At 61.9% G+C, this 115,343-nt stretch carries 101 protein-coding genes and 2 pseudogenes (1 of these 103 cut by a window edge); 57 read left to right on the top strand and 46 right to left on the bottom strand.

The genetic code is table 11. The features are described from left to right. Positions 1–92: 92 nt before the first annotated feature. From Q8X51_RS18810 to Q8X51_RS18825, 4 genes are all read left to right on the top strand, one after another. Positions 93–1,073: a helix-turn-helix domain-containing protein gene (locus Q8X51_RS18810; RefSeq protein WP_065923962.1), complete on the top strand. Its 981-nt coding sequence runs from the start codon at positions 93–95 to the stop codon at positions 1,071–1,073. A gap of 68 nt (positions 1,074–1,141) precedes the next feature. Beyond that, complete coding sequence (locus Q8X51_RS18815) at positions 1,142–2,074, top strand: SphA family protein (protein ID WP_065923963.1); 933 nt, start codon at positions 1,142–1,144, stop codon at positions 2,072–2,074. Between the two features lie 10 nt (positions 2,075–2,084). After that, positions 2,085–3,317: an MFS transporter gene (locus tag Q8X51_RS18820; protein WP_137212990.1), complete on the top strand. Its 1,233-nt coding sequence runs from the start codon at positions 2,085–2,087 to the stop codon at positions 3,315–3,317. A 16-nt stretch (positions 3,318–3,333) separates the two neighbouring features. Then, positions 3,334–4,782 (top strand): amidase, encoded by a 1,449-nt coding sequence (locus Q8X51_RS18825; RefSeq protein WP_407694812.1) that lies wholly within the window; start codon positions 3,334–3,336, stop codon positions 4,780–4,782. Positions 4,783–4,843: 61 nt separating this feature from the next. Here the strand turns inward: Q8X51_RS18825 and Q8X51_RS18830 are convergent, their stop codons facing one another. Then, positions 4,844–5,707, bottom strand: coding sequence for a diguanylate cyclase domain-containing protein (locus Q8X51_RS18830; RefSeq protein WP_407694811.1), 864 nt, complete (start codon positions 5,705–5,707; stop codon positions 4,844–4,846). A gap of 220 nt (positions 5,708–5,927) precedes the next feature. Here Q8X51_RS18830 and Q8X51_RS18835 point away from each other — a divergent pair, with 220 nt between their 5' ends. Next, entirely contained in the window at positions 5,928–6,707 is a 780-nt protein-coding gene (locus Q8X51_RS18835; protein WP_065923966.1) for a FadR/GntR family transcriptional regulator, read from the top strand. Here Q8X51_RS18835 and Q8X51_RS18840 read toward each other — a convergent pair. Further along, positions 6,647–7,480 carry an NAD-dependent epimerase/dehydratase family protein gene (locus Q8X51_RS18840; protein WP_065923979.1) on the bottom strand — a complete coding sequence of 278 codons (834 nt, stop codon included), beginning with the start codon at positions 7,478–7,480 and terminating at the stop codon, positions 6,647–6,649. The genes Q8X51_RS18835 and Q8X51_RS18840 overlap by 61 nt on opposite strands. A gap of 81 nt (positions 7,481–7,561) precedes the next feature. After that, positions 7,562–8,287 carry an oligogalacturonate-specific porin KdgM family protein gene (locus Q8X51_RS18845; protein WP_065923967.1) on the bottom strand — a complete coding sequence of 242 codons (726 nt, stop codon included), beginning with the start codon at positions 8,285–8,287 and terminating at the stop codon, positions 7,562–7,564. Between the two features lie 359 nt (positions 8,288–8,646). On the opposite strand from Q8X51_RS18845, the gene Q8X51_RS18850 reads away from it, so the two are divergent. The 10 genes from Q8X51_RS18850 (at position 8,647) to Q8X51_RS18895 (ending at position 20,194) form a co-directional block, all read left to right on the top strand. After that, positions 8,647–9,801: a mandelate racemase family protein gene (locus tag Q8X51_RS18850; RefSeq protein ID WP_131698834.1), complete on the top strand. Its 1,155-nt coding sequence runs from the start codon at positions 8,647–8,649 to the stop codon at positions 9,799–9,801. 85 nt (positions 9,802–9,886) lie between these two features. Beyond that, a complete protein-coding gene (locus Q8X51_RS18855) occupies positions 9,887–11,497 on the top strand; it encodes an ABC transporter substrate-binding protein (protein ID WP_407694810.1) in 1,611 nt (536 codons plus the stop codon). 20 nt (positions 11,498–11,517) lie between these two features. Then, positions 11,518–12,555 carry an ABC transporter permease gene (locus Q8X51_RS18860; protein ID WP_065923970.1) on the top strand — a complete coding sequence of 346 codons (1,038 nt, stop codon included), beginning with the start codon at positions 11,518–11,520 and terminating at the stop codon, positions 12,553–12,555. 45 nt (positions 12,556–12,600) lie between these two features. Next, complete coding sequence (locus Q8X51_RS18865) at positions 12,601–14,211, top strand: ABC transporter substrate-binding protein (protein WP_323146646.1); 1,611 nt, start codon at positions 12,601–12,603, stop codon at positions 14,209–14,211. Between the two features lie 42 nt (positions 14,212–14,253). Continuing rightward, complete coding sequence (locus Q8X51_RS18870) at positions 14,254–15,171, top strand: ABC transporter permease (RefSeq protein ID WP_027603510.1); 918 nt, start codon at positions 14,254–14,256, stop codon at positions 15,169–15,171. A gap of 14 nt (positions 15,172–15,185) precedes the next feature. Beyond that, on the top strand, positions 15,186–16,025 hold the full coding sequence (locus Q8X51_RS18875) for an ABC transporter ATP-binding protein (protein ID WP_065923972.1): 840 nt from the start codon (positions 15,186–15,188) through the stop codon (positions 16,023–16,025). An 11-nt stretch (positions 16,026–16,036) separates the two neighbouring features. Next, a complete protein-coding gene (locus Q8X51_RS18880) occupies positions 16,037–16,813 on the top strand; it encodes an ABC transporter ATP-binding protein (RefSeq protein WP_065947983.1) in 777 nt (258 codons plus the stop codon). Between the two features lie 198 nt (positions 16,814–17,011). Then, positions 17,012–17,923, top strand: coding sequence for a 5-dehydro-4-deoxyglucarate dehydratase (gene kdgD, locus Q8X51_RS18885; protein ID WP_065923974.1), 912 nt, complete (start codon positions 17,012–17,014; stop codon positions 17,921–17,923). A gap of 61 nt (positions 17,924–17,984) precedes the next feature. After that, on the top strand, positions 17,985–18,353 hold the full coding sequence (locus Q8X51_RS18890) for a 5-carboxymethyl-2-hydroxymuconate Delta-isomerase (protein ID WP_092488313.1): 369 nt from the start codon (positions 17,985–17,987) through the stop codon (positions 18,351–18,353). 41 nt (positions 18,354–18,394) lie between these two features. Next, a complete protein-coding gene (locus Q8X51_RS18895; RefSeq protein WP_407694809.1) occupies positions 18,395–20,194 on the top strand; it encodes a glycosyl hydrolase family 28 protein in 1,800 nt (599 codons plus the stop codon). A 460-nt stretch (positions 20,195–20,654) separates the two neighbouring features. Here the strand turns inward: Q8X51_RS18895 and ppk2 are convergent, their stop codons facing one another. Next, positions 20,655–21,572, bottom strand: coding sequence for a polyphosphate kinase 2 (gene ppk2 / locus Q8X51_RS18900; RefSeq protein WP_065928085.1), 918 nt, complete (start codon positions 21,570–21,572; stop codon positions 20,655–20,657). Positions 21,573–21,759: 187 nt separating this feature from the next. Between ppk2 and pstS the strand changes: the two genes are divergently transcribed. From pstS to Q8X51_RS18930, 6 genes are all read left to right on the top strand, one after another. Then, on the top strand, positions 21,760–22,788 hold the full coding sequence (pstS, locus tag Q8X51_RS18905; protein WP_027603516.1) for a phosphate ABC transporter substrate-binding protein PstS: 1,029 nt from the start codon (positions 21,760–21,762) through the stop codon (positions 22,786–22,788). Positions 22,789–22,862: 74 nt separating this feature from the next. Continuing rightward, entirely contained in the window at positions 22,863–23,828 is a 966-nt protein-coding gene (pstC, locus tag Q8X51_RS18910) for a phosphate ABC transporter permease subunit PstC (RefSeq protein WP_027603517.1), read from the top strand. Continuing rightward, positions 23,828–24,739 (top strand): phosphate ABC transporter permease PstA, encoded by a 912-nt coding sequence (gene pstA / locus Q8X51_RS18915; protein WP_027603518.1) that lies wholly within the window; start codon positions 23,828–23,830, stop codon positions 24,737–24,739. The genes pstC and pstA overlap by 1 nt, the downstream gene beginning before the upstream one ends. 76 nt (positions 24,740–24,815) lie before the next feature. Continuing rightward, positions 24,816–25,577 (top strand): phosphate ABC transporter ATP-binding protein PstB, encoded by a 762-nt coding sequence (gene pstB, locus Q8X51_RS18920; RefSeq protein WP_010210300.1) that lies wholly within the window; start codon positions 24,816–24,818, stop codon positions 25,575–25,577. Positions 25,578–25,632: 55 nt separating this feature from the next. Further along, the gene (locus Q8X51_RS18925) at positions 25,633–26,331 is read left to right on the top strand and encodes a hypothetical protein (protein WP_407694687.1); all 699 of its coding nucleotides are present in this window, start codon (positions 25,633–25,635) and stop codon (positions 26,329–26,331) included. 56 nt (positions 26,332–26,387) lie between these two features. Next, the gene (locus tag Q8X51_RS18930) at positions 26,388–26,939 is read left to right on the top strand and encodes a hypothetical protein (protein ID WP_027603521.1); all 552 of its coding nucleotides are present in this window, start codon (positions 26,388–26,390) and stop codon (positions 26,937–26,939) included. A gap of 72 nt (positions 26,940–27,011) precedes the next feature. Here Q8X51_RS18930 and Q8X51_RS18935 read toward each other — a convergent pair whose 3' ends face one another. After that, a complete protein-coding gene (locus tag Q8X51_RS18935; RefSeq protein ID WP_053139889.1) occupies positions 27,012–27,263 on the bottom strand; it encodes a hypothetical protein in 252 nt (83 codons plus the stop codon). Between the two features lie 173 nt (positions 27,264–27,436). Between Q8X51_RS18935 and Q8X51_RS18940 the strand changes: the two are divergent. Continuing rightward, a pseudogene (locus Q8X51_RS18940) lies at positions 27,437–27,592 on the top strand (C4-dicarboxylate transporter DctA); the annotation flags it as partial. 41 nt (positions 27,593–27,633) lie between these two features. Here the strand turns inward: Q8X51_RS18940 and Q8X51_RS18945 are convergent. The 5 genes from Q8X51_RS18945 to Q8X51_RS18965 form a co-directional block, all read right to left on the bottom strand. Beyond that, positions 27,634–27,981 (bottom strand): BrnA antitoxin family protein, encoded by a 348-nt coding sequence (locus Q8X51_RS18945; RefSeq protein ID WP_065928088.1) that lies wholly within the window; start codon positions 27,979–27,981, stop codon positions 27,634–27,636. A gap of 3 nt (positions 27,982–27,984) precedes the next feature. Further along, positions 27,985–28,266: a BrnT family toxin gene (locus Q8X51_RS18950; protein ID WP_053139605.1), complete on the bottom strand. Its 282-nt coding sequence runs from the start codon at positions 28,264–28,266 to the stop codon at positions 27,985–27,987. A gap of 338 nt (positions 28,267–28,604) precedes the next feature. Further along, positions 28,605–29,945, bottom strand: coding sequence for a c-type cytochrome (locus Q8X51_RS18955; protein WP_407694688.1), 1,341 nt, complete (start codon positions 29,943–29,945; stop codon positions 28,605–28,607). Between the two features lie 16 nt (positions 29,946–29,961). Then, complete coding sequence (locus tag Q8X51_RS18960) at positions 29,962–32,193, bottom strand: xanthine dehydrogenase family protein molybdopterin-binding subunit (protein WP_065947977.1); 2,232 nt, start codon at positions 32,191–32,193, stop codon at positions 29,962–29,964. Further along, complete coding sequence (locus Q8X51_RS18965; RefSeq protein WP_407694689.1) at positions 32,193–32,651, bottom strand: (2Fe-2S)-binding protein; 459 nt, start codon at positions 32,649–32,651, stop codon at positions 32,193–32,195. Before Q8X51_RS18965 ends, Q8X51_RS18960 begins: the two co-directional genes overlap by 1 nt. A 489-nt stretch (positions 32,652–33,140) precedes the next feature. Between Q8X51_RS18965 and Q8X51_RS18970 the strand changes: the two genes are divergently transcribed. Continuing rightward, positions 33,141–34,970 carry a methyl-accepting chemotaxis protein gene (locus tag Q8X51_RS18970; protein WP_407694715.1) on the top strand — a complete coding sequence of 610 codons (1,830 nt, stop codon included), beginning with the start codon at positions 33,141–33,143 and terminating at the stop codon, positions 34,968–34,970. Between the two features lie 55 nt (positions 34,971–35,025). Here the strand turns inward: Q8X51_RS18970 and Q8X51_RS18975 are convergent, their stop codons facing one another. The 4 genes from Q8X51_RS18975 to Q8X51_RS18990 form a co-directional block, all read right to left on the bottom strand. Beyond that, positions 35,026–35,982 (bottom strand): 2-hydroxyacid dehydrogenase, encoded by a 957-nt coding sequence (locus tag Q8X51_RS18975; protein WP_065947975.1) that lies wholly within the window; start codon positions 35,980–35,982, stop codon positions 35,026–35,028. 34 nt (positions 35,983–36,016) lie between these two features. Next, on the bottom strand, positions 36,017–36,775 hold the full coding sequence (locus tag Q8X51_RS18980; RefSeq protein ID WP_074846002.1) for an SDR family oxidoreductase: 759 nt from the start codon (positions 36,773–36,775) through the stop codon (positions 36,017–36,019). Between the two features lie 42 nt (positions 36,776–36,817). Further along, complete coding sequence (locus tag Q8X51_RS18985) at positions 36,818–37,510, bottom strand: fumarylacetoacetate hydrolase family protein (protein WP_407694690.1); 693 nt, start codon at positions 37,508–37,510, stop codon at positions 36,818–36,820. A gap of 98 nt (positions 37,511–37,608) precedes the next feature. Continuing rightward, on the bottom strand, positions 37,609–38,958 hold the full coding sequence (locus tag Q8X51_RS18990; protein WP_065947972.1) for an MFS transporter: 1,350 nt from the start codon (positions 38,956–38,958) through the stop codon (positions 37,609–37,611). A 552-nt stretch (positions 38,959–39,510) separates the two neighbouring features. Here Q8X51_RS18990 and Q8X51_RS18995 point away from each other — a divergent pair. Next, complete coding sequence (locus tag Q8X51_RS18995; protein WP_074846008.1) at positions 39,511–40,443, top strand: helix-turn-helix transcriptional regulator; 933 nt, start codon at positions 39,511–39,513, stop codon at positions 40,441–40,443. A gap of 14 nt (positions 40,444–40,457) precedes the next feature. On the opposite strand, the gene Q8X51_RS19000 is transcribed toward Q8X51_RS18995, so the two are convergent. Beyond that, positions 40,458–41,360, bottom strand: coding sequence for a LysR family transcriptional regulator (locus Q8X51_RS19000; RefSeq protein WP_065947970.1), 903 nt, complete (start codon positions 41,358–41,360; stop codon positions 40,458–40,460). 106 nt (positions 41,361–41,466) lie between these two features. Here Q8X51_RS19000 and Q8X51_RS19005 point away from each other — a divergent pair, with 106 nt between their 5' ends. Then, the gene (locus Q8X51_RS19005; protein ID WP_065924419.1) at positions 41,467–42,831 is read left to right on the top strand and encodes an MFS transporter; all 1,365 of its coding nucleotides are present in this window, start codon (positions 41,467–41,469) and stop codon (positions 42,829–42,831) included. After that, positions 42,828–44,102: a glucarate dehydratase family protein gene (locus Q8X51_RS19010; RefSeq protein WP_323147181.1), complete on the top strand. Its 1,275-nt coding sequence runs from the start codon at positions 42,828–42,830 to the stop codon at positions 44,100–44,102. The genes Q8X51_RS19005 and Q8X51_RS19010 overlap by 4 nt, the downstream gene beginning before the upstream one ends. A gap of 47 nt (positions 44,103–44,149) precedes the next feature. On the opposite strand, the gene Q8X51_RS19015 is transcribed toward Q8X51_RS19010, so the two are convergent. Further along, the gene (locus tag Q8X51_RS19015) at positions 44,150–45,832 is read right to left on the bottom strand and encodes an AMP-binding protein (protein WP_407694691.1); all 1,683 of its coding nucleotides are present in this window, start codon (positions 45,830–45,832) and stop codon (positions 44,150–44,152) included. A gap of 264 nt (positions 45,833–46,096) precedes the next feature. Here Q8X51_RS19015 and Q8X51_RS19020 point away from each other — a divergent pair, with 264 nt between their 5' ends. Continuing rightward, positions 46,097–46,873 carry an ABC transporter substrate-binding protein gene (locus Q8X51_RS19020; protein WP_065924414.1) on the top strand — a complete coding sequence of 259 codons (777 nt, stop codon included), beginning with the start codon at positions 46,097–46,099 and terminating at the stop codon, positions 46,871–46,873. Between the two features lie 123 nt (positions 46,874–46,996). Here Q8X51_RS19020 and Q8X51_RS19025 read toward each other — a convergent pair whose 3' ends face one another. The 4 genes from Q8X51_RS19025 to Q8X51_RS19040 form a co-directional block, all read right to left on the bottom strand. Then, positions 46,997–47,623 (bottom strand): helix-turn-helix transcriptional regulator, encoded by a 627-nt coding sequence (locus tag Q8X51_RS19025; RefSeq protein ID WP_407694692.1) that lies wholly within the window; start codon positions 47,621–47,623, stop codon positions 46,997–46,999. After that, on the bottom strand, positions 47,623–48,756 hold the full coding sequence (locus Q8X51_RS19030; RefSeq protein WP_065924412.1) for an NAD(P)/FAD-dependent oxidoreductase: 1,134 nt from the start codon (positions 48,754–48,756) through the stop codon (positions 47,623–47,625). The genes Q8X51_RS19025 and Q8X51_RS19030 overlap by 1 nt, the downstream gene beginning before the upstream one ends. Next, complete coding sequence (locus Q8X51_RS19035; RefSeq protein ID WP_065924411.1) at positions 48,753–49,688, bottom strand: ornithine cyclodeaminase family protein; 936 nt, start codon at positions 49,686–49,688, stop codon at positions 48,753–48,755. The genes Q8X51_RS19030 and Q8X51_RS19035 overlap by 4 nt, the downstream gene beginning before the upstream one ends. A gap of 69 nt (positions 49,689–49,757) precedes the next feature. Beyond that, a complete protein-coding gene (locus Q8X51_RS19040) occupies positions 49,758–50,696 on the bottom strand; it encodes a LysR family transcriptional regulator (RefSeq protein ID WP_065924410.1) in 939 nt (312 codons plus the stop codon). Positions 50,697–50,804: 108 nt separating this feature from the next. Here Q8X51_RS19040 and Q8X51_RS19045 point away from each other — a divergent pair, with 108 nt between their 5' ends. From Q8X51_RS19045 to Q8X51_RS19070, 6 genes and pseudogenes are all read left to right on the top strand, one after another. Continuing rightward, entirely contained in the window at positions 50,805–52,304 is a 1,500-nt protein-coding gene (locus tag Q8X51_RS19045) for a CoA-acylating methylmalonate-semialdehyde dehydrogenase (protein ID WP_027603551.1), read from the top strand. Positions 52,305–53,010: 706 nt separating this feature from the next. Further along, the gene (locus Q8X51_RS19050; RefSeq protein WP_315871559.1) at positions 53,011–53,949 is read left to right on the top strand and encodes a pectate lyase family protein; all 939 of its coding nucleotides are present in this window, start codon (positions 53,011–53,013) and stop codon (positions 53,947–53,949) included. A 251-nt stretch (positions 53,950–54,200) separates the two neighbouring features. Beyond that, positions 54,201–55,451, top strand: coding sequence for a glycoside hydrolase family 68 protein (locus tag Q8X51_RS19055; protein WP_407694693.1), 1,251 nt, complete (start codon positions 54,201–54,203; stop codon positions 55,449–55,451). A 919-nt stretch (positions 55,452–56,370) separates the two neighbouring features. Beyond that, positions 56,371–56,790, top strand: a pseudogene (locus Q8X51_RS19060) (HAMP domain-containing protein); the annotation flags it as partial. 102 nt (positions 56,791–56,892) lie between these two features. Continuing rightward, a complete protein-coding gene (locus Q8X51_RS19065) occupies positions 56,893–57,648 on the top strand; it encodes a methyl-accepting chemotaxis protein (RefSeq protein WP_370671265.1) in 756 nt (251 codons plus the stop codon). Positions 57,649–57,665: 17 nt separating this feature from the next. Beyond that, positions 57,666–58,586, top strand: a complete 921-nt coding sequence (locus Q8X51_RS19070) for a substrate-binding domain-containing protein (protein WP_065947963.1) — start codon at positions 57,666–57,668, stop codon at positions 58,584–58,586. A 43-nt stretch (positions 58,587–58,629) separates the two neighbouring features. Here the strand turns inward: Q8X51_RS19070 and Q8X51_RS19075 are convergent, their stop codons facing one another. Continuing rightward, entirely contained in the window at positions 58,630–60,078 is a 1,449-nt protein-coding gene (locus Q8X51_RS19075; RefSeq protein ID WP_065926255.1) for an MFS transporter, read from the bottom strand. Between the two features lie 88 nt (positions 60,079–60,166). Here Q8X51_RS19075 and soxR point away from each other — a divergent pair, with 88 nt between their 5' ends. Further along, positions 60,167–60,619 carry a redox-sensitive transcriptional activator SoxR gene (soxR, locus tag Q8X51_RS19080; protein WP_065926256.1) on the top strand — a complete coding sequence of 151 codons (453 nt, stop codon included), beginning with the start codon at positions 60,167–60,169 and terminating at the stop codon, positions 60,617–60,619. A gap of 5 nt (positions 60,620–60,624) precedes the next feature. Here the strand turns inward: soxR and Q8X51_RS19085 are convergent, their stop codons facing one another. From Q8X51_RS19085 to xylA, 4 genes are all read right to left on the bottom strand, one after another. After that, the gene (locus Q8X51_RS19085; protein WP_027603558.1) at positions 60,625–61,761 is read right to left on the bottom strand and encodes a sugar ABC transporter permease; all 1,137 of its coding nucleotides are present in this window, start codon (positions 61,759–61,761) and stop codon (positions 60,625–60,627) included. Continuing rightward, complete coding sequence (xylG, locus tag Q8X51_RS19090; protein ID WP_315871563.1) at positions 61,762–63,306, bottom strand: D-xylose ABC transporter ATP-binding protein; 1,545 nt, start codon at positions 63,304–63,306, stop codon at positions 61,762–61,764. A 128-nt stretch (positions 63,307–63,434) separates the two neighbouring features. After that, positions 63,435–64,433 carry a D-xylose ABC transporter substrate-binding protein gene (gene xylF / locus Q8X51_RS19095; RefSeq protein WP_053139566.1) on the bottom strand — a complete coding sequence of 333 codons (999 nt, stop codon included), beginning with the start codon at positions 64,431–64,433 and terminating at the stop codon, positions 63,435–63,437. A gap of 312 nt (positions 64,434–64,745) precedes the next feature. Beyond that, complete coding sequence (xylA, locus tag Q8X51_RS19100) at positions 64,746–66,062, bottom strand: xylose isomerase (RefSeq protein WP_407694694.1); 1,317 nt, start codon at positions 66,060–66,062, stop codon at positions 64,746–64,748. Between the two features lie 139 nt (positions 66,063–66,201). Between xylA and Q8X51_RS19105 the strand changes: the two genes are divergently transcribed. Further along, on the top strand, positions 66,202–67,371 hold the full coding sequence (locus tag Q8X51_RS19105; protein WP_259194868.1) for a XylR family transcriptional regulator: 1,170 nt from the start codon (positions 66,202–66,204) through the stop codon (positions 67,369–67,371). Here the strand turns inward: Q8X51_RS19105 and Q8X51_RS19110 are convergent. After that, complete coding sequence (locus tag Q8X51_RS19110) at positions 67,368–68,081, bottom strand: autoinducer binding domain-containing protein (protein WP_330215290.1); 714 nt, start codon at positions 68,079–68,081, stop codon at positions 67,368–67,370. The genes Q8X51_RS19105 and Q8X51_RS19110 overlap by 4 nt on opposite strands. A 340-nt stretch (positions 68,082–68,421) precedes the next feature. Here Q8X51_RS19110 and Q8X51_RS19115 point away from each other — a divergent pair, with 340 nt between their 5' ends. From Q8X51_RS19115 to Q8X51_RS19170, 12 genes are all read left to right on the top strand, one after another. Continuing rightward, positions 68,422–69,006 carry an acyl-homoserine-lactone synthase gene (locus tag Q8X51_RS19115; protein WP_259194870.1) on the top strand — a complete coding sequence of 195 codons (585 nt, stop codon included), beginning with the start codon at positions 68,422–68,424 and terminating at the stop codon, positions 69,004–69,006. 75 nt (positions 69,007–69,081) lie between these two features. After that, entirely contained in the window at positions 69,082–70,086 is a 1,005-nt protein-coding gene (locus tag Q8X51_RS19120; protein WP_330215291.1) for a GNAT family N-acetyltransferase, read from the top strand. Between the two features lie 7 nt (positions 70,087–70,093). Beyond that, complete coding sequence (locus Q8X51_RS19125) at positions 70,094–71,248, top strand: aminotransferase class I/II-fold pyridoxal phosphate-dependent enzyme (protein ID WP_259194872.1); 1,155 nt, start codon at positions 70,094–70,096, stop codon at positions 71,246–71,248. Positions 71,249–71,320: 72 nt separating this feature from the next. Beyond that, a complete protein-coding gene (locus Q8X51_RS19130) occupies positions 71,321–72,058 on the top strand; it encodes a hypothetical protein (RefSeq protein ID WP_259194873.1) in 738 nt (245 codons plus the stop codon). Next, positions 72,055–72,627, top strand: coding sequence for a histidine phosphatase family protein (locus Q8X51_RS19135; protein ID WP_259194874.1), 573 nt, complete (start codon positions 72,055–72,057; stop codon positions 72,625–72,627). The genes Q8X51_RS19130 and Q8X51_RS19135 overlap by 4 nt, the downstream gene beginning before the upstream one ends. A 16-nt stretch (positions 72,628–72,643) precedes the next feature. Next, on the top strand, positions 72,644–73,549 hold the full coding sequence (locus tag Q8X51_RS19140) for an NAD-dependent epimerase/dehydratase family protein (RefSeq protein ID WP_330215294.1): 906 nt from the start codon (positions 72,644–72,646) through the stop codon (positions 73,547–73,549). Next, positions 73,530–74,144, top strand: a complete 615-nt coding sequence (locus Q8X51_RS19145) for a methyltransferase family protein (protein WP_330215295.1) — start codon at positions 73,530–73,532, stop codon at positions 74,142–74,144. The genes Q8X51_RS19140 and Q8X51_RS19145 overlap by 20 nt, the downstream gene beginning before the upstream one ends. Before the next feature lie 24 nt (positions 74,145–74,168). Then, positions 74,169–74,423, top strand: coding sequence for an acyl carrier protein (locus Q8X51_RS19150; protein WP_259194877.1), 255 nt, complete (start codon positions 74,169–74,171; stop codon positions 74,421–74,423). Beyond that, positions 74,420–75,631, top strand: coding sequence for a beta-ketoacyl-[acyl-carrier-protein] synthase family protein (locus Q8X51_RS19155; RefSeq protein WP_259194878.1), 1,212 nt, complete (start codon positions 74,420–74,422; stop codon positions 75,629–75,631). Before Q8X51_RS19150 ends, Q8X51_RS19155 begins: the two co-directional genes overlap by 4 nt. Continuing rightward, complete coding sequence (locus tag Q8X51_RS19160) at positions 75,628–76,662, top strand: hypothetical protein (RefSeq protein WP_407694695.1); 1,035 nt, start codon at positions 75,628–75,630, stop codon at positions 76,660–76,662. The genes Q8X51_RS19155 and Q8X51_RS19160 overlap by 4 nt, the downstream gene beginning before the upstream one ends. Beyond that, entirely contained in the window at positions 76,659–77,363 is a 705-nt protein-coding gene (locus Q8X51_RS19165; RefSeq protein ID WP_330215298.1) for a lysophospholipid acyltransferase family protein, read from the top strand. The genes Q8X51_RS19160 and Q8X51_RS19165 overlap by 4 nt, the downstream gene beginning before the upstream one ends. 36 nt (positions 77,364–77,399) lie before the next feature. Continuing rightward, entirely contained in the window at positions 77,400–78,185 is a 786-nt protein-coding gene (locus tag Q8X51_RS19170; protein ID WP_330215299.1) for an enoyl-ACP reductase FabI, read from the top strand. A 230-nt stretch (positions 78,186–78,415) separates the two neighbouring features. Here Q8X51_RS19170 and Q8X51_RS19175 read toward each other — a convergent pair whose 3' ends face one another. After that, the gene (locus Q8X51_RS19175; RefSeq protein WP_074846024.1) at positions 78,416–80,824 is read right to left on the bottom strand and encodes a glucose/quinate/shikimate family membrane-bound PQQ-dependent dehydrogenase; all 2,409 of its coding nucleotides are present in this window, start codon (positions 80,822–80,824) and stop codon (positions 78,416–78,418) included. A 244-nt stretch (positions 80,825–81,068) separates the two neighbouring features. On the opposite strand from Q8X51_RS19175, the gene Q8X51_RS19180 reads away from it, so the two are divergent. Continuing rightward, positions 81,069–82,370, top strand: coding sequence for an Nramp family divalent metal transporter (locus Q8X51_RS19180; protein WP_074846027.1), 1,302 nt, complete (start codon positions 81,069–81,071; stop codon positions 82,368–82,370). Positions 82,371–82,420: 50 nt separating this feature from the next. Here Q8X51_RS19180 and Q8X51_RS19185 read toward each other — a convergent pair whose 3' ends face one another. Together Q8X51_RS19185 and Q8X51_RS19190 are read right to left on the bottom strand one after the other, a co-directional pair. Beyond that, positions 82,421–83,464 (bottom strand): LLM class flavin-dependent oxidoreductase, encoded by a 1,044-nt coding sequence (locus Q8X51_RS19185; RefSeq protein WP_064052580.1) that lies wholly within the window; start codon positions 83,462–83,464, stop codon positions 82,421–82,423. 56 nt (positions 83,465–83,520) lie between these two features. Next, positions 83,521–84,006, bottom strand: a complete 486-nt coding sequence (locus tag Q8X51_RS19190; protein WP_323147169.1) for a flavin reductase family protein — start codon at positions 84,004–84,006, stop codon at positions 83,521–83,523. 321 nt (positions 84,007–84,327) lie between these two features. On the opposite strand from Q8X51_RS19190, the gene Q8X51_RS19195 reads away from it, so the two are divergent. Further along, entirely contained in the window at positions 84,328–85,734 is a 1,407-nt protein-coding gene (locus Q8X51_RS19195; protein ID WP_407694696.1) for a purine-cytosine permease family protein, read from the top strand. On the opposite strand, the gene Q8X51_RS19200 is transcribed toward Q8X51_RS19195, so the two are convergent. From Q8X51_RS19200 to Q8X51_RS19230, 7 genes are all read right to left on the bottom strand, one after another. Next, positions 85,722–86,288, bottom strand: a complete 567-nt coding sequence (locus Q8X51_RS19200; protein WP_074846031.1) for a sarcosine oxidase subunit gamma — start codon at positions 86,286–86,288, stop codon at positions 85,722–85,724. The two genes, Q8X51_RS19195 and Q8X51_RS19200, sit on opposite strands and share 13 nt — an antisense overlap. Positions 86,289–86,291: 3 nt before the next feature. Further along, a complete protein-coding gene (locus Q8X51_RS19205; protein ID WP_407694697.1) occupies positions 86,292–89,189 on the bottom strand; it encodes a 2Fe-2S iron-sulfur cluster-binding protein in 2,898 nt (965 codons plus the stop codon). Beyond that, positions 89,186–89,485, bottom strand: a complete 300-nt coding sequence (locus Q8X51_RS19210; protein ID WP_065925512.1) for a sarcosine oxidase subunit delta — start codon at positions 89,483–89,485, stop codon at positions 89,186–89,188. Before Q8X51_RS19210 ends, Q8X51_RS19205 begins: the two co-directional genes overlap by 4 nt. 13 nt (positions 89,486–89,498) lie before the next feature. Further along, complete coding sequence (locus Q8X51_RS19215; RefSeq protein WP_065925511.1) at positions 89,499–90,740, bottom strand: FAD-dependent oxidoreductase; 1,242 nt, start codon at positions 90,738–90,740, stop codon at positions 89,499–89,501. Then, positions 90,722–91,627 (bottom strand): bifunctional methylenetetrahydrofolate dehydrogenase/methenyltetrahydrofolate cyclohydrolase FolD, encoded by a 906-nt coding sequence (gene folD, locus Q8X51_RS19220; protein ID WP_065925510.1) that lies wholly within the window; start codon positions 91,625–91,627, stop codon positions 90,722–90,724. The genes Q8X51_RS19215 and folD (Q8X51_RS19220) overlap by 19 nt, the downstream gene beginning before the upstream one ends. Then, the gene (gene purU, locus Q8X51_RS19225; RefSeq protein ID WP_065925509.1) at positions 91,624–92,490 is read right to left on the bottom strand and encodes a formyltetrahydrofolate deformylase; all 867 of its coding nucleotides are present in this window, start codon (positions 92,488–92,490) and stop codon (positions 91,624–91,626) included. The genes folD (Q8X51_RS19220) and purU (Q8X51_RS19225) overlap by 4 nt, the downstream gene beginning before the upstream one ends. Positions 92,491–93,752: 1,262 nt before the next feature. After that, positions 93,753–94,352 carry a helix-turn-helix domain-containing protein gene (locus Q8X51_RS19230; RefSeq protein WP_041161149.1) on the bottom strand — a complete coding sequence of 200 codons (600 nt, stop codon included), beginning with the start codon at positions 94,350–94,352 and terminating at the stop codon, positions 93,753–93,755. Positions 94,353–94,634: 282 nt separating this feature from the next. Here Q8X51_RS19230 and glnT point away from each other — a divergent pair, with 282 nt between their 5' ends. The 5 genes from glnT to Q8X51_RS19255 all read left to right on the top strand — a co-directional run bounded on the left by glnT (position 94,635) and on the right by Q8X51_RS19255 (position 100,383). Further along, positions 94,635–95,969 carry a type III glutamate--ammonia ligase gene (glnT, locus tag Q8X51_RS19235; RefSeq protein WP_065925861.1) on the top strand — a complete coding sequence of 445 codons (1,335 nt, stop codon included), beginning with the start codon at positions 94,635–94,637 and terminating at the stop codon, positions 95,967–95,969. A 22-nt stretch (positions 95,970–95,991) separates the two neighbouring features. Continuing rightward, entirely contained in the window at positions 95,992–96,897 is a 906-nt protein-coding gene (locus Q8X51_RS19240; protein ID WP_407694389.1) for a class II glutamine amidotransferase, read from the top strand. A gap of 11 nt (positions 96,898–96,908) precedes the next feature. Further along, the gene (locus Q8X51_RS19245; protein WP_027603580.1) at positions 96,909–97,583 is read left to right on the top strand and encodes a protein glxC; all 675 of its coding nucleotides are present in this window, start codon (positions 96,909–96,911) and stop codon (positions 97,581–97,583) included. A 14-nt stretch (positions 97,584–97,597) separates the two neighbouring features. Next, entirely contained in the window at positions 97,598–98,920 is a 1,323-nt protein-coding gene (locus tag Q8X51_RS19250) for an FMN-binding glutamate synthase family protein (protein WP_027603581.1), read from the top strand. Positions 98,921–99,057: 137 nt separating this feature from the next. Next, positions 99,058–100,383 carry an ammonium transporter gene (locus Q8X51_RS19255; RefSeq protein WP_065925859.1) on the top strand — a complete coding sequence of 442 codons (1,326 nt, stop codon included), beginning with the start codon at positions 99,058–99,060 and terminating at the stop codon, positions 100,381–100,383. Between the two features lie 552 nt (positions 100,384–100,935). On the opposite strand, the gene folD (Q8X51_RS19260) is transcribed toward Q8X51_RS19255, so the two are convergent. The 9 genes from folD (Q8X51_RS19260) to Q8X51_RS19300 form a co-directional block, all read right to left on the bottom strand. Next, positions 100,936–101,928 carry a bifunctional methylenetetrahydrofolate dehydrogenase/methenyltetrahydrofolate cyclohydrolase FolD gene (gene folD / locus Q8X51_RS19260; RefSeq protein WP_083221223.1) on the bottom strand — a complete coding sequence of 331 codons (993 nt, stop codon included), beginning with the start codon at positions 101,926–101,928 and terminating at the stop codon, positions 100,936–100,938. Positions 101,929–101,944: 16 nt separating this feature from the next. Further along, the gene (locus tag Q8X51_RS19265) at positions 101,945–103,624 is read right to left on the bottom strand and encodes an APC family permease (RefSeq protein ID WP_315871569.1); all 1,680 of its coding nucleotides are present in this window, start codon (positions 103,622–103,624) and stop codon (positions 101,945–101,947) included. Between the two features lie 74 nt (positions 103,625–103,698). Beyond that, entirely contained in the window at positions 103,699–106,008 is a 2,310-nt protein-coding gene (locus Q8X51_RS19270; RefSeq protein ID WP_407694388.1) for a DUF1989 domain-containing protein, read from the bottom strand. Positions 106,009–106,010: 2 nt separating this feature from the next. Further along, a complete protein-coding gene (locus tag Q8X51_RS19275; RefSeq protein ID WP_065946537.1) occupies positions 106,011–107,378 on the bottom strand; it encodes an NAD(P)-binding domain-containing protein in 1,368 nt (455 codons plus the stop codon). Positions 107,379–107,398: 20 nt separating this feature from the next. Then, positions 107,399–108,265 (bottom strand): formyltetrahydrofolate deformylase, encoded by an 867-nt coding sequence (purU, locus tag Q8X51_RS19280; RefSeq protein WP_065939724.1) that lies wholly within the window; start codon positions 108,263–108,265, stop codon positions 107,399–107,401. Between the two features lie 30 nt (positions 108,266–108,295). Next, positions 108,296–109,426: an aminomethyltransferase family protein gene (locus tag Q8X51_RS19285; RefSeq protein ID WP_407694387.1), complete on the bottom strand. Its 1,131-nt coding sequence runs from the start codon at positions 109,424–109,426 to the stop codon at positions 108,296–108,298. A 30-nt stretch (positions 109,427–109,456) separates the two neighbouring features. Then, the gene (locus tag Q8X51_RS19290; protein ID WP_065926404.1) at positions 109,457–110,473 is read right to left on the bottom strand and encodes a heme-dependent oxidative N-demethylase family protein; all 1,017 of its coding nucleotides are present in this window, start codon (positions 110,471–110,473) and stop codon (positions 109,457–109,459) included. An 11-nt stretch (positions 110,474–110,484) separates the two neighbouring features. Then, a complete protein-coding gene (locus tag Q8X51_RS19295; protein WP_065946539.1) occupies positions 110,485–111,414 on the bottom strand; it encodes a PDR/VanB family oxidoreductase in 930 nt (309 codons plus the stop codon). Next, positions 111,411–111,854, bottom strand: coding sequence for a dimethylamine monooxygenase subunit DmmA family protein (locus Q8X51_RS19300; RefSeq protein ID WP_065926402.1), 444 nt, complete (start codon positions 111,852–111,854; stop codon positions 111,411–111,413). Before Q8X51_RS19300 ends, Q8X51_RS19295 begins: the two co-directional genes overlap by 4 nt. 250 nt (positions 111,855–112,104) lie before the next feature. Between Q8X51_RS19300 and Q8X51_RS19305 the strand changes: the two genes are divergently transcribed. The 3 genes from Q8X51_RS19305 to Q8X51_RS19315 are packed head-to-tail and all read left to right on the top strand — an operon-like array spanning position 112,105 to position 114,520. Continuing rightward, positions 112,105–113,151, top strand: a complete 1,047-nt coding sequence (locus tag Q8X51_RS19305) for an ATP-binding protein (protein WP_065926408.1) — start codon at positions 112,105–112,107, stop codon at positions 113,149–113,151. Beyond that, positions 113,120–113,779 (top strand): response regulator, encoded by a 660-nt coding sequence (locus Q8X51_RS19310; RefSeq protein ID WP_065926401.1) that lies wholly within the window; start codon positions 113,120–113,122, stop codon positions 113,777–113,779. Before Q8X51_RS19305 ends, Q8X51_RS19310 begins: the two co-directional genes overlap by 32 nt. Further along, positions 113,780–114,520 (top strand): PAS domain-containing protein, encoded by a 741-nt coding sequence (locus tag Q8X51_RS19315; RefSeq protein ID WP_065946542.1) that lies wholly within the window; start codon positions 113,780–113,782, stop codon positions 114,518–114,520. It begins immediately after the preceding gene. Positions 114,521–114,799: 279 nt separating this feature from the next. Here the strand turns inward: Q8X51_RS19315 and Q8X51_RS19320 are convergent, their stop codons facing one another. Next, a protein-coding gene (locus Q8X51_RS19320; protein WP_315871574.1) for an ABC transporter ATP-binding protein crosses the window boundary here: on the bottom strand, positions 114,800–115,343 show its end. The gene runs 611 nt beyond the window's last position; only the last 544 of its 1,155 coding nucleotides appear in the window; the start codon falls outside the window, past its right edge; its stop codon occupies positions 114,800–114,802.

Consider the following 115,343-nt stretch of genomic DNA (forward strand, 5'->3'; position numbering starts at 1 on the left):
TTTCGGCACACATGCACGAGCTGCCCCGGGTTCGGAATGGAACTTGCGTGCGATACGACCTGTAAGCCTTGCAACTGAAAAAGGTTGGGTCAATGAACAATAATAATGTACTGATGCCTGCGGCCTCGGTGGTGCTTCCACCGGCGTTACCCCTCCAGCGTTTCCTGACCAGCGACATCGATGAGCACGCTCGCAATATGGGCGGCTGGCAGGTTCGCTACGATCAGTTGTCACCCGGCTCCTTTGCCGGTGAGTTGCTGGAGTTCCGCTCGGACTGGATGCAACTGGTGCGCGACCGCTCTAATCAGGCCATGGTCAAGAGTGGTGTGGCCTGGAAAGGTGCGATCACCTTCAGCATTCCCTTGAGTGCCGACGGCCCGGTGTATTGCTCGGGGCATCCGATCCACGAGCCCAGCCTGTTGGTGGCCCACGGTGAAAACCTGCCCGAGCTGCACACTCCACAGCACTTGGACCTGCTCGGCGTGGCCATCGAAGAGCACGCCCTGGAACATGTGCTGGAGTGCCAGGGCATTCAATTTCGAATTACCGATCTTCCCAGGTGTTACCGCTTGGGTGATTCATCCGTGCAACGTGACCTCGCGGCGTTGTTCGATGAGCTGGCGGGCTGTGATGCCGTGCTCGGGCATGACTCGATCCGCCGCGGCATCCGCGATGCGGTGATGCTGCATATGCTGGAGTTGATCGCCCCGGACCAGGCGCCACCCCTCAACCCCACGGCGCGCAAAAGGATGGTCGATCGCGCCCGCGAATATGCATTGAGTCACCTGGACGAGCCGCTGTCGATCCTCGACCTGTGCAACCACATCGGCGCCAGTCGGCGCAAACTCCAGTACTGTTTTCAGGAGACCCTGGGCATCAACCCGGTGGCCTATCTGCGGGCACTGCGCCTCAATGCGGTGCGCCGCGAACTGAGAACCAGCACCCAAGCCCACGGCGTACAGGAAGTGGCGGCGCGCTGGGGCTTCTGGCATTTGAGCCGGTTTGCAAGCGATTACCGCACCATGTTCGGCGAAAGCCCTTCCCAGACCCTGCGTCGCACGCAACTCTGCTGAAAACGGATAACCGCCGCACTCTGCGCGTTACTAGGATGGCCCACACCACTTGATGGGAGGGGCATTCGATGATTCACCACAATAATGCAAGCGCCACACGCATGACGCTGTTCACCCTGGGGCTGCTGGGTTGCTGCGCCAGTGTCCAGGCCACCGAGAACGGTGCGCCGACCACCGCCGTCGGCGTGTACGATTTCGGCGCGGGGATGATGCCGCCGGCCACGCCGTTCGGGACCGTGGGGCTGCGCACGGCGTTTTACTCGGCCAATGTGCAGAAGGACCGTAACGGTCGCTCCGTCGACAACCACTTCTCACTGGATGTGTTGTCCATCGGCGTCGCCTACATGCGCATGACCGATCACACGGTGCTGGGCGCCAACTATGGTTTCGGCGTGGTGGTACCTTTTTTCAAGATGGACGCTTCCGTCAAGGTGCCCACACCGGTGGGTCCGCTGAGCCTGGAAGCCGATCCGTTTCGAATGGCCGACATGCAGTTTCTGCCGGTGATCCTGCAATGGAATCTGTCGCCGAACCTGTTTATCAACACGCAACTGCAGATCCAGGCGCCCACCGGTGACTACGACAAGAATCGTTTGATCTCCCCAGGGCTCAATCACTGGACGTTCTCGCCGATCGTCAACGCCACCTACATCACCGACAGTGGTTTCGAGGTTTCTTCCAGCTTTGAGGTTGACGTCAATACCCGCAACCCCGCGACCGACTACAAGAACGGTGTCGAATACCGCCACGAATTTGCCGTGGGCCAGCATGTAGGGCCGTGGACCCTGGGCCTGGGTGGTTACTACTACCGTCAGTTCAGCGATGACGACGCGCCAGGGCTGCAATCGGGCAACCGGGCGCGGGTGCTGGCTGTCGGGCCGGCCGTGAGTTACTTCAAGCCCGGCCTGCCGCCCATTTGGCTGCACGCCTACAAGGAAACCGATGCCCGCAACCGTGCCGAGGGTTACACCGTGGCACTGCGCATTTCTCAAAGTTTCTAAGGGGCTGGCCATGAACTCATCACATTCCGATTCCCCCTCGCCACGGCAAGCCACCGGGCGCCGTGAAGGGCTGGTGCTGATGCTGGGCAGCAGCCTGACCATCATGGGCGCGGCCATGGTGGCGCCGATCCTGCCCAAGCTGGGCGCCGAGTTCGGTGCGCTGGAACCGCGCGCCGACCTGCTGGTGCCCTTGGCGGTCACCGGGCCGGCACTCGCGATTGCGCTGTGCGCCCCCCTGGCCGGCTGGTTGGCCGACCGGGTCGGGCGCAAGGCGTTGCTGGTGATCGCCACGCTGTTGTATGCCGTGCTCGGGGCCATCCCGGCGCTGCTGGATAACTTGCCCGCCATCGTCGGTGTACGCCTGCTGTTCGGCGCGGCGGAGGCGGCGGTGATGACCTGTTGCGCGACGCTGATTGCCGACTATTGGCACGGCGAGGAACGGCTGCGCTACATCAATCGGCAAGTGGTCACCATCGGTTTGGTCGGCTCGCTGTTCTATGTCGTGGGCGGCGCGTTGGGCGAACACTCCTGGCGCCTGCCATTCCTGCTGTACCTGCTGCCACTGCTGTTGATGCCGATGATGATCAAGGTGCTGTGGGAACCCGCGGCCGCTCGCCAGCCCGTCGAGGTGGCTGAACAGGGCAGGGTGGCCGTGCTGCCGTTGGTGCTCGGTTATCTGCTGATCCTCAGTGGGATGGTGCTGAGTTTTATCGTGCCGATCCAGGCGCCGGTTTTACTCGTCAGCCTCGGCATCACTTCAAGCACCATGATCGGGCTGTCGGCGGGGGGCAGTCTGCTGGCGACCCTGGGCGGTTCGTTAGCCTGGCCGCTGCTGCGCCGACGCATCGGTATCCCCGGTTGCAATGCGCTGTTGCTGAGCCTGCTGGGCCTGGGGTTGTGGCTGCTGATGCGCGCACCGAGCTACACCATGGTGTTGGTGGCCGTGCTGATCCATGGCCTGGGCGCCGGGCTGCTGGTGCCCAACGCGATGGCGCCGGTGATGAATGCCCTGAGCGCGAAAACCCGCGGGCGCGGCTTGGGCGGGTTCACGGCGTTTCTGTATTTCGGTCAATTTGTCAGCCCGCTGGTGGTGGCCGTGCTCAGCGTTTACTCGGGTGACGTACGTCGTTCAATCCTGTGGCTGGCCTGCGCCAGTTTTGCCTCGGCCCTGGCCTGGGCACTGGCAGGCCTGCAAGCACGGCGCAAAGCGCTGACCCAGGCATTCGGATCAAGTCATTCATAATCAATAGGAGACGAACATGGACATCCACAACCTGCTGGACAGCGAGGACGCCACCGGTTTGGCCGAATGGGTCAGGCGCGGTGAGGTGCAGCCCGGCGAGCTGCTGGAAGCGGTGATCGAGCGTATCGAACGGGTCGAACCGCAGCTGAATGCGGTGGCCGAGCGGCTTTACGATTCGGCCCGGCAGTCGGTACGCGCGTCGCGCCCCGGCCACGGTGTGTTTGCCGGGGTACCGACCCTGATCAAGGACCTGTTTTCGCCGGTCAACGGCGCGGCGATGACCAATGGCTCGCAGGCGTTGGGAGGCGCTCGCGCTGACTTTGAAGCCGAACACGTAAGCCGTATCCGCCGTGCCGGGTGTGTGATTGTCGGTACCAGCACCTCACCCGAGTTCGGCACCTCCTATTCCACCGAGTCCAACCGCTTTGGCGCCACGCGCAACCCCTGGAACATCGCCCACAGTGCCGGCGGCTCCAGTGGCGGTGCGGCAGCCTTGGTGGCGGCGCGCGTCGTACCGTTTGCCCATGGCAACGATGGCGGCGGTTCCTTGCGTGTGCCGGCGTCCTGCTGTGGGGTGTTCGGCCTCAAGCCCAGCCGTGGGCTGTTGCCGTCCGGGCCGATGGTCGGCGAGGGCTGGGCCGGCATGGGCACCCCCCATGCGATTACCTTGTCGGTGCGTGACAGCGCCGCGCTGCTGGATGCCACGGCCGGGATCGACCTGGGCGCACCCTATGCCGCGCCGCTGCAGGCGCAGCCCTATGTCAGCGCGCTGCAGCAGGACCCTCGGCCGCTGCGGATCGCCCTGGTCGAGCAGCTCGGGCCTTGGCCGACCTCCGGCGAAAGTGTGCAAGCCGTGCGCCAGGCCGCCAGGTTGTGCGAATCCCTGGGCCACCGCGTTGAACCGGTCAGCTTGCCGGTGGCGCTGCCGGCGTTTCTCGATCAGGTCTTCACCATCATCGGTGCAAGCACGCGCCATTATGTCGATGTGTTGGGGCAGATGCGCGGTTCCGCCGTGCAGCCCGAGGAGCTGGAAGCCCGCACCCGCATTATCTTGCGCTGCAAAGGGGCTGTCAGCGGTGCGCAGTACGCCGGTGCCGTGGAATGGATTCATGCCTTGGGTCGGCAGTTGGCGGTGTTCATGCAGGATTACGACCTGATCCTCACGCCGACCCTGGCACGCGAGCCGGTGCCAATCGGTGAGCTGGACCTGCAAGACGACCGCTTGAGCCTGGAGGAATTGATCGAACGGTTCCACAGCTACTCACCGTTCACGGCGCTGTTCAATGCCAGCGGGCAACCGGCAATGTCGGTGCCGTTGCACTGGAGCGCTGCCGGCCTGCCGATGGGCGCCCACTTCGCCGCTCGCTTTGGGGAAGAAAGTACCTTGTTTGCCCTCGCGGGGCAGTTGGAGCGGGCCCAGCCCTGGCGCGGTCGGATACCGCCGGTCAATGCCTGTCGGTTATAAGCGTCCGAGGAATTCTGCATTGGGCGGGTAACCGACCTGCCTGATGCAAAACGCGCCCTTGTCACTGCGCTGCAAACCGGTGCCTTTTTATCCGGTACATATCACCGTCCGCATGGCTGAGCAGGGTATCGGCATCCTCCCCGTCAATCGGATAAACCGCCACGCCGATACTGCAGGACGGCATCACTACCCCGCCAAACTCGGCACCCAGCGGCTCGGCCATGACCGCGAGTATCTGCACCACCTTGGCAGAAATAGCCTCCCGCGACGGGTTATCCGTCAGCAGCACCGTGAACTCATCACCGCCCATCCGCGCCACCAGGTCGCTGTCGAGTACGCAGCGTTCCAGCCGTCGTGCAATCACACACAGCACGCGATCGCCCATGGCATGGCCATGCACATCGTTGATGCCCTTGAAGTCATTGATGTCCAGAAACAGCAACGCCAGGCTGCGGCTGTGGGACTGTGCCAGGTGCAGGGCGCGGTCCAGCCGATCATTGAACAGCGAGCGATTGGTCAGTGCGGTCAGCGGATCATGATGGGCGAGGAAGCGCAGTTCTTCCTCGGCCTGTGTGAGCGCCGTCACATCCCGGGCGACCCCGATCCGTGCGCCCACCTCTTGGGACCAGAAGGCCGCCCACAGGATGTGCACGACACTGCCATCCTTGCGTAGATAGCGGTTGCGGAAGTCGACATGGGAGTGGCCATTCATGACCCGCACAATCGAGGCTCGAGTGCGCGCCAGGTCTTCGGGGTGCATGTAGTGAGTGATCAGGGTGCCGACCAGTTCGTCGGCACGGTAGCCGAGCAGGGCCTCGCAGCCATCGCTGACGAAGACAATCTGGCTGTCGCTGTCGACGACAAATACCGTATCCAGCATCAGGTGGATCAGTTTGGGGTACAGCGCTTGCAGGTCAACGGGCATGGGGTATCGGGCGTCCGGTTCATATCGGCCGATCATAGCCCGATCATGAGCAGGGGCGTCGAGCAATCCTGCACATTTTTAGTCCGTTCGGCAGTCGCTGAGAGCGGCCAGGCAGAGGCTTTTCGCGTAGGGGACGGCGCTGCGAGCCACAGGGAAGGTTGTCGTACAACCGAATGCGCTATGATGCGCGTTCCTCCGCCAACCGAGATACCCGTTCTTGATGGACAACCCGAACGTCCAGCCCACCGTTCGACGCCGGCACCGCAGCCTGGCCGAAGAACTGGTCACCGAGCTTTCCCGGCGCATCTGTTCCGGTGAGCTGCCGCGTGCCACCAAGCTGCCCACCGAATCCGAAGTGATGGCCGAACATGGTGTGAGCCGCACGGTGGTGCGCGAGGCCATTTCGCGCCTGCAGGCCTCGGGCCTGGTGGAAACCCGGCACGGCGTCGGTACCTTTGTGAAGGATATCCCGAGCCCCAGCGGGTTTCGCATCGACCCGGACAGCATCGTGACCTTGCAGGATGTGCTGGCCGTGCTGGAGTTGCGCATCAGCCTGGAGGTGGAGGCTGCCGGCCTCGCGTGCGTGGGGCGGACCGACGAGCAATTGCAGGTGATGCGCGACTCGCTGGATGCGCTGAACTCGCGGGCGGTGAGTGCCGACTACGCGGTGTCGGCAGACTTTCAGTTTCACCAGCAGATCGCGTTGGCCACGGGCAATCGCTACTTCACCGACATCATGTTGCACCTGGGGGTCAACATCCTGCCGCGTACACGCCTGCACTCAAAACGCTTGGCCAACGACAACAAGGAGCCCTTCCTGGAGCGCCTGAGTCGTGAGCATGAGGACATCTACAAAGCCATCCTGCGCCGTGACGCCGATGCGGCTCGGGCGGCGATGCGCCTGCATCTGTCCAACAGTCGCGAGCGTATGCGCCGGGCCTATGAAGCCGCCGCCGCCGAGTTGTCGAACGGCCCTGCCGCAGTGAACGCGCCGCCCTGAAGCCCGCTGCCCGGTTCATCAGCCGCCGCCGGCGGTTGCTGCTCGACCTTGGCGCGAAACGCTTCCGAGCTGTCCTTGGGTGCAAAGCCCAGGTGTTCCGTGTGCCGAGTACTCCACCAGCGATCGCGATTGTCCGAGACGCCATACACCACACTGTGCCCAACCTCCTTGGCCAGCAGGGCGCGCGCCACCAGACGGTCTAGGTCGGCGTAACTCAGCCAGGTCGAAAGCATCCGCCGGTTGCGCGGCTCGGGGAACGACGAGCCGATGCGCAGGCTCACGGTTTCAATCCCATAGCGGTGAAAGTAGAACGCCGCCAGGTCTTCGCCGTAGGCCTTGGAGAGGGCGTAGTAGCCATCCGGACGGCGCGGTGAGTGCACGTCCAGTTCAACGTCCTGGGGATAGAAACCGGTGACGTGGTTGGAACTGGCAAACACAATCCGCTTGACCCCCTGTTGTCGCGCCGCCTCATAAATGTGGAATGTGCCGCGAATATTGGCGTCGAGAATCTCCTCGAACGGCCGCTCCACGGAAATCCCGCCCAGGTGAACGATGGCGTCGACGCCGGTGACCAACGCCGCAACGGCGGCCTTGTCGGCCAGGTTGCAGGTGATCACCTCGTCGTGCTCACCACGGCTGGGGGCCATGGGGCTGATGTCCGAGGCGCGGACGATGTCGGCATGGGCGTGCAAGGTGTTCCGCAGGATTTGCCCCAGGCCGCCGGCGGCGCCGGTGAGCAAGATGCGCGTGAAGGGTTTGGGTGGTGTGGTCATGGTCAGGTCTTCCATTGAACGCTGAATGCAGGTGGCTTGCCTGTCGAGCGATGCGCACTCGCCAGGCAAGTCGTGGGGGCTTTACATGAAGTTGTACTGGATGCCCAGGCGCCACCGCGCCTGGCGGTCTTCGGACGTGGCGTTGACCTTCACATCACCAATCTCCATGAACGGGGCCCATTCCTTGGTGAGCTTATATTTGACGATCAGGTTCTGTTCGTAATCGCTCTTCTTGTTGTCGTAGCGGATGTAGTCAGTCTTGAAGTAGATGAACTGATATTCATACGCCCACTTACTGGCCGGCGTGTAGCCGAGCCAACCCTCGAAACGATGGGTGGTCTGGTCATCCTTGATGTGGTCGGGCAAGTCCTCGTTGACCTGGTCGCGGTCCAGCTTCTTGGCATCCAGGCGATAGCGCGTGGCGGCGTAGAAGGCGTCGTTGATCTTGTAGTTGTACTTGAGGCCGAACTTGTAGGTGGTCGAGTCTTTCGAGCTGTCCATCTGGAACGCCGGGGTCAACGTCGATTGCGCGCTGAGTTTGTAGTTGTAGCTCACGGTGAACTCGTGCCCGTTGTTGACCATGTTGTCGTAGGCGACGTCTTCACGGTCGCCGGCGGTGCGGTATTTCATTTCCGCTTCAAATCCCAGGCCACTGTCCAGGCGGTAGTTGAGCTTGATTCGGTCAGCGTGGGCGCTGTCCTCCTCGGTGAACTGGTGGCGGTAGTTGATGCTGGCAGAGTCAGCGCTGACATACAGCGGCAGGCCGAGGGTCAGGGCAGTAACGAGCGTGCGTAGGGTGGTGTTCATACGGTCTTCTTTTTTGTTTTTGTTAGGGTCGTTTGACGGTTGCTACGGCAGTGGGTTGTTGCGGATGGCTCTCATCTAAGGTGCCGATATACGTTATCGTACGACAAGATGACTCGTCTATGGGTTATCGGTGGTTTTGAAACATCTTGAAATATATGTGCCCAGTGAATAGGGCTTTACAGCAATCCGAGTTATTCCTTGGTTGTCTTTAAAAATAAGGGTTTTGCCGGGATTTACTGAAAATGTATGCAGGTGAGGGGCGGGTTATTGGGTCTTTTCAAGTGTTGTACGATGACCTATGATCGGTCGCAACAGACGACACTTCCGTCACAAATCCAATAAGAAGGCTTACGACGTCCATGAGAATCACAGCAGTCAACGTCCAGGTATTTTCCTACCCGACCCGCCGCGCAGTGGACAGCGCCGGCCATGCGCACCCGGGTGATGTCACCCAGGCGCAGATGGCTTTGCTGCGCATCCAGACCGAAGACGGCCACGAGGGTTATGCCTTCGGCGCCCCCGAACTGATCCGCCCGTATGTGCTCGATGGTTTCGTGCGCAAAGTGCTGGTGGGGCAGAACGCCTTCGATCGCGAAAAAATCTGGCACGACCTCGCGCATTGGCAGCGTGGCAGTGCCAGCCAGTTGACCGACCGCGCCTTGGCGCTGGTCGAACAGGCCCTGTGGGATTGGGCCGGGCGCAAACTGGGTGTGCCGGTGCACAAGTTGATTGGTGGTTTCCGCGACAAGGTGCCGGCCTACGGCTCCACCATGTGTGGCGACGAACTGCCCGGTGGCCTGGCGACCCCGGAAGACTACGGGCGTTTTGCCGAGACCCTGGTGCAGCGCGGCTACAAGGCCATCAAGCTGCACACCTGGATGCCGCCGGTGTCCTTCGCCCCGAGCCCGCGCATCGACGTGCAGGCTTGTGCGGCGGTACGCGAAGCGGTCGGCCCGGACATCGCCCTGATGTTGGACGGTTATCACTGGTACAGCCGCACCGAAGCGCTGTACATCGGGCGTGAGCTGGAGAAGCTCGACTTCGCCTGGTTCGAAGAGCCGATGATGGAAGAGTCCGCCGAGTCCTATGCCTGGCTGGCGGGGCAGTTGGACATTCCGGTGCTGGGTCCGGAAACCCTGTCCGGCAAACACCTGAGCCGCGCCAGTTGGGTCAAGCACGATGTGTGCGATATCTTGCGCGCCGGTGTGGCGGGCGTCGGCGGCATTGCGCCGTGCCTGAAGGTTGCGCACCTGGCTGAATCCTTCGGCATGGATTGCGAGATTCATGGCAACGGTGCGGCCAACCTGGCTGTCGTCGGCGCGATCAAGAACTGCACCTGGTATGAGCGTGGCCTGTTGCACCCGTACCTGGATTACGACGAAGTGCCGGCCTACCTCAAGCGTCTGGTAGACCCGATGGACAGCGACGGTTTTGTGCATCTGTCCGACTTGCCGGGCCTGGGTGAAGACATCGATTTCAACTTCATCGAGACCAATACGCTTAAAAGCTTCTGACGTGCACACGGTCAGTCCGGCATGAGTCGGGCTGATCAAGAGCACCTACCAATACAAGAATAAATATAAAAAAGGCACTCTTGTTATGAGCATTTTCCCTTCGCTGTGGGCGCGGGTGTTCGTCGCCGCGCTGGCTGTCACCGCTGTACCTGCAAGTTTCGCAAAAACCCCGGCCGATCAATTGATCGTCGGCATGAGCATGATCAACCTGCTGTCCCTCGATCCGGCGGCGGCCACCGGCCTGGATGTGTCGGAGATCAACGCCAACCTCTATGACATGTTGCTGGTGCAGGACGTTGCCCAGCCGGATCGCCTGGTGCCGGCGCTGGCCGAGCGCTGGCAGGTCAGTGACGACCGCAAGACCCTGACCTTCAACCTGCGCACCGGCGTGAAATTCCAGTCCGGCAATGACCTGAGTGCCGAAGACGTTGCCTGGTCGTTGCAGCGCGTGCTCAAGCTCAACCTGGCGCTGGCTTCCACCTGGAAGGCCTACGGCTTTACCGCCGAGAACGTCGAGCGCTACATGCGTGCCACGGATGCCACGACCTTCGTGATCGAGCTGCCGCGGCCCACCGACCCGCTGCTGGTGCTCAACACCCTGGCGACCTCGCCGAGTGCGTTTGTCCTTGATCGCAAAAAAGTCCTCGAACACCAGAAGAACAACGACATGGGCGCCGCCTGGCTGGTGACTCACGCCGCCGGCAGCGGTGCGTTCGTGCTCAATGACTGGCGCGCCAACGACGTGATCCTGATGAGCCGTTTCGACGGGTACTGGGGCGGCCCGGCCAAGCTCAAGCGCATCGTCATGCGCAACATGACCGAGTCGCAGTCGTTGCGCCTGATGATCGAGCGCGGCGACCTGGACATCGCCAAAGGCATGTCTGCGCCGGATATTGAAGCCCTGCAGAAAAGCGCCAAGGTCCGCACCCAGACCTTGCAGCGCGGCACCCTGTACTACGTCGCCCTGAGTGTGAAGCAACCGATGTTCGCCGATGAGCGTGTGCGCAAGGCCGTGCGTGCGCTGATCGATTACCAGGGCATCAACCAGACCGTCATGCCCCATTACGGCGTGATCAATCAACGGCCGCTGCCCCTGGGCCTGGCCGCACGCCTGCCGGATCCGGGTTACACGCTCAACGTCAAGCAGGCCAAGGCCTGGCTGGCCGAGGCCGGTTACCCGAACGGTTTCAAGACCACCATTCGCGTGCTCGCCGAACCGCCGTTTATCAACATTGCCTCCAACCTGCAGTCGACCCTGGCCCAGGCCGGTATCGATGCCAGCATCATCACCGGCACGGGCAACCAGATCTACGGCGCAATGCGTGAGCGCAGCTTCGACATCATCGTCGGCCGCGGCGGTGGCGGGGCGGAACGGCATCCGCACTCCAGCCTGCGTACGCTGGTGTACAACCCGGATAACCGCGATGAGGCCAAGCTCACCAACTTCCAGGGCTGGCGCACATCCTTCTACAGCCCTGAGCTGAACCAGCTGATCGAGCGCGCGGAAGTCGAGCCTGACACAGGCAAGCAACTGGCCCAGTACCGCGACATCCAGGAGCAGGTCGACCGGCAGGTCGGGGCCATTTTGCCGGTCTCGCAAATGACCGACACCGTGGTGGTGTACGAAGACGTGGCCGACTTCCAGGGCCATACCGCCGCGACCACGCGCTACAAAGACGTCTACAAGAAGCGCTGACCGATTATCAGGAGCTCACTATGTTTGTTATGACTGCCTCTGTCATGGGCGCTCGCGCGTCCAACACAGCCCGGCGTGCCGGTACGGTGCTGGTGACCTTGCTCGGCCTGCTGGCCCTGACGTTCATCATCGGCCGGGTCATGCCGCTCGACCCCGTGCTGGCGGTAGTCGGGCCGGATGCCGACAGTTCAACCTACGATCAGGTGTACCGGTCGATGGGCCTGGACAAGCCGATCTGGACCCAATTCGGTCTTTACCTCAACGACCTGCTCCACGGTGACTTCGGCAATGCGCTGTTGACCGGCCATCCGGTACTCGACGACATCCTGCGCGTCTTCCCCGCGACGATTGAGCTGGCCACCCTGGCGATCCTGTTCGGCGTACTGATCGGCTTGCCCCTGGGCGTCTGTGCCGCCAGCAACCAGGGGCGCCTCGGCGATCACGTGGCGCGGGTGATCACCTTGTTCGGCTACTCCACGCCGATTTTCTGGCTGGGCATGATGGGGCTGCTGGTGTTCTACGCCTGGCTCGGCTGGGCCGGTGGAGCGGGGCGCATCGACCTGGCCTACGACGGCATGGTGCCCGAGGTCACCGGCCTGCTGCTGATCGACTCGACCCTGGCACGTGACTGGGAGGCCTTCGCCAGCGCTCTGCGCCACATCGTGTTGCCGGCGCTGATCCTGGGTCTGAACTCGGTGGCGTATATCAGCCGCATGACCCGCAGCTTCATGCTCGAGCAGCTGTCCCAGGAGTACATCATCACCGCGCGGGTCAAGGGCCTTTCCCGGCGCCAGGTGGTGTGGGGGCATGCGTTTCGCAACATCCTCGTGCAGTTGCTGACGGTGGTTGCGTTGGCCTACGGCTCGTTGCTGGAGGGCGCGGTGCTGATCGAAACCGTGTTTGCCTGGCCGGGGTTCGGCCAGTACCTGACCAGCAGCCTGATGCTCGGCGACATGAACGCGGTGATGGGCTGCGTGTTGGTGATCGGCTTGATTTTCGTCGCGCTCAACCTGATCAGCGACGCCTTGTACAAGGTGTTCGACCCCCGTACCCGTTAACGCACTGCGCCGTACCGATAAAACTATAAAAAGAAGGAATTTTGCATGAAGACGGTATTTTCAACACTGCACCTTGGCCTGTTGACGGCGATGCTCGCCCTTGGGCCGATGACAACGGCCAGCGCCAAGACCCCCGTCGATCAATTGATCGTCGGCATGAGCATGGTCAACCTGTTCTCCATCGACCCGGCCAATGCGCCTGGCCTGGATGCCTCCGGCGTCAACGCCAACCTCTACGACACGCTGATCAAGCGTGACCAGGGCAACCCGGAAAAACACCTGCCGCAATTGGCCGAACGCTGGGACATCAGCGAAGACGGCAAGCAGGTGACCTTTCATCTGCGCCAGGATGTGAAATTCCATTCGGGCAACCCGCTGACCGCCGAGGACGTGGCGTGGTCGCTGTACCGGGTGATGAAGCTCAATTTCGGCCTGGCCACCACCTGGAAGGCCTATGGCTACAGCGTCGAGAATATCCAATCGCTGATCCGCGCCACGGACGCCCACACCCTGGTCATCGACCTGCCGCAGACCATGGACCCGCTGCTGCTGGTGGACTCCCTGGCGATCTCGCCGAGCGCTGTGGTAGTGGACCGCAAGACCGCCCTGGCCCATGAGAAAAACGGCGACCTCGGCGCCGGCTGGCTGGTGACCAACGAGGCCGGCAGTGGCCCCTTCGTGCTGACCAAATGGAGCGCCAACGATTCGCTGCTGCTGACCCGTTTCGACGGCTACTGGGGCGGCGCGGCCAAGCTCAAGCGCGTGGTGGTGCGGCACATGACCGAATCCCAATCCTTGCGCCTGATGCTCGAGCGCGGCGACCTCGACCTGGCCTACGGCATGGCGGCACCGGACATTCGCGCCATCGACGGCTCGGACAAGATTCAGGTGCAATCATTGCCGCGCGGCACCATGTACTACGTGGCGATGAGCATGAAGCAACCCGAGTTTGCCAAGACTCAGGTGCGTGAAGCCGTGCGCAACCTGATCGACTACAAGGGTCTGGATGAACAGGTGATGCCGTATTACGGCAAGCTCAATCAGCAGCCGATGCAGTTGGGGCTGGAAGCGCGCTTGCCGGATCCGGGCTATCACATGGATGTGGCCAAGGCGAAAAAGCTGCTCGCCGAGGCGGGTTACCCCGACGGTTTCAACACCACCATTCGCACGCTGTCGGAGCCGCCGTTTATCGACATCGCCGCGCGCCTGCAGGCGACCCTGGCCGAAGGCGGGATCAAGGCCAGCATCGTCACCGGCACCGGCAACCAGGTCTACGGCGCCATGCGCGCGCGCAATTTCGAGATCATCGTGGCCCGTGGCGCCGAGCGCTATCCGCATCCGTATTTCAGCCTGCGCACCTTCGCCTACAACCCCGATAACAGCGATGACGCCGGCTTGCCGAACTTCCAGGGCTGGCGCGCTTCATTCTTCAATCCGCAGCTCAACAGCCTGATCGACCAGGCGGGCGTGACGCGCGATTCGGCACAGCGGGTCAGCCTGTATCACCAGGCGCAGACGCTCTATGACCAGCAGGTGGGGCCGATCCTGATGATCTCGCAGATGACCGACACCGTGGTCAGCGCTGCCGACGTCAAGGGTTTCAGTGGTGACGATGCCGAGGCCACCCGTTACCTGGGTGTCTACAAGCAGCGTTGAGTGGGGCTGCGGCCCTTCAGAATTCACACAGAGAAGATGCTTATGAATGCCAATCTGTCTTCCATCGACACGGCGGCGAAGCGGCCGGTGGATCGCTCGCCGGGCTCCAGTTTCGATGCCTTCTGCAAGAGCGGCCTGCGGGTGCTGCGTCACCTGTTGCGCAACCCCATGACCCTGGCGGGCCTGCTGGTTGCGCTGCTCTTGGTGGTGGTCGCGGCCTTTGCGCCATGGATCGCCACCCATGACCCGGTCGCGCAAAACCTCGCCACAGCCTTGCAGGCGCCGGGCTCGGCGCACTGGTTCGGCACCGACGAATACGGTCGGGATATTTTCAGTCGGCTGGTCTATGGCTCGCGGATCACGCTGTACATCATTGCCCTGGTAACCGTGATCGTCGGTCCCATCGGGCTGTTTATCGGCACCGTCTCGGGCTACTTCGGCGGAGCGGTCGACACCGTGTTCATGCGCCTGACCGATATCTTTATTTCCTTCCCCAGCCTGGTCCTGGCACTGGCCTTTATCGCCGCCCTGGGCCCTGGCCTGGAGCATGCGGTGGTGGCGATTGCCTTGACCTCATGGCCACCGATTGCGCGGCTCGCGCGGGCTGAAACCCTGTCCCTGCGCAACGCCGACTTTGTCGTCGCCGTGGAACTGCAAGGCGCGTCGCCGGCGCGGATTATCCTGCGCCATATCGTGCCGATGTGCCTGTCCTCGGTGATCATCCGCCTGACCATGAACATGGCCGGGATCATCCTCACCGCCGCCGCTTTGGGCTTTCTCGGCCTGGGTGCCCAGGCGCCGCTGCCGGAGTGGGGCGCGATGATTTCCACCGGGCGCCGCTACATGCTCGAGTGCTGGTGGCTGGTGGCGGTTCCCGGGGCGGCGATCATGTTGGTCAGCCTGGCCTTCAACCTGTTGGGCGATGGCCTGCGGGACATCCTTGATCCGCGCAGCGAATAATCGGAGAACACCTTATGTCTGCCATCAAGCTGAATGTCGAAGGGCTGAATGTGCGCTTCGTCAGTGGCCAGAAAGAAACCCACGCCGTGCGCGATGTATCCTTTACCTTGGGGCGGGAGAAACTGGCGATTGTCGGTGAGTCCGGCTCAGGCAAGTCTACCGTCGGGCGCAGCTTGCTCAAGCTGCATCCGCCCAGCGCCAGAATCACCGCCAAGGCCATGGCGTTTGGCGAGGTCGACCTGCTCTCGGCCAGTGAAAAGGCGATGCAGAAGATTCGCGGCCAGCGCATCTCGATGATCATGCAAGACCCCAAGTACTCGCTGAACCCGGTGGTCAAGGTGGGCGACCAGATTGCCGAAGCCTACCTGGCCCACCACAAGGCCAGTCGCAGTGATGCGCGCGAACGGGTCATGCAGATGCTCGAGCAGGTGCATATCCGCGATCCGAAGCGGGTCTACAACCTGTACCCCCACGAGGTGTCCGGCGGTATGGGCCAGCGCATCATGATCGCGATGATGGTCATCACTCGCCCGGAAGTGATCATTGCCGACGAGCCCACCTCGGCCCTGGATGTCTCGGTGCGCCAGCAAGTGCTCAACGTGCTGGAAGAACTGGTGGACCAGCAGCAGATGGGGCTGATTTTTGTCAGTCACGACCTCAACCTGGTGCGCAACTACTGTGACCGCGTGTTGGTGATGTACGCCGGGCGCGTGGTCGAATCCCTGGCTGCCTGCGACCTGCAATACGCCGAGCATCCCTACACCCGTGGCCTGCTGGCCGCGCTGCCGAGCATGGATAACCGTCGCGTGCACCTGCCGGTGCTCAAGCGCGATCCACTCTGGCTGACTCAATAAGGAACCTGACCATGCCCATGATCCAAGCGCACGCCTTGAACCTGAGTTTCGGCACCGGCGCTGCCATCAACCAGGTGCTGCACGATGTGAGCCTGAGTGTCGCCGACGGCGAATCGTTCGGCCTGGTGGGGGAGTCCGGTTCGGGCAAGACCACCGTGCTGCGCTGCCTGGCCGGGCAATACCGGCATTGGCACGGGGAGCTGAGCATCGCCGGCGCGCCGTTGCAGCACAAGATTCCCAAGGAGCACTTTCGCAAAGTGCAGATGGTCTTCCAGGACCCCTACGGCTCCCTGCACCCCAGGCACACCATCGACACCGCCCTGCGCGAGCCGCTGATTATCCATGGGGTAGGGGACAAGGACGATCGGATCAACGAGATCCTGCTCAAGGTCGGCCTGAACGACAGCTTCCGCTTTCGCTATCCGCATCAGCTGTCCGGTGGGCAGCGCCAACGGGTGGCGATTGCGCGCGCATTGATCCTTGAACCCCGCGTGTTGTTGCTGGATGAACCGACCTCGGCCCTGGATGTGTCGGTCCAGGCCGAGATCCTCAACTTGCTGGCGGACCTGCGCCAGCGCGAGAAACTCACCTATCTGCTGGTCACCCACGACCTGGGTGTGGTCACTCACTTGTGCGACCGGGTAGCGGTGATGCAGCACGGCCGGATCGTCGAGTTGCTCGACTGCCAGGCCTTGAGCCAGGACCAGGCCGTGCACGACTACACGCGCATGCTGGTGCAGGCCAGCCGTGACTTCAGCCAGGAGTCTGAGCGACGGCGGGTCGGCTGATTTCTGTAGTCATCGTATGACCATTCTTGATTGGTAATGCGCCAATTCCTATGAAATGCGATTAATATGCTGTTTTTATTGAATTAAATATAAAGGCCCTGAACTAAGGCACTCAGGACTAGCTAACAACCATTTGTAGTTGTACGATGACGTACCTCTCGAGGTATCCCTTTATTTTTTGATTTGAGGTTTGCGAACATGACGCCACAAGAACTAAAAACAGTCCTGTCTTCCGGCTTGCTCTCGTTCCCGGTTACCGACTTTGACGCGGCCGGTGACTTCCGTGCCGACACCTATGCCCGCCGCCTGGAATGGCTGGCACCCTACGGCGCCAGCGCGTTGTTCGCGGCCGGGGGCACCGGGGAATTCTTCTCCCTGGAAGCCAAGGAATACACGCAGATCATCAAGACTGCGGTGGACACCTGCAGGGGCCAGGTGCCCATCCTCGCCGGGGCAGGGGGCCCGACTCGTCAGGCCATCGCCTACGCCCAGGAGGCCGAGCGCCTCGGTGCCGCCGGTATTCTGCTGATGCCTCACTACCTCACCGAAGCCAGCCAGAAAGGCCTGGTGGCCCACGTTGAGCAGGTGTGCAATTCGGTGGATTTCGGCGTGGTGGTGTACAACCGCAACCTGTGCCGTCTCAATGCCGACAGCCTCGAGCAGTTGGCCGAGCGCTGCCCGAACCTGATCGGCTTCAAGGATGGCATCGGTGAAGTCGAATCCATGGTGTCGATCCGTCGTCGCCTCGGCGATCGCCTGACCTACCTCGGCGGGCTGCCGACCGCCGAAGTCTATGCAGCGGCCTACAAGGCCCTGGGCGTGCCGGTGTATTCCTCGGCGGTGTTCAACTTCATCCCGAAAACCGCGATGGATTTCTACCGCGCCGTGGCCGCCGACGACCACGCCACCGTGGGCCGCTTGATCGATGATTTCTTCCTGCCGTACCTGGCGATCCGCAACCGCTGCGAAGGTTATGGCGTGAGCATCGTCAAGGCCGGTGCACGCCTGGTCGGCCACGACGCCGGCCCGGTGCGCGCGCCGTTGACCGACTTGCTGCCTGAAGAAGTGGAGCAGTTGGACGTGCTGATCAAGGCGCTGGGCGCCCAGTAAGCTGTCAGTCTGCGGCGCCCTGTGTGGCGCCGCTGTCCTTTCATCAACCTGAGGTTTGACCATGCCCCACTGCATCATCGATTGCCCGGCGGCCTTGGCCCAGCGCATCGGCGAACACACCCTGCTGGCGACCGTACACGATGCCCTCGACAGCTTCGGCGTATTCAAGCCCGGCGACATCAAGGTGCGGCTCAACGGCTTCACCCATTACCGCTGTGGCAGCACTCAAGATGACTTCGTGCACGTCGCCCTGTACCTGTTCGCCGGGCGCACTGCCGAACAACAGCGCAGCCTGGCTTCGGCGACGCTGGGCGCCCTGATTGAACTGCTGCCGCAGGTCGATGCGCTGTCCATGGACGTACGAGAAATGCCCCGCGAGACCTTCGTCAATCGCAGCCAATACCTCGAAGAATCCGGGCGGCAGAGGTAGCGCCCCTCGGTGTGAATACCGGCAAAAACAAGGAGAACAACATGCCGTATCAACCCTCGAAAAAAAACCCGGTGCGTTGCGCGCTGGCCCTCGTGGCGCTTGGATGCAGCCCGCTGTCATGGGCGCTGCAAGCCCCGTCAAAACTGCAGGTACCGACGCTGGCCTTTGATGACCGGCAAATCATCCTGGTGTGGGAAAAACCTGCCGAGCATGCCGGCATCAAGGATTACCGGGTCTACGCCAATGGCACGCTGCTGGGCAGCGCCAATGCCAATAATGACCAGGTGTCACCGGCCAAACCCTACATCGACCAGTTTTATCGGCAAGACACCGCCAACTTCCACCATCGCATCGGCATTCACAGCTTTACTGCCCAAGGCTTGAAGCCCGACACTGCGTACCGTTTCACCGTGCGTTCGGTGGACGGCAGCGGCAAGGAATCCGCCGACAGCGCCCCGGTGCTGCAACGCACCACCCCGGTTGCGGCGGTATTTGACGTGAAAAAATACGGCGCCAAAGGCGACGGCAGTCACCTCGATACCCAGGCGATCCAGAACGCCATCGATGCCTGCACCGTCGGTTGCACAGTCTTGCTGCCTGAAGGCACCTACAAAAGCGGCGCGCTCTACCTCAAGAGCAACATGACCCTGGAGATCGCCGAAGGCGCGACCCTGCTCGGCTCCGAGCGCGCCGAAGATTACCCGCTGGCCGGCTATATCCAGTACCCGTATTCCACCACCGTGCGCCCGGCTTCGCTGATCAACGCGTTGCCCCGCGATCCACGCCAGCATCAGTCATTCGAAAACATCCGCATCGTCGGCAAGGGCACCCTCGATGGCAATGGCTGGAAGCGCAACGCCGATGTCGTCGACGAGCGTGGCCAGGCACTGCCGTTCTACCTGCCCAGTGACAATACCCGCTATGCCCAGGACGGCATCCTCGCCAAGGCGCAGGTGGAACAGGCCGTGGCACGCGGCATGAACGTCAAGGATGCCTACGGGCAGATGCGTTCCTCGCTGATTACCCTGCGCAATGTGAAGAACGTCTTCTACGGCGGCTTCACCGTGGTGAACCCGGCGTTCCACGGCATCATGAACCTGGAGACCGAAAACGTGGTGCTGGCCAACACCACCCACACGACCTACGACGCCAACAACGGCGACGGCATCGAGTTCGCCAACAGCAAGGGCGCGATGGTGTTCAACAACTTCTTCGACACCGGCGATGACTGCGTGAATTTTGCGGCCGGCACCGGTGCAGATGCCGTGCACCAGCCGCCGCAGGAAGACGCGTGGATCTTCAACAACTACTTCCGCAAGGGCCACGGCATGGTGGTCGCCGGCAGCCACACCGGCGCCTGGATCCAGAACATCCTGGCCGAAGACAACGTGTCGGACGGCACCGATGCCGGGTTGCGCATGAAGAGCACCAACTTCATGGGCGGCGGCGCGCGCAACGTCACATTCCGCGACTCGGCGATCCGCAACACCGTCAAGCAGGCGTTCATTTTTACCCTCGACTACAACGACCCGAACGCCAAGCTCGACTATCAGCGCTCAACCATCGCGGGGCAGTTCAAGGATATCCGGGTGAGCGACGTGAGCGTCGAGAATGCCCAGGGGGCGGCGATCGAGGTCAAGGGTGATGCAGCGCACAACGCCTACCATCAGGGCCTGGTGTTCGAGCGCGTGCGCTTTCGCGGCGCGGCCAAGGCGCGTATCGATGGACTGAAAGACTCACGCTTCGACCACGTGGTCTTCAGCCAGACCGGCGCTGCCAACCCATGGCAGGTCAGCGATAGCCAAGGGCTTGTGTTCAAGGAGGTGGAGCCGACGCCGTAAGCGCAAACGTTATGGCGAATGGACCCTCGTAGTGAGCGGGCTTGCCCCGCGCTGGGCTGCGCAGCCGCCCCAAAACACAGCCCCGGAACTGTCTGGCACACTGCAGCGTTCTTATTGGGGCTGCTGCGCAGCCCAGCGCGGGGCAAGCCCGCTCACCACAGGTCCGGTGTTCGCTCTTAACTATCCCTGGGTGATAGCCAAGGGCTGGTGTTCAAGGAGGTGGAGCCGACGCCGTAAGCGCAAACGTTATGGCGAATGGACCCTTGTAGTGAGCGGGCTTGCCCCGCGCTGGGCTGCGCAGCAGCCCCAAAACACAGCCCCGGAACTGTCTGGCACACTGCAGCGTTCTTATTGGGGCTGCTGCGCAGCCCGGCGCGGGGCAAGCCCGCTCACCACCGGTACGGTGTTCGCTCTTAACTGAACGGCGCGCTCACCACCGGGGAATCTATTGCATCCCGCGTTAATAGACCTGCGGCACGATGATTTCCACCGGCGTCGGATTGCGCGAGTAGTCCTCCTGCCTGACCCGTTGCGGCAGCTCGATCACCGGCAGTTCCACTTCTTCATAAGGCATTTGCCCAAGCAGGTGGTGGATGCAGTTGAGGCGGGCTTTCTTTTTGTCGTCGGCCTGCACCACCCACCATGGCGCTTCGGCGATGTGGGTGCGCTCGAGCATGACTTCCTTGGCCTTGGTGTACGCCTCCCAGCGCCGGCGCGACTCCAGGTCCATGGGGCTGAGTTTCCACTGCTTGAGTGGGTCGTGAATGCGGCTGAGAAAGCGCAGGTGCTGTTCCTGGTCGGAAATGGAGAACCAGTATTTGATCAACTGGATGCCGGAGCGCGCGAGCATGCGTTCGAACTCCGGTACAGTGCGGAAGAATTCCTCGTACTGGTCTTCGTTGCAAAAGCCCATGACTTGTTCGACGCCGGCGCGGTTGTACCAGCTGCGGTCGAACAGCACGATTTCACCGGCGGCCGGCAGGTGCGAGACATAACGCTGGAAGTACCACTGCGTCTGTTCGCGGTCGTTGGGCGCGGGCAGTGCGGCGACGCGGCAGACTCGCGGGTTGAGGCGCTGGGTAATGCGCTTGATCACACCGCCTTTGCCGGCGGCATCACGCCCTTCGAACAGGATCACCACCTTGGCGCCGGTCTTGACCACCCAGCTTTGCAGCTTCACCAGTTCGCCTTGCAGGCGGAACAGTTCGCTGAAGTAAATCCTGCGCGCGGCCTTTTCGGGGCTTTCCTCGACGTGCTCGTCGAACAGCGCGTTGAGGTCGTGCCCGTCTTCGGATAATTCCAGTTCCAGCTCTTCGTCACTGTGATCCAGCAGCTCTCGGTGGATGCGCTGGATCAAGGCGTCGTCTACTGCAGACATGGGAGGCACTCGCGTCGTGGGGGGATGGCAAAGTCTTAGTCGCATTTTGTTACCAACCAATTACATCGAAATACGTGGCTGTGGCGGAAAGACGGGACGAAATAGCGGTTTGCCACCCAATTTTCATAAAAGCGTAACAAAGCTGCTGCAAAGTTCCGGGAGCCCGTAATCACAAGGATTTCCCTGAATGAAACGTCTGATGAAGTCAGCTGCACTCGCCGTTGCGGTTTCTCTAAGTGCCACCTCGGTATTTGCTGCCGAGAACGTCCGTCTGACAGGTTCTGGCGCCAGTTTCCCAGCGCCGATCTACCTCACCTGGTTCAAGGATTTCAGCAAGAAGACCGAAGGCGTCACGGTTGACTACCAGTCCAAAGGCAGTGGCGCGGGTGTACAGGACTTCCTGAACAAAACCGTGGACTTCGCCGCCAGTGACTCGGCCATGAAGGACGAAGACATCGCCAAGGTCGCCGAAGGCGTGCAGTTGCTGCCGATGACCGCAGGCGAAATCGTCCTGGCGTTCAACCTGCCGGGCAATCCTAAAGAACTTAAGTTGCCACGCGATGTGTACTCCAACATCTTCCTGGGCAAGATCACCAAGTGGAACGATCCGCAGATCGTCGCTGCCAACCCTGGCCTGAAACTGCCGGACATGCCGATCACCGTGGTCGTGCGTGCAGACTCCAGCGGCACCACAGCCGTATTCACCAAGCACTTGGCGGCCATCAACCCGCAGTTCCAGAAGGACTTGGGTGAAGGCAACACCGTCAACTGGCCAGCCAGCGACAAATTCATCAAGTCGCCGAAGAACGATGGTGTGACCGCCACCGTACGCCAGACCCCAGGCGCGATTGGCTACATCGAATACGGCTTCGCCAAGCTGGCCAAGGTTGACTTTGCCCAGCTGCAGAACAAGGCCGGCAAGTACGTGGTACCTAACGCCGAAAGCGGTGCCGAAGCCCTGGCTGCGGTGAAAATGCCGGAAAGCCTGGTGGCCTGGCTGCCGGACCCGGACGGCGCCAAGTCCTACCCGATCACGTCCTACACCTGGATGATCTTCCGCAAGGACAACGGCAACCCGGCCAAGGCCAAGGCCATGCGTGAAATGGTCGAGTACAGCCTGACCGAAGGGCAGAAAATCGCCGATTCGATGGGCTATATCCCGCTGCCGAAGTCGGTGGTCGATCAGGTTCGTAAAGCGTCCGCCAACATTCAGTAACGCTTGTGAGGCCTCTCTCGGCGGGCGCTGTCAGCCCGGCCGGGAGGGTTACCCCCCTGTTCCGGAATTAGCCAATGAACACACCGTTTGTCGTACCGGGTAACCCGGATTCTGCCTGCCAGCCACCTTCTGCGAAGGATTTCCTGGTTGATCGCACCTTCCGTGCGCTTGCACGAATAGGCGTGGTTCTGGTGCTGGCGTTGGTGTTTGCCCTGGTGTTCGAAGTCGGGCGCAAGGCCCTTCCAGGCATGGAAAAGCACGGCTTTGACGTGCTGCTGGGCAGCGTCTGGGATGTCAACCAAGGCAAGTACGGCATTCTGCCGGCCATCTGGGGCACGCTCTACAGTGCCTTTATCGCGTTGCTGATCGCAGGTGTTTTCGGCGTCAGCATGGCGATTTTCCTCACCCAGGATTTTTTGCCGGCGAAGCTGGCGGCGGTGTTTCGTACCATCGTCGAACTGCTCGCGGCCATCCCCAGCGTCGTTTACGGCCTGTGGGGCATTTACGTGGTCATCCCGGCGATCCGGCCGTTGACCGCATGGTTGAACACTGAACTTGGCTGGATTCCCTTTTTCGGCACGTCCCTGAGCGGGCCGGGGTTGCTCCCGGCGGCGCTGGTGCTTGCAATCATGATTCTGCCGACCATCGCCGCCGTGTCGCAGGATGCGCTCACCGCCGTGCCGATGAAAACCAAGCAAGCCGCCTACGGCATGGGGACCACCCACTGGGAAGCGATTCTCAAGGTGATGGTGCCGTCCGCCGCCACCGGCATCTTCGGTTCCCTGGTCTTGGGCCTGGGCCGCGCACTCGGCGAAACCATGGCCCTGGCCATGCTGGTGGGCAACGCCAACAACATCTCGCTGTCGCTGTTCGCCCCGGCCAACACCCTGGCAGCCTTGCTGGCGCTGAACTTCCCCGAAGCCGGGCCGAACGAGATCGAAGTACTGATGTACGCCGCACTGGTGCTGATGTTGATCACGCTGATCGTGAACATCTTCGGCTCCATGATCATGATGTACGCCCAACGGGGTAATAAGTGATGACTGACCTCACTGCTGCAACCGACCTGACGTCCCCCGCAGGCGCAATGCCCAGCCTCCAGCGCCGGTTCGAAGGCCGTGCCCTGCGCAGCCTGGTGTTGACCACCCTGGTCTGGGCGGGCGCGCTGCTGGCCAGCGTGCCGCTGATTTCCGTGCTCTACATGCTCATCACCCGCGGCGGCGCGCGCCTGAGCCTTGAAGTGTTCACCGAGCTGCCACCCACCGGTTTCGAGACCGGCGGCGGTTTCGGCAACGCGATGGCCGGTACCTTCGTGATGGTCGGCATTGCCGCTGCCATCGCCGTGCCGGTCGGCATCATGGCGGCAATCTTCCTCGCCGAACTGGGCCCGGACAGCAAGCTGGCGAACGCCGCACGTTTTGCCGCGAAGATGCTCACCGGCCTGCCGTCGATTCTGGCCGGTGTGTTTGCCTACGCCCTGGTGGTGATGACCACCGGCACCTACTCGGCCCCGGCCGGTGGTGTGGCACTGGCGGTGCTGATGCTGCCGATCGTGGTGCTGACGGCTGAAGAGTCGATGCGCATGGTGCCCAAGATCATGAAGGACGCCGCCTACGGCATGGGTTGTACCCGCTCCCAGGTGATCTGGAAAATCGTCCTGCCCACCGGCCTGCCGGCAATCCTCACCGGCGTGATGCTCGCCGTGGCCCGCGCCGCCGGCGAAACCGCGCCGCTGTTGTTTACCGCGCTGTTCAGCAACTACTGGATCTACCACGACGGCAGCCTGGCGGTGATGAACCCGACGGCCTCCCTGGCCGTGCTGATCTACAACTTCTCCGGCATGCCCTTCGACAACCAGCTTGAACTCGCATGGGCGGCGTCGCTGGTACTGGTAATGATCGTGCTGGTCGTGAATATCGTGAGCCGTATCTTCGGCAAGCCAAAGTATTGAAAACGGGAGCATCTGAATCTTGAACGTATCAACTGCGCAAATAGCCGCTCCGTTTGTCACCCAGGCGCCTGTGGTCATGGACTGCAAGCTGGACAAGATCTTCTACGGCAACTTCATGGCCGTGCGTGACAGCCATGTGCCGATCGAAAAGAACAAGATCACCGGCTTCATCGGCCCTTCCGGTTGCGGTAAAAGTACCGTGCTGCGTAGCCTCAACCGCATGAACGACCTGGTCAAGGGCTTCCGTTTCGAGGGCCATGTGCACTTCCTTGGCCAGGACGTCTACGGCAAGGGCGTGGACCCGGTGGTCGTGCGCCGCTACATCGGCATGGTGTTCCAGCAGCCGAACCCGTTCTCGATGAGCATCTTCGACAACGTCGCCTTTGGCCTGCGCCTGAACCGCTACAAGGGCGACCTGGGCGACCGCGTCAAGCACGCCCTGCAAGGCGCCGCGCTGTGGGATGAGGTCAAGGACAAGCTCAAGGTCAGCGGCCTGTCGCTGTCCGGTGGCCAGCAGCAACGCCTGTGCATCGCCCGCGCCATCGCCACCGAGCCGGAAGTGCTGTTGCTCGACGAGCCGTGCTCGGCGCTGGACCCGATCGCCACGCGCCGGGTCGAGGAGCTGATGGTCGAGTTGAAGAAGGACTACACCATCGCCCTGGTGACCCACAACATGCAGCAGGCCATCCGCGTGGCCGACACCACGGCGTTTTTCTCGGTGGATATTTCCCAGGGCACGCGCACCGGCTATCTGGTGGAAATGGGCCCGACGGCGCAGATCTTCGAGAACCCGCGTGAACAAATGACCGGGGACTACATCAGCGGCAAGTTCAGCTGATGCCCCTGCGGGAGCTGGGATGCTCCCGTATTTTCCACTGCTTATGGGAATGCCGATGCCTGCAACACGACGCCTTGATTTGCCCGCGATTGAACGCGCACTGCGTGAGGTGCAACAGCGCTTTGCCGAGCTCAGCCGGGACTTTACCGAGCCGCGCGACCCGTTGACCGACGAAGTGCTGCACAACGTGCTTGAAGGCTACGCGCTGATTGACGACTATGTCGCGCGGGGCGTCGACCTGTTCGACCTGCAGCAGCTGGACCTGATGCTGGAGATCAACGCCACCGTGCTCTGTGGCAGCGACCCGTCACGGCGCCTGGAATACGCCCACCACCTGGTGGCGACCGAAGAACACTTCTTCAACAATGTCGAAGGTGGCATCAAGGACTTGTACAACTGGTACTGCGCGTATCGCAGTGAATCAGTCTGGAAGCGCGCCGCCGGGGTGTATGTACGCATCCTCAGCAAGCCGCAGCTGTTCATTGAAGGCAACAACCGCAGCGGTTCGCTGATCGTCAGCTATTTGCTGATGCGTGCAGGCCTGCCGCCGTTCGTGCTGACGCTGGAGAACGCCGAGGGCTACTTCAACCCTTCGTCGGTGATCCGCAACTCAGCCAAACATGGAGTCAAGGCGTTGTACGAATTGCCCAAGATCAAGAAAAAATACGCTGCCTTCCTGGAAGAACAGGCGCCGGATCCGCACAAGTTTTTTCTCAAGGACCCGCGCCAGCCCGTTTTTCAAGGAGGCCATTGATGAGCGGTTCTCCGGTATTCGCCAGGGCAGGGCGGGCCCTCCAGCGCATCCTGCCGATGCAGCAGCGCCCGCGTATCCGTATTTCCTTCGATATCGACGACACCCTGGCCTGCCAGCTGCACCACTGCGACGTCGAGCCGAGCCGGCTGCCGGCCTGCGTGCACCGTTGGCTGGGTGAGCCCTTGCGGATCGGCACGCGCTCCCTGACCCGCGAGCTACGCCGCCAGGGCTGCAGCATCTGGGTCTACACCTCGTCCGGTCGCACGCCGTCGTATATCCGCCGCTGGCTGATGCTCTACGGCATCCGCGTCGACGGCGTGGTCAACAGCGTGCTGCACAACCATGCCCTGACGGCACGCGGGCTGTCGAACGCACCCTCGAAATTCCCCCCGGCCTTCGACATCGACCTGCATGTGGATGACTCCGAAGGCGTGCGCAGTGAAGGCCATGACCACGGTTTTCGCGTGGTAGTGGTGGACCCTCAGGACGAAAACTGGGCGCAGCGGGTGTTGGAGGCCGTAGCGCAGGTCCAGGCGCAGTTGGCCTGGCAGCAGCCGCTCCGGTACAAAAAGACAACACGGCAGCGCGCGGAGGTTTTTTCTTCCTGAGGCGCTGTGAAAACCCAGAAAAGCCACTCGAACGAGTGGCTTTTTTGTCTTGCCGCAGCGCCCCGAGCGGCCTCAGTCGGAGCGCGCAGCCTCCATGCCGCGCCGGATCCGCATCAGGTCCTGATACGCCTCGGTGCGCTTTGCATCGGCTATCTGTTTCGCTTCGGTAAAGCGCAGCCAGTCACCGGCGTCGGCCAAGCTGCTGCCTATGATGGCGTAGGCCTGTGTTTCCAGGCGGTCGGCCTCGTAGAACAGTTCGGTGTTCCTGGCCAGCTCCGCTTCCCAGCCGGTTTGTTTTGACGCTTCACGCCTATTCGCTGCCATGGCCTTCACCCCAAGGTCGTCATGTGCGAGCGAAGAGTGCAGGGGCCTGATCAAGGCCGCCGGGTTCGTAGCTCGCGTAGGAGCGACACAAGCCGTTCTCGTGTCTGATAGGTCCTTCAGTGTTGATGGATAAACGTGGGGGTTCGTTCAAATTAGTTCGGAGGGCGGACCGCACCCTCGGCTCGATCTATGTGATACCGGCAGCAGGTCTGGTGCTGGTACTGGGCGTCTACCGGTTTATCTCCGAAGGCGGTGCACTGATCAATGTGATCGGCAACGGCGTGGCCACCCTGTTCATTGCCCGCTGGGATGGGGCGCTGGACCGTTAGCCACTCAAGCGGGAGTTGGGGTAGGTCGCAGAAAGCCTTGGTCAATCGGCCAGTTTGGCTGTGCCCAGCACGCGATTCAACTCGCCAGCGACAGCGATGAGTTGTTGTTCCAGTGCTTCAACCTCAGAAAGGCTAATGCCACTGTTGATAACTTGCAGGGTTTTAGCCCGCTTCTTTGGGGCGGGCGCCAGATTGTGTGCGTGTTGCGAAATCAACGCCTGACGCAACAGATTGTTGATCACGGTTTGATAGCCCGTACCGGCGCTTTCTGCGCGTTCACGGGCAGCATCGATAACCGCATCGTCAAGCATGATGGTGATGCGGGTCTTGCCTTTGTTGCTGGCGACAGCACCGCGTTTGCCGTGGGTGAAATCGTATTCGTCTTTCATTGTTCAAGCCTCCAGATAACGGCGCCGTTCATTTTTTGATGCGAGCCTGGCGCTGATAACGCGTACGAAATTCGGATCGCGGTAAGTGTATGTCACTACCAAAATTCGTCCCCTCGCGTCAGTGCCCATGGTCACCCAGCGCTCTTCACCGTGATCGTGGTCTTGTATCGTCAGGGCGATCTCATCGTTGAACACCGGTTCTGCGTCCGCCAGGCTTATGCCCTTGTGCTTCTGCTGATTGGCGATGTTTTTTGCCTCATCGTATTGAATCCTGAACGTCTTCATTATGCATACTTTATATGTATGAAAAAGCGGTTGAAGGAACCGTCAGTCAGGAAGATGGCCAGCCATAAATAGCGGTAGTGTGAATTTGCCATGTTCCGCTCGGTCAGTTGGGTCTCGATCTTGCTGAGGTTGCCAACATATTTCCGTGCGTAATGGTTAATCCGTTACGTAGAAGGATTCTGTTTTGGTTGTCGGAAGAGGCGAGCTTGAATAGGCGAGTAATCGGACAGATCAACGTTCGCGGGGCCGGATCAATACTAAGTTTGTTCACATCAACCCTTATTCCCCGGCATGCTCATTTCACTGCCCACGCCGGGGAAAAGGTCGGGACGCTACCTTCAACGCATATGCAAAATAATCGGACTGCTGCTGGCCGGGTCGGTATGCCCGCGCAGCTTGCCGACTGCCTTGGCGTCGACCGCCTCTGCGTGGTTGCCCCAGGTGCTGCGCACGTAGGTCAGCACCTGGGCGATTTCCGCATCGGACAGTTGTTCACGAAACGCCGGCATGCGATAGGCGTCCGGTACGCCGGCGGCGACTACCCGCTGTGAGCCGTTGAGGGTGATGTTGATCGCCGAGGCACTTTCCTTGGCCAATGCCGAGGTGGCGCCGGCCAGGGGCGGCATCCATTCGGGCTGGCCCTTGCCGTCCGGGCCATGGCAGGAGGCGCAGCGGGTCGCGTAGGTGTGGGCACCGGGGACGTCCTGGCGTGTATCGGCGGCTACGTACTGCCAGGGCGTGCCGTCACGCTGTGGGTCGCCAGGCAGTGACTTGAGGTAACGCGCGATGGCGGCCAGGTCGTCGTCGGCCATGAACTGCGTGGAGTTGTTGACGGCTTCGGTCATCGAGCCATAGACCACCGCATGGGCGTTGCGCCCGGTCTTGAGGAACTGCACGATCTGCGCCTCGCTCCAGCGCCCCAGGCCGGTGTTCGGGTCCTGGCGCAGGCTCGGTGCGTACCAGCCGTCGAGCAGGGCGCCGGCGAGGAACGGCTTGCCGGATTCGTCCAGGGCTTTTTCGTTGAAGGCCAGGCCGCGCGGTGTGTGGCAGCTGCCGCAGTGGCCAGGGCCTTGGACGATGTAGGCGCCACGGTTCCATAGCGCATCCTGGTTGGGTTTGGCCGCGTAAGTGGCGGTCGGCGCGAAGAGGCCGTTCCACAAGGCGATGGGCCAGCGCAGATTGAGCGGCCAGGGAATATCGCTGGGGATGTTGGGCTCGTTGGCCGGTTGTACGCCTTGCATGAAGAACGCATACATCGCGCGGATATCGTCGTCTCTGAGCTTGGCGTAAGACGGGTAGGGCATCGCGGGGTAGAGCCGGCGGCCGCCCGGTGCTACGCCGTGGCGCACTGCACGGTCGAAGTCGGCGAGGCTGTAGGTGCCGATGCCGTGGGTGCGGTCCGGGGTGATGTTGGTGGCGTGAATGGCGCCCAGCGGCGTGGCCATTTCCAGGCCCCCGGCGAAGGGCGCCTTGCCCGGCAGGCTGTGGCAGGCGACGCAGTCACTGAGGCGGGCGACATATTCGCCGCGACTGACCTGTGCGGGGTCGACGCTGGCGGCTTGTTCCTGCGCGAACGGGGTGGCGGGCTGGCGGGTGACATACCAGGCCAGCAGGCCGGCGGCGACCAGGCAGGGCAGCACCAGCCAGCCTGCGGTTCTTGCGAATCGACGGTTGTTCATGGGCGGTCTCGCTCGGTTAGCTGAAGGTGTGTCGGCTTAATGGCAGGCTGCGAACACGCTGGCCGGTCAACTGCGCTACCGCATTGACCACGGCTGGCGCCACAGCGGGGAGCGGAGGCTCACCGATGCCGCCCATCTTCTCGCCACTCTCGACAATCTTCACGTGCACCTGCGCCATCCGTGAGGGCGGCAGGATCGGGTAGAGGTCGTAATTGCGCGCCCGTGGCTTGCCGTCCACGTACACCGCTTCTTCCAGCAAGGTTTGCGAGAGCCCCAGGGCCACCGCGCCATTGACCTGAGCTTGCACAATCGCCGGGTTGACGATGCTGCCGGGGTCGATGGCTTCCCAGATGTGGTGGACCTTGACCTGGCCGTTTTCAATCGACACTTCGGCGATCACTGCCGCGTGGGAGCCGAACGGCGAGGCCATGGCCACGCCACGGGCGCGCCGGGTACCGTCTTCGGCAGTGTAGGGGCCCCGTTTCCAGCCACCGGACAACTCGCCCACGGCCTTGAGCAGGGTGGTCAGCCGTGGGTTGTCGCGCAGCAGGTGCAGGCGCAGCTCATAGGGATCGCGGCCGCCTTTGTCCGCCAGCTCATCAAGGAACGCTTCGTAGAAGAAGTCATTCAGCGAATTGCCCACCGAACGCCAGTAGCCGAGCATGGCCGGGCCCTTGACGTAGATCTGCGCGATGCGTTTGTTGGGGATGGCGTAGCTCTTGCCCGACAGGCCTTCAAGGGCGGTGGGGTCGAGTTTTTCGCCCTGCTTGCCGGCGATGGCCTCGGTGGGGCCTTCGGTGGCGCTCACCGCTTCGATCGCCACCGGCAGGCCGTCGGCGTCCAGCGCGGCGCGGAACTTGACCACCGCCACCGGGCGCAACACGTCGCGCAGGAACTCTTCCTCACGGCTCCAGATCAGCTTGACCGGACGGCCCACCGCCTTGGCCAATGCAATCGCCTGGGGGTAGGGGCTGGCCGAGTCATACAGGAAGTGCCGGCCGAAAAAACCGCCCAGCAGCGGCGAGTGCAGGGTCACCTGCGCGGGGTCGAGCCCGGCGCGCTTGGCGATGTCGGCGCGGAACATATCGGGCGCCTGGTTGGGCAGCCAGATCTCCAGCGAACCGTCGGGGTTGAAGCGCGCCAGGGCTGACGGCGGCTCCAGTTGGGCATGGTTGAGGTACTGGTTGTGGTAGGTAGCCTCGACCTGGGTCTTGGCGTTTTTCAACGCGCCGGCCACATCGCCTTCGTTCTCGTCGTCACGGGCCGGACCTTGCTGGGCCGCGAGAAAGTCGCGAAAGCCGTCGCTGGAAAAATCCGCGGGCATGCCCCGCACTTTTGAGTCGGCCGTCGGTTCCTGCCAGTCGACCTGGATCGCCTCCACCGCACGCTTGGCGTGCCACCAGCGTTCGGCCACCACGGCTACCGCACCGGGCAGCACATGCACCGAGTGCACGCCTTTCATGGTTTCGACCTGGGATTGGTTACGCAGGCTGCCCACGGTCATGCCCAGGCGCGGCGCGTGCTGCACGGCGGCGTGGAGCATGCCGTCGACCTTGATGTCGATGCTGTACTGCGCCTTGCCGGTGGATTTGTCATAGGCATCCAGGCGCTTGACCGGCTTGCCGATCCAGCGGAACTGGCTCGGGTCGCGCAGGGTGATGCTGGCCGGGTCGGGCACCGGCATGTCCAGGGCGCGGCCGGCCAACTCGCCGTAGCCCAGGGAGCGCCCGGAGGCGGCGTGCACCACGCGGCCAGGCTGGGTGGTCAGTTGGGCCACCGGCACACCAAGCTGCTCGGCGCCGGCCTGCAACAGCATGGCGCGGGCGAGGGCGCCCAGGCGGCGCATGACCGGGTAGCTCATGCGCACCGACATGCTGCCGCCGGTGATGCGCATGCCGTTGTCCATCACCACATAGGCCTCACCGGGTGGCGCGGCTTCGACGATAAAGGTGGCAGGGTCGGCATCCAGCTCTTCGCCGACGATCTGCGCCATGGCGGTGTGGGTGCCTTGGCCACCTTCCATAAAGGGGCTGAGCAGGCGCACCGTACCGTCCGGGCGAATCTCCAGGAACGCCGGCACCTGGGTGCCGCGTTCTGCGGCGGCAGCGGCCTGCACTCGGGCCGAGCCCAGCGGCAGGCCAAAACCGATGACCAGCGCACCCACGGCCGTGCTGGCCAGGAAGCGGCGACGCGACAGGTTGATCGGCTCGCCCAATGTGATGCCAGGGATGACGGATGGCGTGTTCATCAGGCCCTCTCCTTCCCGGCGGCCAGGTCATGCATGGCGGCATGGATGGCGTTGTAGGTGCCGCAGCGGCACAGGTTGACCATGGCCGCGTCGATCTGCGCATTGGTGGGGGCGGGGGTGTGCTTGAGCAGCGCGGTGGCTGCCACCACCTGCCCGGACTGGCAGTAACCGCATTGCGCCACCTGATGCTCGACCCAGGCACTGACCACCCGCTTGCCGACTGCATCGGCTTCGATAGCCTCGATGGTGGTGATCTCACGCCCGACCACCCCGGCCACCGGCGTGACGCACGAGCGCACGACATTGCCGTCCACCAGCACCGAGCAGGCGCCGCATTGGGCCAGGCCGCAGCCGTACTTGGTGCCGGTCAGCCCCAGGTCATCGCGGATCACCCACAGCAGCGGCGTGTCGGCGTCGGCGTCGACCTGATAGGTTTTTTGGTTGATGCGTAATTCCATGGCTGGCTCACCTGCTGATCATCGGTCGGGATGGCGTGTTTCTTATAAGAAAGGCGATGGGCGCCCATTGTCGAACTCTAGATCAGGGCACAAGGGCCATCTACGAAAAAACCGAACATTCGGAGGATCAGGCAAGTATTCGAGAGGATTGAGTCAGTCAATCAAGGTGCTCGATCAACACAGGGGCCGGCAGCCGATTGGTTTGTGAGGGTTTATTGATCTGGGTCAGTACAACCCCCTATTGGCTCCAGATGGCCGTCCGAGAGCGGTAGCGCTGTTTTCATGGGTGATATTATGGCGCCACTATCTTGGCGTGACAGGCGCCAGTCTGATCCATGGACATGAGGCTTTAGGGAAATGCTTAAGAACGCTCCGCTGCGTCTGAAACTGTTGTTGATTCTGCTACTGCCCATGCTCGGGTTCCTGACCCTGGCCGGCGTGTTTGTGGTGGACAACTACAAAACGCTGCGTGACATGAACACCACGGTGATGGCCAGCGCCACCGCCCAGAAGTTGAGCCAGTTGATTACCACCTTGCAGCGTGAGCGTGGTGCCAGTGGCGTGTTCCTCGGCAGTGGCGGCAAGTCCATGGGCGAACGAATGGTGCAGATGCGCAGGGACTCCAGCGCGGCCGTCGAGGTGGTGCGCGGTTTGTCCACCTCCGGCGGTGCGAACCTGGACAACGTCCTGCGGGCCCTGGACCAGTTGCCGGCGATGCGCGGGCAGGTCGATAAACTGAGCATCAACAGCACCGAATCCGGCGCGCGGTATACCGAGATCATTCAAGTGCTGACCGGTTACACCCATTCCCTGGAAGCGAGCGTCAACAACGCGACCATCGTCTACGCCCTGGGGGCCCTGAATCAATTTATCGAAATGAAAGAGCGGGCCGGACGCGAGCGCGTGGTGCTGGGCCTGGTCTTCGCCCAGGGGCATTTCGATGAAGCGCTGTTGTCGCGCTTCAGCCGTAACCTGGGCGAGTTCGGCGCCTATTACGATGCATTCCGGCGCAAGGCACCCGCGGCCTCGCTGGCGCAGTTCGATACGCAAATGCAGCAACCGGCCGCCGTCGAAGTCGCCAAGTTGCAGCGCCTGGCGTTTGAGGTGCCGATGGGGCAGGCGCTGGGGATCAAACCCGAAGCCTGGTTTGAAACCTCTACCCAACGCATTGACCTGATGAGCCAAGTGGAGGAAGCCCTGGGCCAAAGTGTCAGCAGCCTGGCGATGCACGAGCGGGATGACGCCAGCCGCGCCCTGTGGCTGACCATCGGCGCAGTGATCGTGGCCCTGTTGGCGGTGGCGGTGTTGTCCTGGCTGATCATCCGCATGATCGATTCGGCGGTGCGCGACCTCAACCGCGTGCTCAATGACCTGGCACAGCGCGATCTCACCGCGCGGGCGACTTATGACAGCAAGGACGAATTCGGTCAGATCTCGCGCAACCTCAACCGCATGGCGCAAGAGATCAGTGGCGTGGTGCAGGAAATCGGCAACGCCACCGCACAGGTTGCAACGGCGGCGGAGGAGTCTTCAACCGTGACGATGCAGACCAGCCAAAGCGTCGAGCAGCAGCGCCAAAGCACTGAACTGGTGGCCACGGCGATCAACGAAATGAGCGCCACCGTGCGCGAGGTGGCGCACAGCACCAACGATGCGGCGCAACTGTCGCAACGGGTCAATACCAGCACCACCCAAGGACGTGCCGAGATCGAAGGCACCATCACCCTGATCCGCCAGCTCTCGGGGCAGGCCGAGGACACCGCGCTGATCATTGGCGAACTCAAGCAGGAAAGCGATGGGATTTCCTCCGTGCTCGACGTCATTCGCGGCATTGCCGAGCAAACCAACCTGCTGGCCCTGAACGCGGCCATCGAAGCGGCGCGGGCAGGGGATCATGGGCGCGGATTTGCCGTGGTGGCGTCCGAGGTGCGGGTACTTGCGCAGAAGACCCAGGAGTCCACGGGGAATATTCAGCAGATGATCAGCAACCTGCAAAGTGGTTCCGATCGGGCGAGCTCGTCCATGCAGGAGACTCTGGGCAAGGCCCAGGACGGTGCGCGCAAGGTCGAACGTGCAGGTGAATTGTTGTTGGAGATCGCCGAAGGCGTGGCCAGTATCAGTGATCGCAATCTGCAGATTGCTTCGGCGGCTGAAGAGCAGAGTGCGGTTTCAGAAGACATCAACCGTAACGTCAACGAGATCAACGACCTGGTCATCCAGGTCAGTGCCGGCGCCGAGCAAACCGCAATCACCAGCCAGGAATTGGCGCGTTTGGCCGAGCACCAGCAGCGGCTGGTCAATCGGTTCAAGGTGGCGTGAGGCGGTGGTGAGGGGGGCTTTGATCGTTCCCACGCAGGTGGGAACGATCAAATGCTCAATCCGTCACACAACCCTGGGGTTTTTTCCCGGCGAAACTGTCCAGCAGACTCGCCACCACCATGTCCCCCATGCGCGTGCGGGTTTGCAGCGTCGCGCTGGCGCGGTGGGGTTGCAGCACCACTTGTTCATTGGCGAAGAGCGCCTCGGGAACATTCGGCTCGTCGACAAACACGTCCAGGGCCGCCCCCGCGATCTCACCGGCGGCCAGCGCGGCCACCAAGTCCGCCTCGTTGACCAGCTTGCCGCGTGCCACGTTGATCAAGTAGCCGTCCTTGCCCAATGCCTGCAACACCTGGGCGTTGATAATGGCTTCAGCCTGGTCGGCGGCGGCGGCCAGGATCAGCGCGTCGCTTTGGCTGGCCAACTGTTTCAGGTCGGCGATGAAGGTATGGCTCACATCGCTCATCGGCTGCAGGTCGGTGTAGCAGATCGGGCAACCGAAGGCCGCCGCTCGAGTGGCGACTGCCCGCCCGACCCGACCCATGCCGACGATGCCGATGCGCATGCCGGACACCTGGCGCGCCAACGGCAAGGGCGCCAGCGGTGTCGGACTCTGCGGCCACTGGCCCGAGCGCACATAGCGATCACTGGTGCACAGCCCACGGCACACGGCGATCAGCAAGCCGATGGCCAGGTCGGCGACGTCCTCGGTCAGCGCGCCGATCGTTGCGGTCACGCGGATCCCGCGATCCCGGGCATACGCCAGGTCCACCGCATCGGTGCCCACGCCGTTGACCGCCACCACTTCCAATCTCGGCAGTTGCGCCATCAGCGCCTGGCTGATGCCGGTATGCCCGCCGGTGATCACCCCGCGAATGTTCGCACCGTGTTCCTGTAAATAAGCCGGCTTGTCGGCCTGCTGGAAGTAACGTCTGACGGTAAACAGCTCATCGAGCCGCGCGTTGATTTCAGGGATCAGGATCGGGCTGAGCTGCAAGACTTCTGGTTTCATTGGGAACCTCGTGTCACGGAATAAAAAGGCCGGTTTAACCGCGACCGGCAAACGGCATGGCGCTGGCCATGACGGTCATGTTCAGGACGTTCGCTTCCAGGGGCAGCGCGGCGATGTAGCGCACGGCATCGGCCACGTGCTTGACGTCGACCATCGGCTCCACGGCGATGGTGCCGTTGGCCTGGCGTACGCCTTTGGTCATGCGCACCGACATGTCGGTCAAGGCGTTGCCGATGTCGATCTGGCTGCAGGCAATGTTGAATTCGCGCCCGTCCAGGGCCAGGGATTTGGTCAGCCCCAACACCGCATGTTTGCTGGCGGTATAGGCGCTGCTGAAAGGCCGTGGGGTATGCGCGGAAATCGAGCCGTTATTGATGATGCGTCCACCCTGTGGCTGTTGATGGCGCATCAGCCCGAAGGCGCCACGGGCGCAGAGGAAAACCCCGTTGAGGTTGGTATCGATCACGTTGCGCCACTGCTCGAACGTCAGTTCATCCAATGGCACGGCAGGGGCGTTGACCCCGGCGTTGTTGAACACCACATCGAGACGTCCGTACACCTCGGCAATGGTTGCAAACAGCGCGTCGACACTGGCCGGGTCGCGCACATCAGTGGGGACGGCCAAGGCTTCGTGGCCTTCGCTGGTCGCCAACTCGGCCAAGGCCTGCAACGGCTCCGGCCGGCGCCCGGCCAGTACCAGGGTGAAACCGTCCGCCATCAAGCCCAGGGCCACGGCGCGGCCGATTCCGCTGCCGGCGCCGGTAACCAGGGCCACCTTCAAAAGATTCGACATGGTGTTATCTCCTTTTTCCATTTACGGGTAGGTGTGCCGGGTTCAAGCGCGCTGGCCGACGCGCATTTCGAGTTGGCCGATGCCGTCGATCCCGGCGTTGATGAGATCGCCCGGTTGCAGCACATCCACGCCCGCCGGGCTGCCGGTCATGATCAGGTCACCGGCCCGCAGCGATACCGACTGGGAGATCCGGCTGATGATCTCGCTGACCGACCAGATCTGGCTGTCGAGGCTGTCACGCTGGCGCTTCTGGCCATTGACGTTGAGCCACAACTCGCCGCTCGGGTGCCCGGCGTGAGTCACCGGCACAATGGCGGTCATGGGCGCGGCGCCGTCGAACACCTTGGCGCCTTCCCAGGGCAGGCCCTGGCTTTTGGCTACGCGCTGCACATCGCGGCGGGTCAAATCCAGGCCGGCGGCATAGCCCCACACGTAGGCCAGCGCCTGGCCCTCTGGGATATGAGCGCCACCCTCACCGATGGCCACGACCAATTCGATTTCGTGGGCAAACTCTTCGGTCAACGGCGGGAACGTCACCTCGCCCGTCGCGTCGACCACGCTGCTCGCGGGCTTCATGAAGAACACCGGCGGCTGGCGAGACTGGCCTTGGGTATCCGGCCACGGGTAGTTGCGGCCGACGCAAAATACCCGGCCGACGGGAAAGCGCTGCAGGCTACCGGCAACCGGCAAGGTCACGGGCAGATCGGGGGTAAACACATACTCGGTCATGGTCATTTTTATCAGTGTCCTGTTGGAAGCAGCAGCCTACGGCGGCATTCATGGGTGAAGTTGGACGATTGCGGCCTGGTGTTGGAGAAAAACATGTTGTTGACTCAGCGCGCCTTGAGTTCGATGCGGTACAAGCGGCCGAGCAGCAACGAGTAAGACAAGGTGCCAATCAGCGCGACACCGCCGATAAACCAAAACGCGTAGGCAAACGAGCCTGTCGCGTGAACGATGCCGCCAATCACGATCGGGGTGACGATCCCGCCGATATTGGCGGCCAGGCTGGTGATCCCGCCGGTCAGGCCGATCAGCTCCTTCGGTGCCACTTCCGATACGGCGGCCCACGACGACGACGCGATGCCTTGGGCAAAGAAGGCAATGGTCAGTATCGCGATGCAGATCACGTTCGAGTCGGTGAAATTGACCAGCACAATCGACATGCCCAGCATCGAGCCGACCACCAGGGGCAACTTGCGCGCGAAGGACATTGAGTAGCCACGGCGTATCAGCAAGTCGGAGACGATGCCGGCCAATAGAATGCCGACGGTAGCGCCCACGAACGGCAGCACCGCGAAGATCCCGGCCTTGATCATGGTCAACTTGCGCTCTTCGATCAGGTATGTCGGGAACCAGGTCAGGAAGAAGTACAGCGCCGAGGTGCTGGCGAACTTGCCGATGCAAATGGCCCATATCTGCCGGTAGCCGAACAGCTCGGTGATCTGTCGCCAATTGAAGCGTGTGCGCTCCTGGCTGCTCTTGACCAGCCCACCGCCGCCTTCGATGTACTTCAATTCTTCCTGGCTGACGCGCTTGCAGTTCAACGGGTCGCGGTACAGGTACAGCCAGGCCACGCCGAACACGATGCCGAGCAACCCTGTGCTGTAGAACACATGGCGCCAGTCATAAGTGGTGGCCAGCCATAGCAGCACGCCGGTAAACAGAGCCGTGCCCAGGTACTGGCCGCACACATAGATGCTGCTGGCCATGCCGCGTTCGCGGGCCGGGAACCACACCGTCACTGCCCGGCTGTTGGCCGGAAACGCCGGTGCTTCCATGGCGCCGACGGCCAGGCGCAAGCCGAATAACGATGCAAACCCTGTGGCGAAACCCTGGCACACGGTCACGGTTGACCAACTGATCAGCGACACGCCGTAGGTGAGCCGGGAGCCGAAGCGGTCGGCCACAAAGCCTGCTGGTACCAGGGCGAGGGCATAAGTCCAGGCAAACGCGGAGAAAACCAGGCCCATTTCGATCTTGTCCAGGCCCAGGTCCTTGGCCATGAACGGTGCCGCAATCGAGATGTTCACGCGGTCGATGTAATTGATGATGGTTGCAATCAGCAGCAACGACAGCATGAACCAGCGACGCCGGGTCGGCAGCCGCTGGGGCAGGACGGCGTCCCGTACGCCGGCACTCACCGACGGCGCGGTGGACGGGGAGAGGTGCGAGTTCGACATGGGTAGACCTTTTTATTGTCAGGTGAATCGTGAAGTTCGCGCGCAGCCGAAGCCGATGCCCCCAGTACCGGGGCAGAGCAATCGCTGCATTAATGGGAGGCGCGAACAGCCGCTGTCAGGCGCTCAGAGATGCCTTCGCACGGGTCGGGCCGGGGGAGGGGGGATAGGGCAAAAAAGCAGGTTCATGGGGTGCGCACCTTTTGATTGTTTTTGGAAGGTTCGGGCTGCATGGGTGATTACAGTGGTCGTACAACATTCCAAAATCAACGCGTGCGTTAGATCGTTTTTTCTTTATGAAAAGGCCTTGAATGCAGGAGTCCAAGAAAAAACGGATTAATTTATTTGGCTAAAACCGCTGCGTTTTTTAAATAATCTATTGTTTTTTAATGATTAATTATTTTGTGGTGCGCCCGATTTTTTTGGACAGAGAAAATCGCCAACGCAGGTGAAAATAATCCGTCACACCTGGCTGTCATCCGATGACATATTGAAGCCGCGCCGGTCCGCCTGCACAATCACCCCGACCCTGTACCTGTCGAGGAGCCTCAGGCAATGTCATCACCCAGTCGAGTCCCCACTTACGTCATGCAGCAACGCAGCGAGTTGACCGACTTTTACATCCGCGACAAAAAAGGCCGTCGCGCGGAAACCAGCCCCCACCGCCATGAGTATTTCCAGATCCAGGTCAACCTGGGTGGCGACACCGTGCAGCACATCGGCAATGCCGAACGGCCGTTTCCGCGCAATGCGCTGGCGTTCATCCTGCCGCATCGGGTGCATGTGATTCCCCATCCGGCAGACAGCAACTTCATTGTGATCAATTTCTCCCAGACCTTCCTGCTGCCGCATTTGCAGTGCGACCCGATGGATCTGGAAGAGGTTTCGATCCTGCTGGCGCCCGAGTTGTCACCGTTCCGCTTCCAGGAGCATCTGGATTTCATCCTCGGCGATGAGGACTTCGGCATCGTCCGTGGCTTGATCGAACAGATGCGCGCCCTGGATGAAAACCGCCAGTTTGGCACTCGCGAGATGCTCAAGGGATTGTTGCTGCAATTGGTAGGGCGCGTGTGCGCGTTGTATGCCGAACCGCTCAAGCGCTTGGCCGAAGAGAATGCCGCCGAAGTCAGTCGGCGCGATGCACTGAGCAGAATGTCTGAGTACCTGCGCAAGAATATTGCAGACCCCGATCTGAACCTGATCAAGGTGGCGGCGGCGACTTACCTGTCACCGACCTACCTGACGCATTGGTTGCGCAAGGAAATCGGCAAGACCTTTACGGAGTTGGTGCTTGAACGCCGGATGCACGCGGCGCGCAATTATTTGCTCAATGGCACACGACCGGTGGGTGAGGTGGCCAGGTTGTGCGGTTTCGCCGACGAGGCGTATTTCTCCCGACGTTTTCGCCAGATACACGGCCAGCCACCCGGGCAATTCAGGCGCCAGCAGCTCAACCCTGACACGCCGCAATCACCCACCGGCACCTGAGTCGGCACGCGCCGTCAGTTCGCCCACCCGTCACGCACCGCACTGCGAATCCCCTCCAGCAACATCGCGAACGCCGGGTTGTCATTGTTCTCGCGCCAGATCAGGTGCAGTTCACTTTGCGCGCCTTCGCCCAGGTCGATATCGCGAAACACCACGTTCTTGAACACCACACTGCTGGCGCAACGCGGTACCAGCGCCAGCCCCATGCCGGCGTTGACCAGGGCCAGGATGGTCAGGGACGAGCCCAGCCACTGTACGTATTCCGGTGCGACACGGGCCGAGCGCAGCAGCCCGGTGAGCAGTTCGTTGAACGGCGGGTAGGCCGCATGGGCGTACATCAGGAACGGCTGGGCGTCGAGGTCGTGGACGCTGACGCTGTCGGCACTGGCCAGTCGATGGCTGCTCGGCACCGCCAGCACGAAGGGCTCGCGCACCAGGCATTCGGTGGCATAACCGGGTTCCAGCAGGGGCGCGCGGACGATGCCCAGGTCGATGCGCCGCGCGCGCAGGGCTTCGTATTGCTGGTAGGTGTTCATCTCCGAGAGGTCGATCCTGACCTGGGGCTGCTTGAGCCGTGCCTCGGCGATGACCCTGGGCAAAAACTCATACACCGCGCTGCCGACGAAGCTGATATTCACCGTGCCGATATCGCCCTCGGCAAAACGCCGTGCGGTCACGGCTGCCTGCTGGGCGCGCTCCAACAGGTTCTGCGCCTCGATGAAAAACGCCCGGCCGGCGGCGGTGAGGGCAACGCTGCGGGTGGTGCGGGTAAACAGCTCTACGCCGAGGTGATGCTCCAGTAATTGGATCTGTCGGCTGAGGGGCGGCTGGGTCATGTTCAGCCGTTCGGCGGCGCGGCGAAAATTCAGCTCGGTGGCCACGGTGGTGAAGCAGCGCAGTTGCGTCAGTTCGAACATTGATCTAATCCAGGTATCAATCGAATGCCAAGTTAGATTAGACGGGAACAATCCCCGGCGTCCATCATCGGTGCGTCCCTAAAAAAACAATGATTGGGAGTTGCCCTTGGATACCGTCCAGAATCCGCCCGACCCGAGCGTGCTTGCCCGCGCAGCCGCCAAGGTCAAGCGCCATGTACTGCCGTTGTTCGTGGTGATGTTCATCGTCAATTACATCGACCGGGTCAATATCGGCTTTGTGCGCAGCCATATGGAGACCGACCTGGGCATTGGCGCCGCCGCCTATGGCTTGGGTGCCGGGCTGTTCTTCATCGGTTACGCGATCTTCGAAGTGCCGTCCAATCTGCTGCTGCAGCGCTACGGCGCACGGGCCTGGTTGACGCGCATCATGTTCACCTGGGGCGCGGCTGCGATGGCCATGGCCTTTGTCCAAGGCGAAACCAGCTTTTATATCCTGCGCTTCGTGCTCGGCGCGGCCGAAGCCGGTTTTTTCCCCGGCATCATCTACTACTTCACCCAATGGTTGCCGGCCGCCGAGCGCGGCAAGGCGATGGCGATTTTCCTCAGCGGTTCGGCCATCGCCTCGGTGATTTCCGGGCCGGTGTCGGGGGCGTTGCTCAACGTCAGCGGCTTGAGCCTGCATGGCTGGCAGTGGATGTTCCTGATCGAGGGTTTTGCCTCCATCCTGTTGTGCGGGTTTGTGTGGTTCTGGTTGCAGTCCCACCCCCATCAGGCCAAGTGGCTCAGCGACGAAGAAAAACACGCGCTGGTGACGGCCATCGCGCTTGAGCAAACGGCCCGCGAAGCCACCCAGAGCGTGCGGCCGTCGATGTTCAAGCTGCTGGCCGACAAGCAGATCGCGCTGTTCTGCTTTATCTACTTTTCCATCGCCCTGACCATCTACGGCGCCACGTTCTGGTTGCCGAGCATGATCAAGAAAATGGGCAACCTGGGCGACTTCCAGGTGGGGTTGTTCAACTCGATCCCGTGGTTGATTTCCATCGTCGCCATGTATGGGTTCGCCGCCCTGGCGAGCAAGTGGAAACACCAGCAGGCGTGGGTGGCGCTGATGCTGGTGATCGCCGCCGTCGGCATGTTCATGTCCACCACTGGCGGGCCGGTGTTTGCGTTTGTCGCCATCTGTTTTGCCGCGATTGGCTTCAAGGCCGCTTCCGCGCTGTTCTGGCCGATCCCCCAGGGTTACCTGGATGCGCGCATCGCCGCGGCGGTGATTGCCTTGATCAATTCGGTCGGCAACCTCGGCGGTTTTGTTGCCCCCACCACCTTCGGCCTGCTGGAGCAGACCACCGGTTCGATTGAAGGCGGGCTGTACGGCCTGGCCGCGACCTCGCTGGTGGCCGCGGTGGTGGTGTTTTTTGCGCGCACCGCACCACGGCCCGGTGTGCCGCCCACCTCCAAACCGACTCATCATCATGCCTTGCGTCCAGGCCCACAGGGAGCCGCCTCTTGAAAATCGTCCGCGTTACCGTCACCCCCATCGCGTTTCGCGACCCGCCGCTGCTCAACGCCAGCGGTATCCACGAAGCCTTCGCGCTGCGCTCGATCATCGAAATCGAGAGCGACACCGGCTACATCGGCCTTGGCGAAAGCTACGGCGATGCCCCGGCGCTGGCGATCCAGCAACAGGTCAAGGATCAACTGATCGGCCTTGATCCGTTCAACCTCAACCAACTGCGCGCCATCGTGCAGGCCACCGTGGCGGCGCACAAACCCGCGAGCATTGCCGGCGCCGAACTGGCCCCCGGTTCCCATGCGAGCAAGGCAGTGAGCAATGCCTATTCGGCGTTTGAGGTGGCGTTTCTCGACCTGCAGGCGCACTCACTGAATGTGCCGCTGGTGGACCTGCTGGGCGGCGCGATCCGCGACCAGATCCCGTTCAGCGCCTACCTGTTCTTCAAGTACGCCGAGCACATCGACTCGCCCTATAAACCCGACAGTTGGGGCGAAGCCCTCAACGAAGTACAGATCGTCGCCCAGGCGCGGCGGATGATCGACACCTATGGCTTCAAAAGCATCAAGCTCAAGGCCGGTGCGCTGGACCCTGAGCATGAAGTGGCGTGCATCAAGGCCCTGAAAAAAGCCTTCCCCGGCGTGCCGCTGCGCATCGACCCGAATGGCAATTGGTCCCTGGAAACCTCGATCCGCATGGCCGAACTGCTCGGCGACGACCTGCAGTATTACGAAGACCCCACCCCCGGCCTGGAAGGCATGGCCGAGTTGCACACACGCACCGGCTTGCCCCTGGCGACCAACATGGTGGTCACCGATTTTGACGAGTTCCGCCGCAGCGTGGCCCTGAACAGCGTGCAGATCGTACTCGCCGACCATCACTACTGGGGCGGCCTGCGCGACACCCAGGTATTGGCGAAGATGTGCCAGACTTTTGGCCTGGGCGTGTCGATGCACTCCAACTCACACCTGGGCATCAGCCTGATGGCCATGGCCCACGTGGCCGCGTCGGTGCCCAACCTCGACTACGCCTGCGACACCCACTACCCCTGGCAAGAACCGGACGAAGAAGTGATCAAGGGCGGCAAGCTGCCGATTGTCGACGGCTGCGTGAAGATCACCCGCGCACCGGGGCTGGGCCTGGAACTGGACCCTGATCAACTGGGCAAGCTGCATGACCAATACCTCAGCTGCGGCATTCGCCAGCGCGACGACGTGAAGCAGATGCAGCGCTATCAACCGGATTGGAAGACCGTCAAACCGCGTTTCTGAAGCTGGTCGCTTCGTTTTGCCCGGTGACTTGCGTCACCGGGCTTTTTTTAGCTGAAATCTTCTTCGAAGTGCTCCTGTTCACCCCGTGTGTCGCTCTGGCGCCGCACCACCTCCATCTGCCGCAACTCCACCCGGCGGATTTTGCCGGAAATGGTCTTGGGCAACTCGCTGACAAACTCGATCCGCCGCACCCGCTTGTAGGACGCCAGATGCTCGCGGGCGAAGGCGAGGATGTGCGCGGCCAGTTCGGCGCTGCCCGGGGCGTCATGGGCCAGGATCAGGAACGCCTTGGGCACCGCCAGGCGCAACGGATCGGGGCTGGGCACCACGGCCACTTCCATCACCGCCGGGTGTTCGATCAGCGCGCTTTCCAGCTCGAAGGGGCTGATGCGGTAGTCGGAGGCCTTGAACACGTCGTCGGCGCGCCCGACAAAGGTGATGTAGCCGTCGGCGTCGATCTGCGCGGTGTCGCCGGTGCGGTAGTAGCCGTCGCGCATCACCTCGGCGGTTTTCTCCGGGCTGTCTTCGTAGCCGAGCATCAGGCCCAGTGGGCGCACCTCAAGGGGCAGGGCAACTTCACCCTCGGTGCCCGGCACGCCGTCGGCGTCCAGCAGGGCCACCTGGTAGCCCGGCAACGGGCGGCCCATGGAGCCTGGCTTGAGCACCTGGCCCGGCGTATTGCCCACCAACGCGGTGGTTTCCGACTGGCCGAAGCCGTCGCGCAGCGGCAGGCCCCAGGCCTGTTGGATCTGCTCGATGATCTCCGGGTTCAGCGGTTCACCGGCGCCCACCAGTTCGCGCAGGTTCAGGCGCGATTTGTAGCTGGCCAGGTCTTCCTGGATCAGCATGCGCCACACCGTGGGCGGGGCACACAGGCTGGTCACCCGGTATTTCTCCAGCGCGCCGAGCAACGCCTGGGCACTGAACCGCGCGACGTTATGGATAAAGATGCAGGCGCCGGCATTCCACGGTGCGAACAGGCAGCTCCAGGCATGCTTGGCCCAGCCCGGCGAGGAGATGTTCAGGTGCAGGTCGCCGGGTTGCAGGCCGATCCAGTACAGGGTCGACAGATGGCCGACCGGATAGCTCTGGTGGCTGTGCAGCACCATCTTCGGTTTTGAGGTGGTGCCAGAGGTGAAATACAGCAGCATCGGGTCCGTGGCCAAGGTACGGCCCTCGGCCTCGAACCGCTCGGGGTATTCAAAGGCGGCGCTGTGCGCGACCCAGCCAGTCGGCGCCGCTCCCACGCATACGCGGCTGCAACCTTCGCCCAGGCCCTCGAACTTGCCGACATGCGCCGCGCCGACCACCAGGTGGCGGACCTGGCCCCGCTCGATGCGGTCGTGCAGGTCAACCGGGTTGAGCAGGGCGGTGGCGGGGATCACCACCGCGCCGAGCTTGAAGGCCGCCAGCATGGTTTCCCACAGCGCCACATCGTTGCCGAGCATCAGCAGCACGCGCTCGCCACGCCGCACACCGAGGGCGCGCAGGTGGTTAGCGACCTGGTTGGAGCGCGCGGCCAGTTGCTGGAAGCTGTAGCGCTGCTCGCTGCCGTCCTCTTCGACGATCCACAGCGCGTCGGCGGCATTGCCCTCGGCCATGGCATCGAAGTAGTCCAGGGCCCAGTTGAAGGCGTCCAGTTGCGGCCAACGAAAGTCACGGGCGGCGGTGGCGTAGTCGGTACGGTGCGCGAGCAGAAAATCCCGGGCAGCCAGGAAGGACTGGGTCATGGTCGGTGTCCTTAATTATTGTTGTGGGGACTGGCCCTTCGGGTGCACCGAGAGGCTGGACCGAGTATAGGCACGCATAAATAAGAGCAAAACGCTCAAAAACACCGGAGCGTTGTGCAAAAAAGTCATGGGTGATAAGGGCTGGCGAGTGGTGATTGACGGGTTATACGTAAAAGTCCAGTATGGAATTATAAGTACAAAAGATCCCGCTCCAGCTTTTTCTTCACGCTTGCCAAAACCAATAACAACTCGCGAGACACGACCATGAAGAAACTCCCCCTCATCACCGCCCTGGCCTTGGGCCTGATCGCCTCCAGCCACCTGCTGGCCGCCGAGAAAACCCTGCGTATCGGCATCGAAGCGGCTTACCCACCGTTTGCGTCCAAGACCGAAGAGGGCAAGATCGTCGGCTTCGACTACGACATCGGCAATGCGCTGTGTGCGCAGATGAAGGTCAAGTGTGTGTGGGTCGAAGGTGAATTCGACGGCCTGATTCCTTCCCTCAAAGTGAAGAAAATCGACATGGCCTTGTCGTCCATGACCATCAATGACGATCGCAAGAAGTCGGTGGATTTCTCCCACAAGTACTACTTCACCTCCTCGCGCCTGGTGATGAGGGACGGTGCCGTGGTGGATGACCAGTACGCCAGCCTCAAGGGCAAGACCGTGGGTGTGCAGCGCGCCACCACCACCGACCGTTACGCCACCGAGGTGTTCGAACCCAAGGGCATCAACGTCAAGCGCTACAGCAATAACGAAGAGATCTACATGGACCTGGCGGCAGGCCGGCTGGATGCAATTTTTGCCGACACCATTCCCTTGAATGACTTTTTGCAGATGCCTCGGGGCAAGGGCTACGGGTTTGTCGGCCCGGAACTCAAGGACCCGAAATACGTGGGCGAGGGCGCCGGGATCGCGGTGCGCAAGGGCAATACCGCGCTGGTCAGCGAACTGAACAGCGCCATCGACGGCATTCGTGCCAGTGGGGAATACCAGAAGATTTCACAGCAGTACTTCAAGGCCGACATCTACGGCGATTGAGCATCATACGCGGGCAAAATGTGGTGGGAGAGGGCAAGCCCTAATGCCAGTCAGTTAAGCGTACATCGCCTCCTACAAAAAGCCTTAACTGACTGGCATTGAGGCAAGCCCTCCCACATTTGATCAGCCCCTGAGCTCCTTCAAATGCTTGTAGACCGTAGCCCGCCCCATGCCCAGCACATTGGCCACATAGTTCGAGGCGCTCTTGCCCTTGAACGCGCCTTCGGCATGCAGCGCCAGTACCAGCTCACGCTTGTGGTCACGGGTGAGCAGGTTCAGGCTCAGCTGGCGCTCGCGCATCCAGGCATGCAGGAACGTGTTGATACGCTCCTGCCAGTCATCGCGAAACAGCGAGTCCGGTTGCGGGATCAGCTTGCTCGGCGACAGGAACAGGTCCAGCGCCGCCTTGGCGTTTTCGAACAGTGAGATATTCAGGTTGATGCACAGCACTGCCAGCCGGCGCCCTGTGTGGTCATGCAACACGGTGCTCAGGCTGCGGATTTTCTGGCCATCCCAATTGAGCTTTTCGTAGGGGCCGATATTCACGTCGCTGACGTCGGCGCTGAGCATGTCCTCCAGCGCCGAGTCGTCGCCAATGCCCCTTTTGGACAGGTTATTGGCGATGTAATCGACTTTTTGCGTGCGCAGGTCATGCAGCACCACTTCAGCGTGGGGGAAGAACAGCGTGGCGATTGCATCGGCAATCGCACGGAAATTCTGCATGACTTTTTTGTGTTCGGCGCTGTTCATCAATGGGGCTCCAGGCGGGCGAGGGAGAGCATACCAGCGTCGAGGCCGAACCGTGTCAGTGGTTCCGGCAACGCTTCACCGCGCACCAGCGCTGCACTGGCCTGGCCCATGGCGGGCGATGTCTGGATCCCATAACCGCCTTGCGCCGCCACCCAGAACAGGCCGGGTACCTGTGGGTCGAAGCCGCTGAGCAAATCACCATCGTGCACAAAACTGCGCAGGCCGGCCCAGGTGCGCGTCGGGCGGCGGATAGTCAGGGTGGTGGCTTCTTCTATCTGATAGATGCCCATGGCGATGTCCAGCTCTTCGGGCTGTACATCCTGGGGCTCCACCGGGTCGGCATTGGCCGGCGAGCCGAGGAACATGCCGGCGTCGGGTTTCATGTAGAAGGCTTCGTCGAGGGCCACCAGCATCGGCCAGGCGTGGCTGTCCACGCCTTCGGGGCCGGCGAAGATAAATGCCGAGCGCCGCTTGGGTTGCAGGCCGATGGACGCGGCGCCCGCCAGCCCGCCGATATGATCGGCCCAGGCGCCAGCGGCGTTGATAATGATCGGCGCGGTGTAGGTCCCGTCCTGGGTGTTTACGTGCCAGAGGCCCGCGCTGTCACGGCTCAAGCCCAGTACATGGCTGTCGGTACGCACTTCGCCCTGATTGCGTCGGATACCGCGCAAATAGCCCTGGTGCAGGGCGTCGGTGTCGATGTCGCTGGCGGTCGGGTCATACAGCGCGCCATGGACTTTTTCCCGGCGCAGGATCGGCAGGCGCGCGCAGGCTTCATCCGCCGTGAGCCGTTCGACCTGGGGCACCGTGGCCTTGGCGCTCAGGTACTGGGCCTGCAATTCGGCGGCGTCGCCGTTGAAGTCCACGGTCATTTCGCCGCGTGGCGTCAGCAGCGGGTGCTCGCAGAAACCCGGCGGCGGGTTATCGAAAAACGCGCGGCTGGCCTGGGTCAACGCGCGCACCTGCGGGGTGCCATAGGCCGCCGTGTAGAGCGCCGCCGAGCGTCCGGTGGAGTGATAGGCTGGGTGGGATTCACGCTCCAGCACCAGCACCTTGCCATGGGGCGACAACCAGAAACCCGTGGACGCGCCGGCAATGCCGCCGCCGATGATGATGAAGTCGGCATGGCTCATAACAGTCTCCAGAGGGCATTGGCCAGGGCGATGTCTTCCAGGCCCAGGCCGATGGAACGGAAAAATACGTGGCGGTCATAGGCCGGGCGCTGTACCTGTTCACTGAGCAGTTCGGGCAGGTCGCCGACGATCGCGTTTTTGTCCCAGCCGTGCTGTTCAGCGGCGATCAGCATCTCGCCGGCCGAGCCGGGGGTGGTCTGGCGATAGTCGCAGAACACCTGCATGGCGTTGAGGCTCTGGGGCGGCACTTCATGGGCACGCGGGGCGTTGGTGCTGATCGAGGTGATCAGCGCCGGCTTGCTCAAGCGCGACGGGTCGATCACCGGGCCGGCCGATGAGGTGCACAGCAGGATCACATCGGCGTCGGCCACCGCCGCATCGCAGCTGTTGGCGATGCTCAAACGTGGATCCAGGCGTTTGATGGCGTCGGTATTGGCAGTGGCCAGGCGTGGCGAAAACAGGCTGATGCCCTGCCAGTCCCGCAGATTCTTCACGTAATGCAAATGTGCCAGCGCGACCTTGCCGCTGCCGATGATCGCCAGGCGCCGTGCCACCTGCGGGGCCAGCGCCTCCACCGCCAGCGCAGTGGTCGCGGCGGTGCGCGCGGTGGTCAACTCGGCGGCATCGCACAGCAACAGGGGCTCGCCGGTTTGCATCGACATCAACAGCGTCCAGGCCGTTACCAGCGGCCCTTGCTCGCGCACGATATACGGCGAGGTCTTGACCCCGTACACCCCCTCTTCAGCCAGCACGCCCAGGTAATTGATGAAGTCGCCGGCGTCGTGGGGGAACGCCACTAATTGCTGCGCCGGTTGCACCGCGTGCCCGGCGGCCAGGGCGCGAAACAGCGTGTGCAGGATCTGCGGTACATCGACTTGGGCGAGCAGTTCACGGGCCTGGGCCTGGTTGATTACATGGGGCGCGCTGGACATGGATATCTCCGATATCTGAACTTATTTGTCCATTATGGACTTTTAGTTCCGTTGGGCAAGCTAAAAACCTCAGCCCTCGAAGCGGAATCCCGTCGATAACTTTTCCTTCAAATACCCCACCAACGCACTCACCGACTTCGGCACATGGGGCGAATACGGCCGAATCAGGTAGATCTCATCGGCAAACGCGCCCTTGAGTGTCCAGCCCTTGAGCACCTGTACCAGCTTGCCGCTGGCCAGCGCAGCGTGGGCGCTGAAGTCCGGGAGCAGGGCGATGCCCAGGTGGTTGAGCGCCGAATCACGCAGGGCTTCGCTGTTGTTGGTGGCGAAGCTGCCGGCGATGGGCACGGTGAGGCGTTCGACCTTTTTGCTGCCGCGCTCGAAGGTCCATGCGGGCTGGTCGGTGCCGCGCGGGTAGAACAGGCAGTTGTGCGCCGACAGGTCGCCGGGTTCGCGGGGTTCGCCGTGGCGTTGCAGGTAATCGCGGCTGGCGACCAGCACCGAACCGGTGTCGCACAGCTTCCAGGCCACATGGGTTTCCGGCACCTGGAAGCCGTGGCGCACAGCGAGGTCGTAGCCTTCGGCCGCCAGGGAGCTCAGGGCATCCGAGACATCCAGCTGGATACGCACCTGCGGGTACTGCTGCAGGAACTCCGCCAAGTGCGGCACCAGCTGTTGCCGGGCAAATGCCACGGGGGCGGTCAAGCGCACCAGGCCACGAATCTCCCCGGCGGAATCGCGCACCGACGAGAAGCTGCGCGCGATTTGCTCATAGGCACCGCGCACTTCACGGGTCAGCGACAACCCGGCATCGGTCAACCGCACACTGCGCGTGGTACGGGTCACCAGCCGTGTGCCGGTGGCTTTCTCGAGGTCGGAAATGCGCTGGCTGACCGCGGATTTACTCACCCCCAGGCGCGCAGCGGCGGCGGTGTAGGTGCCGTGTTCCTCCAGCACTGAGAGCCAGTGAATGTGGGTCCACAGCCCTTCGATCTCGGATTTTTCCATGGGCTTATTGTTCGCTTATAAGGACAATCAGTTCTTGATTCTGCTCTGGTTTGGAACAAACCGAAAGCCTATCGTGTGTCCCAACGCAACCCACCTGGATCGACTGCCATGACTACAACCATCGAGCACTACATCAACGACCAGCGCGTCAGCCGCGATGATCGCTATCAGGACGTCTACAACCCGGCCACCGGCGAAATCACCGGCCGCGTTGCCCTGGCCAGCAGCCAGACCGTGTCCGAAGCCGTCGCCGCTGCACAGGCCGCTTTTGCCGGTTGGGCCGACACCCCGCCTATCCGTCGCGCCCGCGTGCTGTTCGAATACCTGCACCTGCTGCGTGAGCGCAAGGACGACCTGGCGCGCATCATCGTCGCCGAACACGGCAAGGTCTTCACCGATGCCCAGGGCGAAGTCGACCGTGGCATCGACATTCTCGAATTCGCCTGCGGCATCCCCAACCTGCTCAAGGGCGAGCATTCCGACCAGGTCTCCCGTGGCATGGACAACTGGACGATGCGCCAACCCCTGGGCGTCGTGGCCGGTGTCACGCCGTTCAACTTCCCGGTGATGGTGCCGATGTGGATGTACCCGATCGCCATTGCGGCGGGCAACACCTTCATCCTCAAGCCAAGCCCGACCGACCCAAGTGCTTCGCTGTTCATGGCTGAACTGCTGCGTGAAGCCGGCCTGCCCAAAGGCGTATTCAACGTGGTGCAGGGCGACAAGGAATCGGTGGACGCGCTGATCGCGCACCCGGACGTCAAGGCCGTGAGCTTCGTCGGCTCCACGCCGATTGCGCAGTACATCTACGAAACCGGTGCGCGCAACGGCAAGCGTGTGCAAGGCCTGGGCGGTGCGAAGAACCACATGGTGGTGATGCCGGACGCGGATATCGAAAAAACCGTCGATGCCTTGATGGGCGCCGCCTACGGCAGTGCCGGCGAACGCTGCATGGCCATTTCCGTAGCGGTGCTGGTCGGCGATGTCGGTGACAAGGTCATCGCCGCCCTGACCGAACGCGCCAGGCATCTGCGCATCACCGACGGCCGCGACCTCAAGGCCGAGATGGGCCCGATTGTGTCCCGCGCCGCACTGGAGCGCATCAGCGGCTACATCGAACAAGGCGTGCAGGCCGGCGCGCAACTGCTGCTCGACGGACGTGACTATGTACCCACCGAGGCTGGCCTGGAAAACGGCTTCTGGCTCGGCGCGACCCTATTCGACCACGTGACCCAGGAGATGAGCATCTACCGCGAAGAAATTTTCGGCCCGGTACTGGCCTGCGTGCGCGTGAATGACTTCGCCGAGGCGGTGAAGCTGGTCAACGACCACGAATTCGGCAACGGCGTCAGCTGCTTTACCCGCGACGGCAACATTGCCCGCGAGTTTGCCCGGCGTATCGAAGTGGGCATGGTCGGCATCAACGTGCCGATCCCGGTGCCGATGGCCTGGCACGGGTTTGGTGGCTGGAAGAAGAGCCTGTTCGGCGACATGCATGCCTACGGCACTGAGGGTGTGCGCTTCTACACCAAGCAGAAATCGATCATGCAGCGCTGGTCGGAGAGCATCGAGCAGGGTGCGGAGTTTGCGATGCCGGTGTCCAAATAACGGCCAAAAGAACACAGCGGAACCCTGTGGGAGGGGGCTTGCCAGTCAGTTAAGGAAAAACACTGTAACTGTGGTGAGCGGGCTTGCTGTGGTGAGCGGGCTTGTCCCGCGCTGGGCTGCGAAGCAGCCCCAATCAGGCTCCCTGTGTTCTGTCAGGTAAACCGCAGTGCCTGGTTTTGGGTCTGCTTCGCAGCCCAGCGCGGGGCAAGCCCGCTCACCACAATAAGCTTGCGCAGGCTCACCCGATAACCCATTCGAGATTGCACCTCCACGCGCCCACGTGATCTGGGGACTACTCCTAACCTGTGGTGAGCGGGCTTGCCCCGCGCTGGGCTGCGAAGCAGCCCCAATCAGGCTCCCTGTGTTCTGTCAGGAAAACCGCAGCGCCTGGTTTTGGGTCTGCTTCGCAGCCCAGCGCGGGACAAGCCCGCTCACCACAGCAAGCCCGCTCGCCACTGGTTACTGTTTGCCCGTTCTATCTCTCAACTGATCAGCATTAGGGCAAGCCCCCTCCCACTTTTGGTTGTTTTTCACTTGAGGGTTGACGGCCAGGCGAATGACGAATACTGTACATAAACACAGTGTTTAAGCGCTGATCAACCAGGATGGCAACATCAGCCACGCCAAACACTGTGTGCAAGTTAATGGATTAACTTAATGCACAGGCTCGTTATACCGAGCCGTTTGATTGATAGAGAGGGAACTCATGTCCTATCCAGAAAGCAAACTCACCGGCTTGACCGGTTTCGCCCTCGCGGCAAAAGTCACTGGCGGCTGGTCCGGTCCTGTGGTCAGTATCACCACCCTGGATCAACTCAAGGCCAATATTGGCGACACCACCCCACGGGTATTGGTGATCAACAGTAATATCTCGGCGTCGAGCCTGACCAAAGTCAACTTGGGCGCCAACAAGACCCTGATCGGTTCGTTCCAGAACCGCACGTTGGAGAATATTCACCTGCGTGCAACCGCGCAGTCGCAGAACATTATTCTGCAGAATATTATCTTCAAGCATTCGGCGAGCATTAAGGCCAATGACGATATTCAGGTCTACCTGAACTACGGCAGCAAGTACTGGATTGACCATTGCTCGTTTGTCGGTCACAGCTGGTCCACCACTGACGGCAGTGAAGATAAACTGCTGTATATCGGTGAAAAAGCCGATTATGCCACCATCAGCAACTGCTTCTTTGGCAGCCACAAGTACGGGCTGATCTTCGGTCACCCGGCGGATGATAATAAGGTAGAGTTCAACGGTTATCCGCGCCTGACGTTGTGCCATAACCGCTTCGACAATATGGAAGTGCGCGCACCCGGCTTGATGCGCTATGGTTATTTCCATGTGTATAACAACTACATCAATAACTTCCACCTCGGTTTTACCTTGGCGCAGAACGCCAATATCCTGTCTGAAAGTAACTATTTTGGCGAGGGCAGCCAAAACAAAGGCATGTTGGATGACAAAGGCACCGGGACGTTCACGGATACAAACAGTGTGCCGCCGATCACCAACCAGAAGTCGCCCAAAGCACAATGGACGGCCAGTTCCAACTACGCCTATACCTTGAAGACGGCGGCGCAAGCCAAGGACTTCACACAGAAGAATGCCGGTGCCCAGGCTGCGGCGCTGGTATTCGGTAGTTGAGTAGCTAGCTTTCTACTGAGCTGTCATTTATTGCAAGTGCCACTGTATTTATATCAAGGATATAAATACAGTGATGGCCTTTGTCATATAAATAATTCTTCATGTTGCGATAAGCAAGTGCCCATGTTAAACCTTGGTGCGCACTTGCAGAGCCAACTATCTCTTGCTCTTTCAGTCAGTATTAAGTTGCTGGCTGTTCGGTGCTATTTAATCTTCGCTTGTCACTTAAGCGTCAGCAAAAGGACATCATCATGAAACATGCGAATTACGCACCCACTCGCTGGACACGGGCCGATGCGCTGAAAGTTAATGAAAATGACCCGACGACGACACAGCCGTTAGTGAGTCCTGACTTTCCTGTCATGAGTGACACGGTCTTTATCTGGGACACCATGCCCTTGCGTGAACTGGATGGCACGGTGGTATCGGTGAATGGCTGGTCAGTAATCTTCACCCTGACCGCCGACCGTCGCCCCCATGATCCACAATTCATCAATGCCGATGGCCGTTACGACATCAAGCGCGATTGGGAAGACCGTCATGGTCATGCGCGGATCTGCTACTGGTATTCGCGCACCGGCAAGGACTGGATCTTCGGCGGCCGTGTCATGGCCGAAGGGGTTTCGCCGACCACCCGTGAATGGGCGGGCACGCCGATCCTGTTGAATAACAACGGTGACATCGACCTGTACTACACCTGCGTCACGCCGGGTGCCACGATTGCCAAAGTCCGGGGCCAGGTCATTACGTCGGACACCGGTGTCACCCTCCAGGGCTTTGATCAGGTCAAGTCGTTGTTCGACGCCGACGGCACCTATTATCAAACCGAAGCGCAGAATGCGACCTGGAACTTTCGCGATCCCAGCCCCTTTATCGATCCCGTCGATGGCAAGTTGTACATGGTGTTCGAAGGCAATGTCGCCGGCGAGCGCGGCACTCACGAAGTGGGCCCGAACGAGCTGGGCCTGGTGCCGCCGGGGCACGAGGACGTGGGCGGTGCCCGCTACCAGGTGGGCTGCATCGGCATCGCCGTGGCCAAGGACCTCAACGGTGACGAGTGGGAAATCCTGCCGCCACTGGTCACGGCCGTTGGCGTGAACGACCAAACCGAACGGCCGCACTATGTGTTCCAGGACAACAAGTACTACCTGTTCACCATCAGCCACAAGTTCACCTATGCCGATGGCGTGACGGGGCCGGATGGCGTCTATGGGTTTGTCAGCGATCATCTGTTCGGGCCCTATACGCCGATGAACGCGTCCGGGCTGGTCCTCGGCAATCCGCCGTCGCAGCCGTTCCAGACGTATTCCCACTGCGTGATGCCCAACGGCCTGGTGACGTCGTTTATCGACAGCGTGCCCACCACCGGCGATGACTATCGCATCGGCGGCACCGAGGCGCCGACGGTCAGGATCGTGTTGAAGGGCGCTCGCTCGTTTGTGCAGGAGGCTTATGACTATGGCTATATTCCGGCGATGCGGGATGTGGTGTTGAGCCAGTGACCGCAGTGCAAAACCCAGCCTGATTTCATCAGGTAGGTGGGAGGGGGCTTGCCCCCTCCCACTTTTTTTGACCGCATTTCAGCCTGCCTTCAAGGCTCAAGTCCTCGCCCACCTGGCCGATACAGGCACTAGCAGCACGAGTGATCCCGAGCTCGTAGGTGCACGCCTGGTCGTCGCTCAGGTCAACGAATAAAAATCAAAAGGGGTGGCCATGACCATATTGCAGCGTGTGATCGGCGGGTTTGCGGTGTTGGTGCTGTTACTGCTAGTCATGGCGGGGATCAGTTATCAGAACACCCAGTCCATCAGCAGTCGCTTGAACATTATCACCGGCGAGTCGGCACCCTTGAGCCGGGCCGCCAGTGAGCTATACGTGCACATCCTGCGCGCCAACCAGGCGTTGCTGGCCCTTCAGATCAGCACCGACCCCAAGCAGATCGAGGACGGCAAGCGACCGTTCACCGAGAGCATCGCCCAGTTCAATCAATTGCTCGACAGCACCGTTGCCTATACGGGCGAGCATGAGGCGCTGCGCGCGAACCTGGCGCAGCAGCGCCAACAGGTCGCGGCCTACGCCGAGCAGGCGCAGGCGTTGATGACCTCCCACGTGCAACACGTGCAGCAATTGGCGCTGACGCGGCAACTGCAAGGCTACAGCAGTGCACAGGCGATACAGCTGACCAGCTATCTGCGCGATTACATTGCCCATGCACGCAGTGTCGGCGAACCGCAACAGGTGGCCGCAGCGGAAAAGCTGCTGTTGGAGGTCAACAAATCCTACGATGGCTTCGCGGCTCATACCGTCACGCCGGCCATTGATAAATTACAGCGTGTGCTCAATCTCCAGGACGAAGTGATCAGCACCCGGGCCCAGGCCCTGGCGGCGATTGACCCCAGGGTCGGGCGGATTGCCGGCGTCATGGTCAATCGCCTGCTGAGTGACCTGACCGCCCCTGACGGCCTGTTCCAGGCTTATCAGGTGGAGGCAAAACTGGCCGCGCAGGTGCAGCAGCAACGCAGTGCGGTTGACGCGGCGCTGAAAGCCACCCTGGACAGGATTGGCGAGTTCGGCAGCCAGTCCCTGGAGGTCGCCAACCAGGCCAGCCAGTCGGCCAATGCGACCATCGGCACCAGCCGCAGCTTGCTGTTGATCGCGTGTGTGCTGGCGGTGCTGGCGGCGGTGGCGATTGGTACCTGGGTCGCCTTCAGCCTGCGGCGTCCGCTGGCGGCGTTTCGCGAAGTCCTCAAGACGCTTACTGCGGGAGACATGCGGGTCAGTTTCGATGTCAGCCGTAAAGACGAGTTCGGTGAGTTGGGCGGTTACCTGAACGAACTGACCACGGCCCTGCGCAAAACCTTCCGTGAATTGATCGGCTCTGCCGATGCGCTGGCCGTTACCGCGGGCAGCAACGCCCTGAACAGCGAGCAGACCACCCGGGTGGTGGATGAACAGAAGGACCGCTTGCAATCGGCGGCTTCGGCCATGACGCAGATGGAAAGCACGGTCGAAGAGGTGGCCCGGCGTGCGCAGGACACCCGCCAGGCCGTGGACGACACGAGTGAACTTACGCACAAGGTGCAGGCGCGTGTGGCCGAGACCATCGTCAACATCCGCCAGCAGGCCGACCAGGTGAACAAGGCCACGCAGGTGACCGATGAGTTGCAGAAGTACGGACAGAATATCGAGGGCATTGTTGTCGCCATTCGCACCATTGCGGAACAGACCAACCTGCTCGCCCTGAATGCGGCGATCGAAGCGGCCCGTGCCGGCGAGCAGGGACGCGGTTTTGCGGTGGTGGCCGATGAAGTGCGCTCCCTGGCCAGCCGTACCCAGACCTCGACCAGCGAAATCCAGGACATGATCGGGCTCATGCAGGAAAAGATTCACTCGGTGGTGCACGTGATGAACGAAAGCCAGGCGCAGTCCACCCAGTGCGTGTCCCTGGCCTCGGGCGCGGGTGACTTGCTGCTGTCGATGAGCGACTCGGTCGACAGTATCCGCGACATGAATATCCAGATCGCCGCCGCCACCGAGGAGCAGAGCGCCACGGTGCAGGAAACCAGTCGGATGGTCATCCAGATCAACGATTCGGCCCAGCAGACGGCAGACGGCGCCGAGCAGTCCGCCATCAGCAGCCACGAGCTGTCGGACATGGCCAAGGTGCAGCGCGAGCTGCTCCATCATTTCAGCGTTTGAGCCGCGGGAGTCAGAACATGAAAGCATGGTTAATCCTCGCCTTGGGGGCGACGCTGTTCATTCCGGGCCCAGCCCAGGCCGCCACGCCCTTGCTGGGTGTAGGCATGGCAAAGTACGACGATAACTTCCAGACCCTGCTGCGCAACGGGGTGCAGCAACAGGCCAGCGTCATGAACGCAGACATCTTTATGGAGAACGGGCAGGACAGCGTCGATTTGCAGATGCGCCAATTCCGCAACCTGGTCAATTCCAAGGTGGATGCGATCATCGTCGCGATGGTCGACGGCAAAAGTGCGGCGCAGATGATGCAGCTGGCCTCGGATGCAAAGATCCCGCTGGTGTTCGTCAACCGCAACCCGAACCCGCAAAAGTGGCCGGCGCAGACCGCGTTTGTCGGCTCCAACGAGCTGGAGTCGGGTACTTTGCAGATGGAAGAGCTGGCGCGCCGCGCCGGTTACAAGGGCAACGTGGTGATTCTGGTGGGCGACCCCGCCAACGCGTCCTCCTTGATGCGCACCGAGGACGTGGAAAAAGTCGTCGCCAAATACCCCGATATGAAAGTCGTACAGAAAAAAGTCGGTAACTGGGAGCGTAGCCAGGCCGCCACGATTGTCATTGACTGGGTCAAGCAGGGCGTCGATTTTTCGATCATCGCGGCCAATAACGATGAAATGGCGATCGGCGCGATCATGGGGCTGGAAAAGGCCGGCAAGCAGGCCAAGGACTACTGGGTCGGCGGCATCGACGGCACACCGGACGGCTTGAAATTGATGGCTGAGGGCAAGATGGCGGTCAGCGTGTTCCAGGATGCCGCCGGCCAGGCCGGCGGCGCAGTGGACACCGCACTGCGCCTGGTACGCGGCGAGGTGCTGGAGTCGGCGGTGGTCTGGGTGCCGTTCAAGTTGATTACGCCTGAGAATCGCCAGGCGTTTGAATAGCACTGAGCACCTCGATCCAACCTTGGAATGCAGTCAAATGTGCTCAGGCAGGGGTATTGGTGAGCTTGGCATGGTACTGACCGATCATGCGAACCACCCGCCTGGCAATCAGAACACCCACCACAGGCGCGAGTGCAAACACCCCAAACAGCCACACCGCAGCGCTTGCGGTGCCTTCGACACCGCCGGGTTCAGTGAGGCCGGCGACGTTCGCGACCATGCCCGCCAGTGCCGCGCCAAACGCGGTAGCGAACAGCTGCACGGTGGTAATCGACGCGCTGGCAAGGTCCTGCTCACCGGCCGGCGCCACCTGGAACACCCGGGTCAGCAAGTGCGGCCAAGCCAGCCCCACGCCCAACCCAATCAGGATAAGCGCCAGGCAGATCGGTGTGAGCGTCTGCCCGCTGCCGTTGCTTTCGACGGGCATCAAGATGGCCAGCGCCACCATGCCCACCACGCCCAGGATCGGCCCGGCCAGGATCGCCCGTCGAATGTTGCTGCCCGTCACACCCGCGCTGGCGATTGACCCCAGCGTCCAGCCAGCCGCCATCAATGCCGCCAGATAACCGGCCACCAGCGGCGACTGGTGGTGCAGGACTTGAAGAAACAGCGGCACGAAGATTTCGCCACTGGTCACGGCCACCGCCAGCAATGACATCGTCGCGTACAGCGCGCCGAGCGCAGTGGTGATCCGAAACGCTCCGGCGGGCAACAGTCGATGGCGGGCGCGGCTTTCCGTGACGATCAGCAGCGCGGTAAACACCGCCGCCACGGCCAGCCCCAGCAGGTTCAGGGGCAGGGTGGACGAGACACTGCCGGCCGACACCGCCAGTACCGCCGCCGTCAGCAGCACCAGTTGGGCGAGTGGCAACGGGGTCGGCGCAGCGCTCTCGGTGCTGCGCCTGGGCAGGACCGCCGCCGCCAGCACCGCGAATAACCCGGCCACCGGAATCAACGACCAGAACGCCGCGCGCCATATGCCCAGCTCGGCAAACACTCCGCCCACCGCTGGCCCGACCAGCGTCGCCACGCCCCACATCCCCGACACCAACGCCATCGCGCGCGGCCACAGGCTTTCATCGAACACCAACCGAATCATCGCGTAGGACAGCGCGAACAAGAACCCACCACCCAGTCCCTGCACCAACCGCCCCACGAGCATCACCGGCATGGACGGCGCAAACGCACAGGCCAAGGCCCCGCCGGCGAACACCAGGCTGGCGACCAGGTACGCCGCACGCGGCCCGAGGCTGCCAAGCAGGCGCGCCGACAATGCCGAGCCGAGGATCGAGGCGGCGACAAATAACGTGGTGTTCCATGCGTAGTAGTCGATGCCGCCGATGTCCTGGACCACTGACGGCAGAATCGTGGTGGCGATGTACACGTTGATCGCATGCAGCACCACGCCGCCTGCCAGTGCGAGCGAACGTACGCCGTTGGCACCGGACAACAGCGCGGCCCAGTTGGAGGGGGAGGGTTGAGGTGTGTCCATGCAGGCTCCGATTCAAAGGACTGAAGGCTTGCCAAGGCAAGCCGACACCCTTTATAAAACCTCATGTTTAGATGAGGTCAAGAGCTGGATGGAAGCGAAAATCGATGTGCGCATCCCCCTCGGCGTGGGCGAATTGGCCCGCCGCAGCGGCGTGACCGTGGCCACGGTGCATTTCTACGAAGCCAAGGGGTTGATTCACGCACAACGCAGCGCGGGCAATCAGCGTCGTTATCAGCGTGATGTACTGCGCCGAATTGCGGTGATCAAGGTCGCGCAGCGCGCGGGCATTCCGTTGGCGACTATCAAGGACGCGTTGGACGAACTGCCTTCAGGACGGCCATTGACGGCCAAGGATTGGACCCAACTCTCCACACGCTGGCGCGACCTGTTGAGTGAGCGTATCAACAGCCTCACTCAACTGCGCGACCAACTCGATGGCTGTATCGGCTGTGGATGCCTGTCCCTGGATGATTGCCCGTTGCGCAATCCGGGGGATCAGTTGGGGCGGCTGGGGGATGGGGCCGTGTTGCTCGGGAAGTGAGGCAGTCAGCGCCGACCCGTGCGCGTACTCACATCCACCCACACCGCCAACACCAGGATGCTGCCCTTCACAATCATCTGCCAGTAACTGTCCACGTCCAGCATCGACATGCCGTTATCCAGGCTGGTAATCACCAATGCCCCGAGCAAAGCGCCATACACCGTGCCCGAGCCGCCGCGCATCGACGTACCACCAATAAAGCACGCAGCGATGGCATCCAACTCGCCCATATTGCCCGCTGACGGTGAGCCCGCCGCGAGACGCGCAGTATTGACCAGGCCGGCGAGGGCGCACATCACGCCCATGATGCCGAAGATCCACAGTTTCACCGCCTGCACGTTGATGCCTGACAGGCGCGTGGCTTCCATGTTGCTGCCCACCGCGTAGACGCGGCGGCCGAACACGGTCTGGCTGGTGACGTAGCTGAACACGCCGAGCAGCACCAGCAACAGCAGCACCGGTACGGGGATGCCGTCGTAGCTGTTGAGGGTGGTGACAAACCCGGCGAGCACCGCGCCGATCACCCCCACGCGCAGCACATCGCGCATCAGGGCGTGCGGTGCCAAGCCATGCAGCGCGCGGTTGCGCCGTTGTCTCCAGGTCAAAAACAGAGTCAGGGCAAACAGCAAGACCCCAAGGCCAACCCCCACCGAATGCGGCAAATACCCCTGGCCTACATACACCAGCGACGGCGACACCGGCGCGATGGTGGTGCCGCCGGTGATCCCCAGCAGGATCCCGCGAAACGCCAGCATGCCGCCGAGGCCAACGATAAACGACGGAATGCGCAGGTAAGCGGTCATGTAGCCGTTGGCCAAACCGATCATCAAGCCGCACAACGCCACCAGGCTGAGGTTGGCCAGCAGCGGAATGTGATAGACCACATCCAGGATCGCTGCGAGCCCGCCCAACAGTCCCAGCAACGAACCCACCGACAAATCGATCTCACCGCTGATGATCACCAGCACCATGCCGCACGCCAGGATGCCGGTGATCGACATCTGCCGCAGCAGGTTGGACAGGTTGCGCGGGGTGAGGAAACCGCCCTCGGTCTGCCAGCTGAAAAACAGCCAGATAAACGCCACGGCGATCACCAGTGCGAGCATTTTGTAGCGAGTGAACAGCTGTTTGACCTGATTCATCTACGCGGTTTTCCGATTGTTATTGTTTTGGCTGAGCGCGGCGGCGAGCACCTGTTCCTGGGTGAGCCCCTCGTTGATGAAGTCGCCACGCAACTGGCCGTCACCGATGACCAGCACGCGGTTGGACACGCCGAGCACTTCGGCCAATTCCGAGGAAACCATGATAATCGACACGCCTTCTGCCGCCAGCGCGCCCATCAGTTTGTAGATCTCATACTTGGCGCCCACATCCACCCCGCGTGTGGGCTCGTCGAGGATCAGCACCTTGGGCTTGGTCATCAGCATTTTCGCCAGCACAGCCTTTTGCTGATTGCCACCGGACAGGCTGGTGATCGGCAGGAACGGGCTGGCGGTCTTGAGGTGCATGCGTGCGATCTGCTGGTCGATGCTGCCCAGTTCGGCCTCGGCATCGATGCGGGTCAGGTGGGCATAGGTGTCGAGCACCGCCAACGTGATGTTCTGGCCCACGCCCAGGTCAGGGATGATGCCCTGGCGCTTGCGGTCCTCGGGCACCATGCACAGCCCGGCGCGGATCGATTTGAGCGGCGTACGCGTGTCGATCACCTGGCCGTCGAGCCACACCTCGGCGCTGTAGCGGCCGGGGTAGGCGCCGAACAACGCCGACACCAGCTCCGTACGCCCGGCGCCCACCAGCCCGGCTATGCCGAGGATTTCGCCGCGCTTGAGCACAAAGGAAATATCGTCGACGCGCTTGCGCTGGGGGTTGTCGACGTCATAGCAGGTGACGTTGCGCGCTTCGAAAATCACCTCGCCGATGGCATGGGGCTCGGTGGGGTAGAGGTTGCTCATTTCCCGCCCGACCATCTGCGTGATGATCTGCGGGATGTCCATGTCGGCCATGGCCGTGGTCGCGATGTGCTTGCCATCGCGGATCACCGCGATGGTGTCGCACACGGCCGCCACTTCATCGAGCTTATGGGAGATGTACACGCAGGCCACGCCCTTGGCCTTGAGGCCGCGGATGATGTCGAGCAGTACCTCGATTTCCGAGCGGGTCAGGGCCGAGGAAGGCTCGTCGAGGATCAGCAGGCGCGCCTGTTTGTTCAGGGCCTTGGCGATTTCCACCAGTTGCTGGTAGCCGCCGCCGTACTGTGACACCGGCAGCGCGACGTTCATGTCCGGCACCTTGAGCTCGCGCATCAACGCTTCGGCGCGGTGCAGCATCGCCGGGTAGTTCATGCGCCCGCCGGGCAGGGTCAGCTCGTGGCCCATGAAGATGTTCTCGGCCACCGACAGGTCGGGCACCAGGGTCAGTTCCTGGTGAATGATGACGATACCGGCGGCCTCGGTTTCGCTGATGGACTGGGCCCTGAGCGGTTGCCCGTCCCAGAGGATTTCCCCCTCCCAGGTGCCATGGGGGTAGACCGCCGACAGCACCTTCATCAGGGTGGATTTACCGGCACCGTTCTCGCCGCACAGGCCGACACATTCCCCCGGCCGCACCTTGATGTCGATGCCGTTCAGCGCGTGGACACCGCCAAAGGTTTTGACGATGCCGTTCATTTGCAGCAGGTAGTCGGACATACCATGGCTCACACACAGGACTGACGACATGACTGTAGGAGCGAGCTTGCTCGCGAAAAACGCCAAGTCACCGCGTTTATTCAGGCTTTCCGCGTTTTCGTTCGCGATCTTCGCTGGCAAGCCAGCGCCTACAGGCCGATCTGCTCTTTGGTATAGAACCCGTCCTTTTCCAACAGGTCGATATTGGCCTTGGTCAGCGGGGTCGGGGTGAGCAGGATGGTGTCGACTTTCTTGCTGCCATTGTCGTACTGCGAGCTGTAGGTGGGCTTCTCGTTACGCGCCAGTTGCACCGAGAGCTTGGCGGCTTCGGTGGCGATCAGCTTGAGCGGCTTGTACACGGTCATGGTCTGGGTACCGTCGATCACGCGCTTGACGGCTGCGAGGTCGGCGTCCTGGCCGGAGATCGGCACCTTGCCCGCCAGTTTCTGGGCGGCCAGGGCCTGGATCGCACCGCCTGCGGTGGCGTCGTTGGAGGCGACGATGGCGTCGATTTTGTTGCTGTTGCGGGTCAGGGCGTTTTCGACGATGCTCAGGGCTTCGGTGGGGTTCCATTCCTTGACCCACTGCTGGCCGACAATCTTGATGTCGCCCTTGTCGATGGCCGGTTGCAGCACCTTCATCTGGCCTTCGCGCAGCACCTTGGCGTTGTTGTCGGTGGGCGCGCCGCCGAGCAGGAAGTAATTGCCCTTGGGCGCCGCTTGCAGCACGCCGCTGGCCTGCATCTCGCCGACTTTTTCGTTATCGAAGGAAATGTACGCATCGATGTCCGCGTTGAGAATCAGGCGGTCGTATGACACCACCTTGATCCCGGCTTTCTTGGCTTCGGCGACCGCGTTGGTCAGCACGGTGGCGTTGAACGGCACGATCACGATCACATCGACGCCCCGGGAGATCAGGTTTTCGATCTGCGAAATCTGCTTCTGCTCGTTGGCATCGGCGGATTGCACAAAGACCTTGGCATCGAGTTTTTCCGCCGCGGCGACGAAGTAGTCACGATCCCGGGACCAGCGTTCCAGACGCAGGTCGTCGATGGAAAAACCGATTTTCGGGTGGGCGGAGTCGGCCATCACCGGCAGGGCGAGCAGGGCCAGGGCGGTGGCGAGCAGGGTACGTTTGAATGACTTCATGGTGGTGCGTCCTTTTATTGTTGTTGGAAAGACACTGGGTGAAGACTCTAGGCGAACACTGTAGGTGTGGCTAACCGGCGTGTTGTGGCAAGCCGGGCTTTTGTGGTGAACAGGACTTTTGTGGTGAATGGGTTTGGTGTGGTGAGCGGGCTTGCCCCGCGCTGGGGCGCGAAGCGGCCCCATTGCAGGCGATGTGTTTTTAGCTGACACACCGAGGTGCCTGGGTTTGGGGCTGCTTCGCAGCCCAACGCGGGGCAAGCCCGCTCACCACAATAACCCCCCCTCACCACAACAAGCCCGCTCGCCACACTGTCACCGATAAATAAACCGGTTGACTACCCCCTCCAGCATCTCCTGGCGACCACTCACGGCCTGCGGGTTCAGTTCGTGGGCAAACGCATGTTCGGCCAGCGACTCCAGGCTGAACTCACCGGCCAGCACGGCCTGGCCCAGCGGCTGCTGCCAGCCGGCATAGCGCTGGTCCTTGAACTGCTGCAACTGGTCGTTCTGCACCATGGCCGCCGCACGTTCCAGCGCCAGGGCGAGTACATCCATGGCGGCGACATGGCCGTGGAACAGGTCGACCTCGTCCAGGCTCTGGCGGCGGACCTTGGAGTCGAAATTGTAGCCGCCATTCTTGAAGCCACCGGCCTTGAGGATTTCATAGGTGGCGAGGGTCATCTCCTCGACGCTGTTGGGGAATTGGTCGGTGTCCCAGCCGTTCTGCGGGTCGCCACGGTTGGCGTCGATGCTGCCGAAGATGCCCAGGGACACGGCCGTGGCAATCTCATGGTGGAAGCTGTGCCCGGCCAGGGTGGCGTGGTTGGCCTCGATGTTCACCTTGATCTCGTGTTCCAGGCCGTACTCATGCAAAAAGCCGAACACCGTGGCGCTGTCGTAGTCGTACTGGTGCTTGGTCGGCTCCTGGGGCTTGGGCTCGATCAGCAGGTCGCCCTTGAAGCCGATCTTGTGCTTGTGCTCCACCACCATGCGCATAAAGCGCCCGAGCTGTTCGCGCTCGCGCTTGAGGTCGGTGTTGAGCAGGGTTTCATAACCTTCACGGCCGCCCCACAGCACATAGTTGGCGCCCTTGAGCCGCAGCGTGGCGTTCATCGCGCTGAACACCTGGGCAGCGGCGTAGGCAAACACCTCCGGGTCCGGGTTACTGGCGGCACCGGCGGCAAAACGCGGGTTGCTGAAGCAGTTGGCGGTGCCCCACAGCAACTTGATGCCGGTCTGTTCCTGATGGCGCTCCAGGTGGTCGACCATCTGCGCAAAGTGGTTGCGGTACTCCTTGAGCGAACTGCCTTCGGGCGCCACATCGGTGTCGTGAAAACTGTAGTAGTCGATGCCCAGCTTGGAGAAAAACTCGAAGGCCGCCTCAGCCTTGCCGATGGCCACGTCCATGGGCTCGCCACTGCGCTGCCACGGCCGCTTGAAGGTACCCATGCCGAACATATCGGCGCCAGGCCACACGAAGGTGTGCCAATAACACGCGGCCATGCGCAGGTGCTCGCGCATCGGTTTGCCGAGGACCAGTTTGTTGGCGTCGTAATGGCGAAAGGCGAGGGGGGCATCGCTGCTGGGGCCTTCGAAGCGAACCTTCTCGACACCGGGGAAGTACAGCATGGCGTTTTCCTTATTGTTCTTGGCGGTGTCTGGATACTAGCAACGGCTCCTGGCCCGCTGATTATGAAAATCACCAAGGTGTAGTGCGATTTTGAGTGGTGGGGGCTAGTCTGTTGCCACAGGCCCCAGGATAAAAACAATGAAAACCCTACCGCCCGTCCACCGCATCGCCCTGTTGTTCAACGGCAGCAAAATCTACGACCGCGGCATCATCGCCGGCATCGGCAATTACCTGAGCAGCACGCGCGCGTCCTGGGATTTGTTCCTCGAGGAGGATTTTCTCTGTCGCCTGCGCGGTATCGAGCGCTGGCAGGGCGACGGCATCATTGCCGACTTCGACGACCCGCTGATCGGCGAAGCGTTGGCCGACAGCAAGTTGCCGGTGGTGGCGGTGGGTGGCTCGTATGAAGACGCGCGCGCTTATCCCAAGGGCATTCCCTACGTGGCCACCGACAACCATGAGTTGATGAAGCTGGCGTACGAGCACCTGATCGAGGCCGGGCTGACCCGATTTGCCTGTTTCAGCCTGCCCGAGGCCCAGGCCAATCGCTGGGCCCAGGAGCGTGAAAAAGCCTTTCGCCGCCTGCTGCAACGCGATGGTCTGCACGTCGAGGTGTATCGCGGCCTGGGCACCAGCGCGCCGTTGTGGGACAGCGCGGTGGAACAGCAGATTGCCTGGCTGCACAGCCTGCCCAAGCCCATCGGCATCATCGCCGTCACCGACGCCCGCGCCCGACAACTGCTGCAAGCCTGCCTCACCGCCGGCATCGCCGTGCCGGAGCAAGTCGCATTGATCGGCATCGACAATGACCCCCTGACCCGCACCCTCACGCGCGTGCCGCTGAGTTCGGTGATCCAGGGCACGGAAACCATGGGGCGCACGGCCGCCGCCTTGCTGCACCAGATGCTGCACGGCAAACCGTGCGTGGGCACGCAGGTCCTGGTGCCGCCGGAGGCGATCAATGTGCAGGCCTCCAGCTTGCATCAACCCTTGGGTAATCCGTACGTGATGCAGGCGCTGCTGTTTATCCGCCAGTACGCCTGCCAGGGCATCAAGACCGCGCAGGTGGCGGCCTATGTCGGCGTGTCGCGCTCCTCCCTGGAAGCGCACTTTCGCAAGGTGCGCGGCTGCAGCGTGCATGACGAGATCCTGCGTTTCAAACTCGCCGCCGCCGCCAAGGGCCTGGAAAGCCACGAACTGGCGATTGCCGATATTGCCGCCAAGTGCGGCTTCAAGTCGGCGCAGTACCTGCATACGGTGTTTCGTCGCGAGTTTGGTTGTACGCCGCGGGAGTACCAGCAGGGCTAAAAGAGTAATCCCAGTAAGGAGGCTTTGACGGCAGCTTCTGCTTTGTTGCTGGCCTGGAGTTTGCGCATGGCGTTGACCAGATGAAACTTTACCGTTCGCGTATCGATGCTGAGGATCATGCTGATCTCGACATAGGTTTTGCCAAGGGCCGTCCATCTCAAGGTTTCTTTTTCCCGTGCGGTCAGGGGGCGGTGGATTTCTGGCAGGCATTTTTCGGAGAAGAAGCGCGTCATCGATTCGTGTGCCAACTGCGTCAGCCAGATCAACTTGTTTTCGATGTGCTCAAGCTCCGTGGTTGAAATGTATTCACCGGAGCGGGACACCGAGAGTAAACCAATCGCGTTAGGGCCGCGTTGCGAAGACAGGCACCAGCCATGGTTGAGCTGGTAATGACGCGCTTCCTCCCAGAAAGCCAGGTGTTGTTGCTGTTGTGCAGCGGACCAGTGCAGCGGGATGGAGCGGGTCAGGCCATGGGCGACGGTGGGGTCTTGGGAGAAGTAGTTTTCACTGACGTACTTCTCTTCCCACGAGGCGGGATAGTTTGAAATCAGCACATATTGCGAAGTGCTTGAGGGCAACGGAACTTTTAATCCGTAGGAGCAGAATTCGAAACCTAAGTTGGACGTTATCGTATGCAGCTTGTTGAATAGTTCATGTTCGGTCGCGCAGCCCGACACTGCCTCGATTAACGTTTCGCGCCATTCTTTCACCAATAATACCTTCCGTGGTCTGCGCCCCCTGAGTGTGTGAGGCGGGGGCAGATTATACAGACTCTGCAGCGGATAGAGGGCGCGCGGTTGAACGCTCGCGAGTGGCATACAAAAATCGGTAACCCCTTATTCGGCGTGGGGTGTAGGCGAGATGAAGGAGGTGGTCGAAGCACTCTTGTTGTTTATTTATTAGTACGTCAGTACTAGAAAGTCGGTTTTCGACCAGTAAGTTCTGGCCAGGCAATGGGGGTTCCGATTGACCTGCCCATTCGGGCAGCTACTCACTCAGTGAGGGGTTTGTTGTACTTGCTTAATCATATTGGCGGGCTGGATGGTTGGCATGCTTACGGCAATAACAGGGACGGTTGGCGAACTTTTGCCAGGCATGGTCGGGGCGTTGGCTAAATATCGGTATGAAGTATTCGTTAAGGCGTTGGGTTGGCCGTTACATTGCGAAGAGGGTATTGAACTGGATGCGTTTGACCGTCCGGATACCGTCTATGTAGTGGCCTGTGATCGTGATCGCGAAATATTCGGTTGTGCCCGACTTCTTCCCACGAATGGTCCGTATTTGTTGGGGGAAGTTTTTCCTCATTTGATGGGCGTCAGTTCTCTGCCTTTTTCAGCCGACATCTGGGAGCTTTCGCGGTTCGCCATCAGCCAGCCCAAGGGCCAGGTATTAACCGCTGCGCAAGCCTGGAAAAACACAGTGACGCTGGTTCGAGAGGTCATTGATGTTGCGCGCTCAAAGGGCGCTTTCCGATTGATTGCATTCAGTGCGGTAGGCAATGAGCGTCTGCTCAAACGCATGGGCGTCACTACCCGGCGAATTTCACCACCGCACCTTATCGATAACCAAAGCATCGTGCCCTTCTGGATCGAGATCGACGACCAAACCACCCGCGCCTTGTGCCTGGCCGCCTGAAAACCCTGCCATGCATGTGGGGCGAGAATATTGATGAGTAGAGTAATAGGTTTGGCGGCGTGCGACTGGTATGCCTTGCAGCGTCTGGACCAGCAAGTGTCGGTGGTAGGTCGCACACAGCAGCAAATCGAACAGCGGGTGATAGCCGCCTGCGAGCATTCAGCCACTGAGCATAACGTCCCGGTGGCCTGGCAAGATGAGCACGGTAACCTCGTCGCCTTCTGCATTGTGCATTTTGATCGGCGAGCAATGATCAACGGGCTGGATACTGCGTATTTTTCGACCCTGATCGCGCGACCCCAGGCAGATGCCTTGCAGGCGCTGATGCGCAGTTCAATCGACTATATAAACAGCTCGCGGTTGCTGCCCCGGCAGGTGACCGACCTGGTCGGCCCTATTCACAGTTCGTTCCTGGTCGAGCGCGGGCTGCGTACGTTCGAGTCTGATTTCAATGTGTTTTCATTGCCCGCCAATACGCTGGCGCTCGCGCATGCATTGACCGAAGCCGGTTTCCACAAAGAAAAAGACCTGATCGAGATTGTCTTCGAACCGCCTGCCCAGGGTTATCAGTACCAGGCCTTGGAAGAAAAACTGACGCAACGATTGGCGGGTATCAAGTTTGTTCATTGTGGCCAGGATGAACTGGTCGCCAAGAGTCAGCAATTGGCCGATTGCTATAACCGCGCCTGGGAACGCAATTGGGGCTATAGCCCGGCGTTGAAAGGGCAGTTTGAAGTGGCGGCTCGTAATATCAGGAATATTTCTGCGTTGATTGCCGAACGGGAGGGTGAAGTCATCGGCTTTACCATGTTTGCACCCGCCCTGAATGAACAAGGTTTATATGGCCGGGCGTTTTTCACTGGTGTTGCGCCGGAGTATCAACGCAAAGGCTTGTCGGTTGCGCTCACGCTGAAGCTATCCGCGATTGCATTAAGTGTGGTCGGACGCGGGCGCATCAGTGTGTCCTGGATGCTGGAAGACAACATCATGGTACTGCGCACCATGCGCCACCTCACTCAAGAGGGTGTTTGCCATGAGCGAGTTTATCGAATTTATAGATATGCCACGCCGGCTGAATGAGAGTGTTATGCGCATAGATGACGTCGCCTTCAAATCGAAAGAGTTGGGTTATTACACCTACTTCCCTAAAGTACGTTCGGCCTGTGGTCGGGACATGACCCTCGCAGATGGGCGCACATTGTTGAACTTTGCGTCGTGTGACTACTTGGGCTTGTCCAATAACGAACGTATGAAAGAGTCGGCCATCGCGGCCATTCGCGAGTACGGTTCGAATATCGGTGGGCCGATGATTTTCAGTGGTTTTACCGAGTACCACGAGCGCTTGCAAAGCCGCTACCGTGATTTGTTTGGTGGGCGCACCACGCTGATGTTTACCACGTCGTACCAGGCGAATTTCGGGGTGATCCCCCTGGCCGCTGAGCGCGCCGACCTGATTTTGCTCGACAAACTGTCCCATGTCTCGATCTGGGATGGCGTGAAATTATCCGGTTGCCCATTCAGGGCCTATAGCCACGCAGACGTGGAGATGCTCGGGCAATTGGTGCAGCTCAATCAGGATAAGAAAATCCTGATTATCAGCGACGGTGTGTTTTCTGCCGACGGCGATGTGGCTGATCTTGCTGCCATCGTGGCATTGAAGCAGGTGCATCCACAGCTCGAAATCTACATCGACGATGCCCACGGTGTGGGTATGTTGGGCGACTCCGGTCAGGGGGCTTGTGAATCGGCGGGGGTGGTCGCGCAGGTTGACTACATTGTCGGCACCATGAGCAAGGCGTTCGGCTCTTCCGGTGGGTTCGTAGTGTTTAAGGACGATGAGTTCGCCGAACGGGTACGGTTCCGTTGCCCGACCTACAACGCTTCGCGGTCGGTGTCACCGGGTGTCGCTTCTGCGTCGTGCACGGCGCTTGAAATCAACGCGACGCAGGGCGCGGAACGCCGACAGGCACTGGCCGAATTGACGCGCTATACCCACGAACAACTGAGTGCCCTGGGCGTTGACAAGCTCAGCTCCCGAACGGCGGTGATTCCCGTGGTGTTCAAGGACCCGATGGAGGCTGCACGGGTCAACGCCGAGCTGGTTAAGCAAGGCATCATGGGGTCGCTGTTTGTGCCGCCCTTTGTCCCTAATCATCAATCCCGGATCAGGCTGTGCCTGACGTACAACCATACGGTCGCCGATGTGGATTACTGCATCACAGCCCTGCGCAGCGTGATCTGAGACTGGCGTCTGTACCCAATGGTAGCGGGCGCATGTGCCTGCTATTTAATACGTCAACGAAGTGGTAATGAAATGGTTCAGGTGGCTTCGGCTCTGTTAGGCATCGTGCTTTTCTATTTTGTGCTGTGTAAAGGCTTGGGGCTGTTGGTGCTCAATCATGGCGTGCGGGTGAACTACACGAGGAAAGTCGGGCACTTCTCGATGTTCCTGCTGCCCAGCCTGTTTTTCGTCCTGTTCAATATTCAAAGTACCCATGAGCGCCTGCTGCTATCGATGGTTTCTACCGCCATCCTGTTCCTCGCGATGTGTGGATGGTCGCGTCGTCGGTCCCTCACCGCACAGCATATGTTTGCCAGTATTGATCGCCCGGAAGACTCGCCGCACACCCTTTCCTGGCTGGTGAGCCAAACCGTGGCGGGGCTGTTCGTGCTGTGGGTGACCCAGTATTGCTGGCTGGCGCTCGGGGTGCCGGTGGAGCTGATGTACATCACGATTCTGGCCACCACCTTCGGTGACGGGCTGGCAGAGCCTGTGGGCATCCGTTTTGGTAAGCACGAGTACGTTGCCAAGGGCTTTTTTATCGATAAGAAGTTCAAGCGAACCCTTGAAGGGTCGGCCACCGTGTTTGTGATGTCTATGGTGTTTTGCGTGGCGTTCGAGCAGTACTTTTCAGCGGGACAGTTTTTCCTGCTCTGTGCTGTGTTTCCACTTGCACTGACGCTGACGGAAGCCAAATCCCCGCACACCTGGGATACGCCGTTTCTGTTTCTGGTCGGTAACGCAATCGTGACGGGAGTCTATCTGCTGTGATTTACCTGATTCGACATGCCTCACCACAGGTTGACTATTCGCGCTGCGGTGCGGCGCTGGCCAAGGTTCGCCTGGATGAGTACAACCACACCGCACTGATCGAAGAAGACGAAATCAGCGGTTTCTTGAACCGCGCGCAGTTGTCGCAGCCGCTGCTGAGTGCCGAAGCCACCATCTTGTCGTCACCCGTCAACCGAGCCTATGCCACTGCGTGCCGTCTGTTCGGTGAAGAGCGAGTCCAACGGGACAACCGTCTGCACGAGTACGACTTGCGCTTGAGCGCCATTCCCTTGGTGACGATGGGCTTGAGGCAATGGTTCGCTCTGCACCGGGTGGCCTGGCTGCTGGGCATTTCGTTGGGCGCTGCCTCCCGCAAGGCTGAGTACCGTCGAGCGGCAGCGGTCGCGGATGAACTCCACGCCGCCAGCACCGGGGCCGGCAAGACCGTGGTGGTTGTCTCCCACGGCATGTTTCTGCGAACGGTGCGCAAGCGCCTGCAAAAGCAGGGTATGCAGGCGCAAACGGTTTATCGCTCAGGGTGTTTCACGGTCGAAACTTTAACCCCATGAAAGGGATTGCGTGTACGTGAAGAAGATACTGCTGTTAGGCGCCAGTGGATTTATCGGAAGAGGGGTCTATGAACGCCTGGACCCGGTACCGGGCATTGAGGTGATCCGCCACTCGCGTTCGCCCAGGGCGGGTTACAAGGCCTGCGAAATCGGTTCGCCGGCATTCGCTGAATTGGTCGACGAAAGCGACTGTATTGTCAATTGCACCGGCATCGGTCTCAGCCGCCTGGGAACGGCCGGCGAAACCAATAAAGGCCTCACAGAGCAGATACTCGCGGCGATCAAACCCAGTGCCGCGGGCAAGAAGCCGCTGTTTCATTTGAGCAGCGTCAAAGCCCATAACCCCGAGCAACGGGTGGATGCCTACGCTGATGACAAGTACGCAGCGGAGCAGGTTATTCACCTCAATTGCGCCAAAGTGCAGGGCGTCATATTGCGCGTGCCGACGGTACTGGGTCGGCATGACAAGAACCTGCTGCCGATGATTTCGATGTGCCGGTTGAAACTGCTGCCGAAGGTCACCGGTCAACTTCCGGCCCTGCATGTGATTGGGGTGCAGAGCATTGCCAACTGCATTATCCAGTGGTTGTCGCGCGTTCCCGACCAGGCACTGCAGACGTACTACCTGCTCAGTGACCATACGGTGACCTACAACGATCTGGTAGGCGAAGTGTATGCCCGCCTGCAACCGGTCGGGCATGGCACGACGTTACGTTCGGCCAGCGTGCGCACGATGGCCAGGGTCTACAAAGTGCTGACGTTCATGGACGGCTTCAGGCGCGCACGCAAGCTGTTTCCATGGGCGCGCTTCAATGACCTGTTTGTCTGCCCCTGGCAAATCGAAAGCGGTGTAGGCGTGATCGAGACCCCGCTCAGCGTGTCGGCTTTGATAGGAGACTACTTTGAAAACGCTCAGGGTTGATGTCGCGTTAAGCCTTCTGATGCCGTTGGCATGTGCGTCGGCAATCCTCGTGTATTACGCCGGTCTGACATTCCTGGGGCCGATCATCATGGCCAGTGTCCTGCTGCTGGCCGAATTGTATTTTCTCCACGAAACCGACAGCGACAGCAGCTTCGATAAGGGCATCAAGAGCGGCTTCATGGTGTCCTGTGGCATATCGATCGTCATGTTGTTGCAGTTGCTGATTCGCAGTGATGTGTTGTTGCAACTTATCGGCTCACTGCTGATCGCCGCAGGGATCGGTTTGCGCGCCCATGGAAAGATCGTCTTGGGGCGGCACTTTTCCCACTCTCTGCGTGTGCTGGTCGATCATGAGTTGGTCAAGGTCGGTGCCTTCAAATATATCCGGCATCCGGCGTATCTGGGCACCTTGCTGATCGTGACCGGTTTTGCCTTGTACACGAGTATTTACGCGGCGCTGATCATCTTTTTTCTTGCACTTGCGTTGATTCTCAAGCGCGTGAACCAGGAGGAAAAGATGATGGTGGGTTATTTCGGCGCGGCGTACCGGCAGTACCAGTTCGATAGCTTCAAAGTTATCCCGTTTGTTATCTGAGTCGTTTTATTAAAAGGAGCATTTATGAACACTGTGCATGAAGCAAAGATCAAGCAGATCGTCGCCAAAGTATTGGGGGTCAATGCCTCGGAGATTCTCAACCACGAAAACTTTGTCGAGGCTTACGGTGCCGATTCGATGTCAGGTATAGAAATTCTGGCGGGTATCGAAGGGGCTTTCCAGGTGCGCGTTGATGAAGCGTATCTGCCACAGATCATCAGTGTGGATTCCATTCTCGGGTTTATCCACGAGACCCTGCCCGCGGCCGAGTGTGCATGATGAACGCCGACCAGGGCAGGAGGGTGGTGGTCACGGGGCTGGGGCCGGTCAGTCCGATCGGCATCGGCAAAGCCGCGTTTTTCGAGGCGTTGAAAGCCGGCGCTAATGGCACGGCGCCGCTTTGCAAAATCGACACCGATCGCTTCGAGCGCAAATACGGGTGTGAAGTGAAGTCGCCGGTCGAGCCCTTGATCCCGAATTTCGGCGCCTTTGCGCGTTCCGGGGTTGCCAGCCATTTTGCCCTTGCTGCCACTGAACTGGCTCTGGCAGACGCGGGTATCGAGCGGGCCGCGATTCGCGGCCAGCGGGTCAATTGTTATTTCGGTACCACCTACGGCGAGTCGGATCGGATCGACAGCATGGTGACGGCCATGGCTGACCCCCAGTCGGACTCGCAAGCGTCAGTCGATTCGGCGTTTGCCTCTGAAATAAGCCGTGATGTGCTCAGGTCAATCGGTTCGACCGGTGAATCGCTCACCATCGGCAATGCCTGCTCGGCCAGCAACACAGCGCTGATCTTCGGCTATGAGGCGATCAAGGCCGGGGACTGTGAGATTGCCATCTGCGGTGGCAGCGACGCGGTCTACAAAGCGACCTTCGCCACCTTCCATCGCTTGGGCAGCATGACGGACAAAGACTGCACGCCGTTCAATACCGGACGTAAAGGCGTGCTGACCGCCGAAGGTGGCAGTGCCCTGGTGCTTGAGGATTACGAGCGGGCGCTGCGTCGGGGCGCGCCTATCTATGGTGAGGTGCTGGGTTTTGCGATGAACTGCGATGCTGACCACATGGTGAGGCTCAATCACCAGCGTGTCGGCGAATGCCTGCAGGCGGCGCTGGACAGGGCCGCAGTGGCGCCGAGCGCGGTGGGGTATATCTGCGCCCATGGCACCGGCACCGTGGCCAATGACAGCAACGAATACCAAGCTATTGAAGCGGTCTTCGGGGCCTCGCCGCCGCCGGTGAGTTCGATCAAATCCATGATGGGGCACAGCATGGGCGCGGCGGCCGGTTTTGGCGCGATCGCCTGCATGCTGGCGTTAGGCGAAGGGCTGCCGCCGACAATCAATGTCACTGAGCAGGACCCGCACATCCCCCTTGATGTGGTTGCACAGGGGTTCCGGGCCGGCAAGGTCGATGTGGCGGTCAACAACGCTTTCGCTTTTGGCGGGAATAATTCAATTCTGGTATTCGGTAATCTGAAATGACGGGCGACGCTATCGTTGGATTGATCCTGCGTGATTGGGTCATGTTGCAAATGCCCGGTGAGTTCGAGCACGGCGGCGTGGAATTGAACCGGGGCACCTTGCCGGCGTGGGACTTGGCCGCTGGCGAGCTGGTGGCGAGCCGTGAGCTGAAAAATTTTGATCGCCAAGCCCTGTTGCTGCTGGCGGCGATGGCGTTGATCAGCGATGACAACCACGGTGACGCCTTGACGTGCTCGGCCCTTATCGGTGCAACGTCAAATGGGTCTATCGACAGCGTCATTCAGTTGATCAAGGAATCCAACGACAACCGCTTTGCCTTTCAGGTCAATCCCGCGCAGATCCCCAATACCGTGATCAATTCGTCGTTGGGCCAATTGGCGATCAAATACGGCATCAAGGGCGCGAACGTCTCGCTGTGTGCAAAGGAGCTGAGTTTTTACAACGCCTTGGTTCAAACCTTGAGGATTGCCCGGCGCGGTGATTCGGAACGTCTCTACACCACGGCGCTTGAGACGTTCAGTGGTGAGTTTGGTAAGCGCTACGTACGTGCTATCGAACGGCCCGATGAAGAACGGCCGGACACGGCGGCGGTGTTCAGCTTTCAGGCCAGTACCGACACGCAGGCGCCGGGGCTGGTCGTACGGGCCTGTGTCACGGGGCGACTGCTCGCCGCCGACGCGGCCAGCCTGGGCGAGCTTATACGCGAGTTTCTGCTGGGGCAGGGCATTGAGTCGGGTGAGTGGCGCGTGAGCCTGGCCGCGCCGGATGCCTGGCCGGCGGCCTGCGTGCAGTTGAGCACGGCCCTGGGTATGCCGGTCGAGAGGCTCGATCGGGCCAAGGCCTTGAGTTTGTCCCTGGTCGGCGCCTATCAATTGGCGTACTTGGCCAAACACATCCCGGTGCAGGGCGGCGGTGTGATGGTCTGTGTGGATGAAGAAGGTTTTTATGGCGTTGCACTGGTTCAGCGTAACGATGTTCAAGGGGCCGCTTCAGGTGGGCCCGGAAATTCGAGTCAGGCGGGTAACTTATGATTGCGTTAGCCAGAGGGCTGCTGGTGTTGGTGTTGATCGTGTTGAGCTTTCCATTCCTGTGTCTCTACATGTTGATCAACCCCTCGAAGAATAGAAACCTGTACGTGGCCTGCCGAGCCTACTCGGTAATTAATAAAATTTTCTCGGTGCGCGTCGAGGTGCGGGGCTTTGACAGCATTCCCACGACCCGTCCGTATATCTACGTGGCCAATCACCAATGCAACTATGACGTGTTGATCGTGGCGCAGGCGCTCAATCCGGGTACCGTGATCGTCGGTAAGAAATCGCTCAAATGGCTGCCGCTGGTCGGGCAGTTGTATTGGCTGACCGGCAGCCTGTTCATTGATAGAAACAGCCCACGGGCGTCTATCCAGAGTTTGCGCAAGATTGCCAAGCGAGTGGTAGCAGACAACACGTCACTGTGGATCTTTCCCGAAGGCACACGAAGCCATGGCGGCGAGATGCTGCCCTTCAAGACCGGGGCCTTCCGGATCGCCAAGGACATGGGGGTGGGGATTGTTCCTGTCACGATCAGTCCTGCGGTCAACCATATCGCCTACAACGCCTTTCGCAGTACTGACGTGAGCATCATCGCCCACCCGCCCATCGAGGCTGATGAGGTGGCGGCGATGAGTGCAAAACAGCTGGCCAATCACGCCCGCGAGATTATCAACAACGCGATTCCTGTGGTTCAGCCATAGCAAACCGTGGTCGTATCGAACAGCAAGGAGCACACAATGGGTTTTCTCACGGGCAAGCGCGTGCTGATCGTCGGCGTCGCCAGCCGCTTGTCGATTGCTTCAGGCATCGCGCAAGCCATGCATCGCGAGGGCGCAGAGTTGGCGTTCACGTATCAGAATGAAAAGTTCAAGGGCCGCGTTGAAGCACTGGCGGCTGAATGGGGTACCGGAGCGGCCTTGTGCGTACCCTGCGATGTGGCGAGCGATGATGAAATTGCGCAGGTGTTCGAACATCTGGGGCAGCACTGGGACGCCCTGGATTGCATCGTGCATTGCGTGGGTTCCGCACCGCTTGAGCAACTCGACGGCGATTTCACCGAAGTCACCACACGCGAGGGGTTTCGCAGTGCTCACGATATCAGCGCCTACAGCCTGGTGGCGTTGGCCAAAGCCGGGCGTGCAATGATGCGCGGCCGCCAGGGTAGTGTACTGACGCTGTCTTATCTGGGGGCTGGGCGCACGATGCCAAACTACAACGTCATGGGCATGGCCAAGGCCAGCCTGGAGGCTGGCGTGCGCTACCTGGCCAGCAGCCTTGGTCCCGAAGGCACCCGCGTGAACGCCATCTCGGCAGGCCCGATCCGTACCCTGGCCGCGTCGGGCATCAAGAACTTTGGTGCCATGCTGACGACCAGCGAAGCCCATGCGCCGCTGCGGCGCAACGTCACCATCGACGAAGTCGGCAACGCGGGCGCCTTCCTGTGCTCCAACCTGGCGTCCGGTATCAGCGGTGAAATCCTCCATGTGGATGCGGGTTTCAACACGACCGCCATGGGTGTCTGAAACACGTCAGAACGTCGCCTTGACCTGCAACCCCAGCACCAGCGCATTGTCGATGTTCTCCCCCGAAAACGCCCCCGGCTCGATGCTCAAAGAACATTCCCACGCTCCTGCAGCCCGTGACGCTCCGCGTCACCTGTGCGTAGTAGCCGAAACTTGCAGCGCTCACCAGTGGGAGGGCGCTTGCCCCCGATGCCGGAGCGCGGTGCAGGGGCACCGCGCGGACAGAGAGGTTATGGCAGGGCGTAGGCGATCACATAGTCGCCACGGTCGGTGGACTGGCGCGCACCGCCGGCGGTGACGACGATGTACTGCTTGCCGGTTTTCGGCGACACGTAGGTCATCGGGCCGCCCTGGCTGCCGACGGGCAGGCGGGCCTTCCAGATTTCATCGCCGTTGCCGCTGTTGAAGGCGCGCAGGTAGAAGTCCTGGGTGCCGGCGATAAAGATCAGGCCGCCCTGGGTCGACAGCGTGCCGCCGAGGGTCGGCAGACCGATCCTGATCGGTAGGTGCATGCGGATGCCCAGGGGGCCGGTGTCTTCAACGGTCCCCACCGGCACTTGCCACGCGACTTTCTGGGTCTTCATATCGATGGCGGTGAGGGTGCCGAACGGCGGCGCCTGGCACGGGATGCCGGCCACCGACAGGAAGCGGTTTTTGTTCACCGCATACGGCGTGCCCTTGAGCGGGACCGCGCCCATGCCGGTGTTCAGCGCTTCGCCACCGGACGAAGACTGGGCCTTGTTCTGCGACGGCAGCATCTGGATCCACAGGCCCAGGCGCATGTCGTTGACGAAGATAAAGCCATGCACCGGGTCGGTGGAAATACTGCCCCAGTTCATGCCGCCCAGGGAACCCGGGAAGCTCAGGGATTTATCGGTGCCCGGCGCGGTGTACAGGCCGTCGTAGCGCATGCCCTTGAAGTCGATGCGGCACAGCAACTGGTCGTACGGGGTGGCGCCCCACATGTCCGACTCGCTCAGGGTCTGCGCGCCGATCTGCGGCATGCCCACAGACTTGGGCTGGGTCGGCGAGTAGGGTTCGTTGGGGATGTTCGCGGCTTTGACCGGGACTTCCTTGACCTCGGTCAGCGGCTGTCCGGTGGCGCGGTCGAGTACATAGATCTGCCCGGCCTTGGTGCCGATTACCACTGCGGGTACCGCCTTGTCACTGCCCGGTGGGGTGAAGTCGATCAGGCTCGGTTGCATCGGCAGGTCGAAGTCCCACAGGTCATTGTGGACGGTCTGGTACACCCACTTTTCAGCACCGGTAGAGGCATCCAGCGCCAATACCGAAGCGCCGTATTTGTGGTTGAGCTGAGTGCGTTCCACACCGTAGATGTCGGTGGACGAGCTGCCCATCGGCAGGAAGACCGTGTTCATCAACGGGTCGTAGGACATCGGCGCCCAGCTGTTCGGTGTACTGCGCACGTAGGTCTTGTCGCCGGTCGGGGCCTGTTTGTCTTCCGGGTTGCCCGGGTCGAAGGCCCAGCGCATTTGCCCGCTGATCACATCGAAGCCACGGATCACACCGCCGGGCATGTCGGTTTGGACGTTATCCGCGACGCGACCACCGACCACCACGGTGGTGCCGGCGATCAACGGTGCGGACGACAGCTGGTAGTAGCTGTCCGGCACATTGCCCAGGCCGGCTTTCAGGTCCACCTGGCCATGGGTGCCGAAGTCTTCGCAGAATTTGCCGGTGTCGGCATCCACGGCGATCAGCCGTGCATCGATGGTGTTGGTCAGCAAGCGACGCTGGCACTGCGCACCGGCGGGAACGCTGGCGGCGATGATCGGCGAGCTGTTGGGCTGGGTCGGCTGGGCAATCGGCGCGGTGGCGTCGAAATACGCCATGCCCCGGCAACGCTGCCACACCGCCGACTTGGCGTTGACTTCGTTCTTCCACAGCTCTTTGCCGGTGTCGGCGTCGAGGGCGATCAGGTTGTTGTGGGGCGTGCAGATAAACACTTTGTTGCCGATCTGCAGGGGCGTCAGCTGGTCTTCGGCACCGTTGCCGTCGCTGAGGGCCACGTCACCGGTGTGATAGGTCCAGGCCACCTTGAGCTTGTCGACAGTGTCGCGGTTGATCTGGTCCAGCGCGGCGAAGCGGCTGCCCCCTTCGGTGTTGCCGTAGTGGGCCCAGTCTTTCTGCGCGTCGGCCGCGGCCACGGGCGTGATGCCTGGGCCCGCACCGGTCGGGGCGACGCTGGGGTGGGCGACAAACATATTGCCCGCCGCCACCGCCACGCCCACCGCCAACACGGCGGCAACGCCATAGGCACCGCGCGCGGGCCGGCCGGCCAGCAGCGGATACACCAGCGCCACCACCAGGCCGATGGCCGCAAACATGAACAGCCGCGAGAACAGCGGCCAGAACACCAGGCCCACATCCGCCACCGCCCAGATGGCCGTGCCGATCAGGAACGCGGCGAACAACCATGCACCGGCGGTGTTGCGCCGGGCAATCAACAGGCCGGAAACCGCCATGGCCACGCCGCCGATCAGGAAGTACCAGGAACCGCCGAGGCTCACCAGTTTGGCGCCGCCAACGGCCAGCGCGAGGCCGAGCAGGGCGATGATTACGCCCAGGCCCAGGAGTAGGAATCTAGAGACGCCAGTGGCGCGCGATGCTCGTTTCATGTCGAAAGGACTCGAGTGAGAGAGGGCAAAGACGCGATTTTAGCAATATAAGTAACCAGATAGTACATTTTGCCGTGTGCACAGCGATCCAATCCTCTTTCTGTCCGGTCAATCAGCACTCAAGGGGGGGGCGCCCGCCAGGAAACATTTATTAATACATACCCGCCCTGATTGGTTATACGACGTCGTATCAATTGTGTTCGACTATCTCCGCTCTCACAAAAACAACAACGGAGACTCCCCTATGACCGATTTCCCTTCGATAGAAGGCAAGTCTGCCGCACCCGTAAGCGGCCATGTTGTACGACTACTCAAGTTATTAGGCCCAGGCGTGATCGCCGTCCTGTCTTGGCTGGGGGCAGGCGATTTGATTACTTCCTCCGTTGCCGGCGCCAATTACGGCTACGCCATGATGTGGGTGCTGGCGGTTTCTCTGCTGCTCAGGTACCTGATCGTCAACATTATTGCGCGCTTTCAACTGTGCAATAACCAAGGCATGACGATCCTTCAGGGTTATGCCCAGTTGAACCCGTTCTTCGCCTGGTTCCTGCTGGTGTACGCGCTGCTGATGGGGCATTTGATGAATGCCTACATGATCAAGGGGGCGGGTGAAGCCCTGGCCATGCTGTTCAAGACCGACTATGCGCTGCTGTGTTCGGTGGCGGTGGTGCTGGCGGTGTGGCTGCTGGTGGGGCGCAATATCTATTCGATGATCGAAGGCGTGATGAAAGGCCTGTTGGCAATCATGACCCTGGCGTTCATTGCCTTGGCGGTGATGTCCGGGCCGGATATGGCGGGCATTGTCAAAGGGACTATTGGTTTCAGCATTCCGCCGGATGAGGGCGTACACGGGGCGTTGCTGGTGGCTGTCTCGGTGATCGGCGCGGTGGCGGGCTCGATTGCCAACTTCGTGCACCCTTATGTCATGCGCCAGAAAGGCTGGGTCGGCCCACAGCACAAGCGCATCCAGCGTAACGACCTGCTATTCGCCGTGTTCGTCGGCATTGTGATCAATCTGGCGATCTGGATTGTGGGCGCCGAGATCCTGCGGCCCAACGGTATTGAAGTGAAGACCTTGGGCGACCTGGGCAAGGCGCTCGAAATCTTCTTCGGGCCGATCGGCTGGTACATTTTCTTTATCGGTGTATTCGCTACGCTGTTTGCCAGCATCTCCGGCAAAACCACGGCGTTTCCGATGCTGATCACCGATGCCTTCCAGCACGTACGGCCTGGACGCCGGGAGCGTTACGGCAAAGAGTTCCACCATGACCCGATGCACAAGTGGTTCATGTTGTTCATCCTGGTGACCCCGCTGATCTGGTCGCTGCCGGGCATGCCGGACTTTGTCACGCTGACCATCGGCGTCAGCGCGTTGAACATCATTGGCCTGCCGGTAATTTCCCTCGGCTTGCTGATTATGTCCAACCAGAAGTCGCTGCTGAGCAAGGAATACCGCAATAACCTGTTCGAGAACATTGCGCTGCTCTTCGCCACGGGGCTGGCGCTGTGGGTCGCGTTCCAATTGGGTGTCGAACTGTTCAGTTGATGACCGGGCGGGCAGGCGTCGCACCTGTTTGGCGCGACGCCTGCAAGCGATCAACGAAACGCCGGCACCACCTGCTCGATAAACAGTGCCAACGACTTCTTCTTCTCGGCATGGGGCAGGCTGTTGTCGCACCAGAAGCTGAACTCATCCACGCCCAGTTCCTGGTAGTAGCGGATGCGCGGGATGATTTCTTCGGCGGTGCCGATCATCGCGGTCTTGTGCAGGCTGTCCAGCTCGAACTCCGGGCGGGCGGCGAATTTTTCTTCCGGGCTCGGTGCCAGGAAGCCATTCACCGGCACCTCTTTATTGCCGAACCAGGCATCGAAGGTGCGATAGAACTTCGAGATCGCCTTGGCCCCGACTTTCCAGCCGTCCGGATCATCGGCGGCATGCACGTGGGTGTGGCGCAGCACCATCAGTTGCGGGCGCGGTACGCCGGGATTGTTGTCGAGGGCGGCCTGGAATTTGTTTTTCAGGTCGAGGACTTCTTCGTCGCCCTTCATCAGCGGCGTGACCATCACGTTGCAGCCGTTGGCGACTGCGAAGTTGTGCGAGTCCGGGTCGCGGGCGGCGATCCACATCGGCGGGTTGGGCTGCTGGATCGGCTTGGGCACGCTGGTGGAGGTGGGGAATTTCCAGATGTCGCCGTCGTGGGCGTAGTCGCCTTTCCACAACGCACGCACCACCGGCACCATCTCACGCAGCGCCTGGCCGCCGCTGGAAGCGGGCATGCCGCCGGCCATGCGGTCGAATTCGACCTGGTAAGCACCACGGGCCAGGCCGACTTCCATGCGTCCGTTGCTGATCACGTCGAGCAAGGCGCATTCGCCCGCCACCCGCAGCGGGTGCCAGAACGGCGCGATGATGGTCCCGGCGCCCAGGTGAATGGTGGTGGTCTTGGCCGCGAGGTAAGCCAGCAGCGGCATCGGGCTCGGCGAGATGGTGTATTCCATGGCGTGGTGTTCGCCAATCCATACGGTGCTGAAACCGCCGGCCTCGGCCATCAGGGTCAGTTCGGTCAAGTCTTCGAACAACTGGCGGTGGCTGACACTTTCGTCCCAACGCTCCATGTGTACGAACAGGGAAAACTTCATGACGCTTACCTCTAATCTGTTGTTATTTTCCGCAAATACCGGGTTTGCAGGGAGGGTCAGGCAGGCAGGGGCAGGGTACCCATTTTGCCGTGGCAATACACCAGTGGACCATTGGCCTGCTCTGGCACGATCAGGTTCTTTACCGAGCCGACCATAATCGCGTGGTCGCCGCCTTCATATTCGCGCCACAGCTCACACTCGATCACTGCAGTGGCATTCGCCAGGATCGGGTTGCCCAGTGCGCTGAGCGTCCATTCGATGCCTTGGGCCTTGTCTTTGCCCTTGCGCGCGAAGGCGTAGGCTTCATTTTGCTGTCCGCCCGACAAGACGTGGATGGCAAAGTGCCTGTTCTTGATCAGAATGGGATAGGAGTCGGAGCTGTAATTGGGGCAGAACAGCACCAGGGCCGGGTCCATGGACAGCGAGCTGAACGCGCTGGCGGTGAGGCCGACGATCTGCCCGTCGTCATCGAGCGTGGTAATCACGGTGACCCCGGAAGGAAACGAACCCATCACTTGTTTGTAGATGGTGGCATCGATCATGTGACGGTCCTCTGGCGGTGAAACGGTTTTTATCGGGTTGTAGGTATGATGGTATACCGTAATACAAAGCTTGCAAGCGCTTTTTTAAATCCCTGATAAACGTCTTTTGTGGCGAAATATTCAATGAATACGGGGTGTTAGGTTTAAAAATCAAGGAATCAATACGACAAGGAACCGGATCAGTTGCAGGTAAAACCAGCGGATCAGTCTTGTGAAAATGTTGGAATACCATAATATGGTGTTCATCTGAGGGGCGGCCAGAGAGCTCCCCCGGTTTGACGTCAAACAACTATAAGATCAGACAAACGCGAGTTCATTTCCATGCCCCAGATGTCCCGGCAAGACCCCCTGATCGAGCATCACACGGTCGATTACGTCCCCCTCGCAGAGCGCCATGGAAAGGCCCGCGACCTGTTCACCTTATGGTTCAGCACCAACATCGCACCACTGCCGATCGTCACCGGTGCCATGGTGGCCCAGGTGTTCCATCTCAATCTGGCGTGGGGCCTGCTGGCGATTGCCCTCGGGCATTTGCTCGGCGGCATCGTGATTGCCCTCGCATCGGCCCAGGGCCCGCGCATGGGCATCCCGCAGATGGTGCAGAGCCGTGGCCAGTTCGGCCGTTACGGCGCGCTGTTGATCGTGTTCTTTGCCGCGCTGATCTACATCGGATTTTTCATCTCCAATATCGTCCTGGCCGGCAAGTCCATCGTTGGCATCGTGCCGTCGGTGCCGGTGCCGGCGAGCATCCTGATCGGCGCCCTCAGCGCCACCGCCATCGGCGTGATCGGCTACCGCTTTATCCATACCCTCAACCGCATCGGCACCTGGGTGATGGGCAGCGCGTTGCTGGCCGGTTTTATCTACATCTTCGCCCATGACTTGCCGGCAGATTTCCTGACCCGTGGCGGCTTCAACGCCGCTGGCTGGTTGGCCACCGTGTCGCTGGGGGTGATCTGGCAGATCAGCTTTTCGCCCTACACCAGCGACTACTCGCGCTACCTGCCGGCGGATATCGGCATCACCCGGCCGTTCATTGCGACCTACTTGGGCGCCACCCTTGGCACCATCCTGTCCTTCGCCTTTGGCCTGGTAGCTGCACTGGCCACGCCCGAAGGCACCGAAGCCATGGTCGCGGTCAAGCAAGCCACCGGCTGGCTGGGGCCGATCCTGATGGTGCTGTTCCTGCTCAATATCATCAGCCACAACGCCCTGAATCTGTACGGCGCGGTGCTGTCGATCATCACCTCGGTGCAGACCTTCGCCAGCCAGTGGACCCCGAGCATCAAGGTGCGCGTGCTGCTGTCGGGCGTGGTCCTGGCCGGTTGCTGCGTGGTGGCGTTGGGTGCCTCGGCGGACTTCATCTCGCAATTTATCGGCCTGATCCTCGCGCTGTTGCTGGTGCTGGTGCCGTGGGCGTCGATCAACCTGATCGATTTCTACATCATCAAGCGCGGGGTCTATGACATTGCCTCGATCTTCCGGGCCGATGGCGGGGTGTATGGGCGTTTCAACCTGCATGCGATCGTGGCGTACTTCATCGGCATCATCGTGCAACTGCCGTTTGCCAATACGTCGCTGTATGTGGGGCCGTGGGCCAACCTGGTGGAAGGCGCGGACCTGTCGTGGCTGGTGGGACTGGTGGTGACGTGCCCGTTGTATTACTGCCTGGCGACACGTCAACACACCCGGAAGGTCAGGGCGGCGCGGTTGGGCTACACCGACTGAGCCACTCCGCCGAACTCCTCCAACGCATCCCGCAACGCGCCCTCAAAGTATTCCTTCGAGGCGCGATCCCAGAGGATATGAAACGCCGGCAGCTCCACACTCCCTGTGTGGATGACAATCGCATTGACCCGCGCCACCGACGTCTGCGCCACCGCTCCCGGCTTGAAGGCCGGGAAATTGAGATCGACCCCGCACAGCTTGGCCATCACCTGCGCAATCAGGCCCCCGCTGAGTCGCACACAGGCATGGCTGTCCTGGCGCGGCAGCAGGTAATTGGCACGGTGGTCCAGTTCCCAACGCGCTTCTTCATCGGCAATCCGTTGCCCCTGATCCTGCGGGCTGCCCAGCACCAGGTATTCGTTCTGCGACAGGCGCGCCACCCAACTGCCGTCCGCTTGCGCGCTGGCTTGGTTGGGCGCGCCCGGCAACGTGAAGCCGCGCGCGGTAAGGTACTCGGTGCTTTGTGCGCCGCGAAAGCCGACCCGGGGCAGGTCGGTCTGGTCCTGCAACTGGCAGGGCGGCGTGAACACTTCGTGGGCTTTCAGACTGGTCATGGCTTAACCCTCCTGGCGTTGGTTGGTGGGGTCGAAGAACGGCAGTTGCACCACCTCGGCCTGGACGACGATGCCGCCCTCGACGCGAATCGGAATGCGCTGCCCCGGTGTGCTCTGGTCGATCCCGGCGTAGGCCAGGCCGATGATGCGGCCCAGGCTGGTGGAGTATTCGCAGGAGGTGACGTTGCCGCTGATGTCCGCGCCGTTGAGTACCAGGTGGCCTTCCAGCGGTTGCACGCTGCCCTTGGGCAGGCTGAAGCCCACCAGTTTGCGTTTCAGCGGCTGGGCTTCGAGGATGTCCACCGAGCGGCGGCCGACGAAGAACGGCTTGTTGCGGCTGACCGCCCAGCCCATGTCGATTTCTGCCGGGTGAGTCATGCCGTCGGTGTCCTGGCTGATGATCACGTGGCCTTTTTCCAGGCGCAGCAGGCGTTGGGTTTCGACGCCGAAGGGGCGAATGTCAAAGGCCTTGCCGGCCGTCATCAACGCGTCCCACAACGCCAGGCCGTGGCGTGCCGGTACGTGGATTTCATAGCCCAGCTCGCCGACAAACCCGACCCGCAGCAAGCGCGCCTTGATCCCGGCCACCGTGCCCTGGCGCACGCCCAGGTAGGGGAAGCCTTCGGCACTGAGGTCGAGGTCGTTGCACACCTGCTCCAGCACCTTGCGCGAATCCGGCCCGGCCACGTTCACCGCACAGATCGCTGCCGTGACGTTGGTCACGTCCACGTCCAGGCGCCACTGTGCGTTCCACTTGAGCATCTGCTGGTAGATGCGGTCGACGCCGCTGGTGGTGGCGGTGACGTAGAAATGCTTGTCGGCCAGCCGCGCGCACACGCCGTCGTCGATCACCACGCCGTGTTCGTTGGTCATCAGCGCATAACGCGAACGGCCCACCGGCTGCTTGAGGAACGCGAAGGTGTACATGCGGTTGAGCAATTCGGCGGCGTCCGGGCCGCGCACGTCCAGGCCACCGAGTGTGGACACATCGATCAGCCCGACCTTGTTACGCACATGCAGCGCTTCGGCCTGCATGCACGCTTCGCGGTCCTGGGGCTTGCCGTAATAGGCCGGGCGCTGCCAGATACCGGCGGGCATCATCTTCGCCCCGGCTTGCACATGGCGCGCGTGCATCGGCGTTTGGCGGTAGGGGTCGAAGGCGCGTCCGGCGACATGGGCGAGTTTCTCCGCCACGAACGGCGGGCGTGCGGTGGTGACCCCGGTTTCGCTGATCGTGCGCTGGGTCGCCCAGGCCACCAGCCGTGCGGTCGGCAGCGCCGAGTGACGTCCCTGGGACGGACCCATGCCGACCGTGGAGTAACGCTTGACCAACTGCACATCGCGGTAGCCGATGCGGGTGGCGTTGACGATATCTGCCACTTGCAGGTCTTCGTCGAAGTCGACGAAATCCTTGCCCTTGGGGTGCGGGAAGATCGGCCAGTGGAAGTTGACCTGGGCTTCACTGCGCAGCGCTGCAGGCGGGCTCGGGCTGTTCAAACCGAGGGCGCACAGGCTGTCGGCGGCGGCGTTGGACCCATCCGCCAGCACATTGTCCAGTTGATGCCGACCGTGTACGGAACCGGCCACGCCCAGGTTGCGCGGCAGGCCACTGAGGCTGAACTCCGCCCGCGAGTCGTCATAGGCCAGCTTGCCACCGGCCTGGCATAGCAGCTGATAGACCGGCATATAACCGGCCGACATGCACAGCAGGTCGCAGTCGATCACTTGCCCGCTGGCGCTGACCTGGCCCTGGCCGGTGATCTGGCGCACATCGACGCCTTTCACATGGCGCAGGCCTTTTTCATGCAGGGCCTCGAACACGGTGCTGTTGCTCAGGCACGGGATCTTGCGCTGGGCCAGGGCACCCGGCAGGGCTTTGTCCGCCGGGGCGTGACGCAGGTCGATCACGGCGGCCACGTCCACGCCCTGGTCATGCAGGTCGAGGGCGGCGAGGTAGCCGTCATCGTTGCCGGTGAGTACCACTGCGCGCTTGCCGGGCTTGACTGCATAGAGCTTCATCAGGCGTTGCGCGGCGCTGGTGAGCATCACCCCCGGCAGGTCGTTATTGCGGAAGACCACCGGTTGGTCGAACGAACCGCTGCACACCAGGCACTGTTGCGCGCGCACTTTGTACAGGCGCTTGCCCTGGATCACCGGCAGGTAGTTGTCGGTGAACCAGGCATTGCAGGTGGCGTCGGTGAGCACCTGGATATTCGCGTGTTGCTGCACCGCGCCGAGCAACTCGCGGCGCAGGGTGTCGGCACGGGTGCCGGCAATATCGAAGCGCGCGTAGGTCAGCGACCCGCCGAGGATCGGCTGCTGCTCGATCAGCAGCACCTTGGCGCCGGCATTCGCGGCGGTCAGCGCGGCCTGCAAGCCAGCGGGGCCGGCGCCGATCACGGCGAGGTCGGTGAACAGGTAGGCCTTGTCGTAGTACTCGGGTTGGAACGTCAGGTCGAGCACGCCCAGGCCGGCCTTTTTGCGGATGATCGGTTCCCAGACTTTCCACATGCCTTTGGGCTTGTAGAACGAACGGTAGTAGAAACCCACTGGCATGAACTTGGAGAACTTGCCGAGGTAGGCGTCCTTGTCGTTATCCAGCGAGCCGTTGACGTTCTGCGCCGTCACCGCCAAGCCGGCGGACAGCGCGTGGGCATCGGCCAATACGTTGGGTTCGCGGGGCAGTTGCACCAGGCTGTTGGCGTCATGGCCGGCCATGGTCAATGGGCCGCGTGGGCGGTGGTACTTGAACGAACGCGACATCAGGAAGCGCCCGTTGGCGAGCAGCGCGCTGGCGATGCTGTCGCCCTGCAAACCTTGGTAGGGCAGGCCGTCGAAACTGAAATCGAGTGGCTGGTTACGCTGGATCAGCAGGCCCATGGGGGCGGGGAGGCGGTTCATCCGGCGATCTCCTTGGCGGTGGTGAAGTCGACGCGGGTAGTGAACACTTCGCGCGGATCGAAGGTGCGCAGGATCTCGTCGGTGACCGTGTGGCGCTCGGCGAGGAACCAGTAACTGGACGGCGTGTGCATCCACCATTCGCGCACCACACCGGCGAGGTTATCGGTGTTGAACACGTAGTCGGCCCATTCGGCATCGCTGCAGGTCAGCGGGTCGGGCATCGGTTTGAATTCACCGCCGTAGGTGAACTCGCTGATATTGCGCGGCCCGTTGAGCGGGCAAATCATGATTTTCATCGTCTGCTCTCCGTCAGTGGCTGGCCGCTGTGGCGCCCATTTCGTTGACTTGCTGGAAGGTCGAGAAACGTTCGAGGCCGAAGGGCTTGATCAAGTCCGGCACCTTGCCGCCGCTGGCGACCAGCTCGGCCATGGTCTTGCCGCAGATCGGCGTGGCCTTGAAGCCCCAGGTGCCCCAGCCGGCGTCGAGGTAGTAATTCTTCAGCGGCGACAGGCCCATGATCGGGCTGTAGTCGGGGGTCATGTCGGTGATCCCGGCCCACTGGCGCATCAACTTGGCGTTGGCCAGGAACGGAAACATCTCGATGGCATGGGCCAACAGGCTTTCCTTGAGGTCCAGGGTCGAGCGCGTGTTGAACAGCGGGTACGGGTCGGAACCGCCACCGAACACCACTTCGCCACGGCTGGTTTGCTGCACGTAGCAGTGCAGGGCCGAGGAACTCACCAACGGGTCGAGGAACGGCTTGAACGGCTGGGTGACCATGGCCTGCAACGGGAAGGTCTGGATCGGCGAACGGATACCGGCCTTGGCCATCAGCAGCGAGCTGTGCCCGGCAATCGCCTGCACCGCGCAGCCGCACCGGATGGTGCCGCGATTGGTTTTCACCGCGGTGATGGCACCGTTCTCGATCACCAGGTCCTGCACTTCAGTGAGCTGATGGATTTCCACGCCACGCTTGGCCGCCTGCTTGGCGTAGCCCCAGGCCACGGCATCGTGACGCGCGGTGGCGCCGTCGATATGCCAGAGCCCGGCGATTACCGGCAAGTGGCCGGGGTCGAGGTTGAGGCTGGGCACCAGCTCGCGGATCTGCTGGCGGTCGATCATCTCGGTACGCCCGCCGAAGTGTTTGTTGACCTCGGCACGCTGGCGGAACGAACGCACGGTGGCGTCGGTGTGGGCGAGGGTCAGTTGGCCGCGCTCGGAGTACATGATGTTGAAATCGAATTCGTTGGACAGCGACTGGAACATCTTCACCGACTCGGCATAGAAACGAACGCCTTCGCTGGTGAGGTAGTTGGAGCGGATCACCGCCGTATTGCGCGCGGTATTGCCGCCGCCCAGGTAGGCCTTTTCCAGCACCGCTATATTGGTGATGCCGTGGTACTTGGCCAGGTAGTAGGCCGTCGCCAGGCCATGGCCACCGGCGCCGATGATCACCACGTCGTAACTCGACTTGAGTTCCTTGGGCGGTGGCAGGTCCACCTCCACCGGGTACTCCGAACTCAGCCCGTATTTCAATAGATTGAATGGCATACGGCCTCCGATTGGCTGCGTAGGGCGTGGTGTTGCGCCAGGGCGGCGGCCACGGTGTTTTTCATCAGGAAGGCAATGGTCATCGGCCCGACACCGCCGGGCACCGGGGTGATGGCGGCGACATGGGGCAGGGCGCTGTCGAAGTCGACATCACCCACCAGGCGGCTGCGGCCGTCGTCGTCGATGCGGTTGATGCCGACATCGATCACCACCGCGCCGGGCTTCAACCAGCTCGCGTCAATCAAGCGGGCGCGGCCCACGGCGGCGATCACGATATCGGCCTGGCGACACAGGGCCTGGGCGTCGTGGCTGCGCGAATGCAGCACGGTCACCGAGCAATCCGCCTTGAGCAGCAGCGCGGCCATGGGCTTACCGACGATGTTCGAACGGCCGATTACCACCGCGTGTTTGCCACGCAGGTCGCCGCAGGTTTGCTCCAACAGATACAGGCAACCGCTCGGGGTGCATGGCGTGAGCACTGCGCGGCCCTGGCTGAGGCCACCGACGTTCTGGCTGTGAAACCCGTCGACGTCCTTGTCTGGCGCGATGGCCTCCAGGGCGCGCAGTTCGTCCATCTGCGCCGGCAACGGCAATTGCAGGAGGACGCCGTGGATCGCCGGGTCGGCATTCAATTGGCCGATCAGGATCAACAAGTGTTCGGTGCTGGTATCGCCGGGCAGGCGATGCTCCACGGAGCGGATGCCCACCTCTTCGGCGCGCAGGATCTTGTTGCGCACATAGACCTGGCTGGCCGGGTCGCTGCCCACCAGGATCACCGCCAGCGCCGGTTGAATAGCCTGCCCATGCAGCCGCGCCACGTCCTCGCGCACTTGCAGCAGCACGCGCGCCGCGGCGGCTTTGCCGTCGATCAGTTTATGCGCGCTCACCGGAACACCACCGTTCTGTCCTGATTGAGGAAGACCCGGTGCTCCAGGTGGTACTTGACCGCCTTGGACAGGGCCACGGTTTCGGTGTCGCGGCCGATGGCGACCAGGTCGTCGGGCTTGTACACGTGGTCGACGCGCTGCACTTCCTGCTCGATGATCGGGCCCTCATCCAGGTCGCTGGTCACATAGTGCGCGGTGGCACCGATCAACTTCACACCGCGTTGATACGCCTGGTGATAGGGCTTGGCACCCTTGAACCCGGGCAGGAACGAATGGTGGATATTGATCGCCCGCCCCGACAGTTGCCGGCACAGGTCGTCGGAGAGGATCTGCATGTAGCGCGCCAACACCACCAGCTCGGTGCGGGTGTCGTCGACGATCTTCATCAGCTCGGTTTCCTGCGCGGCCTTGTTGTCCCTGGACACCGGCAGGTAGATAAAGCGAATGCCCTCGCGCTCGGCCATCGGCCGCAGGTCGAGGTGGTTGGAGACGATGGCGGTGATGGTCATGTCCATCTCGCCCTTGTGGTAGCGGTAGAGCAGGTCGGTGAGGCAGTGGTCGAACTTGCTCACCATCAGCATCACGCGCATCGGCTCGCGGGTGTCGTGCAGCTCCCACTGCATGTCGAAGGCCTGGGCGACATCGGCGAAACCGTCTCTGATCTCTTGCAGGTCGCCTGTGTGGCCATCGTTGAAACGGAACACGGCACGCATGAAAAAGCGGCCGCTGAAGTCATCATCGAACTGCGCCATTTCCCCGATGTAGCACGCCTTGTCCGCCAGGTAAGTGGTGACGGCAGCGACGATGCCGGACACGGCGGGGCACGTCACCTTGATGATGAAATGGTTTTTTTCGTGTTGCATGACACGTCCTCGGGATGATGGCGGCAGCTCATCGCATAGCGAAAAAATGTCTGAGGACAGCAGGCTCATTCCTTGAGCGCGTTTTCTTGTGGGGAATAAAATATTCCTGAAGTGGCTTTATATGGGAATGGGGGCAGGGCGTCCAGGGTTTTTGGGAAAGTTTTTTAACTGAGGGGAAATTTTTGGGCTGGGCGCCACCAGTCACTATAGGACTTCGCCCCACACTCGCGGGTGGACGCGGTTAGAAATGGGGGAGGGGGGCTTGCCCCCGATGGCGGCCTCTGGGCCGACTATTTTTTTGGATTGGACCGGGTACATATCCGTTGCTGCGGTAACGGCGGCTTAGGGTTCCGCCCTTACGGCGGCTCACTTTTGGAAAGGCCCAAAAGTAAGCAAAAGGCCTTCGCCCCAACACTCGGTGCCTCGCCTAGGCTCGGCATGCCCTCACTCCGGCTTTGGAGCGTGGGCCGCCGCGATGGGCCATCCATGGCCCAGCGCGGCTAACCCGGCGTCCTGCCGGGTTACCCACGCTCCAAAGCCTGCGTTCGGCCAGCGTGTTTGACGGGGCGATGCCAAATCAAAAACAAAAGCGAGGCGGCCTTAAAGCCGACCTGATTATTGAAGCGTACGCGGTGTGGCTTCTACTTCCTTAATCGCTGACGAAGTCAGCAATCTTTTGATCTGCTCTGGCTCTGGCTCTGGCTCTGGCTCTGGCTTTTGATCTTGATCTCAGGCGCCCCGTTAACCACGCTGGCCGAACGCAGGCTTGAATCCGTGGGTAACCCGGCAGGACGCCGGGTTAGCCGTCCTGGGCCAGGGATGGCCCATGACGGCGGCCCACGGATTCAAGCCTGCGTTCGGGCATACCGAGCCTAGGCGAGGTACCGAGTGGTGGGGCAAGAGCCCTTTGGTTACTTTGGGGCTTTTCCAAAGTGACCCGCCGTAAGGGCGGAACCAATAGCCGCCGTTACCGCAGCAACGGATATGTACTCACCCAAACCCCAAAAAGCGGTCGGCCCAAAGGCCGCCACGGAACCAAGCTCCCTCACCCCAAAGAGATTTTTCAGCCTGAAAGTTGTGTAGATACCCATGCCCCGATGAGGGCGTGTCAGTTGATGCATCTGTGGCTGACCCACTGCAATCGGGGGCAAGTCGAACCGTCGCACCGCCCCTCCCACAGGTTGATCTGCATACATCCGGTAGACCTTGCTCCGATGTTTGATCTTAGCCGGCCGTGACCTGAACAACGGATATGCCCACGATCACTCCTTATCCCCCCCATAATTCATGATCGACAACAACCGAATCGGCACCCGCACCAACTCCTCCGGCCCATGGGGAATCTCGCCCTCAAACGTCAAGCTGTCCCCGGCCTCCATCCGATACAGCTGGTTGCCATGCCGGTAAATCAACTCCCCCTCCAGCAAATGCAGAAACTCCGTCCCTGGATGGGCAAAGGTCGGAAACTCCTCACTGGCGTCATCCATGCTGACCATGTACGCCTCGAAGCTCTTCTTCGGCCCGCGCGTGTGGTTGAGCAGGTGATAGGTATGCCCCTTCTCGGTCCCCCGGCGCACCACTTCCATGCCCTGGTCGGCCTTGACCAGCAAGGCGCTGCCATCCTGCTGGTCGTATTCGCTGAATAACTTCGATAACGGCAGCCCGAGCACATCGCACAGGCGGCTCAAGGTATCGAGGCTGGTGGAGACCTGGGCGTTCTCGATCTTGCTCAACATGCCCTGGCTGATATCGGCAATCTTCGCCACGTCGGACAGCTTCAGGTCCTGGGCCTGGCGCTGGCGTTTGATCTGCAGCCCCAGGTATTGCTCGAGCTTGAGGCGCGGGGCGGTTTCGGTGGACATGATCATCGGCTCCTGCACGGTTTCCGTTCAGTAATATTATTTTCGCACTGGGAAAGTGCAAGGTCTGGCGCTTGAAGGCCACCCCGCTGTGCGTATTCCTGCGGGGAAAAGAATTTTCCCATATATACAGCACAAAAGCGCAGCTCCACCCACTTCGATGTGTCGATCACGAATCTGGCAAGGGTATTGCATTCCTGTAGGGAAACTAACTTTCTTTTTAGGAATAAAAAGACAGCCTAGGCCCACCCACACGGTTTTGCCTTTCGCGAGGAGTGACACGCAATGTTGCCAGCAGAAACCCAGCGCATCATCGACAAGCACGGGATCAAATACGTGCTTGCGCAGTTTGTGGATATACACGGTGCGGCCAAGACCAAGTCGGTGCCCATCTGCGGGCTCAAGACCGTGGCCGAAGAGGGTGCAGGGTTTGCCGGGTTTGCCATCAGTGGCATGGGCATGGAGCCCCATGGTCCGGACTTCATGGCGCGCGGCGATCTGTCGACCTTGACCCCGGTCCCCTGGCAGCCAGGTTATGGGCGCGTGGTGTGCGTCGGGCATGTCGACGGCAAGCCTCATCCCTACGACAGCCGCTACGTGCTGCAGCAACAAGTGCAGCGCCTGCAGGACAAGGGCTGGACGCTGAACACTGGCCTGGAGCCCGAGTTCAACCTGATGCGCCGCGACGAGCACGGCAAACTGCAACTGGTAGACCCCAGCGACAACCTCGACAAGCCTTGCTACGACTACAAGGGCCTGTCGCGTTCGCGGGTGTTCCTCGAGCGCCTGACCGAAGCCTTGCAGGCGGTGGATTTCGAGGTCTATCAAATCGACCACGAGGACGCCAACGGCCAGTTCGAGATCAATTACACCTACAGCGACGCCTTGACCTCCGCCGACCGTTTCACCTTCTTCCGCATGGCCGCCGGCGAGATCGCCAATGACCTGGGCATGATCTGCTCCTTCATGCCCAAACCCGACCCGAAGCGCGCCGGCAACGGCATGCACTTTCACCTGTCGATCAGCAGCTTTGATAACAAAAACCTGTTCCATGACGCCAGCGACCCGAGCGGCATGGGCCTGTCGAAACTCGCCTATCACTTCGCCGCCGGCTTGCTCGCCCATGGCCCGGCGCTGTGTGCGTTCGCCGCGCCCACGGTCAACTCCTACAAGCGCCTGGTGGTCGGCAACTCGTTGTCCGGTGCCACCTGGGCCCCGGCCTTTATTGCGTTTGGCGCCAACAACCGCTCGGCCATGGTGCGCGTGCCGTATGGCCGCCTGGAGTTCCGCCTGCCGGATGCCGGCTGCAACCCCTACCTGGTCAGCGCCGCGATCATCGCCGCAGGCCTGGACGGTATCGATCGCCAGCTGGAAATCGACCACGTCTGCAACGAAAACCTCTACAGCCTGAGCCTCGAGCAGATCGCCGAGCGCGGCATCAAGACCCTGCCGCAATCCCTCAAGGAAGCCTGCGACGCGCTGGAAGCCGACGCGCTGTTCGCCGAAGTGCTCGGCCCGCAGATCGTGGGCGAGTTCATCAAGCTCAAGCGCATGGAGTGGGTGGAGTACAGCCGCCATGTGAGCGACTGGGAAATCCAGCGCTATACCGAATTTTTCTGACACCGTGTGACGGAGACTTGTTATGTGTGGAATCGTAGGCCTGTACCTGAAGAATCCGCAGCTGGAACCCCAGCTCGGCAAGCTGTTTGAACCCATGCTGCAAGCCATGACCGACCGTGGCCCGGACAGCGCCGGTTTCGCCATCTACGGCGATGAAGTCGCCGATGGCTGGGTCAAGCTGACCCTGCAAGCCACCACCGAAGCCTTCGATTGGAAAGGCTTGATGGGCGAGCTGGAAGGGCGCCTCGGCTGTTCCCTGGACTGGTTCCAGAACGCCAGCGCCGCCGTATTGAAGATCCACGCCGACGAAACCCCGGTGCGCCTGGCCCTGGCCGAACTGGCGCCGAGCGTGCGCATCATGAGCGCCGGGCAGAGCATCGAGATCCTCAAGGGCATGGGCCTGCCCCAGGAAATTTCCCAACGCTTCGGCCTGGCAAACATGCAGGGCAGCCACATCATCGGCCACACCCGCATGGCCACCGAAAGCGCGGTGACCATGGAAGGCAGCCACCCGTTCTCCACCGGCGCCGACCTGTGCCTGGTGCACAACGGCTCGCTGTCCAACCACTTTCGCCTGCGCCAGGAACTCAAGCGCGAAGGCATCCACTTCGAAACCGACAACGACACCGAAGTCGCCGCCGGCTACCTGACCTGGCGCCTGCAACAGGGCGACTCGCTCAAAGAGGCGCTGGACCATTCCCTGGAAGACCTCGACGGCTTCTTCACCTTCGCCATCGGCACGCGCAACGGCTTTGCGGTGATCCGCGACCCGATTGCGTGCAAGCCGGCGATCTTGGCCGAGACCGACGACTACGTCGCCATGGCCTCCGAATACCAGGCGCTGTCGAGCCTGCCGGGCATCGAGAACGCGCGGATCTGGGAGCCGGCGCCGGCCACGTTGTACATCTGGGAACGCCCGTCAGCTTAAGGAGCGCACACATGAAAACCATCGATCTTTCCACCGCCACCGTGCGTGACCTCAACCAGGCGCTGCACGCCCAGGCCATCGACAACGAGTGGCGCGTGACCCATTCCAACGGCAAGCACAACCTCGCGGTGGGGGTGAACCAGGCCGTGTCCATCGATATCGAGGGCCACGCCGGCTACTACTGCGCGGGCATGAACCAGCAGGCCTCGATCACCGTGCACGGCAATGTCGGCGTGGGCTGCGCCGAGAACATGATGTCCGGCTCGGTGCGCGTCAAAGGCAGCGCGTCCCAGGCGGCCGGGGCCACGGCCCATGGCGGTCTGCTGGTGATCGAGGGCGACGCGGGCGCGCGTTGCGGGATCTCCATGAAGGGCATCGACATCGTCGTCGGCGGCAGCATTGGCCATATGAGCTGCTTCATGGGCCAGGCCGGGCGCCTGGTGGTGTGCGGCGACGCCGGCGATGCGCTGGGGGATTCGCTCTACGAAACCCATATCTACGTGAAAGGCACGGTGGAGTCCCTGGGCTCGGACTGCGTCGAAAAAGAGATGCGCAGCGAGCACCTGCAAGAGTTGCAGGAGCTGCTCGACCGCGCCGGTTTCGCCCACCAGGCGGCGGATTTCAAGCGCTACGGCTCGGCCCGTCAACTCTACAACTTCAAAGTCGATAACGCCTCCGCGTACTGATCAGGAGCTCCACCATGACTGAACAAACCCCTCCGGTCCTGCGCGAGTCGGCCACCTTCGACCGCCTGACCATCCAGGAAATCCAGCGTGCCGCCGAAACCGGCATCTACGACATTCGCGGTGGCGGCACCAAGCGCAAGCTGCCGCACTTCGATGACTTGCTGCTGCTCGGCGCCAGCGTGTCGCGCTACCCGCTGGAAGGCTATCGCGAGAAGTGCGGCACCGATGTGATCCTCGGCAACCGCTTCGCCAAGAAGCCGATCCACCTGAAGATCCCGGTGACCATCGCCGGTATGAGTTTCGGTGCATTGTCGGCCAACGCCAAGGAAGCCCTGGGCCGTGGCGCGACCATCGCCGGCACCAGCACCACCACCGGTGACGGCGGCATGACCCCGGAAGAGCGCGGCCAGTCCCAGCACCTGGTGTATCAGTACCTGCCATCACGCTACGGCATGAACCCGGATGATTTGCGCAAGGCCGACGCCATCGAGATCGTCCTCGGCCAGGGCGCCAAGCCCGGCGGTGGCGGCATGTTGCTCGGCATGAAAGTCACCGAGCGTGTGGCCGGCATGCGCACCTTGCCGATCGGCGTGGACCAGCGCAGCGCCTGCCGCCACCCGGACTGGACCGGCCCCGACGACCTGGCGATCAAGATTGCCGAGCTGCGCGAAATCACCGATTGGGAAAAACCGATCTACGTGAAAATCGGCGCGAGCCGGCCGTATTACGACGTGAAGCTGGCGGTCAAGGCCGGTGCCGATGTGATCGTGCTCGACGGCATGCAAGGCGGCACCGCCGCGACCCAGGAAGTGTTTATCGAGCATGTGGGCATCCCGATTTTGTCGGCCATCCCGCAAGCGGTACAGGCTTTGCAAGAGATGGGCATGCACCGCAAGGTCCAGTTGATCGTGTCGGGCGGGATTCGCAACGGTGCCGATGTGGCCAAGGCCATGGCGATGGGCGCGGATGCGGTCGCCATCGGCACGGCGGCGCTGATTGCCCTGGGTGACAACCACCCACGGCTGGACGCGGAACTGAAAAAGATCGGCTCGGCCGCCGGCTTCTATGACGACTGGCAAAACGGCCGCGACCCGGCCGGCATCACCACCCAGGACCCGGAGCTGTCCAAGCGCCTCGACCCGGTGGAAGGCGGGCGGCGGTTGGCCAACTACCTGCGGGTGATGGTGCTGGAGGCGCAGACCATGGCCCGTGCGTGCGGCAAGTCGCACCTGCACAACCTCGACCCCGAGGACCTGGTGGCGCTGACAGTGGAATCGGCCGCCATGGCGCGGGTGCCGCTGGCGGGGACCAGTTGGGTGCCGGGTTCCGGTTACTGAGTTTACCCCCCCTGTAGGAGCGAGCTTGCTCGCGAAGATCGTCAACGATAACGCTGGCACCCTGGATGAACGCGTTGCCTGGACGTTTTTCGCGAGCAAGCTCGCTCCTACACACTTCTGTTGCAGGAGCTTTGAACATGATCAATCGTCTTCTCGGCAAATCCCTTATTGGCTTATTGGCGACCGGTGCACTTGTGCCCCTCGCCCAGGCCGCCGACGCCCCCACCTTGAACACCGGCAGCACCGCCTGGATGGTCACCGCCGCCGTGCTGGTGCTGTTCATGTGCTTGCCGGGGCTCGCGTTGTTCTACGGTGGCCTGGTCCGTGCGAAAAACATGCTTTCGCTGTTCACCCAGTGCTTCGGCATTGCCGGCTTGGTGGGCGTGCTGTGGGTGATCTACGGCTACAGCATGGTGGTCGACACCACCGGCATGGTCGAAGGGCAGGTGACCTTCAACAGTTTTGTCGGCGGCCTGAGCCGCGCCTTCCTGGCGGGCATGACCCCGGAGAGCCTGGTGGGGGATATTCCGGAAGGGGTGTTCGTGACCTTCCAGATGACCTTCGCCATCATCACCCCGGCCCTGATCGCCGGCGCCTTTGCCGAACGCATGAAGTTCTCGGCGGCGCTGCTGTTCATGGCCATCTGGTTCACCCTGGTCTATGCCCCGGTGGCGCATATGGTCTGGGGCGGTTCGGGGGCCTTGATGCATAACTGGGGCGTGCTCGACTTTGCCGGCGGCACCGCCGTGCACATCAATGCCGGTGTGGCTGCGCTCGCTGCGTGCCTGATCCTCGGCAAGCGCAAGGGCTACCAGAACACGCCGATGCCGGCGCATAACCTCAGCCTGACCATGGCCGGCGCGGCGATGCTCTGGGTCGGCTGGTTCGGCTTCAATATCGGCTCCGGTGGCGGCCTCAGCGGCACCTCGGGCATCGTCATGCTCAACACTCAGTTGGGCGCCTGCGCCGGGATTCTCGGCTGGATGTTCACCGAGTGGTTCAAGGTCGGCAAGCCCAGTGCCCTCGGCCTGGCCAGCGGCGCGTTGGCCGGCCTGGTGGGGATCACCCCGGCGTGTGCCTACGTGGGCGTCGGCGGTGCGTTGGCCATCGGCTTGTTGTGCGGGGTGTTCTGCTACTTGAGCGTGACGGTGTTGAAGCGCCGTTTCGGCTACGACGACAGCCTCGATGTGTTCGGCCTGCACGGCATTGGCGGGATGATTGGCGCGGTGTTGACGGGCGTGTTCTGTGTACCGTCCATGGGGGGCCTGGTGGAAGGCGTGACCATGGGCGGGCAGGTGGTTGCCCAGCTCAAGGGGGTGCTGCTGACTACGGTGTACTGTTTTGTGATCAGTTGGATCATCCTCAAGGGGGTCAATGCCCTGGTTGGCTTGCGTGCCCATGAGTCGGTGGAGGAGATGGGGTTGGACCTGGCCGAGCATAATGAGCGGGCCTACAACCACTGATCATTCCCCCTGAGTAAACGCAGCTCAAAATGTAGGAGGGGAGCTTGCTTCCGTGATGGCTCAGGAGCCGACGACTATCTAACTGATGCCCCGCTACCTAAATGTGGGAGGGGGCTTGCTCCCGATGGCGGCCTGACAGCCGACCAGGATGTTGGATCAGTTCGAGTACATATCCGTTGCTGCGGTCACGGCCGCTATGGGTTCCGCCCTTACGGCGGGTCACTTTTGGAAAAGAGCCCCAAAAGTAACCAAAAGGGCTCTTGCCCCACCACTCGGCACCTCGCCTAGGCTCGGTGTGCCCGTAATCCGACAGTGATGTGGGGGGCCGCCGCCACGCGCCATCCATGGCGCGGGGCGGCTAAACCGGCATCCCTGCCGGTTTACCCCCCAAATCACTATCGGATTCCGGCCAGCGTGGTTAACGGGGCGCCTGAGATCAAGATCAAGATCAAGATCTAAAGCAAGATCAAGATCTACAGCAAGAGCAAGAGCGGCTCGCTTCGCATCGTGGTTAGCGTTGTGGATACCTAGGCGCCTACAGCGGTCTGTCAGTCAGCTTGGTTGTAGCTGAGCCACGGCCATCGGGGGCAAGTTCCCTCCCGCATTTGCCTTGCTGCGTTGCAGCTGGCTCGCCACCAGGGTGTTCTTCAGCAGGTAGGCAATCGTCATTGGCCCCACACCGCCGGGCACCGGTGTGATTGCGCTGGCCACGGTGCGTGCGCTGGCGTAATCCACATCCCCCACCAACCGTGTGCCGGTCTCGGTGGTGATGCGGTTGATCCCCACATCAATCACCACTGCGCCGGGCTTGAGCCAACTGGCGTCGATCAACTGCGGCCGGCCTACGGCGGCGACGACGATGTCGGCTAAACGGCACAACGCCGGGGCATCGACGCTGCGCGAGTGCACCACGCTGACCGAGCAGTTGGCCTGCAGCAGCAGGGTCGCCATGGGTTTGCCGACAATGTTCGAACGACCGATCACCACCGCGTGCAAGCCGCTCAAGTCGCCGCAGGTTTCGTGCAGCAGGCGCATGCAGCCGCTGGGCGTGCAGGGCGTGAGCACCTCGATGCCTTGCACCAGGCCACCGACGTTTTCGCGGTGGAAGCCATCCACATCCTTGATCGGGTCGATCGCGTGGATCACTGCCGCTTCGTCGATATGCGCCGGCAGCGGTAACTGCACCAGGATGCCGTTGACCGTCGTGTCGGCGTTCAACTGGGCAAGCAGGTCGAGCACCTGCGTCTGGCTGGCATCCTCCGGCAGCCGGTATTCCAGGGAGCGAATCCCGACTTCCTTGGCCCGCAGCAGCTTATTGCGCACGTAGACGTGGCTGGCCGGGTCATCGCCCACCAGCAATACCGCCAGGGCCGGGTAGATTTGCTGCGAGGCGAGCAGCAGGACCTCTTCGCGAACCTCGTCGAGCACCTGGGCAGAGATGGCCTTGCCGTCGATATCGCGGGCAAGCGTGGGGAGAGAGCTGGTCAAAAGCGTCACCGTTGTCTGGGGAAATAAGGCGCTGAGGGATAAGACTCCCTCAGCCATAGGCAGGCCGGAAGGCTCAGGCTACCAGTTGATGGCAGGCATACACCACCAGCACACCGGCGACCAGCGTGGCATAGGGCAGCCAGCCGGCGCGGCGCTGGCCGTCATCGGCCTGGATATACAGGTCGGTGAGCATGGCGGCAGGGAAGCGGCCCTTGTCCTGTACATAGTGGCGGTAGCAGAACACCGGCAGGATCAGCAGCGCCAACAGCAAGCCGGTGACCAGCGTGCCTGCGCCCCAGATGTCCGCGCCCAGGCCCATGCAGGCCAGGTTGACGAAACTCAGCACGCCGCCGGCCGCCAGCAGCACGGTGGGGGCTTTGTACGGGCGCACCCAGTCGGGGCGGTCCAGGCGGTGGATCCAGCCGGCATTGAGGTTGAGGAAGTTGAAGATGATGTAGCTGACGTTGGACGCCGCAAGCACGAATACGTAGTCCGACATCAGCAACAGCAGCAGGTTGAACGACAGGTCGGTCCACATCGCCGCTGTCGGCGCGCCATGTTCGTTGGTGCGCCCCAGGTACTTGGGCAGCCAGCCATCCACCGAGGCCTGGTACAGGGTGCGCGACGAACCGGACATCGAGGTCATGATCGCCAGCAACGTCGCCAGCACCAGCATGATCAGCACGATATTGGCCACCACCTTGCCGCCGCCGATGCTGTCGGCCATCACCTGGCCAACGCCCATGCCGCTGTAGATCGCGGGCGAGAGCAGGCCGCTGTACACCGCGGGCGTCACGATTGCGCCACTGGCGTCGAGCACCGCCGGCGTTACCAGTTGGCCCAGCCCGAGGCTGCCTTGGAACGCCAGCGGCACCAGGGTGAACACCAGGATGCACAGCAGGCCGGCGTAGAAGATCGCCTTGAAGGTGTCGCGCTTGGGGTCCTTGAATTCGCGGGTGTAGCACACCGCCGTTTCAAAGCCGTAGGTGGACCACGCCGCCATGAACAGCCCACCGGCCATCAGTGACCAGCCGGACATATCCCACGGCCCATCGATGACTTGCCCGGCCGCGTCATGGGCCAGGGGGTACAGCGGCAGGAAGTTGGCCTGGGTCGCATCCCCGGTGAACAACGGCACCACGCCCACCAGCAGCAGCGGAATCAACGAGGTGACGCCGAGCACCAGGGTCAGGCGCGCCGACCGCAGGATGCCGCCGTGCTGCACGGCAAACACCGTGAGCAAAATCAACAAGCCAATGGCGAACGTCGCGTTGATGCGCAACGACAGGCCGCTCTTGACCCAGCCGAGGTCCAGCAGGGTCAGTTGCCAGGTGTTGATCAACGCATCGGCGGGAAACAGCGCCGTGAGGATATACCCCGCCGCCAGCCCCGAACCGATGGACAGCACCGGCGACCAGGCCAGCCAGTTGCACCACACTGACACCGGTGCGATCAGCTTGCTGTAGCGCACCCACGCCACCGCGCCGTACACCGAGGCGCCGCCGGATTTGTGCGGGAACAGCCCGGCGATCTCGGCGTAGGTGAAGGCCTGTATAAACCCGAACAGGATCGACACGATCCACACGATCCATGCCGGTTTGCCCACCGTGGCGGCGATCGCACCGATGGAGAACAACACCAGCGCGGGCACGCCACTGGCGACCCAGAAGGCCCCGCGCCAGTCGATCTTGCGGTGCAGGCTGCCCACCGAGCCGGCAGCCTGCGGTACAGCCTCGAACGTCGTCGCTTCCATCTTCGTATTCCCATGTCTGAATAGCGGTTAGGTTGGGGCAGTCAAAATGGGGTGGCACACACGTTTCGGGACGATCAGCTGCGCACCCGGCTTTTGTCCGGGTCGTAGAAAATCGCTGCGCTGACCGTGGCGCTGATGCGCTTCTGCAGGCCATCGACTTTGCCAATTTCAAGTTCAGTGCCGGGCTCGGCGCAGCTCACGTCGACCCGGCACAGCGCGATATTGCTGGCCAGCAGCGGTGAGCGGCAGGCACTGGTGATCACCCCGACCTGGGCTCGGCCCTGGTACACCGGGTCGCCATGGTGGGCGGTCTCGTTGCCGCTCAGGTGCAGGCCGACCAGCTTGTGGCTGGGGTGTGCGCTGCGCCGCAGCAGGGCGTCGCGACCGATAAAGTCATCGGTCTTGCTCTTGAGCGGCACGCTGAAACCGATACCGGCCTCGAACGGATCGGTCTGGTCGCTGAACTCGTAGCCGGCGAAAATCAGCCCGGCTTCGATGCGCAGCAGGTCCAGGGCTTCCAGGCCCAGGGGCACCAGCCCCAAGGGTTGGCCGAGTTGCCAGATGCGGTCCCAGACCCGTTCGGCGTCTTCGGGCTGGCACCACACCTCAAAGCCCAGTTCGCCGGTGTAGCCGGTGCGCGAAATCATCAACGGGCAGCCGTCGAAACCGTCCAATCGACCGACCAGGAAGCGAAACCAGCCGAGGGTTTCCACACTCGGTTGCGTGGGCGGGGTCCAGACCATCTGCTTGAGCAGCTCGCGACTCAGCGGCCCTTGCACCGCCAGGTTGTGAATCTGCTCGCTGGCGGACTTGACCCACACCTTCATGCCCAGTTTCTGTGCCTGCTCGCGCAACCACACGCCGGCGTAGTCTTCGCCGCAGATCCAGCGGAAGTTGTCCGGGCCCAGGCGCAGCAGGGTACCGTCGTCGAGCATGCCGCCGTGGGCGTGGCACATCGCCGAATACACCACCTGGCCCACCGCCAGGCGCCGTACGTCGCGGGTCAGGCAGTACTGCAACAGGGCTTCGGCGTCGGGGCCGATGATTTCGAATTTGCGCAGGGCGGTCAGGTCCATCACCGCCACCCGTTCGCGGCAACCGAGGTATTCCTCGGTGACGCCGTAACCGTCGTAGCGCAGCGGCAGCCACCAGTTGCGGTAGTCGGTGAAGCTGCCGGTGAGGGCGCGGGTACGTGAGTGAAACGCGGACTCACGGGTGAGGATCGGGTCGGCATCCGCCGTGGTTCGAGTGCTCATGGCGATGGAAAAACGCTCCTTCTCGCTGTAGATGCGGACATGGATATCGGTCGGGTTCCAGCCATTGGCCGGGTCAATGTCATCCGGGCACGAGGTACTGCCACACAGCAGGTCGGTCATGGCCCGCAGCAGCACATAATCGCCGGGCCGTGACCAGGGTTCATCCAGGGTCATCTGCTGGTGCGCATCGATACCGGTGTTGAAGAAGAAATTGATCGCCGGCCAGCCGTTGCGCGCCTGCACGCCATGGGGGGCGAGGACGCGGCTGAGGTTGTCGCTGCAGTTGTCGTGCCCGAAATAGCCATGGGTTTCGTAGTAGCGCGCCGCGCAGGCCAGGGCGAATGAATCGTGGCGCCCGACCGTGTCTTGCACCACCTCCAGCATCGGTTGCATATGGCGGTCGAAAAACTTCGAAAACAGCCCCGGTGCCGGGTAGGCGCTGCCGTTCAGGGTGCGCGTGACGGTCTGGTCCAGGTCCAGCTCGACGCCGCGATCCAGGGCGCGCCGGTCGAGGGCGACGAAGTCCGAACACTGGCGGCCCGCGACGTCCAGCACCTGGATGTACTGCCCTTTGGCGACGGTGTAGCCGTGGGCCGTGCCCGCCCGAAGGGTGAATTCGTCGAGTACATGGCCCAACGGCTCGGGCAGGGCCGGCAGCAGCAGCGGCGACGGATTGGCCCGCGTCACTATCAGACGCAGCTCGCTGGGCCGGTATTGCCGGTCGACGGCGGTGGCCTCGGCGGGGGCGGCGACGATCACCAGCAGCGCGTCCTCGGCGACAAACTGCCGGCTGTGGCCGGGCGGGCTGTCGGCGTCCCATAGCGAGGCCGCCAGCGGCAAGGCCTGTGCATCGATGCCGCGCCGCTGGAGCGCCTGGCCGATACGCCCAGGCACGCTGCACGCCGTTGACCCGCTCAGGCCCCAGCTCGCCAGGGCGCTGCGGCCGCCGGCGTCGAGGGCCAGCAGTGCGCAGGTTTGCCGGCCTTCGACGTCGATCACTTGCAGGCCGTCGCCGGGCTGCAAGTCGACCAGGGTCACACCGCCGGCGGCCACGCGGTAGCGTTCCAGGTTCGGCGCGCGGGCAAACAGCCCGGGTTCGCGGGGATGGGAAACACGCGGTGCATTCATCATCAGCCGACCGACTTGATGGGGGTCGCGGGCTCGCCCAGGTACGCCGCCATCGAGTCATCCAGGGCCTGCAACCACGGCGTGTGGTGCGGCGGCGACTGGGTGCCGGTCATCAGCGAGCGATAGGACTTGTCGCGATAGCCCATGATGTTTTCCGCCTTGTCGTGCTTCCAATGCAGGAAGGTTTCGTTGACGGCGGCGATGTCGAAATTCGGGTAGTCGGTGGCGTCCACCAGTTGCTGGATATAGGCGCCCTGGTACTCGAACATCTGCTGGTTGGTTTCCAGGGCCTGTTCCCGTGCGTGCCACGCTTGGCTGTCGGCGACCATGTCGGCGTGGCCGGGCAGTTGAATGCGCCCGAGGATCACGTCGCGGGCATACCAGGCCTGGGCGTCGAACATGTTGAAGGAGTACCACTGGTCCTGCATGCCGAGGTAGATCAGGCGGGGATTGGGTTCCCAAAACACGCCCTTGTAGAGATTCATCGGCCACAGGCGGTTGTCGGTCTTGAGGCTCAGTGCATCGGGCAGGAACGGGAAGTGGTGCTTGTAGCCGGTGCACAGGATCACCGCGTCGATGTGCTTGCTGCTGCCATCGACAAAGTACGCGCGGTTGTTTTCCAGGCGCTGGAGCAGCGGTTTTTCTTCCCAGTTATCCGGCCAGGCATAGCCCATGGGCGCACTGCGGTAGCAACTGGTGATGCTGCGCGCGCCGTATTTGTAGCATTGCGAGCCGATGTCCTCGGCCGAATAGCTGCTGCCGACGATCAGCAGGTCCTTGTCCTTGAACTCCAGCGCCTCGCGAAAATCGTGGGCATGCAGGATGCGCCCGGCGAACTGTTCGAAGCCTTCGAAATACGGCACCTTGGGCGTGGAGAAGTGGCCGCAGGCGTTGATCACGTAGTCGAATGCTTCACAGGTCAAGGTGTCGCTGGTGTAGTCGTGGGCGTAGAGGGTGAAGCGCTGGCTCTGTTCGTCGAAGGTGACTTGGCGCACCACATTGTTGAAGCGGATGTAGTCGCGCACGCCGGCCTTTTCCACGCGGCCCTTGATGTAGTCCCACAGCACTTCACGCGGCGGGTAGGAACCGATGGGCCGGCCGAAATGCTCTTCGAAGGTGTAGTCGGCGAACTCCAGGCATTCCTTGGGGCCGTTGGACCACAGGTAGCGGTACATGCTGCCGTGCACCGGCTCGCCGTTCTCGTCGAGGCCGGTGCGCCAGGTGTAGTTCCACATGCCACCCCAGTCCTGCTGTTTTTCAAAGCACACCAGCTCAGGGATGGCGGCGCCTTTGTCGCGGGCCGACTGGAACGCGCGAAGTTGCGCCAGGCCGCATGGGCCGGCACCGATGATTGCAACACGTAGGGTCATGAGCGTGCCTCCTGAAGGTTTCAGCGAAAGATCACTGTCTTGTCCTGGTTGATGAACACCCGGTGTTCCAGGTGGTATTTCAGGGCTTTGGAAAGGGCCACGGTTTCGGTGTCGCGGCCGATGGCGACCAGCGAGTCGGGCAGGTGGGTATGGTCGACGCGCTGGATTTCCTGCTCGATGATCGGGCCTTCATCCAGGTCGCTGGTGACGTAGTGGGCGGTGGCGCCGATCAGCTTGACGCCACGGTCATAGGCTTGGTGATACGGCTTGGCGCCCTTGAATCCTGGGAGGAACGAGTGGTGGATATTGATCGCCCGGCCCGACAGTTGCTGGCACAGGCCGTCGGACAGGATCTGCATGTAGCGCGCGAGCACCACCAGGTCGGTCTGGGTGTCTTCGACGATGCGCATCAGCTCGGCTTCCTGGCCGGCCTTGGTGTCCTGGGTGATCGGCAGGTAGATGAAGCGGATGCCTTCGCGTTCGGCCATCGCCCGCAGGTCCAGGTGGTTGGAGACCACGGCGGTGATGTGCATGTCCATCTCGCCCTTGCGGTGGCGGTAGAGCAGGTCGGTGAGGCAGTGGTCGAACTTGCTGACCATCAGCAGCACGCGGGTCGGTTGGCGCGAGCTGAACAACTGCCAGTGCATGTCGAAGCCACCGGCCAGGTCGCCGAGGCCTTTGCGCAGGGCGCCGATGTCGCCGCTCACGCCGGTGTTGAAACGGAACACCGCGCGCATGAAAAACTGCCCGGTGAACTCATCGTCGAACTGCGCCAGCTCGCTGATGTAGCACTGCTGTTGGGCCAGGCACGCGCTGATCGCGGCGACGATCCCGGACGCCGCCGGGCAGGTGATCTTGAGAATGTAATGTTCGCGGGAGGCGTCCATCGAAAGCTCCTGAGTTCAGTGAAGGAAGGCTCAGCCCTTGGCCGTGCGCTTGGTTTTCTGCGGGTCGTCGAAGGGCAGGGCGTGGGTGCTGGCGCTGGCCTCAAGGCTGCCGCGAACCTGCAAGGCAATACCGGGTTCGGAACAGGCGACGCTCATGCGCGCGATGGCCATCGAGCGTTTGCTCAGGCGCGAATACATGCCGCAGGTGATCACGCCGACTTGCTGGTTGCCCTGCCACAAGGTGTCGCCGGCCTCGGCGGCGCGGACGCCCTCAAGCAGCACGCCGGTGATTTTGAAGCGCTCCTGGCCGCGCAGGCGCAGGTGTTCTTCGGCGCCACGGAAGGCGTTCTTGCCAGGTGAAACAGTGAAATCCAGGCCCATTTCCCAGAGGGTGTCGCCGGCCTTCTGGTCGGCGAAGGGGTACATCTGCGAGTTGTCGTAGGGGAAAAACATCAGCGAGCTTTCCACCCGCAGCCAGTCCAGGGCGGTGAAGGCGCAGGGGATGATCCCCAGGCTCGCGCCTTGTTCGAGGATGCTGTCCCACAGGAACGGCGCATCGGCGGCCTTGCAGAAAATCTCATAGCCACGTTCGCCGGTGTAGCCGGTGCGCGAGATCATCACCGGGCGGTCGAACAGGCGGGTTTGCAGGTGGTGGAAGTACGCCAGTTGGCGGATGCCCGGCACGTGTTCGGCGAGGAAATCCACCGCCAGCGGACCTTGCAGCGACAGGTCGTGCAGGTCGTCATCGAACAGCACCGCCACTTGCCGGCCCTGGGCCGAGCGCACGAGCATTTCATGCCCGGCGCCGGCGCCATGCACCACCATGAACGCGTTGGGGCCGGTGCGGTAGACGATGCAGTCATCGACGAACTTGCCGTCCTCGTCGAGCATCGAGGCATACACCGATTTGCCCGGGTAGAGCTTGGCGATGTCGCGGGTGGTAGCCCACTGCAACAGGCTCTCGGCGTGGGGCCCCACGTAATGGACTTTTTTCAGGCCGGACACGTCCATCAGGCCGGCGCGGGTGCGGATCGCCTGGTGGTGGTCGGCGAGGTCACTGCTGTAGGTCCAGGCAGTGCCCATGCCGTTCCAGTCTTCGAGGTGGGAGCCGAGGGCGCGGTGCCGGTCGGCCAATGCAGAAATACGCCATGAGTGGGTCATGTGAGGTTCCTTGTCGTAGAAGAAGGGGCATCAGGCCTGTGGGTCGAACTGGCTCAGCCACTCGACCAGCGTGTGGCGGTAGCGGGTCATGCCCTTGTAGTCGGCGATGGGGTCGGGCAGGTCGCGCAGCACGCGGTGCAGGCGACAGCCCCAGCCGGGTTGCGTGACCAGCTCGTCCAGGCTGATCAGGTAGGTGCGGATGCTGAACATCACCGCGTGGCTGCGCGGCAGGCGCGCCATCACTTGCAGCTCGACCCGCAGGTGCACCTGCTGGCCGACGTTCTGCGCGGTGATCCGGCCGCGATCGGCGCCCCATTCATGGAAGGTTTCCGGCGACGAATCCAGGCGCGGGTTGATGGTCAGGGTCCAGTTCAAGCGCCGTACCGGCTGGCCGACCTGCAGGTTGAGCAGGTACTTCAGCGCCCGTTCGAACACGCCCATCTGATGGGCCATGGGCACCGGTGCGTGCCATTGCTTGAAACTCATGCCGGCGTCGAACGCCAGCGACCAGTCGGCCGGGCTGGTGACCAGGCCGGCGTCCATGTACAGGTCGCCGTCGCGCTGGTCGAGCAGGGCGAAATCCCCCTGCACCTGGCGGCCGATGTACTCCAGCGGCGCACAGGGCAGGCTGCTGGCATCGCCGAAGATGAAGGCCTGGTCGATGTCCAACAGGTGGTTGCGCCACTGCCAGCGCTCGCCGTTTTGCGTCAGGCTGAACGACTGCGGGTAGTCGGCGGCCAGGTGTTCCATGATCATCTGCAGCGCATCCCAGGCCGCCACTTGCATGTGGGGCATCACCAGGTAGCGGCGTGGGTCCTTGTCCAGCACCAGGGCGCGCTCGGCCATTTCCGAGCGGTAGTGCTCGTCGATGTCGAAGGCGTGCTCATAGATCGAGCCGGGGTCGCGGGAGATGGCCGGTTCGATGTTTACCGAGTACAGGTAGCTGTCCTCGATAAAGGGAAAGGGGAAACGCCGGATCGCTGCCGGGCTGTTGCGAAAGCTGAAATCGTCGCGATAGCTCAGCACGGGGCTCGTTTGCAGGGGCATGGCACTCACTCCTATAGGTCCAGCGAAACGCAGGGGCCGCTGCCGCGCGAGACGCAGGGCATCAGAAAGTCGGCCTGCTCGGCCGGGCTGAGGAAGCTGTCGCGGTGTTCGATGGCGCCGCCCTGGTGGCGCGTGATGCACTGGCCGCAGACTCCGCCACGGCACAGGTTGGGCACCTGTAGTCCGGCGTGTTCCAGGGCTTCGAGCAGGCTTTGCTCGGCCTCGACCCGCAGGCGTCGGCCGCTGCGCAGCAGCTGCAGGTCGAATGGCTGGCCGGGTTGTGCGCCCTTGAAGGCTTCCGAATGCACACGCCTGCTCGGCCAACCGAGGCGTGTGGCGTGTTGCTCAACCGCCTCGAGCAAGGGCTGCGGGCCACAGGTGTAGACGTGGCTGCCCAGCGGCCGGTTGCCGAGGATTGGGTTAAGGTCCGGGCGCCGGTCGTAGGTGTGCAGGCGCGGGCCGAGACGCTGTTGCAGCTCGTCGAGATAGGCGTCGCTGAGGCCCCGGCGGAACAGGTAATGCAGCTCGAAGTTGGCCTGCTGTTGTTCCATCGCGGCGATATAGGCCATGAACGGCGTGATCCCGATCCCGGCGGCGATGAGGATATGCAGGTGCGCGGTGCCATGGGGCGCGAACAGATTGGCCGGTGGTGAAATCTGCAGGGTGTCGCCGACCTGCACCTGCCTGTGCAGGTACTGCGAGCCACCGCGCGAGGCGTCTTGCAGGCGCACGGCGATGCGGTAGTGCTGGGTGTGCGCCGGGTCGCTGGTGAGTGAATAGGCGTTGCGCACCGTGCCCTCGCCCAGCGGCAGGTGCACCTGCACATGGCTGCCGGGCGAGAAGCCGGGCAGGCTGCCCGTGGCGGGCGTCAGGGTGAATTCGCGCACCACCGGCGTGAGCATGCGTGCGGCGCTGACCTGGACGTTGAGGGCCGCGCTCATGGCTGGAACCCCGCGTAGGGTTGGTCGGGGTTGATGCACACGCCGAGATACGCCCCCAGGCGCCGGGAAAAATGCGTGCGGACCTCCAGCCCGACGTGGCAGCCGATGCAGTTCAACAGCGGCTCCGGCCCGGCCGCCTGGGTCAGGCCGCAGTGTGCGCAATACACCTGGCGCAGGCCGGGGATGCAGGTCATGTCGATCTCGTCGTGTTCCAGGCCAGCGACGCGGGCCTCGCCGTGCACACGCCAGATAAAGGCTTCGTCGCCCAGCAGGTAGAGCCGGCAGCCCACGGTGGCGCTGGCCAGCGCCTGTTGCAGGCGTCGCGCAAACTCGGGGTGTTCGCCGTTCAACAGCACGGGCATGTGCAGTTCGCTGATGAACGCTGCGCTGGCGGCGGCTGATTGCATCACCACGATGGGGCGGCTGCGGGTAGGCGTCATGCGGGCTCTCCACGGTGTGTGTTTGTTTCCTGTTGGGAGAGATACTTTCCTATGGGGAAAATCTTCTCAATCTGGAAAAAGGGCTATGCCTTTGGAGATAAGCCTTGCGCGCCGGCCATTCGGGGCATGGAAGTTGCTGGGCCTTTCGACCACACAGAGCAACCGGACGGGGAGTTATCAAAGAGTGCTGACACGACCAAAAGGCTGGCCGCTCTGGTTGGGGCCTGTACGCGCCGAACAGGCGCGCAGCGTGCGCAGGTTGTTGGCCGGGTTGCCCTTGCACGCTGACGGTGCCTTGTCGGGTTTCCTGGACCGTTTCGACGCACTGCTGCCGCCTGCCCGGCTTAACCTGATCCTCGGCGGCGAAGACCTGGGCCCGACGCGGCGAGGGTGGGTCGACGGCTGCCAGGCGGTCGCGCGTTGCCCCTGGCGCGACGCCAGCGTGACGGACGCTCCCCAAGCCTGCGGACCTTGCCGGCAACGGGGCGTGCACCGTCTGGTGTGCGCCTTGCCCGAGGGTGAAAAGGGCGCATTGCTGCTCGACACCCCCCGGCGCGCCGGTGCCAGTTGGCGCCAGTTACTGGAAGAGGCGGCGCAGGCGGTAGGCGTGAGCGTACGCCTGCGCAGCCACAACCGTGAGCAGCAGCGCAAACAGGCGACCTCCCGCCACGGCGCCCTGGCCCGTGAGCTGCACGATTCGGTGGCGCAGCAGTTGGGCTACCTGTCGTTCCAGGCCCATGGCTTGCAGTCGCAGCTGGGCGAGCCGGCACTGCAGGACTTGTGCACCGGCCTGAGCCAACTGCAACGCCAGGTGCGCGAGCTGATCACCAGTGCGCGCCTGACCATGGACGGGCGCTCGCTGCGCCAGGCCCTGGCCGATTCGGTCGCGGAGTTCTCGCGGCGCTGCATCATTGTCTTCGAACTCGACAACCGCCTGGCCGACGACGCCCTGAGCCCGGAAACCGAATTGCAGATCCTGCAGATCATTCGCGAGGCCCTGGCCAATGCGGTGCGGCATTCCCACGCGCGCCACGTGCGCATCGAACTGCGCCAGACCCAGGACGGCGACGCCTCGGTGTCGGTGGAAGACGATGGCATCGGCTTGATCCCGGCCTGCGACGAGCACAACCATTTCGGCCTGGCGATTATCCGCGAGCGCGCCGCCAGCATCGGCGCACGGCTGAGCATAGAAGCGATCCGCCCGCACGGGGTGCGCGTGCACCTTGGCCTGCGCCGCCACCACGATCTGCCACAGGGGAGTCTCGATGGACTGCACGACCTTATTACTGATCGATGATCACCCGTTGTTTCGCAAGGGCCTGGCGCAGTTGTTCGATGCCAGCGGCGACTTCGAAGTGGTGGGGCAGGCGGCCAGCGGCCGCGAGGGCATCAACCTGGCCGTGAGCCTGACGCCGCAACAGGTGCTGCTGGATTTGCACATGCCTGGCCTCAGCGGATTACAGGTGCTGGATGAGCTGCGCCAGTTGCGCCTGGATTGCCAGGTGGTGGTGCTCACCGCCTCCATGGACCGCGCCGAGCTGCTCACGGCCTTGCGCCTGGGCGCCAGCGGTTATGTGCTCAAGGAAACCGAGCCGGATGCGTTGCTGGCGTATATGCGCAACTGTCACAAGGGCGCGATCGTGCTGGATTCGAGCCTGATTGCCTTGCTCGCCGACCAGGCCGAGCCCACGCAAGCGTGTGAGGCTGCGGGCAGCGAAAACCTTACCGAGCGCGAAGGCCAGACCCTGGCGCTGATCGCCGCCGGCATGAGCAACAAACAGATCGGCCGGGAGCTGGGGATCAGCGACGGCACGGTGAAAATCTACGTGCGCAGCCTGTTGCAGAAGCTCGGCCTGCATTCGCGCCTGGAGCTGGCGGCCTGGGTGCACAGCGGTGCCTTGATGAAACACGAGGAGCGCCACTAGATGAGGGACAGCCCCGAAGCGTTTGCGCCCCCGCCGATTGACCTGATGGATTGCTTTCCCGCCGCCTTATTGCAACTGCGCGACAACGGCCAGATCGCCCACTTCAACCTGGCCTGGGCCGAGTTGATGGGCCCGCCGGGCGCGGAGCGCAACCTGATGGACTACGTGCACCAGGAAGACCGCCCGCTATGGCGCCAGGCCTTGAATGAACTGCGCCGCCGCCCCGACACCTCATTCAACCAGCGCCTGCGCTTTGTGCACCCCAGTGGCGAACTGCGCTGGTTCGAGATCAGCCTCAAGCGCGGCCCCCAAGGCTTCTATTTGGTGGCCGGGGACGTTACTGCCCACAAGCGCCGCGAAATCGCCTGGCAGGCCAGCCAGCGCAGCAGCATGAGCTTGCTCGACAGCATGCCGGGCCTGATCTATCGCGGCCGCAACAACCGCGACTGGACCATGGAATTCGTCAGCGCCGGCTGCCTGCAACTCACCGGCTACCCTGCCGAACGCCTGGTGGACAACCATGAGTTCACCTACAACAGCCTGATCCTGGCGCAGGACGCTGACTACGTATGGCGCGAGGTGCAATATGCGTTGTCACGGCAGGAGCCGTTCGAGCTCAATTACCGGATTCGCTGCGCCGACCGCTCGATCAAGCATGTGTGGGAGAAGGGCGTGGGGATTTATGCGGATACCCGTGAGGTGTTGGGGATCGAGGGGGCGATTTTCGAGCGCAAGAGTTGACGGATAAACGCACTTCAAATGTGGGAGGGGGCTTGCCCCGATGAGGGAGTGTCAGTGAATGCATCTTTAACTGACACAACGCTATCGGGGGCAAGCCCTAATGCCAGTCAGTTAAGCGTACATCGCCTCCTGTAGGAGCGAGCTTGCTCGCGAAAAACGTCAACGATAACGCGTGCTTCCTGAATGAACGCGGCGCCTGTGAGTTTTTCGCGAGCAAGCTCGCTCCTACAAAAAGCCTTAACTGACTGGCATTAGGGCAAGCCCCCTCCCACATGGGATTCAATGCGCGCCTGCGGCCTTGTTCAGATCACTCTCCGCCCACTGCGTATACACACACGCATCCGCCGTCGCCCAGCGCACACGCACCGGGTCGCCGGCCTTGAGGGGCATGCCCGCGGCGGACAGCGCCTTGACTGTCATCGATGTGCCGCCGAGGGTTTTCACTGTGCAGGTCTGGCTTTCGCCGAGGAACAGCACCTCACCCACAATCGCCGACACTTCATTCCAGCCCGCCGCCAGCGGTTGCTCAGCGGCCTGTTCGACACTCAGCGCCAGGGCTTTTTCCGGGCGTACCATCAGCAGCACCTCCTGCTCGGTGTGCAGGCCGCTGGTCAGGCGGATCGACACGGATCGGCCTTCGAACGCCGCCGCCGCGTTGCCCTGGGCCTTGAGCTTGAGGAAGTTGGAGTTGCCGAGGAACGACGCCACGAACGCGTTCGGCGGGTTCTGGTACAGGTCGAAGCCGCTGCCCAGGCCGACGATCTTGCCGTGGCTGAAAATCGCGATGCGTTGGGACAGGCGCATGGCTTCTTCCTGGTCGTGG

The sequence above is a fragment of the Pseudomonas sp. Yb2C2 genome, from assembly GCF_052112325.1.
GTDB lineage: Bacteria > Pseudomonadota > Gammaproteobacteria > Pseudomonadales > Pseudomonadaceae > Aquipseudomonas > Aquipseudomonas marginalis.

Coding starts and splice junctions, on each gene's coding strand:
- Q8X51_RS18810 (WP_065923962.1), top strand. CDS start 93: ATGAACAATAATAATGTACTGATGCCTGCGGCCTCGGTGGTGCTTCCA.
- Q8X51_RS18815 (WP_065923963.1), top strand. CDS start 1,142: ATGATTCACCACAATAATGCAAGCGCCACACGCATGACGCTGTTCACC.
- Q8X51_RS18820 (WP_137212990.1), top strand. CDS start 2,085: ATGAACTCATCACATTCCGATTCCCCCTCGCCACGGCAAGCCACCGGG.
- Q8X51_RS18825 (WP_407694812.1), top strand. CDS start 3,334: ATGGACATCCACAACCTGCTGGACAGCGAGGACGCCACCGGTTTGGCC.
- Q8X51_RS18830 (WP_407694811.1), bottom strand. CDS start 5,707: ATGCCCGTTGACCTGCAAGCGCTGTACCCCAAACTGATCCACCTGATG.
- Q8X51_RS18835 (WP_065923966.1), top strand. CDS start 5,928: ATGGACAACCCGAACGTCCAGCCCACCGTTCGACGCCGGCACCGCAGC.
- Q8X51_RS18840 (WP_065923979.1), bottom strand. CDS start 7,480: ATGACCACACCACCCAAACCCTTCACGCGCATCTTGCTCACCGGCGCC.
- Q8X51_RS18845 (WP_065923967.1), bottom strand. CDS start 8,287: ATGAACACCACCCTACGCACGCTCGTTACTGCCCTGACCCTCGGCCTG.
- Q8X51_RS18850 (WP_131698834.1), top strand. CDS start 8,647: ATGAGAATCACAGCAGTCAACGTCCAGGTATTTTCCTACCCGACCCGC.
- Q8X51_RS18855 (WP_407694810.1), top strand. CDS start 9,887: ATGAGCATTTTCCCTTCGCTGTGGGCGCGGGTGTTCGTCGCCGCGCTG.
- Q8X51_RS18860 (WP_065923970.1), top strand. CDS start 11,518: ATGTTTGTTATGACTGCCTCTGTCATGGGCGCTCGCGCGTCCAACACA.
- Q8X51_RS18865 (WP_323146646.1), top strand. CDS start 12,601: ATGAAGACGGTATTTTCAACACTGCACCTTGGCCTGTTGACGGCGATG.
- Q8X51_RS18870 (WP_027603510.1), top strand. CDS start 14,254: ATGAATGCCAATCTGTCTTCCATCGACACGGCGGCGAAGCGGCCGGTG.
- Q8X51_RS18875 (WP_065923972.1), top strand. CDS start 15,186: ATGTCTGCCATCAAGCTGAATGTCGAAGGGCTGAATGTGCGCTTCGTC.
- Q8X51_RS18880 (WP_065947983.1), top strand. CDS start 16,037: ATGCCCATGATCCAAGCGCACGCCTTGAACCTGAGTTTCGGCACCGGC.
- kdgD (WP_065923974.1), top strand. CDS start 17,012: ATGACGCCACAAGAACTAAAAACAGTCCTGTCTTCCGGCTTGCTCTCG.
- Q8X51_RS18890 (WP_092488313.1), top strand. CDS start 17,985: ATGCCCCACTGCATCATCGATTGCCCGGCGGCCTTGGCCCAGCGCATC.
- Q8X51_RS18895 (WP_407694809.1), top strand. CDS start 18,395: ATGCCGTATCAACCCTCGAAAAAAAACCCGGTGCGTTGCGCGCTGGCC.
- ppk2 (WP_065928085.1), bottom strand. CDS start 21,572: ATGTCTGCAGTAGACGACGCCTTGATCCAGCGCATCCACCGAGAGCTG.
- pstS (WP_027603516.1), top strand. CDS start 21,760: ATGAAACGTCTGATGAAGTCAGCTGCACTCGCCGTTGCGGTTTCTCTA.
- pstC (WP_027603517.1), top strand. CDS start 22,863: ATGAACACACCGTTTGTCGTACCGGGTAACCCGGATTCTGCCTGCCAG.
- pstA (WP_027603518.1), top strand. CDS start 23,828: ATGACTGACCTCACTGCTGCAACCGACCTGACGTCCCCCGCAGGCGCA.
- pstB (WP_010210300.1), top strand. CDS start 24,816: ATGGACTGCAAGCTGGACAAGATCTTCTACGGCAACTTCATGGCCGTG.
- Q8X51_RS18925 (WP_407694687.1), top strand. CDS start 25,633: ATGCCTGCAACACGACGCCTTGATTTGCCCGCGATTGAACGCGCACTG.
- Q8X51_RS18930 (WP_027603521.1), top strand. CDS start 26,388: ATGCAGCAGCGCCCGCGTATCCGTATTTCCTTCGATATCGACGACACC.
- Q8X51_RS18935 (WP_053139889.1), bottom strand. CDS start 27,263: ATGGCAGCGAATAGGCGTGAAGCGTCAAAACAAACCGGCTGGGAAGCG.
- Q8X51_RS18945 (WP_065928088.1), bottom strand. CDS start 27,981: ATGAAAGACGAATACGATTTCACCCACGGCAAACGCGGTGCTGTCGCC.
- Q8X51_RS18950 (WP_053139605.1), bottom strand. CDS start 28,266: ATGAAGACGTTCAGGATTCAATACGATGAGGCAAAAAACATCGCCAAT.
- Q8X51_RS18955 (WP_407694688.1), bottom strand. CDS start 29,945: ATGAACAACCGTCGATTCGCAAGAACCGCAGGCTGGCTGGTGCTGCCC.
- Q8X51_RS18960 (WP_065947977.1), bottom strand. CDS start 32,193: ATGAACACGCCATCCGTCATCCCTGGCATCACATTGGGCGAGCCGATC.
- Q8X51_RS18965 (WP_407694689.1), bottom strand. CDS start 32,651: ATGGAATTACGCATCAACCAAAAAACCTATCAGGTCGACGCCGACGCC.
- Q8X51_RS18970 (WP_407694715.1), top strand. CDS start 33,141: ATGGCCAGCGCCACCGCCCAGAAGTTGAGCCAGTTGATTACCACCTTG.
- Q8X51_RS18975 (WP_065947975.1), bottom strand. CDS start 35,982: ATGAAACCAGAAGTCTTGCAGCTCAGCCCGATCCTGATCCCTGAAATC.
- Q8X51_RS18980 (WP_074846002.1), bottom strand. CDS start 36,775: ATGTCGAATCTTTTGAAGGTGGCCCTGGTTACCGGCGCCGGCAGCGGA.
- Q8X51_RS18985 (WP_407694690.1), bottom strand. CDS start 37,510: ATGACCATGACCGAGTATGTGTTTACCCCCGATCTGCCCGTGACCTTG.
- Q8X51_RS18990 (WP_065947972.1), bottom strand. CDS start 38,958: ATGTCGAACTCGCACCTCTCCCCGTCCACCGCGCCGTCGGTGAGTGCC.
- Q8X51_RS18995 (WP_074846008.1), top strand. CDS start 39,511: ATGTCATCACCCAGTCGAGTCCCCACTTACGTCATGCAGCAACGCAGC.
- Q8X51_RS19000 (WP_065947970.1), bottom strand. CDS start 41,360: ATGTTCGAACTGACGCAACTGCGCTGCTTCACCACCGTGGCCACCGAG.
- Q8X51_RS19015 (WP_407694691.1), bottom strand. CDS start 45,832: ATGACCCAGTCCTTCCTGGCTGCCCGGGATTTTCTGCTCGCGCACCGT.
- Q8X51_RS19020 (WP_065924414.1), top strand. CDS start 46,097: ATGAAGAAACTCCCCCTCATCACCGCCCTGGCCTTGGGCCTGATCGCC.
- Q8X51_RS19025 (WP_407694692.1), bottom strand. CDS start 47,623: ATGAACAGCGCCGAACACAAAAAAGTCATGCAGAATTTCCGTGCGATT.
- Q8X51_RS19030 (WP_065924412.1), bottom strand. CDS start 48,756: ATGAGCCATGCCGACTTCATCATCATCGGCGGCGGCATTGCCGGCGCG.
- Q8X51_RS19035 (WP_065924411.1), bottom strand. CDS start 49,688: ATGTCCAGCGCGCCCCATGTAATCAACCAGGCCCAGGCCCGTGAACTG.
- Q8X51_RS19040 (WP_065924410.1), bottom strand. CDS start 50,696: ATGGAAAAATCCGAGATCGAAGGGCTGTGGACCCACATTCACTGGCTC.
- Q8X51_RS19045 (WP_027603551.1), top strand. CDS start 50,805: ATGACTACAACCATCGAGCACTACATCAACGACCAGCGCGTCAGCCGC.
- Q8X51_RS19050 (WP_315871559.1), top strand. CDS start 53,011: ATGTCCTATCCAGAAAGCAAACTCACCGGCTTGACCGGTTTCGCCCTC.
- Q8X51_RS19055 (WP_407694693.1), top strand. CDS start 54,201: ATGAAACATGCGAATTACGCACCCACTCGCTGGACACGGGCCGATGCG.
- Q8X51_RS19070 (WP_065947963.1), top strand. CDS start 57,666: ATGAAAGCATGGTTAATCCTCGCCTTGGGGGCGACGCTGTTCATTCCG.
- Q8X51_RS19075 (WP_065926255.1), bottom strand. CDS start 60,078: ATGGACACACCTCAACCCTCCCCCTCCAACTGGGCCGCGCTGTTGTCC.
- soxR (WP_065926256.1), top strand. CDS start 60,167: ATGGAAGCGAAAATCGATGTGCGCATCCCCCTCGGCGTGGGCGAATTG.
- Q8X51_RS19085 (WP_027603558.1), bottom strand. CDS start 61,761: ATGAATCAGGTCAAACAGCTGTTCACTCGCTACAAAATGCTCGCACTG.
- xylG (WP_315871563.1), bottom strand. CDS start 63,306: ATGTCCGACTACCTGCTGCAAATGAACGGCATCGTCAAAACCTTTGGC.
- xylF (WP_053139566.1), bottom strand. CDS start 64,433: ATGAAGTCATTCAAACGTACCCTGCTCGCCACCGCCCTGGCCCTGCTC.
- xylA (WP_407694694.1), bottom strand. CDS start 66,062: ATGCTGTACTTCCCCGGTGTCGAGAAGGTTCGCTTCGAAGGCCCCAGC.
- Q8X51_RS19105 (WP_259194868.1), top strand. CDS start 66,202: ATGAAAACCCTACCGCCCGTCCACCGCATCGCCCTGTTGTTCAACGGC.
- Q8X51_RS19115 (WP_259194870.1), top strand. CDS start 68,422: ATGCTTACGGCAATAACAGGGACGGTTGGCGAACTTTTGCCAGGCATG.
- Q8X51_RS19125 (WP_259194872.1), top strand. CDS start 70,094: ATGCGCATAGATGACGTCGCCTTCAAATCGAAAGAGTTGGGTTATTAC.
- Q8X51_RS19130 (WP_259194873.1), top strand. CDS start 71,321: ATGGTTCAGGTGGCTTCGGCTCTGTTAGGCATCGTGCTTTTCTATTTT.
- Q8X51_RS19150 (WP_259194877.1), top strand. CDS start 74,169: ATGAACACTGTGCATGAAGCAAAGATCAAGCAGATCGTCGCCAAAGTA.
- Q8X51_RS19155 (WP_259194878.1), top strand. CDS start 74,420: ATGATGAACGCCGACCAGGGCAGGAGGGTGGTGGTCACGGGGCTGGGG.
- Q8X51_RS19160 (WP_407694695.1), top strand. CDS start 75,628: ATGACGGGCGACGCTATCGTTGGATTGATCCTGCGTGATTGGGTCATG.
- Q8X51_RS19165 (WP_330215298.1), top strand. CDS start 76,659: ATGATTGCGTTAGCCAGAGGGCTGCTGGTGTTGGTGTTGATCGTGTTG.
- Q8X51_RS19170 (WP_330215299.1), top strand. CDS start 77,400: ATGGGTTTTCTCACGGGCAAGCGCGTGCTGATCGTCGGCGTCGCCAGC.
- Q8X51_RS19175 (WP_074846024.1), bottom strand. CDS start 80,824: ATGAAACGAGCATCGCGCGCCACTGGCGTCTCTAGATTCCTACTCCTG.
- Q8X51_RS19180 (WP_074846027.1), top strand. CDS start 81,069: ATGACCGATTTCCCTTCGATAGAAGGCAAGTCTGCCGCACCCGTAAGC.
- Q8X51_RS19185 (WP_064052580.1), bottom strand. CDS start 83,464: ATGAAGTTTTCCCTGTTCGTACACATGGAGCGTTGGGACGAAAGTGTC.
- Q8X51_RS19190 (WP_323147169.1), bottom strand. CDS start 84,006: ATGATCGATGCCACCATCTACAAACAAGTGATGGGTTCGTTTCCTTCC.
- Q8X51_RS19195 (WP_407694696.1), top strand. CDS start 84,328: ATGCCCCAGATGTCCCGGCAAGACCCCCTGATCGAGCATCACACGGTC.
- Q8X51_RS19200 (WP_074846031.1), bottom strand. CDS start 86,288: ATGACCAGTCTGAAAGCCCACGAAGTGTTCACGCCGCCCTGCCAGTTG.
- Q8X51_RS19205 (WP_407694697.1), bottom strand. CDS start 89,189: ATGAACCGCCTCCCCGCCCCCATGGGCCTGCTGATCCAGCGTAACCAG.
- Q8X51_RS19210 (WP_065925512.1), bottom strand. CDS start 89,485: ATGAAAATCATGATTTGCCCGCTCAACGGGCCGCGCAATATCAGCGAG.
- Q8X51_RS19215 (WP_065925511.1), bottom strand. CDS start 90,740: ATGCCATTCAATCTATTGAAATACGGGCTGAGTTCGGAGTACCCGGTG.
- purU (WP_065925509.1), bottom strand. CDS start 92,490: ATGCAACACGAAAAAAACCATTTCATCATCAAGGTGACGTGCCCCGCC.
- Q8X51_RS19230 (WP_041161149.1), bottom strand. CDS start 94,352: ATGTCCACCGAAACCGCCCCGCGCCTCAAGCTCGAGCAATACCTGGGG.
- glnT (WP_065925861.1), top strand. CDS start 94,635: ATGTTGCCAGCAGAAACCCAGCGCATCATCGACAAGCACGGGATCAAA.
- Q8X51_RS19240 (WP_407694389.1), top strand. CDS start 95,992: ATGTGTGGAATCGTAGGCCTGTACCTGAAGAATCCGCAGCTGGAACCC.
- Q8X51_RS19245 (WP_027603580.1), top strand. CDS start 96,909: ATGAAAACCATCGATCTTTCCACCGCCACCGTGCGTGACCTCAACCAG.
- Q8X51_RS19250 (WP_027603581.1), top strand. CDS start 97,598: ATGACTGAACAAACCCCTCCGGTCCTGCGCGAGTCGGCCACCTTCGAC.
- Q8X51_RS19255 (WP_065925859.1), top strand. CDS start 99,058: ATGATCAATCGTCTTCTCGGCAAATCCCTTATTGGCTTATTGGCGACC.
- folD (WP_083221223.1), bottom strand. CDS start 101,928: ATGGCTGAGGGAGTCTTATCCCTCAGCGCCTTATTTCCCCAGACAACG.
- Q8X51_RS19265 (WP_315871569.1), bottom strand. CDS start 103,624: ATGGAAGCGACGACGTTCGAGGCTGTACCGCAGGCTGCCGGCTCGGTG.
- Q8X51_RS19270 (WP_407694388.1), bottom strand. CDS start 106,008: ATGAATGCACCGCGTGTTTCCCATCCCCGCGAACCCGGGCTGTTTGCC.
- Q8X51_RS19275 (WP_065946537.1), bottom strand. CDS start 107,378: ATGACCCTACGTGTTGCAATCATCGGTGCCGGCCCATGCGGCCTGGCG.
- purU (WP_065939724.1), bottom strand. CDS start 108,265: ATGGACGCCTCCCGCGAACATTACATTCTCAAGATCACCTGCCCGGCG.
- Q8X51_RS19285 (WP_407694387.1), bottom strand. CDS start 109,426: ATGACCCACTCATGGCGTATTTCTGCATTGGCCGACCGGCACCGCGCC.
- Q8X51_RS19290 (WP_065926404.1), bottom strand. CDS start 110,473: ATGCCCCTGCAAACGAGCCCCGTGCTGAGCTATCGCGACGATTTCAGC.
- Q8X51_RS19295 (WP_065946539.1), bottom strand. CDS start 111,414: ATGAGCGCGGCCCTCAACGTCCAGGTCAGCGCCGCACGCATGCTCACG.
- Q8X51_RS19300 (WP_065926402.1), bottom strand. CDS start 111,854: ATGACGCCTACCCGCAGCCGCCCCATCGTGGTGATGCAATCAGCCGCC.
- Q8X51_RS19310 (WP_065926401.1), top strand. CDS start 113,120: ATGGACTGCACGACCTTATTACTGATCGATGATCACCCGTTGTTTCGC.
- Q8X51_RS19315 (WP_065946542.1), top strand. CDS start 113,780: ATGAGGGACAGCCCCGAAGCGTTTGCGCCCCCGCCGATTGACCTGATG.